Here is a 114,700-nt window from a genome sequence, read left to right as displayed (position 1 = left end):
GAATGGATTCGCTCCGGGACAGAGCATCGTACATGGGCAGATTCGCGCCGCCGGGAATGCCGGCGATGGTGTCCACCCCCTGCCGTTCCAGCAGACGGATGATGATTTCCGCACCAGTCATTTTCATGGATAGCCTCCTGTACCTCCCCTGACAGCCGGCGCAGGAAGTGGAAAACCCCCGCCGGCTGCGCCGACGGGGGTTTGGTTGTTCGCACAAAAAAAACGATCAATCCCGCAACGACGCGACCGTGACTACGCCCTCTACGACGACTACGCGTACGCCTACTACCTGTAGGCTTGCGGAGAAGATGCGGGTGTTGTGGTCGCGTTTCATGGAATCAATCCTTGGTTTGTTCGATCTTTCCTATACCTTGCCGCAGTTCAAGGTCAAGCACGAAAACATATTTGCAAGACAATTTTCATCAGACGCCGAAAAAAACGCGAATGCCAAAAAACTACAACCTGTCCACCACGACCCAGAATGCAAGGGCGCCGACAGCCAGCCGCACCACGTGACCGATATGAAAATGATAGCCCCAATCCACGGCAAACATGAGGATCACGGACAGAATGAAAGCCACCAGAATGATCTTGCGCCAGATGTTCAACTTGAAAGGATTCACTGCTTTCTCCATGAAAAAGCCGGGCACGGTAGGCACCGCGCCCGGCCGAATTGCCGATTGCAACGGTTATTTGCTTCCGCTCTTCCGCTTCGCGGTCTTGCCGGACTTTCCGTTGTTTTCATTATCCTTGCCGAACGCCATGAGCTGTTCGGCCATTTCCCTGAGCTTCGCATCCACACGCTGATTGATCGATCCCTTTGGATACGAACCATCGGCCTTGCGCTTTCCTGCCTTGACGCCGGTCAGGATTTCAATGCCCTGATCAATGGTCTTCACGGACCAGATGTGGAATCTTTTCGCGGCCACAGCCTCCACCACCTCGTCCCGAAGCATGAGGTCCCTGACATTCGGCTCGGGGATCATCACGCCCTGCCTGCCGGTCAATCCGGCACGCTTGCAGCAGAGATAAAACCCCTCGATCTTCTCATTCACGCCGCCGATGGGCTGCACTTCCCCCTTCTGGTTGACCGATCCGGTAACCGCCACATCCTGCCTGAGCGGCTTGCCGGACAGGCTGGAAAGCAGGGCGTACAACTCGGTGGAAGACGCGGAATCGCCATCTATGCCGCCATATGCCTGCTCAAAGGCGATGCTTGCGGTCAGGGACAAGGGTTTATCCTGTGCAAAGCGACTGCGCAAGTATCCGGCGAGAATGAGCATGCCCTTGTTGTGAATGGGGCCGGACATGTCGGATTCCCGCTCGATATTGATGATGCCTTCCTTGCCCAAAGACGTGACTGCGGTGATGCGCGACGGCTTGCCGAACATGAAGTCGCCCATGGAATAGACGGCCAGTCCATTGATCTGCCCGACGGCCTCACCGTCCGTATCCACGAACAGACTGCCCCGGTCGATCATTTCCTGAATGCGCTGCTCGATCTGGTTGGAACGATACTTTCTGGCCTCCAGCGCCTGGTTCACATGCTCGGCAGCCACGCTTTCCGCCTCGGCCTGCCGCGCATGGAAACTCGCTTCGGCCAGCATGTCGGCCAGCACGGGAAAAGCCGTGGATATCTTTTCCTGACGGCCAGCCCAGCGCACGGCTTCCTCCACGATGGCGGCAACACCCGAGGCATCGAAGCGAAGCAGTCCCTCCTTGTCCACCTCTGTCTTGATGAACCGGGCCACCTGATGCACGGTCTCGTCCGACTTGTCCATGCTCGTCTCGTAATCGGCCCGGACCTTGAATATCTTGGGCACGTCCTCATCATACTGCCGAAGCACATGGTACAGATAGGGATTGCCCAGAACCACGACCTTCACGTCCATGTCTATGGGTTCGGGCTTCAACCCCGTGGCGCTGATGAAGTAATAGGGATCATAGGTTTCGATCTCGATCTTCTCGGTCTTCAAGGAACGCTTGAGGGTCTGCCAGACGCCCGGTTCGAAAATGGCGTCCATGAGATTGATCACGAGATACCCGCCATTGGCCTTGACGAACGATCCCGCCTTGATCTTGGAAAAATCCGTGCGCCAGCCTCCGGAGCGGTCCATGACCCGCTCCACGCTGCCGAACAGATTGCGATAGGTGGGATAGGATTCGACGATGACCGGCGGCCCTTCGGACTCGGCATTGTCCACCAGCAAATTGACCTTGTAGGGATGAAACACGACCTCGGGCGACGGGCCGCCGATGATCATGCCCGGAATCGGCCCCTGCTGGGCGGGAGTCCCCGAACTCTTGATGGCATCCAGCTCTTCCACCATGTTGTCCAGAACCGAATCCAGATACTTCTGCACCTTGGCATCGGGAAAGACCTCGCGCATGGGCTTGAGAGCATCCTGCGCCAAGGTCATGAACATGAGGCGATCCACCTCTTCATGCCGCTTGACCATCTCCTTTTGCAGGCTCTTGAGGTCCTGAACGATGTGATCGATTTCCTCCTTGACCTCGAGACGCTTGTCGCGCAGCCGCTCGTATTCCTCCTGAGGAAAACGGCCGTTCTCCACCATCTCCTCGATCTGGATCATGCGCTTGGGCTCGCCGTCCACAAGCGGCACCACGTCCGGCCGCTGAAAAGGCCCCATCTGCATCTTGACCACCACCAGACCGGTGTCCTTCACCTTGTCCTCGATGGACTTGTAGAAGGACATGACCTTTTTCTCGTGCGCCTCGGCGATCTGATTCTTGCGAGAGATGTATTCCTCGCTTTCAAAAAGCTGAGGGACCTCGCGCTTCACCGTTTCGATGAAATCATGCATCTCCTTCTTGAAGCGGTTGCCGCCCCCTGCGCTGAACCGCAGCAGAATGGGTTGCCCGGGATATTTGAAATTGTTCACATAACACAGGTCGCATGGGACTTCGCTCTTGTCCGCCCTCTCGGTGAGCAGCTTTCGAACCGTGGCAAGCCGCCCTGACCCGGGCTGGCCGGTCACGAATATGTTGTATCCCTTCTTTTCCATGCCCATGCCGAATCGAAAGGCCTCCACACCACGATTCTGACCTATGATCTCCGCATGCGGCTCCAGATCGTCGGTTGTGTCAAAGCCAAGGGAGGCGAGATCGACGCGCCAACGCAACTTGTCCAGAGGCACTTCGGGAAGCGTCTTCTTTGCAGGCATACCAAACTCCATCTGTTACTTTCTGCTGATCTCCACAAGATGCCCCTGCTGCGAGGCGCACTTCGGCAGCCTGACTTCAAGCACACCGTCCTCGAATTCCGCCTTGACCTTGTCCGTATCAATGACGCACGGCAGCTTGACCTCCTTGCGAAACGATCGAATCCGCCTCTTTCCGCCTTCGATACATGCGGATTCGCCCTGAATCACGAGGGAACGGTCCAGAACCGTGACATTGACGTCATCCGGGCTGATGCTGTCCAGTTCCAACCGGGCAACAAGGACATCGCCCTCCTCACGGAGATGCAGGTCCCCGGCAATCCGGCAAACCATGTGCGGCAGGTTGAAATCCACGCACAGGTCGTCGAACAGCTTGTCCATTTCGCGACGCATGCGCGTTATCTCGTCCCTGCTCCATCGAATCAGATCGGGCATTGCAAAATTCCCTCCTTGCGTTCCCCGAACAAAAAGACACCTTTCTTCGGGCAGTAGGTATCGGGTTACCACATCATCTCCAAAAACGGCAACAATATTCCCGGGAAACGAAAAAAGTCCCCTGCCGAAAACCGGAACAGGGGACCTGAAAAACCGAAAAACGCATTCGGCTTACAGCCTTCGGAAAATGCTGGAAACGGCCAGGACCACGAAACCGGCGGAAACGAGCCAGAAGGGAGTGACGAGGTCCTCAAGCGCAGGGACGGACATGACGTCCAGATGAATGCAGATGCCCAGAGCGCCGAGCAGGACGCCGACGACCCAGGTTAGCAGATTGGGGGCGCTGAGATTCATGGAGAAGGCTCCGTTCGTTTGCAGATGAAATGACAAGCGGAATTCAGGACTTGCCGATCAGTTCCTCGGCATCCTTTTCCGGCAACGGCCTGGAGAACAGGTACCCCTGACCGTAATCGCATTGCAAGGAATAAAGCAAGCCCCGCTGCTGTTCGTTCTCGATGCCCTCGGCCACGACCCTGAGCCGCAGGCTGTGTGCCATGTTCACCATGGCCCGCACGATCTCTATGTCCGCCTGCGAGGATTCCAGCCGCTGCACGAAGCTCAAGTCCACCTTGAGCTGGTCCAACGGGAATTTCTGCAGATAGCTCAACGAGGAGTACCCGGTTCCGAAATCATCAATGGACAGGGCAACCCCCAGTTCCTTGAATGCGTTGAGACGCGCAACGGATTCCGATGCCTCCTGCATGATGACCGATTCCGTGATCTCCAGCTTGAAAAATGCCGCAGGCACGCCGCTGTGAGTTATGACGTCCGACACATCGCGCACCAATCCCGGCTCCGCAAACTGCTTGGCCGAAATGTTTACGGCCAAGGTCAAGTCTCTGGCCTGCGGGAATTGATTCCGCCACTTCCGCAAGGTGACGCATGCCTGACGGACCACCCATCTTCCCATGTCCACGATCAATCCGCTTTCCTCGGCCACGGGAATGAATTCGCCGGGACTGACAATGCCGCGTTGCGGATGATTCCAGCGAATGAGCGCCTCAAATCCGCTCAATGCGCCAGTGGCCAGCGTGACTATGGGCTGATAGTACAGCTCGAACTGATTCTGCTGCAGCGCCTTCAGAATCTCGCTTTCCATGACCAGAACGTTCACCTCGCCTTCGCGCATGCGCGGAGCGTATGTCACAACCCGATTCTTGCCCTGATCCTTGGCCTTGAGCATGGCGAGTTCCGCGTTGCGGACCAGAGCATCCGCCTCGCCGCTCCCCTTGTCGGCCACAAGCCCCATGCTGGCGGTGATGCGAAATTCCTCGCCATCCACCACCAGAGGCTCTGAAAGGGAATCGTGGACATCGCGAACAAGCGCGTTAAGTTCCGTCTTGGTCCGCACTTCCTCGATGAGTACCACGAATTCGTCCCCGCCGATGCGGCCGACCGTATCCGTGCTGCGAAGGTTCTGCTTGAGCCGAACAGCCATGGCCACGAGAATCTTGTCCCCGACCACATGCCCGTAATGGTCGTTCACATGCTTGAACCGATCCAGATCGATGAACAGGACGCCGACATACCCGCTTGCCGAGCCCGTGCGTTTCAGCGCCATGGAAAGATGGTCGAGAAACAGAATCCGGTTAGCCAGACCGGTCAGCGGATCATGCAGGGCGTGATGCCTGACCTGCTGTTCAAGCAACTTTCTGTTGGTGATGTCCCTGAGGCTGGTCCGCACACCGAGCGACACCCCGGCTTCATCCAGCACTTCACGCTTCACGAGCGAAACCCACCTGAGCCGGGTATCCCTGTGATAAATCCGCAAATCCACGAAATCGGTATCGCTGCTGTTGGAATTGCGCATGAAGGAATGCCAGGCCGAACGGTCATCAGGGTGCAGAAGCCGCTCGAACAGCTCCGGATCATTCTCGAAGCGTTCGGGAGGATAGCCGCAGATGCGCTCACTGGCCGGACTCACGTAGATGGGGCTGCCATCCGGGGCCAGCCAGTTTTCCCAGTCATAGTTGTAATCCGCAATGATGCGATAGCGTTTCTCGGACTTGCGAAGCGCCTGCTGGGAATCCTCGAGTTGCGTCACGATCTCCTCCAGATTCCGCTTGGCCTCCTCGAGATTGCGTGTCTTCCGATGCAGTTCCGCGAAAATGCTGACCTTGCTCAGCAGGATTTCCGGCTCGACCGGCTTGAACAGATAGTCCACGGCGCCAAGTTCATATCCTCGAAAAACGTGTTTCTGCTCCTTGCTTATGGCGGTGATGAAAATGATGGGCAGATTGCGGGTAGCCTCATTGTCACGCAGGCGTTCCGCCAGTTCGAAGCCGTCCATGCCCGGCATCATCACGTCAAGAAGGGCCACGGCAAAATCATGGTCGCGAACAAGGTCCAGCGCTTCCTTTCCGGACCCAGCCACAACCGGATTCACGTCGTGTCCCTTGAGAATGCCTTCGATGAGCCGAAGGTTGATCCTCTCGTCATCAACGGCCAACACGTCTATTTTTTTCAGCATAATCTCGTCATTGCGCCTTTGCTTTTCCAGAAAACAATACCAAATCAGGCATATTTTGCTGTTATAGTTTGCAACGATCATTTGAGGATGCCGAGGAAAGCCGACTTGGGCATTTGACAACCCGGGAGGCATTACTATAGTTCCATTCCCGGCACTTTTCGCCAGAGCTCACCCCAACAGAGGAATATATATGGAAAAACACGAACAATTCCAGCAAATTCTTGACGAGCACCATGATTGGCCCTGTCCATATACCTTCAAGTTCATCGTGCCCGCCCATCGGTTCGACCAGTTCAACGAACTGTTTTCGGAATTCGAAATGAGCACCAGGACATCCAGAACCGGCAAGTACACCAGCATCACCATGGAATCGACCATGTGCTCCAGCACCGAGGTCATGTCCGTCTACACCAAGGCTGCCATGATCAAGGGAATCATCTCTCTCTAACCCTCCGCAACCACGAAAAAATAAATCCGACAAAAATAATCGGATTTTTTGCCTTCAACGGCTGGACAGGGCAGTTCCCCGTACTTAGTATTCTGTGGTATGATCGTCCAAACGGCGCGCGCAGCCAGTAAAGACAGACATAAAACCACAACAATACCAAAAAGTTCGGAGAAATGCCATGTGGGAATATACGGACAAGGTCAAAGACCATTTCCTGAATCCGCGCAATGTGGGAACCATCGAGGATGCCGATGGCATCGGCGAAGTGGGGTCCCTTGCCTGCGGCGACGCCCTGACCCTCTATCTCAAGGTGGATGAGAACGAAGTCATCACCGACGCGAAGTTTCAGACCTTTGGCTGCGCCAGCGCCATTGCGTCCAGCTCGGCCCTGACAGAACTCATCATCGGCAGGACCGTGGCCGAGGCGGAAAACGTCTCAAACAAGGACATTGCCGAATATCTCGGCGGGCTTCCCCGCCAGAAAATGCATTGCTCGGTCATGGGACACGAAGCCCTGGAACAGGCCATAAGAAACTACCGGGGCGAAGCGCCCTCCAAGGCCGAGGAATCCCACCACGAAGGTCAGCTCATCTGCGAATGCTTCGGCGTATACGACGAAGAGATACTGGCCGCCATCAAGGAAAACAATCTCAGGACCGTCGAGGACGTGACCAACTTCACCAAGGCTGGCGGCGGATGCGGCAAGTGCGTCGAGGACATCGAACGCCTGCTGGCCGAGGCCCGAGGCGAGGTTGCGACATGCGAAACACCGAGCGCTCCGGAATTCCCGGCTCAGGGACTCACCAATCTTCAGCGCATGCATCTCATCGAAAAGGTCATCGACGAGGAAATCCGTCCCATGCTTCAGGCCGACGGCGGCAACATCCAGCTGTCGGACATCAACGGCACCGACGTCTTCGTCAAGCTGCTCGGCATGTGCTCCAACTGCCCGTCCAGCCAGCTCACCCTGCAAAACGTGATCGAAGCCAAGCTCAGGGAAAAGGTCGATCCGGCCATAACCGTGAGGGAGGGATAGCCATGACCATCTACATGGACAACAATGCCACGACTCGCGTGGACCCCGCTGTTTTCGAGGAAATCCGCCCCTACTTCACGGAACTTTACGGCAATCCGTCCAGCATGCACAAATTCGGTGGCCAGGTGGGCGTGAAGATCAGGGAGGCTCGCGAACGCGTTGCCGCCCTGCTCAACTGTTCGCCGGAAGAGATCATTTTCACGGCCTGCGGCACGGAATCCGACAATACCGCCATTCGTTCGGCACTGGCGGCACAGCCGGACAAGCGCCACATCATCACCACGCGAGTGGAGCATCCCGCGATCCTCAGCCTGTGCAAATATCTGGAAAAAAAGGACGGCTATGCCGTAACCTACGTAGGCACGGATGAAAACGGCCGTCTGAACATGGATGAATTGCGTCAGGCCATCCGGGACGACACGGCCATCATTTCGGTGATGTGGGCCAACAACGAAACCGGCAACCTGCATCCCATCGAGGATATAGCCAGACTGGCCCATGAACGCGGCGTGCTCTTCCACACGGATGCGGTTCAGGCCGTAGGCAAGGTGGCCATCGACCTGAAGAAAACGCCGATCGACATGCTTTCGCTCTCCGGGCACAAGCTCCATGCCCCCAAGGGCGTGGGCGCGCTCTTCGTACGCAAGCGCATTCCGTTCCGTCCCTATCTCATCGGCGGACACCAGGAAGGCAGCCGCCGCGCAGGCACGGAAAACACTACGGGAATCATCGCCCTTGGCAAGGCATGCGATCTGGCGCGCGAGCACATGGCCGAGGAAGACACTCAGGTCCGCGCGCTCCGCGACAAGCTGGAAAACGGCCTTCTCAAGGCTGTTCCGGACGTCAAGCTCAACGGCGACCGGGACAACCGCCTGCCCAACACCAGCAACCTCTCCTTCGGCTATGTGGAAGGCGAGGCCATTCTGCTGATGATGGATCAGCTCGGCATCTGCGCCAGTTCGGGTTCGGCCTGCACTTCCGGCAGCCTCGAACCGTCCCATGTTCTTCGAGCCATGGGCGTACCCTTCAACTTCGCCCACGGCTCCATCCGCTTCAGCCTGAGCCGCTTCAACACCGAGGAGGAAGTGGATTTCGTGGTGGAAAACCTGCCCGGAATCATAGCCAACCTTCGCAAGCTGTCGCCCTTCTCCGCTGAAAAGCAGGCACCGGCCTGCACAAAAGCCTTTTCGGAGTAATCACATGCACATCGCGGACAACATGACCGAACTCGTCGGGAACACGCCTCTTGTACGCCTGAATGCCCTTTCCAAAGGGCTTCCGGCCACAGTGGTGGCCAAGCTGGAATTCAACAATCCCTGCGGCTCGGTCAAGGACCGCATTGCCAGGAACATGATCGAAACCGCCATTGCGGACCGGAGGATCAATCAGGACACGGTGCTTGTCGAGCCGACCAGCGGCAATACCGGCATCGGCCTGGCATTCATCTGTGCGGTGAAGAATCTCCGGCTCATCCTGACCATGCCCGAGAACATGAGCCTTGAACGCCGGAAACTCCTCAAGGGGTTTGGCGCGGAACTCGTGCTCACTCCGGCATCGAAGGGCATGAAAGGTGCCATTGAAAAGGCGCACGAACTGGTGGCCGAACTCGACAATGCGTTCATGCCCATGCAGTTCGAGAATCAGGCAAATCCGGCCATGCATCGCAGAACCACAGCCGAGGAAATATGGGCCGATACCGACGGCAATGTGGATGTATTCATTGCCGGGGTCGGAACTGGCGGCACGATTTCCGGCGTAGGACAACGGCTCAGGGAACTCAAGCCCGACGTGCACATCGTGGCAGTGGAGCCGGACGCGTCGCCGGTGCTTTCCGGCGGCGAGCCCGGCCCGCACATGATTCAGGGAATCGGCGCGGGATTCATCCCCGAGACTCTGGACCGCGAAGTGCTCGACGAGGTTGTCCGCATCGACAACGAAACCGCCATGGAAACCGCCAAACTCCTGATTCAAAGGGAAGGCATCCTGTGCGGCATCTCCTCGGGTGCGAACTGCGCTGCTGCGCTCAAACTGGCCGAAAAAGAGGAAAACGCGGGCAAGCTGATCGTGTTCATCGTGTGCGACACGGGTGAACGCTATCTCAGCACCCCGCTTTTCGAATAAAGGAGCCAGACATGACAAACGGCGACTACAGCCTCGCCGACGTTGTGGCCCTGCTGGTGGAATCCGGCGCCTGCGGGGCCGGACACAAGGCATGCGCCGATGAAACGCCCATGCCGTCCGTGGAAATTCTGTCCGATATCGTGGAAAGCCTCAGATCAGTGCTGTTTCCGGGCTATTTCGGCCCATCGGACGTGACTCCGGACACCATGCCCTACTACATTGGCTCGACCCTGGACCGCGTGGAACGACTTCTCGCGGAACAGATCAACCGGGGCTACTGTTTCGTTTGCGACAAGGAACGACGCGAGCGCTGCCACGACTGTGAACAGCGTTCAAAGGACATGGCCCGCAAGCTGATCCAGACTCTGCCCGAGATTCGGCGGCTCCTGCTTCTGGACGTGGAGGCAGCCTACGACGGCGACCCGGCGGCCAAGACGCACGGCGAAACCGTGTTCTGCTATCCGTCCATCCGGGCCCTGACCAACCACCGCATCGCGCATGAGCTCTACAAGCTCGAAGTGGATATCATCCCGCGCATCATCAGCGAGATGGCCCATTCCGACACCGGAATAGACATCCACCCCGGCGCGACCATCGGCGAACGGTTCTTCATCGACCACGGCACTGGCACAGTCATCGGGGAAACCTGCATCATCGGGGACAACGTGCGCATCTATCAGGGCGTGACCCTTGGCGCAAAGAGCTTCCCCAAAGGCGATGGCGACCGGCTCATAAAAGGCCTGCCACGGCACCCCATTGTCGAGGACAACGTGATCATCTATGCGCAGGCCACCATCCTCGGCCGTGTAATCATCGGCAGGAACGCGGTCATCGGCGGCAACGTCTGGATCACCCGCGATGTTCCCGGTGGCGCACAGGTCATGCAATCCCGGGCCACACGCCAATCCTTTGAACAGGGCGGCGGAATCTGAAATACGAAAGAGGCTCTTCCGATTGGAAGAGCCTCTTTCCTGTGTGCCTCGGGCAGGCCGGGGCGCTCTTGATTCGCCGAAACAGGTTGATTCTGAAATTCAGTCGTCTGAAGGCTGGACACCCTCCTGCGACGTCGAAGGCATCTTCTACGCCGGAGCGTGAAATGTGCCACTCTTGCCACCGGATTTGAACATCAGGCGACAGCCATCGATCACGATGTCCTTTTGCACGGCCTTGCACATGTCATAGATGGTGGCGGCCGCGACCTGGGCACCGATCAGGGCTTCCATTTCCACACCGGTCTTTGCCGTGGTGCGGACTTCGGCTTCCACTTCAATGGTGGAGGCTTCGCCATCCACGGCAAAACGCACATCCGAGTAGGTGATGGGCAACGGGTGGCACATGGGAATCAGATCATGAGTCCGTTTGGACGCCTGAATGCCCGCGATCTTGGCCGTGGTCAGCACATCGCCCTTGGGCAACGCGTTTTCCAGAAGCATGGAAAGGGTCTTCGGGGCAAGCCGGACCAGACATTTGACGATGGCAGTGCGCTTGGTTTCCTTTTTTCGGAAACATCCACCATTCGGGCGTTGCCGTCCGAATCCATATGCGAAAAACCGGTCATGCCTATTCCCCCATCACCTTGTCCTTGGCCTTTCTGAAGAAGTTCTTGGCCTTGGTGGACAGTTTGGATTCCTCGATTTCAGCAAACTCCCGAAGCAGTTCTTCCTGACGCTTGTTCAGGCCGACCGGGGTCTTGACTCGCACTTCAATCAGCAGGTCGCCCTGATGGGCACTGCCGAGATGCGGAAGCCCCAGACCGCGCAGCCGAAAGACCTCGCCGCTCTGGGTGCCCTTGGGCACATCGAGAGTCACGGGTTCGTCCAGAGTCTCCACTTCGACCTTGTGGCCGAGCGTGGCTTCGACAAAGGACACCTCACGGCGGAGAATCAGATTCTGGCCCTGACGTTCGAACACCTCATCCGGCTCCACCTGAATGACCACGTACAAATCGCCCGGAGGACCGCCGTTGAAGCCCGGCTCGCCTTCGCCCCTGAGTCGCAGACGGGAATTGTTGTCCACGCCTGCGGGAATGCGGACCTTGAGATCCTTGACCCGATGAACAATCCCTGTTCCACGGCAGGACGAACAGGGATCGGTAATGATCTTCCCTGCTCCTCGACAATGCGGACAGGGCACGGAAATTCGGAAAAAACCCTGCGACTGCTGCACGCTCCCCATGCCGCCGCACTGCGGACAGGTTTGAGGAGTGGAACCTTCGGCAGCGCCGGATCCGTTGCAGTCCGGACAGATATCTTCCACGGGAAGCTGAATGTCGACTTCCGCTCCCTTGGCAGCCTCACGGAAAGACACCTGAAGGTTGTACCGAAGATCGGCACCGGGTCTGGGGCGATTCGCCCCGCCTCTGGCCGAGGAAAATCCGAAGACTTCACCGAAAATGTCGCTGAAGGCTCCGAAGATGTCATCGGTGTTCGAAAAACCGTTGAACCCATTCCCATTGACCCCGTCGTGGCCGAATTGATCGTAGCGCTGACGCTTTTCCGCGTCACGCAGAACCTCATAGGCCTCGGCCGCTTCCTTGAAATGGGCTTCGGCCTCGGGATCGTCCGGGTTTCGGTCCGGATGATATTTGAAAGCCAGCTTGCGGTAGGCCGACTTGATCTCGTCCCCGGACGCGTCCTGAGACACGCCGAGAACTTCGTAGTAATCGCGTTTGGACATGAGATGTACGGACTCTGCTAGGCTTGGGTATCATCCCCGGTCAGGGGATCGCTGTCGGGAATGACCTTGCCTGCGGCAATTTCGCGCAGGGCATTCACTATTTCCTTGTTCTTGGTCTCGATCAGGGGCTTGTAGCCTTCACGATACTGCTTGACCCGCTTGATGCCCATCTGGGTGATGAGAAAGCGGTTGCCGATTCTTGCCAGGCAATCTTCAACAGTAATACGAGCCATGAAACTCTCCTTGATAAGCTAATGTTTCGGGCGCTACTCGCGGCCTTCCGATTTCGCAGGAAACAACCCCTGCAAATCCTTGAGCAACCGGCTGGAGACCGGATAATACATGCCGCCCCCGTTTTGCAGCCAGCATTGGCCCTGGGGCAGTTTCGGATCGACGAAAAACACGAGATCAGCCAATGCATCCCCACCTGCACCAAGCAGGCGGCAATCCATGAGCCAGGTCGCCGAGTCCGGCAGATTGTTGAGAGGCAGCGCCTCGAACTGTAATTCAGTAAATCGCCAGAGCGCCATGTCAATGCCCGGCAATTCTTTTTTCGTTTCCGTTTCGCGCCATCCGGACTCGGTTCTTTCAGCCGAAAAAGTCCGGGAACCATGGGCAACGTTGACGTGCTGGACCTTGCCGAGGTCCAGCTTGAGAACGGAACGCCCCTGCATGTCAAAAGCGCTTTTGGTCAATTCGGCCAGAGTCTGGGCATCCAGTCGGAACGGAACCGGTTGCAGACTGGACTTGCCGACATAATACTTCGAATCCCCGGATACGGCGAAGAATTCCGCCTGAACCGGCTCCTCCCCCTTTGTCCAGAGACGAAGCGTCAGCGAAGCCACGGGATCGGTCTCCACAGGCTCGAACAGCAGCCGACCGGCCTTGAGCGTGGTCAGGGTATGCAGGTACAGCTTGAGCGCGGAATCCGACGCAGGCTTCCCCTTGAGGTAGCCCGGCAGGGCAAAATGAAAGCCATCCTTTTCCCGCTCGACAAGCCAGCTTGATCCAAAGGGCTGCCGCAGTTGCACCTTGCTCACATCCTCGGCCTTGAGGCCGAAGACCCGTGTATCGAAGAAATAGGATGCAGGCTGCGCCAACCTCCGAAGCGCATCCGGACCGAACTCGTAAAGGACGTGCGGAGAGCGGGAGTTCCAGCCGTAGACAACCCCCCGGTTGTCGGCGGAAGACAACTTCACCACATATTCCTTTTTCCCGACGGCATCCTTGATGACAATGACCTTGACCGTCGGATCGGCCAAGCCGTAACGCGCTGCATCCGCAACGTCGTATCGGTCCATGGCCCCTCTCGGCATCATGCCGGAAAGTGTGGAAACGAAATCGGCGACTCTTTCCGGAAGCGCCTTGATGGAGACTTTCCATGCATTGCCCGAAATCAGGGCCTGCCAGCCGGAGTCGCCATCCCTGAGCTCGTAGGTTCCCGCCGGGCCGTGCACATGGATGGACTTCACCCCGTCGATGGTTACGGGAATCCAGCGAAATCCGGCATTTCCACGCGGGAATGTCGTCCACCAGAAAAAGACCGCAGCCACGACAAGCGTGGATATTATGGCAAGGGCCAGCAGTACGCGCTTCAAGTCCGAAGAACCTCCGGCGGCTCCGAGTACTCCCGGCATTCGGGACTCGTACGGGTTCCGCAGTATGACAAAGCAAAAAAAAATGCCCCATCAGGTCTTGCAAGTCAAGCTGGAATACCCTAACTCCCTAACCGGCTCAGGGACAACTAGCATAAACAGGAGGAAGTTGAAACATGGGGTCCTGGGGAAAACTCACCTTTGCCCAGAAGCAATGCGTTTCCGCAACCGGAAAACTCATGCAGAATACGGGAATGGTCTGGCCCGGCGCACGGATCGGCCTCGCCGTTTCGGGCGGGGTGGACAGCTTCCTCATGCTCAAGGTCCTGAAAATCCGTCAGGCCATCATGCCGTTCCCCGTGGAACTCATGGTCCTGCACGTGAATCCGGGATTCGATCCACATTCCCACGCTCCTCTCGTGCAGTGGTGCCAAGACAACGGCATTTCCGCACACATGGAAACCACGGACTTCGGCCCGCGGGCCCATTCGGAGGAAAACCGCAAGAAATCCCCTTGTTTCTATTGCAGCATGCTCCGCCGCAAACGGCTGTTCGAACTTTGCCGCGACTACAACCTGACCCACCTCGCCTTTGGTCACAATGCGGATGACAACGTGGTCACCTATTTCATGAACATGACCCAGAACGGACGAGCCGAGGGCATAAGCCCGTCGGAACCGTTTTTCGATGGAAAACTGCAAGTTGTCCGCCCCACCCTGCTGCTTGACAAGAAAACCGTGATAAAGGCGGCCCGCCAATGGGAACTGCCCATCTGGGAAAACACCTGTCCTTCCAATGGAAACACCAAACGCAGCGACATTCACGAATGGCTCCGGCTCGCATGGCGTGACAACCGGAAGATCAAGAACAACATCTTCAATGCCGTTTCCCGCCAACAGATTGACTTGACAAGAAAAAAAAGTCTAGACTATTTGTGTTCTAAGCTGCTCTCATTTTTAACCTAAAGTCTAGCAAGAGACTGGAAAGACAATGCTTTTCAGAAAATATCATATTGTCGTCTTCAAGGACAAACAGGGTTCCTGCAAAAAATTTCAGGTTCGGGGATGGCTGCTGGCCTCCCTGTTCATACTGGTTGTCGGCCTGACTGCGGGCAACGTCGTGCTCTGGAAGGACTATGCCCACTATACCCGTCTGGAAAAATGCCTGAACCTTTCCGAAAAGACCGTTCAGGAGCAGAAGACCCAGCTCCTGAGCCTTTCCCAGAAGATAACCGGTCTCCAGAAAAACCTGTCCCGCATCCGGGACTTCGATTCCAAGCTTCGCGTCATGATCAATCTGGATCAGGACGGCAATCAGAGCAGTGCCCCCAAGGGCGGTCCCACGGACGAAAATTTCACCAAGGGCTATCTCCCCCTTTACCGGCAGGAACTGCTCGCCCGGAAAATGCATGAGTTCCTGCGTCAGCTCAACGTCGAAGCCCGGCTTGAGGAAGTCCGCCAGCAGGAAATCGTGCATACTCTTCGCAACAACCAGAACATCCTCGAATCCACGCCGTCCATCTGGCCCACTTCCGGTTGGGTGACTTCGGGATTCGCATGGCGCACCTCGCCCTTCACCGGCAAACGCGAATTTCACAAGGGCATCGACATTTCCGCCCCGCGCGGAACGCCCATCTACGCCCCGGCCCGGGGCACGGTTTCCTTTGCCGGACGCGACGGCTCCTACGGCATGAGCATCAGGATGAAGCACAACCCGAGCCTGAGCACGCGATTTGCACACCTTCACCGCATTGCCGTCACTCCCGGCAAGATAGTGACGCGGGGCGAACTCATCGGCTATGTGGGCAATACCGGCCGAAGCACCGGTCCCCATCTGCATTACGAAGTCAGGCTGAACGGCGTCCCGGTCAACCCCAAACGCTACATCCTGAACTAGGCAGCGCCGGAGACAACGCAATCAAGGCCCTGTTGGAACGCTTTCCAACAGGGCCTTTTCCGTATACAAGACAGAAAATCATGCCGCAAAACCACTTTTGGTTTGGCTTTTGCAATTCACACAGCCGATGGACATTTTCAATTTCAGCCCGAACGAAGTTCTCAGCTTTTTCCTGACTCTGCTCAGGATGAGCATCGTACTCTTCCTTCTGCCGTTCTTCGGGAGCCAATCCGCACCCAAGACCGTGAAGGCCGCGCTGCTGCTGGTGCTGGCAATGGCGGTCTGGCCCCAGTTGTCCTTCCCCGCCGAACTCATGCCTGCAAGTCCCTGGGAAGTTCTCGTCATGTTCATCGGTGAAGTCCTGCTCGGGCTGACGCTGGCCCTCGCCGTGAACATCTTTTTCGCAGCCATTCAGACCGGTGGCCAGATCATGGGCTTTCAAATGGGTTTTGCCATGGTCAATGTCGTGGACCCGGTAACCGGTGTCAGCAATGCGGTCACGGCCCACTTCCTCTACATGTGCACCATGCTGACCTTTCTTGTGCTCAACGGTCACCTGTTTCTGCTCAAGGCCGTGGGGGAAAGCTTTGCTCTGGTTCCCCCGGGGGGCCTGCTTGTCACGCCGGAACTTGCCAAGAACATGTTCGCCTTTTCCGAAAACATCTTCATTCTGGCCATCAAGATAGCCGCGCCCATCATGGCTTCGGTCTTTGTGGTCGATCTGGCGCTGGCCGTCATTTCCCGCGCAGCTCCCCAGATGCACGTTCTGGTGCTTGGCTTTCCCGTCAAAATAGCCGTGGGCTTTCTTTTTCTGGGCATGATATTCATGATCATGTCCAACTATACCGGGGACTTCATCCAGCAAATGGGGCCACTTCTCCGCAATTTCATGCGCGCCGGCGTTCCGGCACCGTAAAGGGAATGGGATATGGCGGAGCGCGATCCGAGTAAAACGGAAAAAGCCACAGGCAAACGCCGAAAAAAGACACGGCAGGACGGCAATGTCCCCAAAAGCGGGGAAATGAGTAAAGTCATTGTAATCCTTGCTGGTGTCATCATAATGCGTTTGCTCATAGGCTATTTCCACGAAGAGCTTTCCCGCATATTCAGATGGGCATTCAGCGAGAACCTAACCAATCTGGAGGTTGACCCGAGCCGAGCGTATTCGCTGTTCCTGTGGGGCATCAAGGAAATGGCCAAACTCATGTTGCCGATCCTGTTGTTCGTGGCCTTCGTCAGTTGGCTGAGCATGCGCATCCAGGTCGGCAAGCTCTGGACCACCAAGGCAATGCGCCCGAAATTTGCCCAGATGTTCAACATCACAAAGGCCCTCAAGAAGCTGCTGATCAGCCCCAAGGCCTTTGTCCGCCTTGGACGAAGCATTCTTCAGGCAGTCGCTGTAGGGATTGCGCCGTACATTGTCATCAAGCAGGAATACCCGAATTTTCTTCCATTATTTCACGCTTCTCCTGAAGGAATTGCGGCATACATCCTCTCCCTTGGATACAAGATGGTCTGCTACGCGCTGGTCCCCATGCTCATCATTGCCATTGCCGACATCTGGTATACGCGCTGGGATTACGAGGAAAAGATCAAGATGACCAAGGACGAGGTCAAGGACGAACGCAAGCAGGCCGAAGGCGACCCCAAGATCAAGGCGCAGCAGCAGAGAAAGATGATGGAAGTCATGGCGCGCCGCATGATGCAGGACGTGCCCAGAGCCGACGTCATCGTGACCAACCCCACCCACTACGCCGTGGCGCTCAGGTATGATGCGCTGGAAGCCCCGGCTCCGGTGGTCCTTGCCAAGGGTGTGAACAACCTTGCCGAACGCATCAAGGAAGTCGCACGGGAAAACAATGTTCCCATCGAACCCAACCCCCCGTTGGCACGCGCCTTGTATAAACAGGTTGAGATCGGGGACACGATCCCGGAGGAACTTTTTCAGGCTGTTGCGGCGCTTCTGTCCAAACTCGAGAAATTCAAGCGCCCCCATTGATTTCAGACCTGCGACACCTCCGGCTCCGTCTCTGAAACAACAGCTCACGAGGTGTCAAAATTATGGCTCAAAACGCCACAGGCAAAGCATCGGCTCTCAATATCGATTACAACAAATTCGCCAAACAGGGCGATGTGCTTCTCGCTGCCGGTGTCGTGACGATTCTGTTCGTCATGCTTGTGCCGCTTCCCACCCCGTTCATCGACTTCATGCTTACCGTGAGCATCTCCCTTGGGCTGGTCGTTCTCATCACGTCCATGTTCATGGAATCGCCCCTTGAATTTTCCATTTTTCCGTCACTGCTGCTGGTCACCACCCTGCTTCGCCTCGCTCTCAACGTGGCCACCACCCGCGCCATTCTCCTGCATGGCGACGAGGGTACGAACGCGGCAGGCTCGGTCATCCAGAGTTTCGGGGAATTCGTTGTCGGCGGCAATTACGTCATCGGCATCGTCATCTTCATGATCCTGTTCATCCTCAACAAATCGGTCATCGTCTCCGGTACCACACGCATCGCCGAGGTCGCCGCCCGATTCACACTGGACGCCATGCCCGGCAAGCAGATGGCCATCGAAGCCGATCTGAATGCCGGACTCATCGAGGAGGACGAAGCCCGCAAACAGCGTGAACTCATCCGCCGCGAGGCCGACTTCTACGGCGCCATGGACGGTGCAGGCAAATTCGTTTCCGGCGACGTGAAAGCCGGCATGATGATTACGGGCATCAATATCATCGGCGGCTTCCTCATCGGCATCATCCAAAAGGACATGCACTGGATGGACGCGGCCCAGACCTATACCCTGCTGACCATCGGTGACGGTCTGGTGGCAACAATCCCATCCCTGATCATCTCCACGTCCACGGGTATCATCGTTTCCCGCGCCGCCGCAGCCGAAGCCAAGATGGGCGAGGAATTCCTCGGCCAGTTGACCTTCCATCACAGAGCGCTGAAACTCGTGTCCATCATTCTGCTCATTTTCGCCATTGTCCCGGGCATGCCCACCATTCCCTTCATGTTCCTGTCCGCAATCATCTTCGGCATAGCCAAGCTGTCCCAAAAGCAGCACGCCGAGTTTTCTCCGGACGAAGAAAATGGCAAAAAGCAGGACATGCCCACTCTGGACACTCCCGAGGAAGTGCAGGCCCTGCTGCCGCTGGATCAACTGGAACTGGAAGTAGGCTACGGCCTGATTCCGCTGGTGGACGAGGAACAGAGCGGCAACCTGCTTTCACGCATCCGCTCCATCCGCCGCCAGTTCGCACTGGACATGGGCGTGGTCATTCCTTCGCTCCATCTTCGCGACAACCTGCAACTCAAGCCCGGCGAATACCGCGTGCTTGTCAAGGGCAACCCCGTGGCGCAGGCCGAACTGCTCATCGATCACCATCTGGCCATGGACCCAGGCGACGCCAGACATCGCATTCAGGGCGTGGAAACCGTGGAACCCGCCTTCAACCTGCCCGCCATCTGGATTCCCGAGGCACAGAAGGAAGAAGCCATGCTTGCGGGCTACACCGTGGTGGACCCCTCCACCGTGGTCGCCACCCACCTCACGGAAGTCTTCCGCCGCAACCTCGGCGAATTTCTGGGCCGTCAGGAAGTTCAGGAACTGCTGGACAATCTGTCCAAGCGCGCTCCCAAGGCCGTGGAAAGCCTTGTCCCGGGCATCCTCTCTCTGGGCGCGGTGCAGAAGGTGCTCCAGTCTCTGGTGCAGGAAAACGTATCCATTCGCGACCTGCTGACCATCGTGGAAACGCTGGCCGACTACGGCGTGGCGACTCAGGACCCGAACCAGCTCACGGAATACGTCCGGGCGCGCATGAGCCGCACCATCGTCAAACCCTACCTCGGCGAGGACGGAACTCTCCCCATCATCACGCTGGGGCACCAGATCGACCAGACCCTGACCAGTGCCATGCGGCCAGCCGAACAGGGCGGATACATCGCTCTGGAACCCGGCATGGCCCAGCAGATCATCCAGCGCATCAACGATGCAACCGACAACGCCTTTGTCGCGGACGGGCAACCCATCCTGCTGGTATCGCCGCAGCTCAGAAGCCAGCTTGCCCAGTTGCTGACCCGGTTCATCCCGACCCTGCCGGTAATCTCACAGGCCGAGATTCCCGCCGATGTCAAAATTCAGTCTATCGCAACCGTTGAATTCTAGGACCTGAACATGAGAATGAAGACATTCAGAGCCGCCACTGCCACGCAGGCTTTTGCCAAGGTCAAGGCAGATCTGGGCAGAGACGCCGTCATCCTGTCCAACACCACGGTGGAAGAGGACGGCAGAAAATGCTGCGAAGTCGTTGCCGCGATCGACTCGATCCCCGAACCCGCGACTCAGGCGACCAAGGAGGACTTCCTTGAAGGCGCACTTTCCGGCTCCACGGGCTGGCAACGCGAATGGTCGCAGATCAAGGGCCACATTCTGGCGCTCATGAAACCCCAGATGGACCTGAACAAGCTCTATCCCAAACATCGCATCGCCCTGGAGTATCTCGAGCGCGAAGACGTGGGCGAGCACGTGATCATGCAGGCCTACTGCGGTCTCACGCAGAATCCGGACAGTTCGGTGCTCTCGGTGCTGAACAAATTTGCCGCGGCCCGCCCTCTGGAATCCGAAAGATGGGACACCAGATTTCATGCCTTTGCCGGTCCGAACGGCGCAGGCAAGACTTCCACGCTCATCCGGTTCGCGCTCAGGGAAGGCAGGCGCAATCCCCGCAGCCGCATCTGCGTGGCAACGGCAGACAGCAGCCGAGGCAAAGGCAGGCTGGAACTGCGGCACTATGCCGAACTTTCCGGTTTCGATTACATGGAAATCGTGACCCGGGACGATTTTGCCTCCCTACGCAAAAAGGCGCACCGCTATGATCTCGTACTGCTCGACATTCCCGGACTTTCCGCCAGGACCAACCTCGAGGAATGGCTGGCACTCTACGGAATGACGCAGGCCGAGGACATGGCCATTCACCTCGTACTCAACCCGTATTACAGCGCGGGACAGCTCGACCGCTTCATCGAAAAATATAAAAGTCCGAGACTTGCAAGCGTTATCTGGACGAAACTCGACGAAGCCTGTACATTCGGAGCCATAATGAACATGGCGTTCGCCAGCGGGCTGCCCGTGTCGGCCCTTTCGTTCGGCTCCGGCTTGAAGAACAGCATCAAGCCGGCCACCAAGGAAATGATCTGGCGGCTCATCTTTATGCGCAAACTGCCCAACGGCGAAATTCAACCTTAAGGAGACGACCCGACGCCATGAGTTCCAAACTCCCGATGGTCCTTTCCGTCACCTCTGGCAAAGGGGGAGTCGGCAAGACCAACATATCCGTGAATCTCGCGTACACCCTGAGCACCCTCGGCAAGAAGGTGATGCTGCTGGATGCGGATCTCGGCCTTGCCAACGTGGACGTCATTCTGGGCCTTGCCCCGGAATACAACCTGTTCCACCTCTTTCATCAGGACGTGACTCTGGACAAGGTCCTGTACGACACGCCATACGGTTTTCCCATCCTTCCGGCCTCTTCCGGAGTCAGTGAAATGGTGGATCTGGACCGGGGTCAGAAACTCGACCTTCTGGATGCCATGGACACCCTTGACGACGAGATAGACTACCTCATCGTGGACACCGGGGCGGGCATCAATGAAAACGTACTGTATTTCAACATGGCCGTGCAGGAACGACTGCTGGTCATGACTCCGGAGCCCACGTCCCTGACCGACGCCTATGCCCTGATCAAGGTGCTGAAGCTCAACCACGGCGTGGAAAAATTCCGGGTGCTGGTCAACATGGTCAAGGACCAGAGAACGGCCAAGGACGTGTACATCAAGCTGGCGAATGCCTGCGACCACTTCCTGAGCGGCGTATCCCTGGATCTGGTCGGCTTCATTCCCTACGACACCAATGTTCGAAAGGCTGTGATCTCACAGACCCCTTTCTGCCACAAGTTTGCCAAGACCCCGGCAAGCGTGGCAATTCGGCAGGCGGCCCAGAAAATCAACTCCTGGCGGGTGACACCGAATACTGATGGCAATATCAAGTTTTTCTGGAAAAAACTCCTCTTCCAGGAGCAGTCCGTGGCGTGACCTGGAATCCGGGGACAAGGCCTGGAATGATTTTCCTCCGAGAGATCGGGAGGAAATCGTCAGGCATTATGCACCAAAAATCCGGATTCTCGCGCTTCGACTCAAATCCAAACTGCCGCAAAGCGTCGAGCTCGGCGAGCTCATCAGCGCTGGCAGCTTGGGGCTTCTTGACGCCCTCGGCAAATTCAACCCGACTCTGGGCATCAAGTTCGATACGTATGCGGAAAACCGGATCAAGGGAGCCATGCTCGACGAGCTTCGACGCATGGACTGGTTTTCACGCGGACTGCGCCAAAAGGTGAAGAATCTTGAAGACGCCATGCGCCAGATCGAGCATGAGACCGGCCAGCCCGCCACGAGTGAACAGCTCCAGGACCACACCGGCCTGACGGAAAAAGAGGTTCAGCAGGGGCTGGAAGCCCTGAACAACCAGATGTGCGTCAGTCTGGACTCGTTTCAGGAGCACCTCATCAGCCGAAAGGGACTGGCCGACGACGAGCCTTTCCAGTCCACGGCCTTCCAAGAAATAGTTGACAAAGTCGCCAATCTCATTGAGGAATTGACCCCAAGGGAAAAATTGGTCATATCTTTGTATTATGGCGAGGAACTGAACATGAAGGAAACCGCCGAGGTCATGGATATTACCGAAGGCCGAGTTTCCCAGTTGCACTCGCAGGCATTGAAAAAATTACGGAAAAACTTCAGGGCTCGCTACGAAAGCGACTAAACCATAAAAGGAGACCAACATGGCTGCCGACACTTCCATGCGCATCCTTGTCGTGGATGACTTCTCCACCATGCGGAAGATTATCAAGAACATCCTCCGCCAGCTGGGGTTCACCAACATCGTGGAAGCCGACGACGGCACCACCGCTTGGGATGTCCTGAACAAGGATAACATCGATTTCATCGTATCCGACTGGAACATGCCGAAAATGTCCGGCATCGAACTGCTTCGCAAGGTACGCGGCAGCGAGGAATATGCCGACATCCCCTTCCTGATGGTCACTGCGGAAGCCCAGCAGGAAAACATCATCGAAGCCGTTCAGGCCAAGGTGTCCAACTACATCGTCAAGCCGTTCACCCCGGAAACACTGGCTCAGAAAATCGAAAAGATCTTCGGCTAGCCGCAGGCGGCCCGACGTAGTAGGTCATATCCATGGTCCTGCTGGTCCCGGACGATACCGAGGAAACCACCGCGGCTCTTGCCGAAGACGTGTCGGAGGAGTCCGGGCAGCAGCCCAAGGCCCAACTGGACGACAGCGAAGCCAGCCGGGCCGCGCAAAAGGTCGATCTCGACCTGGATGACGCGCCCTTTCTCGAGGCAGAGGAAGAAGACGAACTGCCTCTGGAAGAGGAGCACGAAACCCCTCTTTTCGAAGAGGAAAAACCGGAAAAATCGAATCTGGCGGCCCTGCTCGGCAACAAGCTCGTGTGGGCCGCAGCTGTTATCGTCATTCTGCTCGCTGTCATCGCCATCCTCCTGCTCCGCGAACCCGAAGTCGTGGAAGTTCCCGTTGAAGTTCCCCCTGTCGCCCAGCCGGAAACGCCTGCGGAACCGGTTGTTCCGGAATCCCAGGATATTCTGGTCCGACTCGATCCGTTTCTGGTGGAACAGAAGGACGACAAGGGGCAGGTCCGATTCCTGGAAGTCCGGCTTGTGCTGACAACGCCCGATGACGGTCTTGCTCGTCAGTTCAAGCAGGAGACCTACACGGTAAGAAATGCCGTGTATTATTACCTCAAGAATAAGGATTTGCAGTTCCTGTCCGATAAGAAGAACAGCGACAGACTGAAAAAGGAACTGCTTGCGGTCATCAACCAATACATGGGATTTGGCCAGTTCGAGACGCTTCTTTTCGAACAATACCTTGTGAGGTAGCCATGAGCTCCACCCCCATAGATCTTCCGATCGTCATCGCACAACTGCCTTACGTGCAGAAACTTGCGAACGCGGAACAGGCTTCCCCGGAAACCCGGAAAAGCCTGTTCGGTCCGATCATTGCCGAACACCTGCGGCGCAACAAGCAGGAAACCGTGCAGGAAGTCGAGGAAACCGAAGCCATGCAGCCGGTGGACAGCGAAGGCCACAACCAGCAGGAACAGCAGGCGGCCCCGCAGGATCGAAACAAAAAGGAGCAGGAAAAGGAAGAAACCGAAAGCGGAGCCTCCTCTTCTCCCTGGTCGGGCAACATCGTCAACATGAAGGTCTGAGGCGAATTCACGCCTTTGCCGCGAACAGCAGACCCATTTGCTTTTCCTGCCGAAAAAAGGGAAACTTCCGGCATCCGTCAACCTTGAGCCGCGAGGCAGACATGTCCAACCTGTTGCTGATTTTCTTCACGGCAAGCGAAATACTTTTGCTGGCCATTGTCCTTTTCTTTTTTCTCCGTCTTCGCAAATCGGAAGAGCTCGTTTCCGAACTGCAAGCCAAGCAGGAGGATTTCGTCCGACGCCTGCAATTCAACACCCAGTTGGAAAGCGAACTCGTGGCCACGTTCGAACAGCGCCAGAACGAACTGCTGTCCATCAACGAGGAATTGGAGAGCAAGGCGGAAGAATTGCGCAAACTGGTCAAATTGGCCGGTGAATACTGCAAGTCCCCGCAAATGATGCGTGAAATCATCTTGAACGGCCACAGAAGCGGCAAATCCACCATGCAGTTGGCCAAGGCAACCGGACTGAGTTCCGAGGAAGTGGAACTCATCATAGACCGCGCCTAAAGCGGACAAGCTTTCATCGGATCAGCAATGCGAATACGTGGCGGCAAAGGAGGTGGCGGCTCCTCAGGCAGAGGGCGTTCCGAAACCTTTCGGCGCAATCACAAGATCGGCCAGAAAATCAGGGGCCGATTCATCGAAAAGATTTCCAGCGACATGGGCTGGGTGGTGATCGATGGCCAAAGACTTCTGGCCAACCTGAATTCAACGCCTTCTCCCGGCTCGCTTCTTACCTTCAGAGTCGTTCAACTCTCCCCGCAGATCATCCTCAAGGAGCTCTTTGACCCGGGCTTTTCAGGCAATCCCGAGTTTTCCCGAATTTCCGACTTTGAAACCGCACGTACGCTATTCGAGAACCGCGCCCGTACCGTTCTTTCCGCGCTTTGCGAAAAAACCGGACACGAACGCAAACACGACTTTTTCTCTGCTCTGCAACAGGACAGGAATTGTACCGACGCATTTCTGGATGTCACGGCATGCGCCGCCAGTCTGACAGCATCCATGAACCGCGGGCAAACCATACTCTACGCGCCCTGGCTGGTTCCGGAAGGCAATCGGTCGGTCCTGATCTGCCATCCTTCCTTGCAAGGAAACACCAATTTTCTAAGCCTGACCGTGGAGTGCACATTCCCCCGCTTCGGTCTGACGCGGGTGCAGGTTCTGGCAAAACCGCCGCGAGCCGGAATCAAGCTGTTGCTGGAGCATCCCAGGCACGGCCCGCAGCTCCACAAAATCCTGCGCAACGTCCTGACCGCCAAAACCGAGGACACTTCCCTGCTTGGCATCGAAAAACTCCCGCCGCATGCGCATGGCGGCATCCTTTCGGAACTGCTGCTGCGCCGCAGTTCATAACCCGACTCCGCCACTCACGCACAAAGAAACCGCCCGAAGGCGGTTTCTTTCAACTCTCTGAAAAGGAAAACGGCTTTACGCCAACGCCCCGACAGGCTCCAGAATTTCCTGGGTCTCGGGCTGCTCCGCTTCCACGGGCACCGGCAGAACCTTGTGTTCCAGATACATGTCCCTGTTGGCATCCAGATGCCGAAGAAACGCGTTGTTCAGGGCATGGCCGGAAGCAAAAATCTCGAAATGCCCCTGAATGGGCAGGCCGTAGACAGCCAAGTCGCCGACGAAATCCAGCATCTTGTGCCGGACGAACTCGTCCTTGAAGCGCAGGCCTTCGGCATTGATGACACCGTATTCGTCCAACACCACGGCATTGTCGAGTGAACCGCCCAGAGCCAAGCCGTTCGCATGCAGATAGTCCACTTCCTTGAGAAAGCCGAACGTTCTGGCCTTGGCCACATCAGCAGCGAAATTTTCCGGGGTGATCTCGCGGACCAGTCGCTGCGTGCCGATGGTGGGATGAGCAAACTCAATGGTGTAGTCCACGCGGAAGCCGTCGTAGGGCCGAGCCTTGACATACTTGCCGTCCTGCTCGAAATTCACGTTCTTCCTGATGGCCATGACCTGACGAGGTTTGGCCTGACGACGTACGCCAGCCTGCTTGAGCAGATAGACAAAGGGAGCGGCGCTGCCATCCATGATGGGCACTTCGCGGCCCATGACCTCAATCTGAATATTGTCTATACCCATGCCCCGGACAGCAGCCATGAGATGCTCGACAGTGGCGACGGTAGCATGACCATCACCAAGCACCGTGGCCAGACCGGTTTCCACGACCAGGGACGGGTTGGGAGTCAGAAAGGTGGTACCGGAATCGCTGCGCAGGGAAAAGAGAATGCCGGTATCTTCGGGAGCGGGACGAAGCACGAGCTCAACCTGTTTCCCACTGTGAAGTCCGATGCCGGTGCAGCGAACCGATGTATGTATTGTGGTTTGTAGCATTATTCCTCCAGTTGAAAACCGATTTCATACAAGCAAAAACGGTGCCAACTGGATAGATTATTATAACAGTTTGAAATTAAAGCTTTTTTCCAGAAAAGTGACAATTTCAAACTGTTGTTTTCCTGCAAATCATTGTATTTTTACCACGGAAATGAAGCGGAACTGTTGCATTTTTGCGATTATAATTTTCGTGCGCGAGCCACCCTGTCCAGCCCGGCAAGGTCCGGAAGCACCTCAACGCAACGAAATTGCTGATCCTGTCCGGACAGTATTTTTTTTACCCCATCCCCTTGCCGGTATCCGATCTCCATCAGAAACAATCCGCCCGGCTTCAGTACATCGCCAACGAGCGGGACAAGGTCCCGAACAAGGTCCAGTCCATCCTCGCCGCCCAGCAGGGCCGTGGCGGGTTCGAATCCAGTAACCTCTCGACTTGCCTCGGCATATTCGGATTCCGTGACATATGGAGGATTGGACACGACCAAGTCGAAAATCCCGTCCGAAAACAACGGACGGGTAAAGTCCGCTCGGACAAAGGCGAGTCGGCCAGTGACGTTGTGATGCTCGGCATTGCAACGGGCCGTGCACAGCGCGCCGGAGCTCATGTCCACGGCCACCCCCCTTGCCCGAGGAAACAGGGTCGCCAGAGTCACGGCAATGGCTCCGGACCCGGTACCGAAATCCACGAACCGAAAGGATGCGTCATGAGGGAATGCGGCTTCCACCGCTTCGATGATGTGCTCGGTCTCGGGTCTCGGAATGAGCGTATCGGAATTGACGTCAAAGTCCAGACCATAGAATTCGCGGGTTCCAAGAATGTAGGCCACGGGTTCGCCGACGGCCCTGCGTTGCCACAAGGCCTCAAACGCCTGCTGCTGTTCGGACGGAACCACGCGATCATGGTCCATGACAAGCCGCAAACGCGTGCAGTCCAAGGCCTCGGCCAAAAGCAATTCTGCGGAAAGGCGAGGAGAATCCACGCCTTTCCGCAGCAAATCAGCTTCACAACGGGCCAGAAGTTCCCGAATGGAAAACGCCATGCGGTGCAACCGGTCCAAAAGGGATCAATTGCCCTGCGCCTTGAGCGCTTCAGCCTGATAATGGCTGATCAGGGCATCGGTAAGTTCCTCGAGATCGCCTTCCATGACCTGCTCCAGCTTGTAGAGTGTCAGGTTGATGCGATGGTCGGAAACACGGCCCTGCGGGAAATTGTAGGTACGAATGCGTTCGGAACGGTCGCCGGTTCCCACCTGACTGCGGCGGGTAGCGTCTTCCTCGGCCTTGGCCTTTTCCTGCTCCAGTTGGAGCAGACGGGCGCGAAGCACTTTCAGGGCCTTGGCCTTGTTCTTGTGCTGGGACTTCTCGTCCTGACAGGAAACCACCAGTCCGGTGGGAATGTGGGTAATGCGGATGGCGGAGTCCGTGGTGTTGACGGACTGGCCTCCCGGGCCGGAGGACCGGAACACGTCCACGCGGATTTCCTCGGGCTTGATGTCCACATCGACTTCCGCGGCCTCCGCCATGATGGCGACAGTTACTGCAGACGTGTGAATCCTGCCCTGGGACTCGGTGGCCGGAACGCGCTGAACGCGATGGGTGCCGGACTCGAACTTGAGGCGACTGTAGACCATGTCACCGGAAATGGACGCGATAATTTCCTTGTATCCGCCGGAACCCGTTGAATGGGATTCGAGAATCTCCACTTTCCACTTCAGGATTTCGGCATAGCGGGAATACATGCGGAACAGGTCGGCGGCAAAAAGCGCAGCCTCGTCGCCGCCGGTGCCCGCACGAATCTCCAGAATGATGTTCTTCTCATCCATGGGATCCTTGGGCAGCAGCAGGACCTTGAGTTCCTCTTCCAATTTGGGAAGCTGTCCCTCGATCTCATGAATCTCGGCCTTGGCCATGTCACGAATGTCGGGATCACTGTCGGCCAGCAGTTCCTTGTTGTCCGCCAGCTCGCTGCTCAGGGCCTTGTATTCGCGAAACACCTTGACCACATCCCCGAGTTCGGAATGCGCCTTGGAAATCTTGCGATATCGGTCCTGATCATTGAAAATTCCCGGCTCTGCCAGTTCCTGCTCCAGGCTTTCGAACCTGACCTCGATCTCTTCAAGTTTTGCGAACATCTATCAGCACTCCTCGGCCTTGACGGCACCCTTCAAGGCGGCGATGGCCACCTCGATCTGACTGTCATCGGGCTCTTTGGTGGTCAAAAGCTGCATCATCAGTCCGGGCCAGCACATGGCCTTGCACAGGATGTTCTCATTGAACCGGCCGGAGAACTTGATCAGTTCATAGGCGATGCAACTGATGGGCACCATCAGCAACAGCTTCATGCCCACAATGTACAGGTGTTTGACAATGAAATTCCCGGGCGCCCAGATCATGAGCAGAAGCGGCACGAGTACTGCGTAAAGCAGAATGCTGACCGCCAGCACGAACAGAAGGAACGCGGTTCCGCAGCGCGGATGCAGCCGGCTGTAGCCGTGCGTCGCTGCCGGGGTCAGTCCGTGTCCGGCTTCCCAGGTCCAGATGACCTTGTGCTCGGCTCCATGATACTCGAAAACGCGACGGATATCCGGAATGAAGGAAATGGCGAAGATGTAGCCGAGAAACACGGCCATCTTGAAAACGCCGTCCCAGAGATGAAAACTGAGGGAATCGACATCACCGGCCAGACCGAGGAATTCCATTCCCACGGAAATGAAGTGCGGCAGGACAACGAAAAGCCCCAGAGCCGCAGCAAGAGCCAAGGCCATGGTCATGACCAGATGAAAGGACGTGATTTCGCTTTCACCACTCTCTTCGTCTTCAGCGGCCTGAACCGCGGAAAAATTCAGTGCCTTGATTCCGTTGACCATGGTTTCCATGAGTACGGGGAATCCACGCAAAAAAGGCTTCCGCAGCAATGGATGGCGGGTCAGAGAGAACCAGGGACGGACATCAACGAGAATATCTCCATCGGTCTTGCGCACGGCAATGGCGAGGGAGTTCCGGGCGCGCATCATCACGCCCTCGATAACGGCCTGCCCGCCAACAGTCTGGGGGGCGGCAAAGATAAGCAGGTTCCGCAGCTTCAAGCGTATTCCTCCGGTTGGGCGATTTCAACGGACTCCGGTTTTCCGGTTCCCTTTCAAGGCACTGAGTTAAGAACTGCGCTCGAAAAAGTAAAGGTCCGTATGACAAAAACAATATGCCTTCGTCGGGTCGTCCAACGAAGGCATATTGACGCACGCTTCGGCGGAAATAGCTATTCGGCGGTCTTGCGCTGCTCGTCGAACTTGGCGTACTTTTTGCGGAAACGATCAATGCGGCCGGCAGTATCTACGAAACGCTGCTTGCCGGTGTAGAACGGGTGGCAGTTGGAACAAATTTCAACGTCCACGTTTTCGCCCTTGGTGCTCACGATCTCGCTTTCGTAGCCGCAGTGGCAGCGAAACTTTGCCTTAAAAGTCTTGGGATGAATATCTTTTTTCATGACGGTCTCCTGTCTTCGTTTGCGTGGAACTTGGTTTTATACTCACTGCCCAAACGGTTCGCAAGTAAAAAAGTGATGTGCGGGTGGAAGGTCCGCACGTCCCACGACCGTCGAGTGCGCCCCTCACCTACACGCATCGACGACGGATTTCAACTGTTTTTCAGCCTGTTTTCGCAATTCTTCGGAACCACTCGCCAGAAACGGTCTTTTGCGAAATCCCCTTCCACATCCAGCAGCACAAAAAAAGAGCGAAAGCCGAAGCCCCCGCTCTTGTAGTCCCATGATTCGGTGCGGTTTAGACGCAACCGGTGGGCTTGGGCAGGCCAGCCATCTTACAGGCTCCCTTGCCGGGTCCGGAGGGGAACAGCTCGTAGATCTGTTTCAGCTTGAAGCCGGTCACCTTGGACAGAATGCGGACCATCGGAGCGATGCCGTTCTTCTTGTAGTAGTCCTGCAGGAAATCGATCACCTTCTGGTGGTCATCGGTGATTTCCTTGATGCCTTCGGTCTCCTTCACGTAATCGACCCATTCAGGGGTCCAATCGTCAAAACGCTGCAGGAAGCCGTCTTCGTCTACTTCAAAGGTCTTGCCCTGGAATTCAACAACAGCCATTGTATCCTCCTAAGGATTTACGTCTATGCTGTTAGGGGTAATGTTGCTCCTAAAAGGAGCCGCCATATCCAGTTAAACAGCGATCCGCTGTTTGTAACCTGAGTGGTCCTCGAATTGCCCAAACACTCTTACGACCCATAGGGCAACTTTGTCAACCTGGACACCGATATCCACATCCGGTCGATACCTGTGCACCAATCACTCCGCCTGGGCCTGCAACTCCTCGAAATGCGTCCGGGCATACTCCAGCCCCGGGTCCATTTCCAACGCTGCGCCGAGATAATCCAGCGCCTCGCCCGTATTGCCCATGAACTTGTGACACAGGCCGAGGTTGGCCAGATCGTGCGGGGAGCCGGAATCGATGTCCAGAGAGGCCTGAAAATCACTGGCCGCCCGTTCATATTTGCCCTGCTTGAAATAGGCGACTCCACGCAGATTGAAGAACTCCTTGACCTCGGCATCGTATTCCACGGCCCGACCAAGGGGTGCCACGCACTCTTCCCATTCCTCCATCTGCGACAGCACATATCCCTGATAAAAGGCGGCAAGACCGCGTTCCTCGTTGGCGGGCTGCAAGGGTTCGGCTTCGGAAAACATGTCCAGCGCATACCCGGAATCGCCCATGCGCAAGGCCAGAAGCCCTCGGAAGAACGGCAGAAAGTATGCCTCCGGATATATCTCCTCCAGCACGTCCAGTCCTTCCAGAGCCTCATCGAACTCCGAATCCTCGGCCAGAATGCGACCGACGAACAGGCCCAGACTCCGGTTAGGCGTACGCTCTCGGAAGTCGAATCCCGGCACCAGATTGTAATTTGCCGCAACCATGAGATCGGGATGCCGGGTATCCACGGAATACAGGGGATAGCCCTTGGCTGCCAAGCCATTGGCCAGCGCCTTGAGCTCGTTGTAGATATCCCTGTCTTCCACGCTCGGCAGGGAATTCAGGGAAACAAGCGGTCCGCTTCTGAGCCATTCAGCCTGATCCAGCTCGGAGAACTTGGGCAATCCCGAGGCTTCGTAGACCCTGCTGGTCTCGAAATCCCCGGCAAGTTGCGCCACCTCGGTCACGGCGCGGATGGCCGCCTTTGCCGGAGACGCAGCGGTTCCGGCCGTGAACACGATTTCGCTCAAGGCGGGAAACGTCTTTCCGTCCCATGCGATGGCAGCGACCGTGGGAACGGGAAAACCAAGGGAAAAATCCTTCAGGATGAGCGTAATCCCATTATCCCGAAAGCAGCGGCACAACCGCTCCAGCACGGGATCGGCCAGATTTTCCTGATCAATGGTGGGAAGCTCGGGCCGCGTCCGATCGATCACGGCGCAAACGTGCCGCTCGACCAATTCGCACCCGCCCTGGCAAATGGATTCCTCGAAGGTATTGCCTGCGGAAGACCCGTTGAATTCGTTGAGCTTCTTGAACCAGTCCAGTGGCGCATACTCCACGGACTCGGTACAGACGTTGAAAAGGGGATGAAACTTCCAGCGCACGAGGTCCATGACCCTGCGGGCCTGATCCGGAGACAGGGAGTCCTCCACGGAATCGATGACCCGCGCGATATCCATGACCTGTCCGGGCCAGCGAGTCTCGGCCTCGGACCATGTCAATTCCTCGAAGTTGGCCGGATCGTTCCAAAAGGAAAAGTAGCTGAATCGCTCCACCAGCTCCATGAGTGCGGACGCTTCTGCCTGCTCAGGGGACGCCCCCTTGCCCATCTGCTTGCGCGTGGGCATCACGTCGCGTGCGGCCGGACCGCATTTGCTCACGAAAACCGGAATGCCGAGCCGTCCGGTATCCACCCGGTCGGTTTCAGCAAGCACTCCGGCACATTTCTCCTCCAGCCGAGCCTTGACCCGGGCCACGGTGTCTCCGGGAGAGCAAGCCTTGTCCTGATCACGGGTAAAGGACTTGGGACAGGAATTCAACGTGATCATGCTACTTCCTTCTCAGGCGGAAAAGCAGGACTTCCCTGGATTCGCCCTTGTCCTTGATGTTTGCGGCTGTCCGCATCATGGCGAACCTGTCGGAGGCAAGCTGAAAGAACCGTCTGGCCTGACGCTTGCCATCCAGAGCGAGAAAAACCTCTCCTGCGCCTGCCGAAGCCAGGTGATCATCGAGAAAACCGACGAGCGGCTCATAGGCGGCCTCGGTATACACCACTTCGCAACCGAGAATGTAGTCGAAACGTTCTCCCAGACTGTCACGGGTGAAATCCACGCGCCGCACGGTCAACTTGTTATCCAAACCGTTTTTCAGGGCATTGATGCGGCTGAACAGCAGTGCATCCTCGTCCACATCCGTAACCACCACGTCCAGCCCGCGGCGAGCCAGCAGCAGGCCGTTGACTGCGCATCCCGCTCCGATTTCGATGACCTTCGCGTTCTCGGGAAACGGATACTTGTCCAGCATTGCGCCCAGCACCATGCAGGACGGCCATATCTTGGCCCAAAGCGGCAGATCCACGGATTTGCCGGACCGGGTCCTGGAAACGAGCTTGTCGATATATTTGGGCATGTCCACGATCTGGAGCACTTCCAGTTCGCCGCCACCGAAATGAAAGGGTTCAAACCGCACTTCCCCGAATTTCTTCCGGGCAAGGTCCATGAGCGCCTCGAAAGGCTGGCCCAGATCATATTTCATATCCGCCAAAACAATCCCCCTCCTGGGATAGGTGTTGCTGAAAATCAGTGATCCATCCGGTTGATCTTGTCCAGCGTCCACAGGGAACCGGGCGCGGTTTCGTCACGAGAGAATTCCCACACGGTACGCACATGTTCACGCTGTCCCCCGGAAATGCCCTTGCGCAGATCCGCATCAAACTGGACCGTCACGCTGGTGGTCCCGTTTTCCGTCCTCACATCCACAAGCCGGGCGTCAAGAAGCATGATCTCGGTACGAGCCGCAACCCCGCCGGTCTCCAGATCGGCCACGGCCTGAGCATAGACTTCATCCGAAATGAAATCCCGGATGGAATCAAGGTCCCTGTTGTCGCCAGCTTCCTGAAATCGGGAAAAGAAAATCTTCGCACCTTCCAGAAACTCCGAGGAATCGAAATCCCCCTGCCCGTGCGCGGCTTGCGGCGCGTTCTCCACAGGTTCGGGCCGGGCTTCTCCCGTCTGAAAATATTCCCAGGAACGCCGAGCCGCCTCATACCTGTCCACACCGCGCCGCATCTTGCCGTCCGCATCGTCCTGCGAATCATCGGAATCCCGCATGTCCATCCTGTTCCGATCCTGTTCCTGATCCTCGTTTCCCGAGCGTCTGCGAAACGCGCGAAAAATGAAGAATACGACGAAGACCCCCCTTGACCACGGTCTTGGGATCGTTGAGCGCCGTGACCATGATGACCTTCGCCTCATCCGAGGGTTTGCATTCGAATTCCTGCTCGAGTTCACGAATTTCCTTGAGCGCCTGATGCCCGTCCTTGTTGGGCATCATGATATCCATGCATACGAGATCATAGGGCGAGCCCTTGACCAGAGCCTCCCTGAACCTGTCCACGCATTCCACGCCGTCCGACGCGGTGTCGCATTCGCCGTAATCCGCGAGCAGTGCGGTCAGAAGCTTGCGACTCGTGAACTCGTCTTCCACAATCAGAATACGCATGAATCCTCCGAAAAACACTCCCGCGGCAAGAGGGTCGCCCCGGGTTCACAACGGTCAATACATGCAAACGCCGCCCCGCACAAGGCGGGGATATTGCTTTTTCGCCTCGGGAAATTCCCTCTTGCCTCCGATGCACGCCCATCGTAGGAAAAGGAGCTTCCGGCAAGGCCGAAACGCAACCCAACATCCGGAGAAAACGCCCAATGACCGATTTCATTCATCTCGCCTTCAACGCAGGGCTGGATATTTTCAACAATCCCCAATGGCGGGCATGGCCCTTTGGCTCGGGGTACGGCGACGCCCTGCTGCCGTCCCTCGCCAGATTCGCTTTCGTCGCCCTGCTGCTCGGGGTAATCCTCCTCTTCCTGCGCCTCCTGTTCGGGCCCAAGGGCATCTTCCGTGACAAGGAACTGGACCGCGAAGCCGAGGAACTGCGCCAACAGGAAATTGCGGAATTGACGAAACAGTTCGAGGCAGGAGAAGTGGGAGAAGCCGAATTCCAGGTACGCAAGCGCAAAATCCGGAAGTCGTAGCAATCATGGACCTCGACAGACACATACGCCGCCTCGCGGAGCATTCCCGTCAGCATCTGATCGGAACACCGGATTACGATTACCATATCCAGCTCAAGCTGGAGCACTCCCTCCGCGTTCTCGACAATGCGCGGGAAATCGTGGAAGGCGACGGCATAACCGGACGCACTCGGGACCTGACCCTGCTCGCGGCCCTGTATCACGATATCGGACGCTTCACGCAATACGCCCGCTACAGGACCTACAATGACAGGGAATCCGCAAATCACGCAAGACTGGGCGTTCTGGCCCTGCGCACCCCGGGGTTCATCGACCATCTTCCGGCCGCGGATCAACGGCTGATCCGTGCGGCCATCGGACTGCACAATGTCAAGACTCTGCCCTCCTCCCTGCCGGAACCGCTGAACACAGCCGCAAGAATCGTGCGCGACAGCGACAAGCTGGACATATTTCCGGTCATGATCACCCACCTGGGCGGGGACAAACCGCTTGATCCGGTGGTCGTGCTCGGCGCAACCCAGCACCCCACACGATACACGCAATCCATTCTTCAGGACGTACTGGCCGGACGCACGGGCAGTTACAGCGAAATACGCTGGTCCAACGACTTCAAGATGCTGGTGGCGGGCTGGATCAACGACTTCAACACCGAAACCGGCCTCGACCTTCTGGCACGCAGCGGCAACATGGAAAAACTGCTCGCTCTGCTCCCGGACATTCCGGAAATCATCAAGCTGAAACACCGCATACTCAACCAACTTCATTATAAAATGCCGTCATCCCCTTGCTAGAAACGGCTTGTGCAGGTAGCCTTGATGCAAAAGGCGAATTCAACCAGCACAAACCGTCATGCCACAGAAAAAAGACAGCAAAGCATACAGGGCGTTCAAGCACGCCGTGGTTCTCACGAACATCGACGTGCATTCCAAACGCGATCAGGCCTCCATCATGGTGTTCGGCCCGGACACGGTGAAGGCGTTTTCCTCGGGTGCGGACGCCATCGATCACATCCATGGCAATCCCGTGGACCTGATCCTGTGCGACTCATCTCTGGATGACATGTCCGGCATCAAGTTCTGCCAAATCATGCGCAAGAACATGAGCGGACGTCCCCTGCCCATCATCATGGTCACTCTGGAGAACCGGAAGGACCATGTACTGGACGCCATTGCCGCAGGCTGCCTCGGCTATGTGCTCCGGCCCTATTCCATGGAGACCTTCGAACGCTATCTCATCCTCGCCAACCAGCTCGACAACTACCCGGAAATCGAGGAAATGGAGTTGCAGGAAGCCAAGAGCATGGTGGAACGCGGAGATTTCGACGAAGCCATCGAAGCCTTCGAGGAACTCATCTCCTATCAGGATGAGGCACAACGCTACTACGACATGGGCTGCTCCTACCTGATGCAGGGGAAATACGGCAAAGCCATCGTGGCCTTCAAGAAGGCGGTCAAGATCAACGACCTGTTTGCCGAGGCCTACAAAGGGCTGGCCGAGGCCTACAAGGCCAAGGGCGATCTGGAAAGCTTCAAGCAGTTCCTCAAGAAGGCCGCGGACATCCACGCCCAGTTCGACAGACTGGAGCAGACCAAGGAACTGTTCATCGAAATTCTCAAATACGAATCCGACACGCCCAACCCGTTCAACAGTCTCGGGGTAACCCTTCGCAAGCAGGGCGACTATCCCGGCGCGATCCATGCCTATGCGCAGGCTCTGGAGCTCACGCCCAACGACGAGAACATCTACTTCAACATGGCCAAGGCCTTCTACTTCATGGGCAGGCTGACCGAAGCGTCCGACGCCGTGGACAAATCCCTGCAAATGAACCCGGAATTCCGCGAGGCCCACAAGCTCTACCAGCGGATTCACGGCAAACCATGGCGACCTGTACCCGGCAGGACGCAACGCCCCCGCCCGCTTCCCGAGGGGCAAAAGGAATCCGCAAAGGACGTCTGACCGCATGCCCTACGAACCGCTCGTCCGCATCGGCTCGTTTCTGGCCGTCCTGCTCATCATGGCCTGGGCCGAGCATGCACGGCCGAAACGTGTGCCCCGGCCGCCGCGCAAGGGCCGCTGGTTCGCCAACCTCGGCACGGCCTTCCTGTCCACGGGAATCGTCAGACTCCTCTTCCCGGTCCTTCCGGCCGCGCTTGCAGCACTGTGCGCCCAATACGGCTGGGGCCTTTTCAACCTTCTCGATCTGCCGCTCCCCATCTCGGTTCCCGCAACCATACTCCTGCTGGACATGGCCGTGTACTGGCAGCATGTGGCATTCCACAGATTCCTTCCGCTCTGGCGCATTCATCGCATGCACCATGCCGACCTGCACATCGACGCAAGCACCGGGGTCCGATTCCATCCGCTGGAAATAATCCTGTCCATGGTCTACAAGCTGACACTTGTCGCGATACTCGGGCCTCCGGTCCTCGGCGTAATCCTGTTCGAAATCGTGCTGAACGGCTGCGCCCTGTTCAATCACGCCAATCTTGCGCTGCCCGCCGGAGTCGACCGCATCCTCAGACTTGCCGTGGTCACGCCGGACATGCACCGCGTGCACCATTCCACGGACATGCATGAGGCAAACCGCAACTTCGGCTTCAACTTCCCTTGGTGGGACAGACTCTTTTCCACCTACAAACCCCAACCAGACCTCGGGCACCACAACATGGCCATAGGGCTGAACATCTTTCGATCTCCCTCCTCCCAGACACTGGGCGGCATGTTGAGCATACCTTTTCTCTAATACCCCCCAAGGGTACTTTACATTATTCCGGGAATGGGTATCCTGAACAGGAACCCGAACAACCGGAGACAGTCATGAACACTTCCATTGCATACGACATCGTCATTCTCGGTTCCGGCCCTGCCGGTCTGCAGGCCGCCATACACGCATCCCGCAAAAAGGCCCGTACCCTCATGCTCGGCCGTCTGGACAACTCCAGCCTGTACTGGGCCCACGTGGAAAACTACTGCTGCCAGCTCACCATGTCCGGCGAGGAAATCCTGCGCACGGGCCGCGAGCAGGCAATCTCCTTCGGTGCCGAATTCCGCGACGAGGACGTCCTGTCCATCGAACGGGAGGATGCCGGTTTTGCGCTGACAACGGAATCCGGCGACACGATCCGGACGCACACCGTCATCCTCGCCACGGGCTCGAGCCGCAACAAGCTGGGCGTACCCGGAGAAAAGGACCTGCTCGGCAAGGGCGTGAGCTACTGCGTGGATTGCGACGCAGGCTTCTTCCGCAACGAAGTGGTGGCAGTGGCAGGCTCCCGCAGTGCAGCCGCAGGAGGCGCGGTCACCCTGACCCGGTTCGCTTCCGAGGTGCACCTGATCAGCGACAGGCTGGACATTGCCCCGGCCCTGCGCAAACAGCTCGACGATTCCGGCGTGCTGGTGCATGAAGGCGCTTCCATCAAGCGCATCCTCGGTGAAAACGCGGTGACCGGACTGGAGCTGGAAGACGGCTCGGTTCTCGATGTTACCGGCGTATTCATCGAACTCGGCGCAAAGGGCGTGCTCGAACTGACCGCATCCCTGGGGCTGCAACTGGATGAAAGCATGAAGTACATTGAAACCGACAAGAAGATGCGCACCAATGTGGACGGCGTTTTTGCGGCCGGGGACATCTGCGGTCCTCCGCTGCAAATGGCCAAGGCTGTCGGTGAAGGCTGCGTGGCGGGCATAACCGCCGCCAACTATGCCAAAAAGGCCGGACAGACGAAATAACGTCCCGCCCTATGAACTGTCGGTCATGCACTGAAGCTGGGACGCCACGAACCGGGAGATGCGATCACGCATTTCCCGGTCCTTTTCCGAAAATCGCAGCACCGCATGCATATCCCGGTCGCGCATGAACACGGACTGCACTTCGCAAGACACGTCATACCCGCGTTCAGGGTCGAACGGACGAAACGCAAGACGCACTTCCCTGTCCGAATCCCGATCAGTCAGACAGCTTCCGGGCTCACGAAACCGGACCCGGGCACAGGATTCGGACATATCCTCGACCACGGCATCCATGCTCCGCTCTCCGAGCATGACCGTCGCCGGGAAACGACAGCCGCAGCGGGGTTCGCACCGCTCATCCGCATCCACCGCGAATCCCGGATAATCCAGTTCCACAAGTTCGCCGAGCGCGGTCACCGAATTCAGGACACGGGACCGGAAGGCCCGCAACCGCCCTTCCTGCACGAACTTGACCAGAGCGCGGGAATCGGTGCGAAGCCGCTCCAGAATGGGAGGCGTGAGCGGAGAGTAGACAACCAGTCTGTTGCCGTTCCTGACATCGGCGATCACGCTGAGCAGACGATCCCCGAACGTGGAATATTCCACCAGCACCTTGTCTCCGGGTACCAATCGCATGTCCCACCCTTTTCCGGATTTGCAACCAGTCTAGGCCGTGGAAATTTCCGGGGCAATGATATATGCGTAGCCCTGCCGCAAATCCGAACACAAGGAAACGACCATCATGCTCAAACACTCCGGAGCCCTCTGCTGGATAGGCTGCCTTCTGACTCTGGGATATCAGGGACTGATGTGGCTCATCCACGGGACATGGCCCTCCCTGACGCTCATGGATGCACTTCGCAACCTCAACGGCTCGGATCTGGCATCCATCATGAGCCACCTTTCCTTCGGCCTCGCCATCAAGATCACCTACGTGGCCCTGACCACGGAACTGGCTCTGGCCCTCTGGTGGCTGGGAGTCGGCTTCTTCGTGCTTTTCGCCGTGCTCAACGTGATTCGCGGCAGATAATCCGCAAGCCGCATACCTTCCAGACTCGAAAAGCTGCCCATTTTCCTGTCCCGGTTACAGGGATATCCTGCCCCCCTTTCCGCATATCCACTCTTCTGTCCAAAGGAATAATCGCCGGGAGTGGACTTGTCTTTCGATTTTCCGTTATGAGGAAGTAATCGAAAAAATCCGCAAGGGGTCCTTGTCTTGAACAAACGATACCTCACGATTTCCGTTCTGACCGGGCTGTTGTTTCTGACCGCCGTTGTCGGATACCTGATCCCGGCCGATTCCGAAGCCGTTCCGGTCCGGTTGCTCCTCGCCAACAAGGGCGGCAAGGTCATTCTCGATCATCAGGCCCATGCCGCATGGCAGAACGACCGTTGCGGCGACTGTCATCACACCTCGGGCAACGACCCGAAACCGCCCCGCTGCGGGGAATGCCACGCCCGCAAGTTCGATCAGACGTTCGCGGATACCCACCAGGACCTCCTGAACGAATCACAGTGTGCGGCCTGCCATCATCCGAGCGCGACCATCGACAATTTCTCCCACGACGCGCACGTCGAGGACTACACGGATCAGGATTGCCAGGCATGCCATCATCCCCCGGACATCGATCCCGGTCCGCAGTCCTGCGCAAACTGTCATGCCGACACAGCCGAAAACGGCAAGCCCTCGCTCAGGGACGCAGCCCATGCGCGATGCGCCGACTGCCATGATGAATACATTCATTCCGAAACGGTTGAATGCGGATTCTGCCATGTCCGCAAGCAGGAAGAGACCGGCACGGACACGGCATGCTCCGCCTGTCATCCCGGCCCCACGGACACTCTGCTGCCGACACGCACCAAGGCTTTCCACGGCCAATGCATGGGCTGTCATGAAACACAGGACACGGGACCGTTCGGAGAAAGGGAATGCAACCAGTGTCACATGAAATAGGAGCGACAGCATCATGACCTCGTTCAGCTTCAGCCTGCTCACCGGAGAAACCGGCCCCCTGACGCGCGCTCCGGAACCGGATCGGCTGCGCATTCCCTCGCCGTGCCACGAGCCACTGGTTCGCGAAGGGGAAACCGTGGCGGCGGGACAGAAAATCGCGGCGGCGGAAATTCCCGGCAAGGGCGACATGCACGCTCCATTGGGCGGCACAGTGGAAAACGTCCGTACCGACCACATCGCCATGACCACCTCCGGCAGCGGACTGGCGGACTCCGGGAAAATTCCCGGACAGGGTGGCGAACCTCTCAGGGAATGGCTGCGCTCCATGGGCGCGGACGTATCCCGTCTCGGGCCGGCCCGCGACCTGATCGTGAATGCCGTGCCCCCGGAACCGGGCATAACCGCATACGATCCCCTGCTCCGCGATTACCGGAAGATGCTGGAACTGGGACTGGAAACCATACAGAAATTCGTGAACCCGACGCGCACGCATCTGATCGTGGCCAACGGCAACCGGGCCAATGCATTCAGCAACTGCAATGTCGTCCATGTTCCGGCCAGATATCCGGAAGGTCTTGACCAGCTCGTCCTGCGCCGCGTCACGGGGCGGGAATACCGGCTGGACGATCCTCTGGACAACGCAGCCATAACCAATCCTTCGGAACTGTATCTGATCGGCCGTCTCATGGAGAGCGGCCGCCCCATCACCCAGACCGTGCTGACCATTGCGGGCCGCAATGTACTGGCCCATGTCGGCACCCCGGTCGGCCTGCTTTTCGAAAGCGCGGACATTTCCCCGGCCCCGGGAGACAGGGTGGTCATCGGCGGACTGATGCGTGGCATCACCGCAGTCAATCTGGAACAGGGCGTGAACAAGGGCGACTACGGTCTGTCTCTGGTCCGCATGGGCGAATACCCGGAGACCTCGGACGCGTTCTGCATCGGATGCGCCGAATGCGAACGCCACTGTCCGGCCCGGATCATGCCCGGGATGATCAGCCGCTGCGCGGAATTCAAGCAATTCCATCGCGCCGAGGCCTATCAGGTGGATTCCTGCATCGAATGCGGCATCTGCGGCTACTGGTGCACGGCACGCAGACCTCTGCTCCACTACATCCGCTACGCCAAGCAGGAACTCGCCCTGCTTCGGGGCGCCTGCGACATTCCGGAACCGGACCAGTCCAAGGCAACCGCAGGGGAGGAAGCATGAAGCCGCTCGATCCCATTCTCACCGTGGCATGGCCGCCCCACGCGCATTGCGGCAGGACCGTGATCGGCCGCATGACCGAAATCATGGTCGCGCTCATGCCTGCCGCCTTTCTGGCCGTGGCCGCATTCGGCATGGAGGCGCTCCGCGTCATGAGCCTGTGCTGCGCCGTGGCCGTGATCACGGAATACGGCTGTTCGAAAGCCATGCGCATAGAACCCCGGACATGGGATTTCCATTCCCTGCTCATCGGGCTGATGTTCGCATTTCTCCTGCCCGCATCCGCGCCATGGTGGCTGGCCGTGGTGGGCAGTGCAGCCAGCGTGGCACTCGGCAAGATGATCTTCGGGGGCCTTGGCGGCAACCCGCTCTGCCCGCCTCTCGTGGGATGGGCCATATGCCGTCTTTCGTGGCCGGATGTCATGGATACCAATGCCACCATGCTTTCCTCGGCCCTGCCTGCGCCCCTGCACCAGCTCAAGGCATTCGGTCTGGAATCCGTCCAATCCATTCCCCTGACCGATCTGCTGCTCGGCAGACAGCTCGGCGGATTGGGCGAGGTCCAGCTGCTCGGTCTGCTCGCCGGAGCCGCATTCCTGTTCCTTCGGCGTCATCTCCGCTGGCAGATACCTGTCGGCTTCATTGCCGGTCTTCTGGCAACGGCCACAGTCTACCGCATGATCGATCCCGCTGCCTATGCGCCGCCTCTGTTCCACCTGCTGGCGGGCGGTTCCCTGTTCGGAGCCTTCTTTCTTGCACCGGACACATCCAGTTCCCCGATTGGACGCATCCCGGCCGTTCTCTACGGTCTCATCGCCGGAACTCTGGTCATCATCATTCGAGTCTACGGCATCTACCCGGACGGCGTGCCCTTTGCCATTCTGCTGGCCAACCTGTTCACCCCGCTGCTGGACCGCATCCGGCCTCAGGCTTTCGGCATGCGCCGGGAAGACATCGCAGCCAGAGGAGGCGGCCATGAATGACATGGTGAAAATGGTCGTGGTCCTGTCCCTGATCTGCGGTCTGTCCGGACTGACTCTGGCCTCGGTTCGCAAGGCCACGGCCCCGGTCATCGAGGAACAGGTGCTCACCCATGTTCAGGGCCCGGCCCTGAAGCAGATTTTCCCGTCTCATGACAACAATCCGGTCAGGGACCGCAAGCGGATGGACCTTGGCGACGGCAAAAGTCTGACCGTGTTCCCGGCCTTCCGGAACGGCAAGCTCACGGGCGTGGCGTTCGAGACCTTTGGCAAGGGCTACGGAGGCCCAATCGGAATCATGGTCGGATTCGCCACGGACGGTTCCAGGCTGGAAGGCATCGGCGTGACCACGCTCAAGGAAACACCTGGGCTCGGCGCACGCATCGTGGAGCCGGAATTCCGCGACCAGTTCACCAACCACTCCATGGAAAGGATCGCCCTGACCAAACAGGGCGGGGACATCAACGCCGTGGCCGGAGCCACCATCTCCTCCACGGGCACGGTAGCCGCCGTGAATCAGGCCGTGAACCTCTTCCGCAGGATCAAGGACCGCATCAGCGCGGAATGGGAATCATAGGACAACGCCATGAACAGAATATGGAAGGAATTTTCCAAGGGATTGTGGAAGGACCTGCCGCCGTTCAAGGTCGTGCTGGGCCTGTGCCCGGTGCTGGCCGTGACCAAGACTGCGGACAACGGCTTCGGCATGGGATGCGCCGTGATCTTCGTGCTCACCCTGTCCAACCTGCTGGTCTCCATGCTGCGCAAGCTCATCCCGGCCAAGGTGCGCATCGCCTGCTTCATCGTGGTGGCTGCGTCGCTGGTGGTCACCGTGGAACTGCTCATGCAGGCCTATGCCTATCCCCTGTACCAGCAGCTCGGCATCTTCGTACCGCTCATCGTGGTCAACTGCATCATCCTCGGCCGTGCCGAGGCCTTTGCTTCCAAGAATCCGATCATCCTGTCCGTGGCCGACGGACTGGGCATGGGAGTGGGATTCACGCTTTCCCTGACATTTCTCGGCTCGGTGCGCGAAATACTGGGATACGGCACATGGTTCGGCATGGAAATCATGGGTGCGTGGTACAAGCCCTTCACCTTCATGGTCGAGGCCCCGGGCGCATTCGTCTGTCTCGGGCTGATCGTGGCGGGCATGAACGCCCTGACCAACTGGCAAAGGCGCAACAAGGGACTGGAGGCCATCACCGGCCCGGCCCACGACTGCGCCAACTGCGGCATGTGCATGACCAGACCGCAACAATTCTAGCGGGGAGACGGCATGGATTACTTCGTCCTGATCATCGCGGCCATCTTCGTCAACAACATCGTGCTGGCCCAGTATCTGGGCAACTGCCCGTTCATCGGCACGTCCAAGGAATCCGGCGTGGCCATGGGCATGGGCTTTGCCGTGGTCTTCGTGGCCGTCATGGCCGCAGCCATCACATGGTGCGTGCAGAAATACCTGCTGACCCCCAACGACCTTGGCTACCTCCAGACCATCGCCTTCATTCTGGTCATCGCGGCTCTTGTCCAGTTCGTGGAAATGTTCCTGAAAAAGGTCATTCCTCCCCTGTACAAATCCCTCGGCATATTCCTGCCGCTCATCACCACGAACTGCGCGGTGCTCGGCATCGCCATCATCTGCCAGCGCGAGGAATATTCCCTGATGGAAACCGTGATCTTTTCCCTGGCCTCGGGCGCAGGTTTCATGCTCGCTCTGGTCGTACTGGCCACCATCCGGGAACGGCTGGAAATCAGCCGGGTTCCGGTCAGCCTGCGCGGTACGCCTCTGGCCCTGATCATGGCCGGGCTCATGTCTCTGGCCTTTTTCGCCTTCAAGGGAATGGCATCCTAGGAGTTGCTCCATGATCGTCACATCCGTGCTCATCCTTTTCGGCATCGGCCTTGTCGCAGCGGTGATTCTGGCCGTGGCTTCCAAGGTGCTCTACGTATACGAGGATCCGCGCATCGCCGAGGTGGAAAGCGTGCTTGCCGGGGCCAATTGCGGCGGCTGCGGCTTCCCGGGATGCGCCGCAGCCGCACAGGGTGTGGTTGCAGGCAAAGCCGGAGCCAACGTCTGCGTGATCGGTGGCACCGAGGTGGCGCAGAACGTGGCCGCAATCATGGGGCTGGAATTCTCGGTCATGGAAAAGGAAATCGCGTTCGTGGACTGCACGGGCGGCATCCGGGCCGAGGCCATCTACCGCTATGAGGGCGTCAACGACTGCCGTGCCCAGCACATGCTCTACAAGGGGTCCAAGATGTGCCCCGAAGGCTGTCTGGGATTCGGCACCTGCGTGGACGCCTGCCAGTTCGGCGCCATCGAGATGGGTCCCTACGGCTATCCCGTGGTCAATCCGGACCTGTGCACGGCCTGCGGCGGCTGCGTTCAGGTCTGCCCGCGCGGAGTCATCACCATCTGGGGTCGCACCGCACGCATCCAGCATCTGAACATGGTCACGGACTGTCTGGCCCCCTGCCGTCAGCGGTGTCCGGGCCAGATCAACATTCCGCGCTACATCGAACAGGTTTCGCGCGGCGACTATGCCGGTGCGCTGGAAACCATCCGCGAACGCATCCCCATGCCCCTCTCCATAGGCCGGGTCTGCCCGCACCCATGCGAGGAGGCGTGCCGCAGACAGCATGTGGACGAGTCCATCGGCATCAACATGATCAAACGGTTTGCCGCGGACTGGGAAATGAACTCCGGCAAACGGCTGCCCATTCCCTGCGCTCCGGAAAACGGCCGCAAGGTGGCCGTGGTCGGCGGAGGTCCGGCCGGCATCTCCTGCGCCTATTTCCTGCGCCGACTGGGATACAGCCCCACCATCTTCGAATCCATGCCCGCGCTTGGCGGGCAGCTCCGATACGGCATCCCCGAATATCGGCTGCCCAAGGCTATTCTGGATTGGGAAATAGAGGGAATTCTGGCCCTCGGCATGGACGTGAGGACCGAAACCCAGTTCGGCAGGGACTTCACGCTGGAAGATTTGACCGACCAAGGCTTTGAAGCCGTGTTTCTCGGCATAGGCGCATGGAAAAATGCGTCGCTCCGCATTGAAAACGAGGATGCCGAAGGCGTGCTCACCGGAACCGAGCTGCTCACCCGGGTCGGCATCGGCGTGGATACGGGCATAGGGACAAAGGTCGTAGTCATCGGCGGCGGCAATACGGCCATCGATGCTTCCCGCACCAGCGTTCGTCTGGGGACGGACGTGACACTCATGTATCGCCGTACACGCACGGAAATGCCTGCCAACGAAGAGGAAATCATCGGGGCCGAGGAAGAAGGCGTGAAATACCAATTTCTTGCCGCCCCCAAACGCATCCTTGTCGACGACGCAGGCCGGGTCACGCATCTGGAGTACATTCGCATGGAACTGGGCGAGCCGGACCAGTCCGGCAGGCGCAGGCCCGAACCCGTGGAAGGTTCGGAAGCCCTGCTGGAATGCGACACCATCCTCACGGCCATCGGCCAAAAGCCGGAACTCGATTGCCTGTATGACGAAAACGGTGCCTGTCAACTGGATGAAACCAGATGGCGCACGCTGGATGCACATCCGGACACGCTTCAAACCGCCCTGCCCCACGTGTTCACGGGTGGCGACATGTACACCGGCCCATCGCTGGTCATCACGGCTCTGGGCCAGGGACGCAAGGCTGCGCGCTCGATAAATCAATTTCTGACGAGCGGCATGATATCCGTTCCCGAGCCGCTCCAGCGCGACCTGATTCCCTACACCATGTTCAAGGACGTGGAAAACGTGAACCCGAAGAAGAAGCCACCCATGCCGCAACTCTGCTCGATGGAAGACCGAACCTGCACCTTCAACGAGGTGGAGGGCACCTTGTCCGAGGAGGAAGTGAAACAGGAGGCATGCCGCTGCATGCGCTGCGGCCTGACCTGCTACAACAGAAACCCGGAACCGGACCGGCTCGACTTTTCTGAACCCGGTGTAAAAAAAGATTAAAAAAGTGCTTGCCAAGCGAATGTGGTCTGTATATAACCCTCTTCGCTTCGGGGGAACAACTTCGAGGCGCGACCAAAGGGCGATTAACTCAGCTGGTCAGAGTGCCATCTTCACACGGTGGAAGTCACTGGTTCAAATCCAGTATCGCCCACCAGTAAAATCAAAGGGTTGGAACAAATGTTCCAACCCTTTTTTTCGTTTTGGCTCACCTTTGACTCACCTTTCCCCACCACCAAGGTCATGCGGAATCCTCCAATTTGCCTTCCTCAAATCCACGGACAATTCCCTTTTCTCCCTGCTTCCCAACAGAGTGAACCTCATGGTATGTTTCTGCCAAACCATGGAGTTCGACATGAAGAAACATCTCCTGACCTTCGGCCTTCTGGCCCTGCTGTGCATGGCAATTCCGGCGCAGGCCGATAATCTGGACTATTACACTCGAGACATGGCGGATTCGGAATACCGCATGGCGGAAAAGTCGGTACGCAAGGCAAAGGCGGACTACGGCGAGAATCTGGATAACGTTCCGGCGGAAAAACGGGCCTCCATCTGCCGGGAACTTTCCGCGGCCCTGCATGACAACCGGATTCAGCTCAACAGGAACGACTTCTTTACCAAACAGCAATATCGCAAGCAGGTGGACAACCTGCAAGTCTGGACAAGGGAAATGGGCTGCCTGAAATAGCCTCCAAACGGAAAAAGGCCCTGCACTCCGCAGGGCCTTTTTCCGTCTTTCGCCTTTGAATCAGTATTCCAGGGCGGAAAGATCCACGCCGAACCTTTCCCACTGTTCCCTTGCCCGGGCCTCGGCGGCCGTGATCATGTCCTCGGGCCACGGTTCCAGCACCAGAGTTTCGGCCACGAGCTGCCAAAGGTATTTCACCTCGTACTTGTAGTCCGTGTAGTACTTGGGCAACCGCTTCATGATCTGATCGCGGCAGTTGGAACACCCCACGACCACCACATCCGCGCCGCTGCGCCTGATCTGCTCGTACTTGTGCCGTCCGTGCCATGCGGACTCGTCGTCAAACGGCGCGGGCCACATGCCGCCCCCTGCGCCACAGCAGTAGTTGAGCTGTCGATTCGGCTGCATGTCCACGAAATCATCCACGCACTGCCGCAGTATCCACCGGGCCTCCTCGTAATACCCCTTGCCGAAATGGCGTTCCAACTCCCGACCATGCTTGCAGGAATCGTGAAAGGTGAACCGCTTGCCCGCATTCACGGACTTGTCCAATTTGATACGACCGTCACGGATGAGTTGCAGCAGGTAGTCATAGAGATAGATGAACCCGACCTCGTTGTTCGGATCCTCCATGACGCAGGTTTCCATGCCCTTGCGACAGCCGTACGAACCGCCGCCGCAATCCGGCATGATCATGCGCTTGATCTCGAACTCCTTCATGAAGTCGATCTTGCGCTTGGCCAATCGCCTGTTTCCCTCGTAATTGCCCGTAAACAAGGCCCAGTCCACGGCTTCCCAGCCTTCGGACGGCACGGTCCAGTCTTCCTTGGCCGCATAGAACACCTTCCACCACCAAAACTGGTCCTCGAAGTCGCCGTACACTTCCTTGGAATTGGGGAAAAACAAAATATCAGCGCCCTTCTTGTCGATGGGGACATAGAACCCCGGACATTCCTCGGCAAGTTCCTGTCCGAGGTCGGCCATGCCCGCAAGATAATCCTCTCTGGAAATGGCCAGATTGTTCCCGGTATCCAGATTGTTCTGCGCGCCCTGATGCAGGGACCCCGGCACCTTGTCGCGGGGCCGCAGATTTTTCATGTGCGCCATGACAGCCGGGATGTCGATGCCCATGGGACAGGAATAGGCGCACCGACCGCAATTGGTGCAGAACCATGGAAAATTCGAATCCACGACCTCCTGCACCATGCCAAAGGAAAGCATGCGCATGACCTTGCGGGTGTCCCAGCCTTCCATGCCCGGCGTACCCGTGATCGGACAGCCGTTGGAGCAGGTGCCGCAGATCATGCAGGCGCTGAAATCGAACTTGTCCAAAAACTTCCGGACTTCCGGGTCCATATTCTTAGGAATCACTGCAACCGTGCTCATGAGCCGCTCCTGAACGGGCTTTCGCCCTCATCTCCGGGGACGGTATCCCGTCCCCGGAGGCTGCTGTTGCTCGCATAGCTTTCCATCGGACAATGCCGCACGGATCATGCCGGGGCCTCGACCTGCACGGCCGCACCGGTCTGATCATACATGAGGCCGCACCGCAGATCGAAGTGGCGGTTGACACTCATGGTCGGACTCTGGGCATTCAGCGCCACCTGCGTCACCGTGGAACCGAGGAACGCCTTTTCAGGATCCTTTTCCCTGGAATGGTGCGCCATGATAATGAGATCAGAGGATTCCTGACGCGCGGTACGCAGAATCTCCATGGAAGGCGTGCCCTCGCAGGACTCGAACAGACAGGTATCAATGCCGTCGAGCCGCTCGCCGTACACGTGCACCAGCTTGTCCTTTGCCGCGCCAACGCTGTCCGCCACCGGCACTTCCGGATCAAGCACATGCATCACGGTCAGCTGCGCCTTGTACTGCCGCGCCATCTGGCCGCCGTAATGCACCGCGCATTCGGATTGCTGGGAGAAGTCGGTTGCCACGAGAATGTTCTCGAACAACGGCTCCTTGCAGGTCACGTCGCGATGCACGACCATGACCGGGCACCTTGCCTTCTGGCTTACCCGTTCCAGCGTGCTGCCCGCCATGCCCCACATCTTGGACCGCTTTTCCTCGTATTCCCTGGTATGCGGCCCCATGACGATGAGGTCGGCGTTCCTGCTGCGCGCAAGGCGAAGCAATTCGTTGTGCGGAATGCCCGCAACCACGGACAACTGGGTGTCGGGCACGCCTTCGATCAGCTCCCCGTACATGTCCAGAATACGTTCCCTGAGCTTTTCGGTTTCGCCCGAAGCCCCCAGATGCTCGATGGATCCCCATCCCTGGCCCATGCCGGCCACGTGCACGAGGTAGAGCTTGGCTTCGAACTTTCTGGCAAATTCGATGGCCGCCCTGACTGCACACTGGTCAACGCCGGTGGGCGTCACGCCCACAATGATGTCCTTGAACATGACAAACCCCCTGTGATTAACGGTTCATCCATCGGCCCCGACGGGTTCTTCCGCAGACTCCCCAGATGGTTCCTGCACCCTCCAGGCCTTGTCCCTCATCCGCTTCTTCGCTGTTTCGGTCACGGACATGGTCTGGCCGACAAGCATGTCTTCCTGACTCATGCCCAACGCCAGCCCCATGAGCTGGCTCAAATACAGAACCGGCACCCTGCGACCACCGACCCTCACGGCCTGCGGCTGGTAGGCGTCCAGATTCATCTGACACATGGGGCAGACCGTAACCACGGCCTCGGCCCCTTCCGCAGCCGAAAGAATCGCGGCCACGGATTCGAGCGCGGCCTCCTGATGCGTAGCCATGAGCGAGGCCCCGCAACAACGCGCCCCCATATCCCATTCATGGACCTCGGCGCCCAGCGCCTCCAGTATCGGCGTCATGGACGACGGTTGCCGGGGATTGTCGAACACGCTGTAGGGCCGCAGGATCTGACAACCGTAATACGGTGCCACCTTCATGCCCTCCAACGGATCAACCACGCGCTGCCGGATGATTTCCGCGCCAACCTCGTTCAACAGGATGTCCAGCAGATGCCGGACACGCACCCCGCCCGAATACGACAGACCGGAAGCGGCCAGCACCTCGTTGACCTTGCCATGCAGCACCCGGTCTCCCACCACCTCCCTGTCCACCTTGAGCAGATTCAGGTAGCAGGCGCTGCACGGAGCAATCACGTCCACGCCGTCCATCTCCCGCTCCACGATGGCGAGATTGCGGGCTGGCAGGGCATAGTTCATGAGATGACTCACGGACTCCGCGGCACTGGCCCCGCAGCAGGTCCAATCCGGAATTTCCTGAAACTCCACGTCGAAACGCTCCAACACCGCGCGCACGGACACGTCGAACTCTCTGGCGCTCTCCACGAGCGAACAGCCGGGATAGTAGGCGAATGTCATGACCTGCCCTCCATTTCCCTTGCTCTGGCAAACATGGGACCGAGCCTGCCCTTGCAATCACCCTTGGGCGGATGCAGCTTGCCCTTGCCCAGCATACGCAGCCCGAGCGGCAGGAACTTCAGCGGCAGCATCGGGTCGCGCCGCCGCAGGAAATAATTCTGCATGAGCATGGTTTCCTGCGTCCTGCCGTAGGTCTCCACATTGTCCATGAACGATGAGTAGAATGCGCCGTTGCGGCGGCCAGCCCCATCGGAAAGCTGTGCCAGCCGCTTGAGCGCGGCCATGGCCGAGGTCAGCTTCAATCCGCGCGGACACCGCATGGTGCAGGTGTAGCAGGACGAGCAGTACCAGTAGGTCCGGCTGTCCAGAATCTCGTCGATCATGCCGAACTGGACCATGCGCCACATCTGCCGGGGCGTGATGTCCATGAATGCCCCGTTGGGACAGGACGCAGTGCACGTTCCGCATTGCATGCAGGCCTGCACCATGTCCCTGAGTTCGGACAGGACCGCGTCGTATTCCGCGCCCCCCGGGCTCCATGCTTCCTTGGCAACCTGAGTCATGTCACACCGTCCTTGTTAGGCGGGTTCTTCCAAAGCCGCATCAATGACCGCCATCATGGGACCATCGTGGAACCCGGTCAGCACGGTCGCGCTGTTCGGACACACTGCCGCGCACGCCCCGCACCCCTGACACAGGATTTCATCCACGATCACCCTGTTCTCTTCCAAATCAAGGGTTCGCGCACCATACGGGCAGGCGGACACGCACACTCCGCACCGGGAACACAGGGTGTCGCGCACCGTGGCAACCACGGTTTCCCGGGCGATCTTTTCCGCGTTCAGAATGCGCAGGGCGCGCTGGGCCGCGGCCTTGGCCGAAGCCACGGTCTCGCCCATGCGCCGGGGAGAATGGGCCAGCCCGCACATGTAGATGCCCTGCTTGAGGAAATCCACGGGCCGCCACTTGGAGTCGGCCTCCTGAAAAAAACCGTCCTCGTTGGTCTCCACCCCGAATATTTCCACAAGGTCCTCGACGTCATTGGGTTCCACGCCGCTGGACAGAGACAACAGGTCCGCCTCGATGCGCACGTCCTGCCCCATGATGTCATCGAACGCCGTGATCACGGGCTTTCCGTCCTCGAATTCCACCTTGGGCTTGTTCTCCAGATCATAGCGGATGAAGATGGCGCCAGCCTTGCGCGCCTGGGTGTAGTAGGTCTCCATGAATCCGTAGGTCATGATGTCGCGGTAGAACACGTAGATGCGCAAATCCGGATTGCGCTCCTTGAGCGTAAGGATGTTCTTGAGCATTTCAGGACAGCAGACCCGACTGCAGTAGTTCCGATCCTCGTCCCGGGAACGAAAGCACTGGATCATGGCCACGGCTTCCAGTCCGCCTGCATCTATCTCGCCCGAGGCAAGCCTGTCCTCGAAATCAAGATGCGTCATGACCGACTTGTGCACGCACAGACCCGAATCATAGACCTTGGCTTCATGTCCGCCCGTGGCAAGAATCGTCACTCCATGCTCCAGAGGGAACACGCCGTCAGGTCCGGCAATGGCAGTCTGAAATCGTCCGGCGCTGCCGCGCGACAGCACGACACGGGATTCCTTGAGCACACGGACATTGGGATGCTTTTCCACCTGACCGATCAGGTCCTCCATGAACTTGCGGGGATCGGAACCATCCAGCTGGGTGTGCAGCCGCATGGCCATGCCTCCGAGTTCCTCTTCCTTTTCCACCAGAGCCACGCCGTACCCCTGATCCGCAATGGCCAGCGCCGCTGTCATGCCGGCGAGTCCGCCGCCCACCACAAGGGCGGACCGCGCCACGTTGACCATGACGGGTGGCGGCGTGGAATCCTTGCCCTGCAACCGGGTTATGGCCGTGGACAGATTGGAATAGATTTCCTTGGCAACGGCAGACTCTGCGTCCTCCTCCCCATTGCCGAACGTGGGCGTATAGATGTCCACCACGTCCATGAGCGCGGGGCTCAGGCCGATGGTCCGACCAAGTTCCTTGAGACGCGGGATGTAGGCATACGGCAGACATGCGCCCACCAGCACCCGGTTCGGCTTCAATTCCGATGCCAGCCGCTCGATCTCGCGCCAGCCCTGCGGAGTGCAGGCCTGACCAATGGCGGCCACGTCGCACACGGAATAGACCTTTTCCAGCCGCTGACGCAGCGCGTCCACATCCACCCGGGCCTGAAGTGTCGGACAGGAATCGCACAGAGCCACGAAAGTCTTTGGCGGTTCCCGAGACACATCGGGATATTCCGGTTCCGGTTCGGTCTCCAGCCCGGCAAGCACATCATACGCCTTGATGATGCGCGATGCGGCCTGTGCTGCCGCGCCAGCCTGAATCACGGACTCGGCAATGTCACGCGGTTCGCCGAATGCCCCTGCTGCGAAGACCCCGACCCGACTGGTGCGCTCCGGCGCATAAGGCTGGGTGTCGCAGAATCCCCAGTCGTTGGTCTCGATGTCCGCAGCGCGCACCAGTTGCGTCATGTGTCTGGGCGGCCGTGCGCCCACGGCCAGCACCACCATGTCGAACACCTCGTCCACTGGCTTGCCGTCCGGCCCCATGTAGCTCAGGACCACGCCCGGCCCACCGTCTTCGGGCACAAGAGAGTGGGGTCGGCTGCGCACCAGCCGCACGCCCGCATCATCCACGGCCCGCTTGCGATACCGCTCGTAATCCTTTCCGAACGTGCGCAGGTCCATGTAGAAGATCGAGGCATCCACCTGATTGTTCGTTGCCCTGCGCGCCAGCGTGGCTTCCTTGAGGGAGAACATGCAGCAGATGCCGGAACAGAAATCCGCGTTCTTCTGCACATCGCGCGAACCAACGCATTGAATCCAGGCAATGCGGTTCACGGGCATGTCGTCCCCGGGCCGAAGCAGCTTGCCGCCCGTGGGACCGGTGCCGCTGATGAGCCGTTCGAACTCCACGGCAGTCAGCACGCCGGGATGGTCATAGCACCAGACATCCTTGCCGCCCGTTGGGTCCATCTCCGGATTGTAGGACTCGAAACCGCAGGCCAGCACCACGGCCCCGACTTCGAGATCAACGGTTTCATCGGACACCACACGCATGTAGAGCTTGTCCAGCCAGGGCACGAACGTCCCGGCCTTGAGCGGCTTGACCTTGTAGTCGCGTGCGCCCTGCATGACCAGATCGCATCCCTTGTCCTCGCGCCCCTCGTCCACGAGCACGGCCACGGGCAGACCGGGCCGCACTTCCTGACTGCGCGCCAGCACGCGTTCCTGATTCATGTCCCCGAGATTGGTGCCGAGCAGCAGCAGGCCGATCTTGTCGTCCGCTGCCAGCATGTCCACGGCCCGACTTCCGGAATTCGTGGCCGACACCGTGAAATGCAACTCCTTTTCCTCCAGACTGTCGCGCACGAACGCGGCTTCCGAGGCATCCCCGTCCGCCACCAGAACATGAAAATCCTTGCGCTCGTCGAACCGGAAATCTATGGCCCCGGTGGGACATGCATCATGACACCGCCAGCACCGCTGGCAGTTGTCCAGATCAATGACATAATGATTCGGAATGGCGTGCGGCACAGGCAGATACGCAGCGGTCCGCTCGGTCAGCCCGGCATTGAATTCGCTGGGCACCCGAACCGGACACACATCGGAACACGCACCGCAACTCACGCACTTGGCCGGGTCGATGAGGGTGGACCGCTTGTTCAGGGTCACGAAGAACTTGCCCGGCTCGCCTTCGATGGCTGCGACCTCGGTGGACAGCAGGATGTCGATGTTGTCGTGGAACAGCCCCTTGCGCAGACAGAACTGGCTGGAGGAGTCCCGCGACATGAGCGGCAGCATGCGGCACATGCCGCAATGGTCGGACGGAAACTGGTGATCCAGCTGGGCCAGAATTCCGCCATGGTTGGGCCGCTGATCAATGAGCGCCACCTTGTGCCCGGTCACGGCCAGGTCGAGGGCCGCCCGGATGCCGCCGATTCCGGCTCCGACCACCAGTGCTCCGTATTGCTTTCTCATGACGTACTCCCTCTGCTAGGCCATGTGGGACACGGTTTCCTGAAACTCGTCCTCCTTGAACACGGACATGGGCGGGGCCTCGTCAAGGCTCCTGCCCGGCACATAGTCGAAGCTCTGCTGCGTCTTGGCCGCCACGGTACGAAACAGCTCCATGACCGGCACATCATTCGGGCAGGCATTGGAACACTGGCCGCATCCCACGCAGGCCGTGCTCATGTGCGCCATGCGCGTCAGGTGGAAGAAGACAGTGTCCGTGGGCATCTTGAGACTGCCCTTGCGCTTGGCCCATCCCAGATACTGCCACGGCTGGTGGTCGAACACGTCCGTGTTGAACACGCATTCCTTGCAGTAGCAGACCGGACACGCCACCCGGCAGTTGTAGCAGTTCACGCACGCGGACAGATATTCCACCAGCCCTTCCAGCGAGGATGTGGCCTCTGCCGTCTCGGCCATCATGTTTTCCAGATATGCGGTGCGTTCCGCGACAAGCTGTTCCATGGCCTTGTCCCTGCCATTGCCCCCGCCCGCATCGGGCAGGCCGAGGCCGGTCAGCAGGCCTTCCCCGCGTGCGCTGGCCGACTGGACCGGAATGTGATCCGAAAAATCCGCACCGACCAATCCCACGATCAAATCCGCGCTTTCCGCCATGGGCCGTTCACAGGCCTTGCAGGCCCGGGCGATTTCCACGTCGCCATGCGATCCGTTCAGAAAGGATGGCGTGGCCTCCATGGGATCGCCCTCCCCGACAAACACCGGGTAATCCGTATTGGAAAACGCACCCGGACAGTCGAGTCCGATGATGTACACGTCATCCACGGACCCCTGATTCAGCTTGACCAGTTCCACGAATGCCCGGATTTCGCAGGGCCGCAGAACCGCCGCGATCTTTTCCCCGGACCGTCCGCGGGTCAGTCGGGACAGAAGCTTTGCGCCGTTCAGGGGAAAGGCCGGAGCCAGCGGATCGGCCCGCTCCAGTCCTTCCGACTCCGTGACCAGCGTGGGCATGGGCACGCCCTTGCCGAAGTGGTGCACCGGGACAAGAATGCCCCCCACATTGTCCAGTGCCAGTACCTTGCCCAGAAAGTCCTGCATGGCCTGAACCGGATTTCCGCCCTCGATCTGGATCTTTGCCGTGGTCGCCATATCCGCACCCTCCGTTTGCCCGCGCTAGACCGCGGCCATGGCCCGGGCCTGCATGGGTCCGAGTTCCCGAATCTCGTTGATGAAATTGTTCACCGTGGCCGCAAACTCGTTGCCTTCGCTGGCCCCGACCCATGTCAGCTTGACCCGGCCCAGCTCGATGCCGAACTGAGGCAGAATCTCGTTGAGCAGCTTGACCCGACGCCGGGCCTTGTAATTGCCGTTGATGTAGTGGCAGTCACCGGGGTGACACCCGCTGATGAGCACGCCGTCCGCCCCGGAAAGCAGGGCCTTGACCACGTACTTCGGGTCCACCATGCCCGTGCACATCATGCGTACCAGCCGCACATTGGGCTGCTGGACCATGCGCGAAGTCCCGGCAAGATCGGCCGCAGTATAGGTGCACCAGTTGCAGACAAAGGCCAGAATGGTCGGTTCGAACTCGGTCTTCATGGCTTCCTCCCTCATGCGGGCTCGTCGGCCCGGACTTCAATGGGTATTTCCACGGCCTCGGCCGGGCCCTCCGGCCTGAAGCCGAGCAGCCCGTCGATTTCATTGAACACCTGAGACTCGTCAAAATGCTTGATCTGGGCTGCGCCGCTCGGACAGTAGCCCGCACAACTGCCGCATCCCTTGCACATGGCCTCGTTGATCACGGACACGTTGCGGCGCTCGTCGAACTCGATGGCCGAATACGCGCACAGCCCGATGCAGACCTTGCATCCGATGCACACGTCCGGGTTGATCCATGACGTGGTGGGCGAAATGTCCACATGGCCGCGCGCAGCCAGAGCAAGGGCCTGCGCCGCCCCTCCCGAGGCATGGGATACCGCGTCCGGGATGTCCTTGGGGCCCTGACAGGTTCCGGCCAGAAACACGCCGTCCGTGGCCGTGGACACCGGCCCGAGCTTGGGATGCTCTTCCAGAAAAAAGCCGTCCTGCCCCTGCGCCACGCCGAACACCCGCGCCACGTCCTGAGCGTCGGGCCTCGGCTCCATGGCCGTGCACAGCACCACCATGTCCACGGGCACACGCACCCGCATGCCAAGCAGCGTGTCCTCACCCACCACCACGAGCTTGCCGTTCTCCTGCACGACTTCTGCAGGGCGCCCCCGGATGAAGGTCACGCCCTCGTCCTGCACCCGACGGTAGAATTCCTCGTACCCCTTGCCGAAGCAGCGCATGTCTATGTAGAAATTGTAGACCTTGACATGATGTCCGACCTTGTCCTTGATGAGATGGTCGTACTTGAGCGCATACATGCAGCAGGTGCGCGAACAGTATTCATGGTAGTTCACGTCGCGGCTGCCCACGCAGTGAATGATGCCCACGCTCTCAGGCGACTCGCCGTTCTTCAGCACGATCTGTCCGCCTGTCGGTCCCACCGCATTGTTGAGCCGTTCGAACTGAAGCGCGGTGTAGACATTGTCGAACCGGCCGAACCCGTATTCGGTCATGGGCGTGGGGTCCATGGTGTCATAGCCGGTGGCCAGCACCACGCTGCCCACATGAAAGACCTCGACCCGATCCCTGGCCTCGAAGTCGATGGCGCCCGTGGGACAGAGCTTCTGGCATACCCCGCACTTGCCCTTTGTCAGCATCTTGCAGTGATCCGCGTCGATGACCGGCGTATTGGGCACGGCCTGCGGCGAGTTGCGGTAGATGGCCCGCCGCCTGGAAAGTCCTTCCTCGAATTCGCTGAACACCTTGGTCGGACACTTTTCCAGACAGGTGCCGCACCCGGTGCACACGTCCTCGTTCACGTACCGGGCCTTGCGCCGCACCGTGACCGTGTAGTTACCCACGAACCCGGACACGTCCACGACCTCGCTCCAGGTCATGAGATTGATGTTCGGCTCCTGGGACACGGCGACCATCTTGGGCGTGGAAATGCAGGCCGCGCAATCCAGCGTGGGAAAGGTCTTGTCGAACTGGGCCATGTGCCCGCCGATGGACGGGCTCTTTTCCACCAGATGCACCTTGTGCCCGGACCGGGCCACGTCCAGTGCGGCCTGAATGCCCGCAATGCCCGCGCCCACCACCATGACGTCAGGCAGTACGTCCACTTCGCGGGAAAAGAGTTCCTGATGATCGCCCACCCGGTAGACCGCAGCCTCCACGATGTGCTTCGCCTTGGCCGTGGCCTCTTCCTTGTCCGCAGTCACCCACGAACAGTGCTCACGAATGCAGCAGTGCTGCATGAGGTAGGGGTTGAGTCCGGCCCGCTGACACGCCTTCTGGAAGGTCTTTTCGTGAAGCCGGGGTGAACAGGATGCCACCACGACACGATTCAGGCCGTACTCGCGGATGTCGTTGATGATCATGTCCTGCCCCGGATCCGAACACATGAACTGATAATCCCGGGAAACGGCAACGTCCCTCAATCCGGCAGCGAATTCCGCGACATCAGCGCAATCCACCTTGCCCGCGATGTTGGTGCCGCAATGACAGACATACACGCCGATCCTGTTGCTCATGACCTGCCCTCCTCTGCCTAGCGGCCGGAGCCGCCATCCTTGTCCAGTTCGAGTGTCAACTGTCCCACCAGCCGCTTGAGCCGAATGTTCTCCGCCTCGATCTCCGACGGCCCGACCGGACGTTGATCCTGCTCGAAAACCGTATGCGCATTGTCAAGGAACTGCCCTCGCCACTTGTAGTACAGCCCGGGTCTGAGACCATGCTCCCGGCAGATGTCGGTCACGCATCCGCCCATCAACCCTTCGAGCACAATCCTCGCCTTGGTTCCGGGATCCCATTTGCGCCTCATGTTCCCAGCCTCCCCGGTCCTGATCTCCTCACCTCGAACTTGCTGCCCAGCAAGGTGACATGGAGATGTTTGCTCTTCCGAAACCGAAACGATCCTGCCGCCACATCGCGCAGCCGTCCGACTTTCCATTACATCACCGAAGCATGCCCCGATGCGAACGGCTCCGGTCCCGTCACCATGTCCCATGTCAAAATGCGTTCCGAAAGGAGAAAAGGTTGAGGCGGCGCACGATTGAACGCAAAACGAATACTTTGCGAGGCTGCGAAATACAGCAAAAACAGCGAAAAACAGTCTTGCTTTTCAAGACAGGTCTTGCCTGACGGGACAAAATTGGTGCAAAGGAGAGACTCGCAGTCAAAACAGGATGCAAGAACAACGGGTTGAAAGTCGGCAATGTCTCAACACATGTTCATGCACGACAAAAACCGCTTTCCCCTTTTTCAAGACTTTTTCTCGACCGCATCAGTCCAAATTCAATTAGCACCCCAAAATTACAGGAAAATATATTTTTGACATCTGGACCCGTTATAATGGTATATTGAACGCGAAAATCCGTCAGGAGGCAGCATGGCGGAAATACTCATCATCGACGGGAACGCCCACTTCTCCGAGCAGCTCGCCGCCGATCTCTCGGCCAGAGGCATGGTCACGGACCACTGCCAAAGTCTGGCCCGAGGCATGGCGCGACTGCATACGGGAGAATTTCGTGCCGTTCTTCTGGGAGACAACCTTCCTGACGGAAGCTGCCTGGACTTTCTTTCCACCATCCGCGAAATCCCTTCCCGCCCCGAAGTCATCATTCTCTCCTCCACAGGCGATCCGGACACCGCCGAAACCGCCATCCGGAACGGTGCATGGAACTATGTGACCAAGCCCGTGAACATTCAGCGGATCATGGTTCTGCTCCAGCGGGTCATGGAATATCATGCGGAACGACTGTCCATGCACCCCATGAGCCTGCGGCGCTGTGGCATCGTGGGCAGCAGCCGTCCCATGCTCCAGTGTCTGGACGAAGTGGCTCTGGCCTCGGCTACGGACTCCAACGTGCTGATCATCGGAGAAACCGGCACCGGAAAGGAACTGTTTGCCCGGGCCATTCACAGCAACAGCAAGCGCACGAAGAAGCCGTTCGTGGTGGTGGATTGCGCAGCCCTGCCCGACACGCTCGTGGAAAGCGTGCTGTTCGGGCATGAAAAAGGCGCGTTCACCAGTGCAGACGCCCGATCCGTGGGCCTGATACTCCAGGCGGACGGAGGCACCCTGTTCCTTGACGAAATAGGCGAACTGCCCATGAGCATCCAGAAGGTCTTTCTCCGCGTGCTGGAAGGCCGCAGCTTCCGGCCCGTGGGCGGCGCACGGGAACAGACCAGCGACTTCCGGCTCCTGGCGGCTACGAACCGCGATCTGGAAACCATGGTGGACAGCGGCGGATTCCGCCAGGATCTTTTCTACAGATTGCGCGGCATGCGAATCACGCTGCCGCCCCTTCGCGACATTCTCGAGGATATCAACGAACTCATCTGCCACTTCATCCGCACACACAGCAAACGGCTGCGCATGCCAAGCAAGGGCTTCTCTCCGGACTTTCTCGATATTCTCATGCAGTACGACTGGCCCGGCAACATCCGGGAACTCATGCACACCATTGAACGGGCCATCTTCATGTCCGGCACGGAACCCATTCTGTACCCCCGACATCTGCCGCGCACGGTCCGCGCACAAGTGGCCCGCCGCTTGCTGGAAAAAGGCAGACAGGTGCCTGCCGGCTGCATGCCCTTTGACGGTGATCGCCTGAAATTTCCGGATTTGAAATCCTATCGCAGGAAACAGGTTGCAGAAATCGAGACCAGATATCTGCGCAGTCTTCTGGACGTGTGCAGTTGGGATATCAAGTCCGCCTGCGACATTTCCGGGCTCTCCAGAGCCCGGTTGTATGCCTTGATGAAAAAACGCGGAATTGCGCGAGCTTGACGCCATCAAGCTGTTATTTTTTTCACAACTTGAACGTTTTTTTCACTCCCCACACCCCCATTCAAGCAAAAAAATCCAACCATCTCCAGTAGTTTAGACATAAAACTGAGTGAACGCTCAGTTTCGCGCTTTTCTTTGACACAAAAACAGGTTACCGATACCAAAAAGTACAAACTGAGTGTTCGCTCAGTTTTATCGGGAGCCAAGATGAAGAAAAAGGATGCCATTCTCAAAGTCGCCACGGTGCTGTTTGCGAACAAGGGGTTCGTGGACACCTCCGTGCATGAACTGTCCCGGCTCACGGGTGCAGCGGAAGGAACCATATTCTACCACTTCGGAAACAAGGAAGGTCTGCTTCTCACCATTCTCGAACACGTGCGCGAGGACATCGTGGCCCAATTCGAGGAATTCCTGCGGGAGCGAAGCTTTGAATCCGGAATGAAGATGGTGGAGGAAGAGGTTGCCTTCTATCTGTATCTGGCGGGCCTCAAGGAGGACCAGTTTCTGCTCCTGCACAGGCATTTCCCCTACAAGTTCGCCGAGACCGGCCCGGAATTCCGGGAAAATCTCGAAGCGATCTACAACTGCCTGGCGGACTACTTCGAGAAAGCCATTCGCACCGGACAGGAGGACGGCTCCATAGGCAAGGACGTTCACCCGAGAAAGTCAGCGCTGATCCTGTTCACGATGGTCGACGGTCTGGTTAGGTTCAAGAACTACAACCTGTACGACGCAGGCGCTCTGTTCAACGAGCTGATCGCGTCGTGCCGCAGAATGTTGCAAGCCAACTAGAGGATGAAGGCTCTATGCTAACAAAGATTTTCCCGTTTCTCGGCTGGTTCAAGGGCTACAACATGGCCTCGTTCAGAGCGGACGCCATTTCGGGTCTGACGGTGGCCCTGGTCCTGATTCCACAGTCCATGGCGTATGCCCAGCTTGCGGGGTTGCCCGCATACTACGGCCTGTACGCCTCATTTCTGCCCCCGCTGATCGCCGCCCTGTTCGGCTCCAGCAGGCAGCTCGCCACAGGCCCGGTGGCGGTTGTCTCGCTGATGACCGCGGCATGCCTCGAACCGCTCGCCACGGCAGGTAGTGAAGGCTACATCGCCTTCGCCATCCTGCTGGCCCTGATGGTGGGCCTGTTCCAGTTCCTGCTGGGTGTGCTCAGGCTGGGGCTGGTCGTGAACTTTCTGTCCCATCCGGTGGTCAACGGCTTCACCAATGCCGCCGCCATCATCATCGCCTCGTCCCAGCTCTCCAAGATGTTCGGAGTCTATGTGGACAAGGCCGAACACCACTATGAAACCATCATGCGCGTGGTCGAAAGCGCGATCCAGTACACCCACTGGCCCACTCTGGGCATGGGCGCACTGGCCTTTGCCATCATGATCATCCTCAAGCGCATGAATCCCAAGATTCCGAACGTGCTGGTGGCCGTTGTCATCACCACGGCCCTTTCGTGGGGCATCGGGTTCAACCATGATGCCGGAATTTCCCTGAACGCAATCCAGTCCGAGGAAATCCGCCAGACCGTGACCGAATTCAACACGGCCATTCAGGGAATCGAAGCCTATGCCATGGAAAGGACCAAACTGGCCACCAACATGGAACACGCCAAGCAGACCAGGGACGTCATAGGTCAGCTCGACGTGGAACACGACATGAACGTGGTCAACATTGAAATCGCCCGGCTCAAGAATCAGGCGCACATCCTGCGCACCGAGCTGCGCGAGGTCCTGTTCGACGGCGTGGAAACCGCTCAGGGGCTGGTCTTCTTCCCGCGCGGCAAAGCCCCTGAAGGTATGGTCACGGACGGCCGCACGTGGCGGGTCAAGGTCGGCAACCGCACGCTGGACACCGGAAACCTGAAGATGATGGGCGGCGGAGCCGTGGTCGGCACCGTGCCGTCCGGCATTCCGGCCATCTCCATGCCCAGCCTCGACCTCAAGGTGATGCTCCATCTGCTGCCCTTCGCAGCCATCATCTCCCTGCTCGGCTTCATGGAGGCCATCTCCATTGCCAAGGCCATGGCGGCCAAGACAGGCCAGCGTCTGGACCCGAATCAGGAACTCATCGGTCAGGGACTCGCCAACATGCTCGGCGCCTGCGGCAAGAGCTACCCGGCCTCGGGATCGTTCTCCCGCTCCGCAGTCAACCTGCAGGCCGGGGCGGTCACGGGCCTGTCCAGCGTATTCACCTCGCTGGCCGTGGTCATCGCCCTGCTGTTCTTCACGCCGCTGCTCTACCACCTGCCTCAGGCAGTGCTTGCCGCAGTCATCATGATGGCGGTCATCGGCCTGATCAACGCTTCCGGCTTCATTCATGCCTGGAAGGCCCAGTGGTACGACGGCGCGATCTCCATCCTTTCCTTTGTCTGCACTCTGGCGTTTGCCCCGCATCTGGACAAGGGCATCATGGTCGGCGTGGCCCTCTCGCTGTCCGTATTCCTTTACAAAAGCATGCGTCCGCGAGTAGCCTCCCTGTCCCGCAGCGACGACAAGTCCCTGCGTGACGCCACCGCACACGGCCTGCGCGAATGCGAACACATTGCGCTCGTCCGGTTCGACGGCCCCCTGTTCTTCGCCAACGCCAGCTTTCTGGAAGACCAGATCACGGACCGCATGATGAACATGGACAAGCTGAAGCACATCATCATCGTGGCCAACGGCATCAACGACATGGACGCATCCGGTGAGGAAGCCCTGTCCCTGATCGTGGACCGCGTGCGCAGCAACAGCCTCGACATCTCGCTGTGCGGAGTGAACGAAGCGGTCATGGAAGTGCTCAAGCGCACCCACCTGCTGGAAAAGATCGGCGAGGACCATGTCTATCCGACCATGGAGACCGCCATCTGCGCCACGCATGAAATGGCGCATCGAGACGGAACCGAGGAATCCTGCCCCCTGACCACGGTCTGCAGGCTCGCCTAACCCGACAACAAGGAGATTCTCATGTCTGTCATCACCATATTCAACGGCTTGTTCTGCGAGACCGGCGTGGTGGTCAAGCGCGTGCTCGACTCCACGGGTTACCGCCTGATCACGGATCAGGAAATCGTGGCCGACGCGGCCAGGCTTTCCGGCATGGATGAGGGCAAGATCGCCCGGGCATTTCAGGCCGGAACCTCGGTATTCAACAAGTTCAGCCATGAAAAGGAACGGGCCGTGGCGTGGCTTCGTCTGGCCATGGCCAACAAGCTGCTGGACGCGGACCGTCTGGTCTTCTCCGGCTATACTTCCCATCTGCCGCCTGCAAACATCGGGCACATACTCAAGGTCTGCCTCATCGACGACATGAAGGCCCGACTCGCCGTGGCCGAGCGGGAAGAAGGCATGGCCGAAAAGCATGCGCAAAAGCTCATCCACAAGGACGACGAAGACCGTGCTGCCTGGGTTGAGACCCTGAAGGGCGCAACCGATCCGTGGGCACAGTATCTCTATGACATGATCGTGCCCGTGGCTTCCACCGGCGTGGACAGAAGTGCGGAACTCATCGTGGAACAGGCCGGCAACGAAGCGGTCAAGGCCACGAAGTCGTCTCTGGCCTCGATCAGGGACTTCGTGCTCGCGGCCAAGGTGGAAACCATGCTTGCTGCCGAGGGGCACAATGTTCAGGTCGCGGCCAAGCGCGGCACCATCATCCTGACCATCAACAAGAACGTGCTGATGCTTGATCGTCTGGAAAAGGAACTCAAGGAGATCGTCGGGCGCGTGGAGGGCGTTGCCGCCATCGAAACCAAGGTGGGCAAGGGATTCCACCAGTCCGACATCTACCGCAAGGTGGATTTCGAACTGCCTTCCAAGGTTCTGCTCGTGGATGATGAACGCGAATTCGTGCAGACCCTGTCCGAGCGCCTCATGCTTCGCGACATGGGGTCCGCCGTGGTGTACGATGGCGAGTCCGCGCTCAACCTGATTGAAAACGACGCGCCCGAGGTCATGATTCTCGACCTCAAGATGCCCGGCATCGACGGCATCGAGGTGCTGCGCCGCGTCAAGCAGTCGCGGCCCGACGTCGAGGTGATCATCCTCACGGGCCACGGCTCGGATCAGGACCGGGACACCTGCATGCAGCTCGGCGCTTTCGCCTACCTGCACAAGCCCGTGAACATCGACGTTCTGAGCGAGACCCTCAAGGCAGCGAACGAAAAGATCCGCAACAGCAACTAAAACATGAAACCGGGTGGCGTGATGTCGATACTCAGGAAGTTCAAGCCCGAATTCTGGGACGCGGTGACCGAGACCGGACCGTACAAGGGACTCTTCAACTACCGCCGAATGTGGCGGCTGGTGGTTCTGGTGCTGGCCGTGGTCGCGCTCGTGCCCCTGATCATCATGACTCTCATCGACTACAACGTCACCCGGCATTCCCTGAATCAGGAAAACATCCTGCTGACGTCCCGGACCACGTCCAACACGCGGCGTTCGCTGGAACACTTCCTGACCCAGCACAAGAGCGCAATGGAACTGGTGGTGCAACGCGAGACCGTGGAATCCCTTCACGATCCAGCCCAACTGGCCAAGGTACTTCATGCCCTGAAAACGAGCTTCGGCGGCTTCGTGGACCTGGGCCTGATCAACGACACGGGTCGCCAGATAGCCTATGTCGGACCGTATGAACTTCAGGGAATGGACTATAGCGGTCAGGAATGGCTGGGACTCACACTGGCCCGAGGCTCCTATCTCAGCGACGTGTTTCTGGGATTCCGAGACGAACCGCACCTGATCGTGGCCGTAAAATTCCCGGACAAGAGCAAGGGCAGACAGCACGTGCTCCGGGCCACGCTGGACACCGAGCAATTCAATGAGATGCTGTCGTCCATCGACCTGTCCGGCAAGGGCGACGCCTTTCTGGTCAATCGGGCCGGCGTGCTCCAGACACCTTCCAGATGGCATGGCAACGTGCTGTCCAAGGTCGACCTGAGCATCCCGGCCTATGCCTCCAACACGCGCGTTCTCCAGAGCCATGAACAGGACGGCACCGCCGTGACCGTGGGCTATGCCTACATCACCAACAGTCCGTTCATCCTTCTGGTGGTCAAACGGACCAAGGAACTGATGAAGCCATGGGGCACGATCCGGCTGGAACTGCTCTGGATGCTCGTGGTCAGCATTGCCGTAATCCTGCTGGTCATCGCGGCCGTGGCCTCCTACATGACCAACAAGGTGCACCTTGCCGACCAGACGCGCGCCGCCACCCTGCATCAGATGGAACATACCAACCGCATGGCCTCCATCGGCAGACTGGCTGCGGGCGTGGCGCACGAGATCAACAACCCGCTGGCCATCATCAACGAGAAGGCCGGACTGATCAAGGACCTGTTTCTCTTCCGAAACGAATACGCTCAGGATAAACGGCTTCTGGCCAACATCGATTCCATACTCGCCTCGGTGGAACGCTGCGGCACCATAACCAGACGACTGCTCGGCTTCGCCCGCCACGTGGATGTGAAAATCGAACAGATCAAGTTCGCCAGACTGGCGGAGGACGTGGTCGGTTTCCTGCACAAGGAAGCGGAATACCGCAGCATCGACATCCAGATGGACATCCCCGAAGACCTGCCCGAATTCGAATCCGATCGGGGCAAGCAGCAGCAGATATTCCTGAACCTGATCAACAACGCGTTCCAGGCCATGAACGACGGCGGACGCCTCTCCATCGTTGCACGGCGCAAGGACGACCACCATCTGACCTTCATCGTGAGCGACGACGGATGCGGCATACCCAAGGCCGACATCAAGCGCATCTTCGAACCGTTTTTCTCCACCAAGCAGAAACGCGGAGGAACCGGGCTGGGCCTGTCCATCACCTACGGGCTGGTGGAGGAACTGGGCGGAACCATGAACGTGGACAGCGAAGTAGGCAAGGGAACGACCTTTACCATCACCTTTCCCCTTCGCGTGACAACAAAGGAATCAAATCAATGAGAATACTTCTGGTTGACGACGAAGCCGAACTCGTGTCCGCAATGGCGGAAAGGCTCGCCATGCGCGGCTATGACGCTCACTGGGCGGACAACGCGAATCAGGCAGTGTCTCTCGCCGGACGCGAATGCTACGACGTGGCCGTACTGGACATGAAGATGCCCAGAGTCAGCGGACTGGAACTCCGGAAAATGCTCTCTTCCCAATGCCCGGACACGCGGTTCATCTTTCTTTCCGGACACGGTTCGGAAGAGGATTTCATGGCGGGTTCGGCCAAGGCGGAATCCTATCTCATCAAGCCCGTTCGCATCGAAGACCTCATCGCCAGGATCGAAGAGGCCGTGAACCAGCGGTAGTACCGCAAACAAAGGAGCGCGTCATGTCCCAGCTTCCGAACGACTGCGACCGGGAAGACCTCCGTTTCTTCGGACGCATCAGCGCCTCGGTCTCCCACGAGATCAAGAACGTTTTTGCCATCATCAATGAAGGGGCCGGTCTGATCGACGACCTGACCCTGCTTGCGGACAAGGGGGTTCCCGTGGACCCGGAAAAACTCCGCAGCGTTGCCCGGACCATTCTGGACCAGATTCAACGCGGCGACAGGATCGTGCGCAACATGAACACCTTTGCCCACACCGTGGACGAGGATGTCCGCCACGTGGACCTGGCCGAAACCGTGACGCTCATGTCCGCCCTGTCCAAACGGCTGGCTTCGATCAACAGTGTGACCCTTGCCACCGGAGAATGTGCCTCCGTGGAAGTCGTGACCTCGCCGTATTTCCTGAACCACCTGCTGCACGGCATCATCAGCCACGCCGTAGGCTGTGCCGGGCAGGGAACCACCCTCACCCTTGCCGCCGGAACCGACGACAAGGGGGCCTTGCTCAGCCTTGCAGGCCCGGCATCCCTTGAGACCACGGCTTTGCCGGAGGAAATATCCCGCATTGCCGCCACAATACAGGCGGATGTGACCCCCGGAAAAACTCCGGGCACGATCTGCGTGCATCTGCCCGCAACCATCAATTAACCAGACCGGCGAATACCGGTTTTCTGCCAAACCGACAGGAGGAAACCACATGTCTGAAAAAGTGCTGCTCATTGACGACGAACCGGAATTTCTGGCCAGTCTTTCCGAACGCATGAACCTGCGCGGCATGAACGTGTCCACGGCCCAATCCGCGAGCGCGGCAGTGCCCGCCATCGAGGAAGGCGGCTTCGACGCCATCGTGCTCGACCTTCAGATGCCGGAAATGGACGGTATCGAGCTGCTCAAGCGCATCAAAACCAACAGCCCGGAAATGCAGGTCATTCTTCTTTCCGGCCACGCCACGCTGGAAAAGGGCATCGAGGCCATGAAACTGGGCGCCATGGACTTCATGGAAAAACCGGCCGACATCAACACCTTGACCGAAAAGATCAAGAAGGCTCAAGCCCGAAAAATGGTGCTGGTGGAAAAGCAGACCGAAGCCAAGATGAAGGACATTGTCAGCGCCAGGGGGTGGTAACCCGACGCAACGTCACTGCCAAACTCTGTGAAAGGCCGCGCCACAAGGCGCGGCTTTTTCGTTTTCAGGCCATTTTTCCCGGTCGGGACGGAAAAAGACTTCTCCTCATGGCTGTTTTCGCGTATTTTTCATCTGTTATATTCGTCATTACTCCATGCTTCGCGAGGAAACCATGAAAACCATACGCACCTCGATCTTCGAATTGTTCAAGGTCGGCCCGGGACCGTCCAGTTCCCACACCATCGGCCCGATGAAGGCCGGGTACGAATTCATGCAGCAGGTTCACGCGCTGCCAAAGGACATTCGCACCGCAGCGAACAATCTGGAAGTCCGCCTGCTCGGCTCGCTCTCGGCCACGGGCGAAGGGCACGGCACCCGCCGCGCCGTCATGTCCGGCCTGCTTGGATACGAGCCGGACAACTGTCAGCCCAATGTCCTCGACTCCTTCGAAAACAAGACCACTCCGTTCGAGATCGATCTGGACGGGGCCGTGCTGACCTATCATCCCGGCGACATCGAATTCGGGGAAATCAACCACGACTATCCGCACAGCAACACCATGATCTTCCGCCTGCGCAAGGACGAGGACGTGCTTTTCGAACGCATCTTCTACTCCATAGGCGGCGGGTTCATCCGCTGGGAAGGCTGGGAAACCCCGCGAGTTGGCGAACCGGTCTACCCCTACGAAAACATGGCCCAACTCAAGGAACATCTCCGCAACAACGGAATGCGGCTGCACACCCTGATTCTGGAGAACGAAAAGGCCGTAACCGGCATGACCGAGGACGAGATCAATGCCGGGCTGGACCACATGTGCGATGTCATGGAACGCGCCGTGGAAATCGGCATCCAGACCGAAGGCATCCTTCCCGGCCCCATCGGCCTGATGCGCAAGGCCCCGGTCATGTATGCCATGGCCAAAAAGGAGCATTTTCAGGGCTCGGGCTTCATCAAGGCCCTGAACGCCTATGCACTGGCCGCTTCCGAGGAGAACGCGGCTGGGCATTGCATTGTCACGGCCCCCACCTGTGGTGCGGCGGGCGTCATTCCCGCGGTCCTGTTCATGCTCAAGCGACACATGGGCGCGCTTCAGGACGAAGTGCGACGCGGTCTGCTGGCTGCGGCTGCCATCGGCTTTCTGGTCAAGCACAACGCCAGCATCTCCGGTGCGGAAGTCGGATGTCAGGGCGAAGTGGGCACGGCCTCTTCCATGGCTGCGGCCTTTCTGGCGTACGCGCGCGGCTATCGTTTTCAGGTCACCGAGAATTCGGCCGAGATAGCTCTCGAGCACCATCTCGGCCTGACGTGCGACCCCGTGGGCGGCTATGTGCAGATTCCCTGCATCGAACGCAACGCAATGGGTGCAGTCAAAGCCTACAACGCCTACCTCATCGCATCCACGCTGGACGAATCTTACCAAAAAGTGAATCTGGACAAGGTCATTGCCGCCATGGCCCAGACAGGACGCGACATGTCCCAGAAATACAAGGAGACTTCCCAGGCAGGACTGGCCTTGAGCATGACTGAATGCTAATCCTTACAACATGTTAACCACTTTTTCCAAATTCGGATGTTCGGCCCGGCCCGTTGCCGGGCCGAACATTATTCTGCACCCCCTTTCCCACATTGCCTGCGTATTGCCCTGAGGCGGCATATTTGTTAGTTGGTCGTTCTTGGCTTTTGCGAATAATTTCGATTGGGGAGAAAAGGTGATATCTTTCAAAAATGTCAACAAATGGTACGGCGACTTCCATGTACTCAACAATATCAACCTTGATATCGAAAAAGGCGAAGTCGTAGTCATCTGCGGTCCATCCGGATCGGGCAAGAGCACCCTGATTCGCTGCATAAACCGTCTGGAGCCCATCCAGGAGGGCGACATTCTGGTTGACGGCATGAACGTCAACTCGCCCAGAACGAACATGACCACGTTGCGCGCCGAGGTCGGTTTCGTCTTCCAGTCGTTCAATCTCTATCCGCACATGACCGTGCTGGACAATGTCATTCTGGCCCCCACGCTGGTCCGGCACATGTCCCGGGCCGAGGCAGGCACCATCGCCATGGACCTGCTCAAGAAGGTCAACATCCCGGACAAGGCGGACGCCTATCCCTCGCAGCTTTCCGGCGGGCAGCAACAGCGTGTGGCCATCGCACGCGGACTGGCAATGCAGCCCCGGATCATGCTCTTCGACGAGCCGACTTCCGCATTGGACCCGGAGATGATCAACGAGGTTCTGGACGTGATGAAATCCCTGGCCCGCGAGGGCATGACCATGATCTGCGTGACCCACGAAATGGGATTTGCCAGAGAAGTGGCAGACAGGGTCATCTTCATGGACGGCGGGCATCTCATCGAGGAGAACACGCCCGAGGAATTCTTCCACAACCCCAAGAACGACCGCACAAAGGATTTCCTGAGCAAGATTCTGAGCCACTGACGGAAATACGCCTCCCTCCGGCGCGGTGCCGGGCGGAGGTTTTTTTTGGGCTACACTTCAATGTAAGGAGAGGTACATGAGAGTTCTCAAAATCACCGCCCTGGCCGCCGCGCTGCTGCTCGTCGCCGCAAGCATGGTTTTCGCGGGCCCCACCTATGACCGCGTCATGAAGGACAAGGCACTCAAGGCCGGCATCACCAACAAGGGCAAACCCTTCGGATTCATCAACGATCAGAACGAATGGGTCGGCTTCGACTACGACATGGCCAAGGAAATCGCCAAGCGCATCGGCGTGGAGTTCGAGCCCGTGGTCGTGAACAACAAGACCCGCGTCTCCTTTGTCCAGACCAACCCGCCCAAGGTGGACATGGTTCTGGCCAACATGACCCACAAGCGCGTGCGCGACGAAAAGATCGACTTTTCCATCACCTACTTTTTCGACGGCCAGAAATTCCTTGCCCGCAAAGGCGCCATCAATTCCGCCGCGGAACTCAAGGGCAAGAAGATCGGCTCCATGCAGGGCACCACGTCCATCGTGAACGCCATTGCCTACATGAAGAAGCTCGGCGACGCCAATCCCAAGGTCACCGGCTACCAGAACGAGGTCGAGATGTTCGAGGCCCTGCGTTCCGGCCGCGTGCAGGCCATCTCCACCGACTCCACCCTGCTCATCGCCCTGGCTGCCAAGGAGCCCGGCAAGTACGAGCTGGTGGGCGAATTCATTTCCGACGAGCCCTACGGCGTGGGCCTGCCCCAGGACGACTCCGCATGGCGTGATGTGATCAACTTCACTATTCAGGACATCTGGAAGGACGGCACCTACATGAAGATCTACAACAAGTGGTTCGGTCCGGATTCCGAGACTCCGTTCCCCATGACCGAAAAGATCGAAATGTGGCCGTAAACCGAGTATCGGTTCGAGAACATGAACAGGTCCCGGGGCCGCTGCTCCGGGACCTTTCCCTTCCTGGATGACAATGCTGAAACGTTATTTCGAAAAAATCTGGGTCCAGAATACCGCCCTGCTGCTCATGCTCGGGCTGATTTCCTATTATTTCACATTCGTTTTCGAATTCAGGACCGACCTGAACTGGTCGATCCTGATTACCGAGACCGAATACGGGCATATGGGCAAGCTGCTCCTCAACGGACTCGGGCTGACCATAACCATCTCCATTTATTCCGCAATCCTCGCCATCCTGCTCGGCACGCTCTTCGGACTGGCTCGGCTGTCCAAATTCAAGCCCGTGTACGGTTTCGCCACGGTCTATGTGGAATTCTTCCGCAACACGCCGTTGCTGGTCCAGCTGTTCTTCTGGAACTTCGCGCTTCCCAACGCGTTTTCCGAAGAAATCAGGATGAAGCTGTTTGAGCTGAATTTCGAATTCTGGGCTGCGACCATTGGTCTCGGCATCTTCACCAGCGCATTCATGGCCGAAATCATTCGCGCGGGCATCCAGTCCATTCCCAAGGGGCTGCTGGAGGCTTCGTATTCCTCGGGCATGACCTTCGGCCAGACCCTGCGGCGGATCATCCTGCCGCTGGCCTTCCGGGAAATCATTCCCCCGCTCGGCTCCGAGTTCCTCAACAACATGAAGAACTCGTCACTGGCCATGACGCTGGGCGTGGCCGAACTCTGCTGGTCCATGAACGAGGTGGAGGCCCTGACCTATGCGGGCTTCGAAGCCACGGCCGTGGCCACGGTCACCTATCTCGTCCTGTCCCTGATCATCGCGGCGTTCCTGAATCTGGTGAACATGAAACTGAAGATCATCGGCAAGGGACAGGAACCGTTGACACGACGCATTGCGGACGCACTCTTCTGGCCTGTCGGGGCAGTATGGGAAACGGTTTCCCGCACATTCCGCAGACTCACACGGCCAAAAGCCTCCAGCAAGACCCTGACTCCTTTTCAGGAGTTCATGCACACCGCGAAATCCATGATCTGGAAAGGAACCGTACTCGGCTCCAAGGTCATTTTCGTGCTTTTTCTGGCATGGCTCGCATATCGCACCATCATGGGTGTGGCGTCCTTCAACTTCACGATCATTGCGGACAACATGCGCGCCCTGCTCATCTGGCGTTTTCCCAAGGGCGGAAGCACCGAGGTCTTCTTCGGTCTGGGCGGTCTGGCCATGTCCATCGTCATGGCCGTGTTCTCCATCTCTGTGAGCTTCTTCATCGGTCTGTTCGTGGGCATGGGCCGGACCTCGAAGAACCGGGCGATCAAGGTGCCCTGCACCCTGTACATCGAACTGATCCGCGGCAACCCCCTGATCATCGTCATCTTCTGGATGTACTTCTTCTTCCCGGTCATCTTCGGAATCGACCTCGACGTGTTCTGGAGCGCGACCTGGGCCATGACCATCTTCTTCGGCGCCTACATAGCGGAAATCGTACGCGGCGGCATCGAGAACATCCCGCCGGGCCAGACCGAAGCAGCCAAGTCGACCGGCCTGTCCTACCTCCAGACCATGCGCAAGGTCGTCCTTCCCCAGGCTCTGAAGCAAATGCTGCCCGCCATCGTGGGCATGTTCATCGCGGCCTTCAAGGACACCTCGCTGGCCTACATCATCGGTGTGCCCGAACTCACCACGGCAGCCTACTCCATCAACAACCGCCTCATGCTCTACCCGTTCGAGATATACACCACCATCGCGGTGATGTATTTCGTCTGCTGCTATCTCATGAGCCTGTATTCCAAATATCTGGAGCACAAGCTCAGCCCGGAAAAAGTCCGACTGGAGATGTAGGCGGAAGCACCCCGAAACCAAACGAAAAAAACCGAGGAAGACACTGCCTTCCTCGGTTTTCTCATGTTGAAACACTATTTGGCTACAGCTCGAAACGCCGGGCCGAAATGATGGAAATCGGGTCGGTCGGCACATCCGCATACCCCTGAAAATCACGGGTACGGGTCTTGCTGATCTTGAGCGCGGTTTCCATTCCGTCCACGACCTGACCGAACACGCAGTAGCCGAAGCCATCGTCCGTGTCGTCCACATGGTCAAGATCGGGATTGTCGGCAACATTGATGAAAAACTGGGCCGCAGCGCTGTGCGCCTCAGGTGCGCGGGCCATGGCAACCGTGCCTTCCAGATTTTTCAGTCCGTTGGTCGCCTCGTTCTCGATGGGAGCACGGGTTTCCTTCTCCTCCATGGAAAAGGTCAGCCCGCCGCCCTGAACCATGAATTTCCTGATCACTCGATGAAACAGGGTTCCGTCGTAGAATTCGTCGTCCACGTACTGAAGAAAATTCTCCACGGTCTTGGGAGCCTTGTCCGGAAACAGTTCAATCAGAATTTCGCCTTCCGGGGTTTCCAGAAGGACCATGGGGTTATCCATCATCATCTCCATGCATTGATTTTCAGTCTTCTTCGGGATCGCGATCCGCCTTTGTCACTCCGGAGCGCGGATGCGCGCTGTCATATACCCGCATGATGCGCTGCATGTCCAGATGCGTGTATCGTTGTGTCGTGGAAAGACGTTCGTGGCCCAGAAGTTCCTGCACACTGCGCAGGTCGGCCCCGGCTTCCAGCAGGTGCGTGGCAAAGGAATGGCGAAGCATGTGCGGATGCACTTCCTTGGGCAGCCCGGCACAATGCGCCAGACGGGCGACAATGCGATTCGCTTCCCGGCGATTCAGGCGCCTGCCACGCACGCCAACGAAAAGCGCCTGCTCGGCATAATCCTCCAGCAGGGCGTGTCGCTGTTCGATGTATCGCCGAATCCGCTTCACGGACGCGTCGGACAGGGGCACGATGCGCTCCTTGGAGCCCTTGCCCTGCACCCGGACCAGATCGGTATCCACGTCGTTGAGATCAAGCGATACGGCCTCGGTAATGCGCAGCCCAGAGCCATAGAGCAATTCGGCCAGAGCAAGGTCGCGAAGCCCCTCCGGGGAGGGTTCCACAGCCGCCTCCATCATGGCCACAGCCTGATCCACGTTCAGAACCTGCGGCTGCCGCTGATCCTGTTTGGGATTGCGCACTCCGGCGGTCGGGTCCTTGAGTACGATTTCGTGCTTGCGAAGATATTTGAAAAAGGTGCGCAAACTGGACAGCTTGCGGCCCATGCTCGTCTTTGCCAGCCGCCTGCGGTGCAGCTCGGCCAGGAAAGCACGCACATGATCCCGGGTCACCCGCTCCGGGCGAGCCAGCGAACGCCGCTTCGGACGCAAAAAATCGTCGAACTGCTCCAGATCCGTGGCGTAGGCGCGCACCGTGGCATCGGAATATCCCTTTTCCACGGCAAGATACGCCAGAAATCCCTGCGCCAGTTCCCCGAGACGATCAGTCCTTCCGCCTGTCGATGACATAACAGCTCTTGGGGTTTTCCTTGGCCTTCTTCTTCAGGGCCATGGCAATGGCCGAAGCCTCGCCGTAATGCTTGAGCCGGGCCTGCTCGTTCAGGACCACGGCAATGGACACGGCCATGAGCGGGAAAGTCCGAACATTGCCTTCCCGGTCCGTGGACCGGATATGACCGCGCCGTCTGTCCTCGGGATCGTAGAAATGCGGCACGATATCATCAAAGGCCGCAATGATGCGCTTGCAGGCTTCCTCGACCTTGTCCACGGGCAGAATGAACACGAAATCATCGCCGCCCACATGGCCCACGAAACTCTGCACCCCGGCAAAGCCCTTGATGGTGTTGACGATGAGTCGCGCGGTCATCATCAGAATCTCGTCGCCCCGGGAAAAGCCGTACCGATCGTTGTAGGACTTGAAATAGTCGAGATCGCAATAGGCCAGAGCAAAATCCTGCTCCTGATCCATGAGCTGCTGAATGCGCTGAATGATGCTGGTATTGCCCGGCAACTTGGAGAGCGGATTGGCATCCAGAGCACGCATGGCGCGACACAGGGTCAGATTGATGCGCGCCCGGACTTCCTCCGGGGAAAACGGACGAAGCACGAAATCATCCACCTCGACCCGGTTCCAGTCCCATTCCCGTTGCAAATCCGCTGCATCCAGACACAGCACCACCGGAAGCTGGCGGTACACGTTCTCGCTCTTGACCAGCCCGGCCACATCGCTTGCCGAGATGTCGTCCAGACGGCCGTCCACAACCAGCAGATCCGGCGGCTCGGTGAACAGGAATTCAATGGCCCGCCTGCCCTTGTCGAACACGCGGAATTCCATTTCCTCGACAGGCCAGAGGGATTGCAGCAAGGCGGCCAGCTCCGGGTCCGGAGACAGGAGAAACGCCTGCTGCTTGCGATAGAAGAGAGAGTCCGGCACGGATTGATTCATTCCCGGAATCTAGCATCGCCCGCATGGGGCGTCAAAGAGAACAAGGGTTTGGCGGCCGCTAGAACCGCACGTCCGACACTTCCATGAGCTGATCAGCCAGACTGTCCATGATGCGATCCAGATCGCTCATGCGAAAGCCGAGTTCCTTCATGGCCTCGGGACGCAGAAACGCAGTCTGATCATCCCCACTGGTGCCGAACTCGAAAAGCCGAATCAGAAAATCGCCGAGATGCACCACGCAGCTCATGGGCTTGTAGAACTCGGCAAGCTGCGGCGCATGATGGCGGCTCATGGATTCGCGAATGTTGGCAGGAAGCCCCCAGTGTCGGGCAAGCCAGGCATTGATGCGGTCATGGCCAAAGCCCATGACCGCCTTTTCCGCCTGAAAATACGTGATATCCCTGGCCTGGACCGTTTCCACGATCTGCTGGTGCAGATCGGGCAGCTGAACAGCGGTCACAACCTTGCCGAGATCGTGCAGCAAACCGGCCACGGCGTATTCCTCGGGATCCTCGAATCCGGCCCGCTGGGCAATGATCGTGCAGGCCGTGGCGCACCCGAGACTATGTTCCCACAGCCCCTTCATGGCCTGCTCCATCATGTCGAACACGGACGTGGAAATGATGATGCCCCGAATCACGTTGAACCCGAGCAGGACCAGAGCATGCTGAATGGAGCTGATGCGGCCCGGGAACCCGTAGATCGGGGAGTTGACCATCTTGAGTACCTTGGCAGACAGCACCTGATCACGGGAAATGACCTTGGCAATGGCTTCCGTGGATGCATCCGGGTCCTCCACCAGCTTGCTGACCTCGGTCAGGACATCCGGCAGGGTGGGCAGGTCCTTGACCGACAGCACCTCGCCCCGAATACTGGTCTTGAGATCCTCTTCCATACCTTATGCCTCTTCCCCGTTGCCGTTGTCGTCCTCACCTGCTGCCTCCAGCTCCTGCAAGGCCTTGAGCCGGGCCTCCTGAGCTGCGGCCTTGAGCTGAAAATACTGCTTCAGCCGATTCTTCACCTTGATCATCCACATGTCCGACGCATAATGGCGAAACAGATGGTCCATACGTTCAACACGTTCGGCGTAGCGTGTCCCGGCTCCGGCCCCACCCACGTCCACGGGCGAACCCTGGACCGTGATCCGGTCCACATTCATGGATTCCAGACGGCCAATGAGGGATTCGGTCAGCTCCATACCCTCGCCCATGATGGTCATGCCACCGTCGTTGGTAACGGGCTTGGCAAGTTTCATTCCGGGCTGGGCAAGATCAAGTGGTATCTTCTGCATAATGCGATTCCGTACCTGCTGAACAGGAAAAGGAGAACGTCAGCCTACACGCAGGCCGTCGGACGCTCAAGCTCTCCGGTCGTCATATCTTGTCAAAAAAGATCAATACGCCCATGACCACGAACAGGGCCGCCGCAACCTTCTTGATGATGCTGGCCGGCACATACTGGCAAATGAACTGGGCGAAAAGCACGCCCAGCAGGCTTACCAGAACAAGGGCCAAAGACGAACCCAGAAAAACAGTCCAGGGTTTCTGCGTCTTGGCAGTCATGAGCATGCAGGCAAGCTGCGTCTTGTCGCCGAGTTCGGCAACGAACAGAGTGCCGAACGTGGTGGCCAGCAATTTCCAATCCATGAAATTCCTCGAACTTTCCTGAAGGCTTGAGATTCGACAGCAGAGAATCAGTTCTCCTTGGCAATGTACCACATACCCGGGAGCTGCTGCACGATGCCACGCATTTCCAGCACCAGAAGAACGCGGCTGACACGGGAGCTTGTCCAACCAAGCGTCCGTCCCAAGGTGTCTATGTGCATCCTGCCGGTCTCGTCAAGCAATCCAAGGAGTTCCTTTTCCTCGTCGGTCACGCCGAACAGGGTGCGTTGACGCATGCCAATGGCCCAGGAAGAGTCCGAAGCGGCTTCTTCCGAAACCGTAGCGCTTCCTCCCGGCTCCTGCCTGACGCAGCTCTCCGAAGCAGCGAACCTTTCGGGACTCGGCCGCTCCGAACCCGGCTTGGACAGTGGCTGCAGCGCATGCGGACATGCATAGCTCAGGGAGCAAAGAATGTCGTCCGCACTTTCAACCAGTGTGGCACCCTGCTTGATGAGCTTATGACATCCGGCAAAGGTGGACTGACCGATCGGGCCCGGCAGGGCAAACACTTCCCGTCCCTGATCCGCAGCCAGTCGGGCTGTGATGAGGCTGCCGCTCCGCTCTCCGGCCTCGGCCACCAGCACGCCAAGGGACAGGCCGCTGATGATCCGATTCCTGAGCGGAAAATGCGAAGACTCGGCCTTGACGCCAGGACCGAATTCCGTGACCACCAGCCCCTTTCGCCCCAATCTCTCCCGCAAGTCCTTGTTTTTCATCGGATACAGCACATCCAATCCGGTTCCCATGACCGCAATGGATGAACCGACACCAGACAGACCTCCCACATGCGCCTGCCGGTCTATCCCCAGAGCCATGCCCGAAACAACGGTGATCCCGGCCGCAGCAAGCTCAGAACAAATGTGCAGCGTGACGGAAAGTCCGGCCTCGGTGCAAGCCCTTGCCCCGACAACCGCCACACCGGGATTGCGCAGCAGGGACAGGTCGCCGTCATAATACAGGCAGACAGGAGGATCGGAAATCTGCTTGAGGGGCTCGGGATATGCAGGATCAAACCACGTCAGCACGTTGAAATTGCGCCGTTTTGCGAGAAAAAATTCATCTTCGGCTGCCTGCCGCCATTTTTCCCGCGCACAATTCTCCGCCTGCCGCGCATTGGCAAGACGGCACCCCGGCCAGTTGCGTGCATCCCGCACGGCTTCGTAAGCCGAAGCGTACTGCTCGAGAATCTGCTTCCAGGTTTTCGGGCCGAGATACGGCGTATGCTTTAACGCCAGACAGGCAAAAAATTCGGTTTTCTGATCAAGCACGGCAAAAAAAAGGCCGAGGGCATGATGCCACGGCCAAAAGTATGACTCGAATCAGCCGCCCAATGCGGCCAGACGCTTCCGTCCCATGCGGGCAGGCTCGGACTTGGGGAAATCCTCGACCAGCGCGCGCAGATAAAAACGGGCATTATCCTTGTCGCCACTCAGCTCATAGGCCATGCCGATCTTCAGCAAAGCCGAAGCGGCCTTGTGATGCTTGGGGAAACGGGCGGTCACATCCTTGAACGCAAGGATGGCCTGAGCATAGTCCTTCTGGCTGTAATAGGTCTCGCCCTTCCAGTACAACGCGTTGGGAATCAGGGAATCCTTGGGAAACTTGGCGAGAAATTCATCGAATGCCCCGCGTGCGCCCTCGAAATCATCGGCCCGGTACAACCCAAGAGCCTTGTCATACATGCTTTGCGAAGACATGACTGCCGCGGATTTTGCCACGGGCTTGGGTCTGGGCAACACCTTGGGTTCGGGAATGTTCGCAGGCTTGACTGCGGGAACCGGGACCGCTTTTGCGGCAGGTGTGCCGCCGGGCACTTCGGCCCACGGCTTTTCCTCTCCGCTCTCCACGACGCCGGGCCGAGCCTCCTTGGCCTGCCCCTCGATCCAGCCCCCCTGTTCCGGAGACAGGTCCGTGACCCAGCCCTGATCCCCGGCCGAAGCTGCGGAATCCTGCGATTCGGGACGAACGGTCATGGCATCAAGACGTTCTTCCAACATCCTGAGCCGGCTTTCCAGGGCTTCGTTCCGTTCCCGATCCTCATCCTTCATCTGACGCTGCGTCTCGCGAAAATTGAGAAAGCTTTCCTCAAGGCTCTTGAGCCTCCATTCCGTGCTTGCCTCCGTGGTTGCCGCCTGCTGCTTAACGGCAGTACAGGCACCAAGCCCGGTGCTGGCAAGTACAAGCAGGGTCATGACGAGGCGTTTCATGCAGAATTCTCCCGGTTCACACGTTTCGGCGATTCCTTGGAAATAGGCGATATGCTCCTTTTTTGCAAGGAATCGTTACGCATAGCAAGCTTCTTCCGTATTCCGCCGCCTTGCGCCCGGGCCGATTTTCAGGCAAATATCCCTCGGACGCAACGCGATTGCGCAGTTCCCACTTCGAAACGGAGACCATATACATATGAACCTTGCCGAATGTTTGCAAATGACCGCCAACCTGTTGGCCCCGGCATTTTTCGACATGCTCGGTCTGGCCGCCCTCGGCGCGGTCCTCATCGCCATTGCCGGGCAGATCGCAGCCAAGACGAAACAACGCGTGTTCTACGACAAATACGGCCAGCAAACCGCAGCCATGGGATTCATGCTGCTTGTGGTCACGCTTGCCGCGGTGGGCGCATCCGCAGCCATGGCCGCGTCCCGCTTTCCCTGGCTCATGCAATGGCTGACCCACCCGCAATCTCCGTTCATCAAGTTGTACATCGCGGTCGGAGCCTTCATTGTCCTTTCCCTGCCCTATGCCCTGGCATGGAAGAAAATGCGCAACGCAAAAGTTGCGCACATGGCTCTGGGACTGGGGGCGGCCATTTCCGGGGCTGCCTCGATTCTTCTGGCGGTGGCCGCGTTGCTCGTGCTGGCGCTGACCACGTCCAGAGACACCACGCCTCTGACAATGGCGGAACTGCCTCTTGATGGCACTTCCCTGCTCTGGCCCATGGCATCCCAGTACATCCTGCTCGACACGGCTCTGGCCGCCGGGTTGAGCTGCACCTATCTGGTGCTGCGGCGCAACAAGGACGACTTCGGACGCGATTATTACAGGTTTTCCCTGAAACTTGCGGCTCGCTGGGCCATCATCCCCATGATCGGCCAGATCGCCTGTCAGGGCTGGCTGTTCGCCCTGCTCCCGGAGACCACACGTACCCTGATCCTGAGCACGCCTCTTGGTGCGGCATGGGCTGCCGCCGCAATCCTGCCGCTCATCTGCATCATCCTCTGGGCCGTGATCGCCAAAAGTCAGGCTCCGCTCCGCCTCAAGGGAATGACCTTCGTGGCCGCGGTTCTGCTCTGGCTGGCCCATGCCTGCGATGCCACCGTATTCGTCAATCTGATGTCCATGCTGTAAACATCGCCTCTTTCGCAAGAAAAAGGCGGCCGGGAAGCAAACGCTTCCCGGCCGCCTTTCCTTTTCATTGCAGAAACCGCCTATTTGACGGCCACGGCCCCGGATTGCACTTCCTGTCTCCGCCCGAGGGACGTGGAAAGGGAATAAATCTCATGCGGGTCAAGAATCAGGACAACCGAACCGTCTCCCATGATGGTCGCGCCGGACAATCCCTTGAGGCTGAAGTTGTTCAGGTACTGCCCGAGCGGCTTGATCACGATCTCCTGACGCTCCAGCAGTCTGTCCACCACAAGGCCCAGACGCCGGTCATTGTCGTGAATGACCACGATGGGCAACACGTCGCGCTTTTCCGCATTGGTGTCCAGATCAAGCAGCTCGGCCAGCTCGATAATGCCCAGCACTTCGCCCCGCAGCGTCACGGCCTTGCGGTTATTCACGTCGGACAGCTTGGACATCTCGATCTTGGTGGTTTCGGACACCGCATCCAGTGGAATGGCAAAGGTTTCCCCGGCCACCTGAACCATGAGCGCGTCAATGATCGCGAGGGTCAGCGGCAAAGTCAGGGTCAATTTGGTCCCCTTGCCCACCTCGGACTGGATATGAACGCTGCCCTTGAGATTCTTGATGTTGGTCTTGACCACGTCCATGCCCACGCCACGCCCGGAAATGTCCGTGACCTTTTCGGCTGAGGAGAATCCCGGCGCAAAAATCAGGTCCAGCGCCTCGCGCTCGTCCATGGAATTGGCTTCGTCCTGCGTGATGATGCCCTTGCGCACCGCCACCTGCTTGAGCTTTTCCGGATCCATGCCGCGTCCGTCGTCCTCGACCTCAATGGCGACGGAGTTGCCCTTGTGATACGCCCTGAGCCAGACATGCCCCTTGGCCTTCTTGTCCTCGGCAATGCGGGTCGCTTCATCTTCGAGCCCGTGATCCACGGCATTGCGCACCAGATGGACCAGAGGATCGCCGATCTCCTCGACCACGCTCTTGTCGAGCTCGGTCTCTTCACCTTCCATGATCAGCTCGACCTGCTTGCCGCTCTTGCGGCTGAGGTCGCGTACCAATCTGGGAAAACGGGAAAACACGGTCTGCACCGGCACCATCCTGACCTTCATGATGGTGTCCTGCAGATCATCGGAAATGCGAGCCATGGCATAGGTGGTTTCAGTGAGCTGCTGCGCCACGACCTGAACTTCCTCCTGCCCCTCTTCCAGAGCCCGGGCAAGCATGGCGTACCGGTTGCGGTTGATGATCAGCTCGCCGATCAGGTTCATGAGGTGGTCCAGCTTGTGGTGATCAACGCGAATCGTGGTCGACACCTTGGGCTTGGGCGGAGGCGTTCCCCCCCCCTTGGCCGACGAAGCGGCATTCTGTGCAACCGGACGCGCCGCAGGTTTCGGAGCGGGTTTGGATGACGGCTTCGGAGCCGGAACAGCCGCCTCGGGAACAGGTTTGGCCGCAGGCTTGGCCGGGGCCTCGGGTTCGGGAGAGGGAACCGGCTCGGCTGCGGGCTTCGGGGCAACCGGAGCAGAGGCCTCGGCAACAGTCGGCGTCGTCTCGGGAACGGATGCGGCCTTTCGGGTCGGGTCTTCGACCGGTTCGCCAAGGAGTTCGCTCAAGGCCTTGAGCAGCATGTCCTTGAGAATGGCAAATTCCTGTTCAAGAATATCCAGCATCAGGGAAAAATCCATGTCCGTCTTTCGGCCCTGATCCACGAGCCCCACGGTTCTGCCCGCATAGGTCTTGATCTCGTCGAGCCCCATGTATCCGGCGGAATTCTGGATGGTCTGAAACGTACGGAACAGGCCGTCCACGATGTCGGTCTGTCCCGCGTCCCTGCGAAGCATGGACAGGGCCACGCGTGCGGCTTCAAGCTGCTGCTCGATGGTTCCGCGAAAAAGTTGCACGTCCTCGGGATCATAGGCATCCGCGGAAAGCGTCTCGTCAACAGGCTGCGGCTCCGAAGATTCCGAAACATCCGCAACAGGCCCGGACTCGCCTCCTTTGGCTTCCCCCTTGCGCGCGCCGCTCTGAGGCAGCACGCCGAGCACACCGGAAAAACCGCCGTCTTCAGTCACCTTGCGCAGAATCTGCACCATGACGGAAGTGTCCAGCGGATCGACCTTGCCGGACTCCACATCCACCTTGCCGACCAGAGCCTCGATCAGGTCCACGGCACCCAGCAGCAGATCAATGAGTTCCTGACTGGAGGCCATTTCATCCTTGCGGACCTTGTTGAGCAGGGTTTCGGCTTCATGGGTCAGGGAATTGAGCTCCTTGAAACCGATTATCCCGCTATTGCCCTTGAGGTTGTGAAAATACCGGAAAGTGTCATTGATGAGCTCTTCGTTGCCCTCGGGCTCGCCCTCAAGCGCAAGCAGACAACGGTTGAGATTCTCGATGATCTCATGGGCTTCTTCAAGAAAATCGGCGAGATGCCCTTCGCCCACGGTTGTCAGGGGATATGGAGTGGCATCGAAATCCGGATCGGGTTCGGGATGAAACGCGGAAGTCATGGTTTCTGTTCCTGTTTCGGCCGCGTCTGGCGCGGAATCAGGTTCAACGAGCAACGGGACGACGACATCAGGTTCAACAGCAATGTTTTCGGGAACAATATCCGCATCGCCCTCGGAAGCGGACGGCGATTCGGCTTCCTCGACCATTTCCCCGGCAAGAGCCGCCTCGATCCTGGCAATGATCGGCGCTGTGTCCACATCGCCTTCCACACCGCTGGTTTCGAGGTTGTCCACCATGGTACGCAGGGCATCGGTGGCGGACAGAATCAGATCCATGATCTGACTGGTTACCTGCATGGCTCCCTGTCTGAGTTCATCCAGAATGTTTTCCGATTTGTGGGCAAGACCGTTGATCTTGTTCAAACCGAGAAATCCCGACGCCCCCTTGAGAGAGTGCATGGGCCTGAAAATTTCATTGAGCAGCCCGAGATTGTCCGGGCTTTTCTCCAGTTCAAGCAGGTTCGGCTCTATGGTTTCCAGATGTTCCTTGGCTTCAATGAAAAAATCGGCAAGGATTTCCGGATCGAGAAAGTCCTGACTCATCCAACCACCCCTGGTTGTCGCGTTATGGTGTCGCCCTGGCACCAGCCATCAGAATGCAAATCACCAACCTACCCGAGCAGCATCTTCACGTTGCGAACCAGCTTTTCGGGCTGAGCGGGTTTGACCATGTAGAGATTGGCTCCCACGGTCAACCCGGTTTCGATGTCCCTATCCTGCCCTTCCGTGGACAAAACCACAATTGGAATATCACGGTACGTCTGCTGTTCCCGCAAAGTCTTGATGAAGGTCAGGCCGTCCATGCGCGGCATGTTGATGTCCGAAACGATCAGGTCGACCTCGGACGCACTGTAGAGTTTTTCCAACCCGTCGAGTCCGTCTTCGGCCGTGGTCACCTTGAACCCTTCCTTCTTCATGATGAAAGCGACCAGATTCCGCACGGTCTTTGAATCGTCCACTATGAGAATATGTTTGGCCATAAATCTCCCCCTATCGGATTTAGCACGGCGCGTCGCGGAGTTTCAACAGGATTCTCCCGGTACGGCTGTGCGACCGGACCGACAGCAATGCATCATGGTTGCAGACACCCGAACCATTACTCTTCCTTCTTGTAGATAATGGCCCCGGGGAAATGAATCGGCTTGAACGCCCTGGAAATATTGTGCAGAGACTCGGAATGGCCGATGATGAGGTATCCGCCGGGCAGCAGATTGTCATAAAAGGCGCTGATCACACGTCGTTTCATGTCATCGTCGAAGTAGATGATCACGTTGCGGCAGAAAATGATCTGCGAACGCTCCACCCGTCGCATCTGCGTCCTGTCATTCAGGTTGATCTGCCCGAAGCTGACCAGCTTCTTCACCTCGGGCCGAATGCGGAACGTCTTGTCCTCGGCATCGAAATACCGACTCACGATCTCCCGGGGCGTGGTGCGCAACGTATAGTCGTTGTAAACGCCCTTTCGCGCCGATTCCAGCACCCGATCGGAAAGGTCATTGGCCGTGATGCGAATATCCCAGGCACCGACTTCGGACTTCAGCAATTCGTGAACAATGATGGAAACAGTGTATGGTTCCTCGCCCGTGGAACAGCCAGCCGACCAGATGCGGAGCTTTTTTCCCTTGGAACGAGCGACTTTCAAAACATCGGTCAGGACCTTTTCCTGAAAGACCTGCAACTGCGGAGGGTTGCGATAAAAGCTCGTTTCATTGGTCGTAATGACCTCGAACAGCTTCTTCAATTCCGAAGCCTTGCCCGGATCATACCGAAGGTAGTAGTAATATTCCTCGAAATCCTTGAGGTTCAATTTCTTGAGACGATTGCCGAGCCTGTTTTCAAGAAGATATTTCCGGTTGTCCGCAATATAAATCCCGCACTGCTCGTAAATGAACCCGCGAAGATTCACGAACTCCTCGTCGGAAATCTTCAGCTCCTTTCCCAGGCTGATGGTCTTGGAAAATAACGATGCCATTTGGAACGGCTACTCCTGTGATTCCTGAATTCTGGCAATAGCCTCTTCCGCGGCACTGGCCAATTCGTATTCATCGCTGTTCGTTATTTCCAGAAGCGCCCTGAATGCAGAAGTTCCGCCGATCTGGCTCAACGCCTCCATGGCCTTCATCACCACGAAATTGTTCTGGCTTTCCAGCAGACCGATCAGTTCGGGAACCGCCGAGGCCTCCTGGTGTTCGCCGAGCGCATCCACAGCGCGAATCCGCACCCAATCATCATGATCACCCAGAGCTTCGATCAGATACGGAATGAAACTGTCGTCGTAAATCCTGCCCATGATTTCGATCACGGTAAGCCGGACGTCCTTGTTCTCATCCCCCAATCGGGTCAGCAGCAGCGACTTCCAGTCCTCGACATCCTCTGCGGCAGAGGCCAGCGCTTCCACAGCGACCTTGCGGATATCCGGAATCTCGTCCTCAAGAGCCGCCGCGAGAATTCCCCCATGACTGCCTGGTCCCATCTTGCCGAGGGCATATGTGGACATGAGCCTGTCCACGGGGTTCTCGCTCGCAAACATTGCAGCAAAGCGTTCATGGACTTCCGGACCGTCAATGGCAATAAGCGCCTCAAGAGCCGCTTCCTTCACATCGTCGTACTGATGGTCGAGCAGAGGGAACACCCTGTCCACGACTTCGGCCAGACGAAAACGCTCGCCCAGCATGTAGACCACGCTTTTGAGCACGGTCCCGTCCTTGTGCTCCTCCAGTACCCTGATGAAGAAATCCTTTTCCTCCACCGAGGCCCGGGCAGCCAGAACGCTGATTATCTGCCGCTGGATGTACAAGCCGACCTGCCAGAAAGCCTCCTTGAGCACCCCGCAGATCAAGCCGTTCTCGTCACAGGCATCACCGCCGATCTGGGCAACGGTCTGCACCGCGACGCGCGCCACCTCGGGATTTTCATCCAGTACGCCAGCCTTGAGCGCATCGGTCAGCCCGATCTGGGCCAGAAAGGCGAGAATGACGGCAAGCCGTTCCTGATCCCGATCCTGATCCAGAGCTCCGGCAATCTGGAGAATCCCCCGGGATGCCTTTTCCCCGCCGACATAGGCCAGCCCCTGAATCGCGGCATCCTGAATATCCACGTCCTCGTCCTTGAGCGCGACCAGAAGGTACTGACGAAATTTCTCGCGCTCGTCCTCGCTGAGCAAGGTCAGGGACTTGCCACCGAGAATCCTGACCACGGCCTTGACGATCTTGTTCCGAAGCGCTGTCGCGGAATCGTCCATGCGGCGAAGCAGCATGGTCACGGCCTTGACGTTTCCCATCTCGCCGAGCGCATCGATGATCATGGACGCCACAAGGTCGGAGGCGCCGTCCAAGGCCCGAACCAATGCATCGACCGAGCTGGAATGCCCGATCTTGGTCAATGCCTCGATCACGGAATACTGAACCCACTCCTCGTCCTTCATGGCCTTGTTCAGACAGGGGGCAGCCTCTTCCATCCCGAGTTCGCCGAGACTCACGGCGGCCTGATACCGGACATTCACTTCCGGGTCCTTCAAAAGCGCATCGCAAAGCGGTTCCACGGCAAGCGAGTTCGCTGTGGAACCAAGAATGTCAGCCACGAAAATGCGAATGTCCGGGTCTTCATCATGAATGAGCCTGGTCAGCGATCCGATATCCTGATTGCCGACCTCGCGCAGGATGTCCATGGCAAGATTGCGGACCGGAGCATCATCCGATCGCAGCAGGGGCAGGACGGCCTGAACCGTGGCCTTGCCGCCGATCTTGCGCAGGGAACTGTCCGCCGCCTCCTGAATGCCGAGGTGATTGGTTGTCAGCAGTTCGGCCAAAAGCGGCACGGCCTCGATGCAATCATGCTCGCCAGCGCGAAACGCCCCTTCGCGCACAATTTCCTTGTCGTCGCTTTTCAGCAGTCGCAGGAACTCCTTGCATTCCGCCATCTGGAGGATCCCCCTTGGAGTTTATGTTGATTGCACCGGACCTACTTGTACAGATTCGCAAAGATAGCCTCGGCCATGTCGTCGAGGTCAATGATTTCATCCGCCAGATTCGCATCAACAATGGCCTTGGGCATGCCATAGACCACACAGGAGGAATCGCTCTGGGCCAATGCCCTTCCGCCTTTCTGCTTGAGGGCCTGAACGCCCTCCATGCCATCGTTGCCCATTCCGGTCAGGATCACGCCGAGCCCTCTGTGTCCCACGGCCTCGGCTACGGAATTGATGAGCACGTTGGCGGAAGGCTTGTACAAGGCGTCGCGCGGTTCTTCACTGACGACAACATCGACGCGGCTGATCTTCTGATCCAGCACGATATGCTTGCCACCCGGGGCCACGAAGGCATGTCCGGGACGAAGCACGTCACCGGGCTCCGCCTCCTTGACGGAAATCCGGCTCACGCTGTCGAGCCGCTTGGCAAAAGGGCCGGTAAAGGCCGCAGGCATATGTTGGGCAATGACGATACTGGCCGGGAAATCCTCGGGAAGTGCGGACAGGACCTTCTGCACGGCAGGCGGTCCGCCGGTGGACACGCCAATCGCGACCACATCCCGCACCAGCCGGGAACCGCGCACTGTGGTCGGGCGCTTGAGCGTGGCCTTGGGACGCGGCGCACGCCGCACCAGTGCATGGCGCATCTTGCGCATGGCAACGGTCTTGACCTTTTCCCGAAGGTCTCGCTCGATCTTGACGATATCAAGAGACACCTTGGACAATTGCTTGGGAATGAAATCCACGGCCCCAAGTTCCATGGCCTTGAGCGTGGACTCGGCCCCCTCCGTGGTCAGGGAACTGACCATGAGCACGGGCCTTGGAGATTCCATCATGATATGCCGAAGTGCGGTCAGACCGTCCATCTTCGGCATCTCAATGTCCATGGTGACCACATCCGGATCGAGCTTTCTCACCATGTCGAGCCCTTCCTCACCGTTGCGGGCGGTTCCCACAACCCTGATTCCGGGATCTTTATCCAGCATCGTGCTGATCGCCTTCCGCATGAAGGCGGAATCATCCACGACAAGCACTTTTATCACGATTCGCTCCTTGAATTCATAATCCGCGCAACGAAAATCTTCGCCACGCTCGGCACAGGACAAGAAAAAACAAAGGGGAACTTCGGCGCGAAAGCTATTGCCCCCGGGCATCCGTCACTTCAATTTCAATGCCGTAAACAATAGGCTCAATTATTATGTTTGTCTATCGCCAAGAAAAAGATGAAATTTTGTCTTGCCTTTTGTTTTCGGTTTGGCTAGACCTTTTTCCGCACGACGGGATGTGGCTCAGTCTGGTAGAGCGCTGCGTTCGGGACGCAGAGATCGAGTGTTCAAATCACTCCATCCCGACCAGATAAATCAAGGCTTTGCGAGAAATCGCAAGGCCTTTTTTTGTGTGTTTTTTCCGAAAAAGAGACTTGCGAAGGAATCTCTTCGAACGTATATTTAATTATCGTTCAAATTCGGAGGAAATTCATGAAGAAAATTGCTTTTGCCATAATGCTTGTCCTTGTCCTCGCTTCCACCGCGATGGCAGCAAAGACCGAATACGGTCCCTATGTCGGCATGCTGCTCTCCGGACAGCAACTGCAGGAAACGGACGTATCTGCCACAGGTCTGGACGTCACCTTCGACCCGGGTTTCGGTGTCACTGCATATGCAGGCTATCACTGGCCCATCGGACTGCGTCTGGAGCTGGAAGGCAGCTATTTCAAATCGGACATCGACAAGGTCAAGGCTGGCGGCGCCAGTGCCCACCCCGACGGCTCCGTCGACATGAAGGCCATCATGGTCAACGCGCTTTGGGAATTCGAAAACAGCAGCCAGTGGTTTGCCTACCTCGGCCTTGGCGGCGGCTACGGCTGGTCCAAGGGCGAAGTGTACGGCGACCATGCCTCGGATAGCGTTCCCCTGATGCAACCCATCCTCGGTGTCGGCTACCACCTGACGGAAAACATATCCATGAATCTGGACTACAAGTACACGTTCGGTCTGGATACGCTGGATTATGACGGGGTAAAGGGCGATTTCGACGCCCACAGACTCGGTCTGGGCCTGCGATACAATTTCTAGGTACCTTGCCTCAAAGCCCCGACCATGATTGGCGGGGCTTTTTTTTTACCCTCCGGAGAGGGGACACCATGCAATTCGACTACTGGGGAAAGACCTTTTCCAACGGGGAGTGGCATCATGCATGCCACCATTGTCTGGATGTGGCAGCCGTTGCGCAGGCCCTGCTGCGAGCCAATCCCCGATGGCGCACGGTCATGGCTTTGCTCTCTCCGGCCACGGAAACGCAAACGGAAAACCTTCTTCTGTTCCTGATCGCCTGCCATGATCTGGGAAAACTGCTTCCGGCATTTCAGAACCTTGATCCGGCTCTGGGGAAACGCCTCGGCCATCCGGCAAGGGGCGGCCCGCATCACACGGTGCTGGGGCTCAATCTCTGGAACATCGTCCGTCCAGGCGTTGATCTCGAACTGCCTGAGGAAGACCTGTTGAAGCCGCTTCTTGTTGCGACCCTGTGTCACCACGGCACTCCCGAAGCATTCCGGGAACTTTCCCGGCGGGACATTCCTCGATCAACAACAGAAGACGCCCGGGAATATCTGCTGGAGGTCGCCGCGCTCTTTCCTCTCGCTCCATTTGGCGATGATCCGGATTTCACCCACTTGTCATGGCTTGCAGCGGGCCTGACCATCCTTGCGGACTGGATCGGCTCCAACGAACACTGGTTCGGACCGGACAGCCAATGGCGCGGGACCTCGGCATACTGGCCAAAGGCTCAGGAAAAGGCCTCACGGGCCGTGGCAGACCTGCATCTGAAGGAAGTTCCGCCAAGTCCGAATTCGGCATTTCACACCCTGCTGCCTCACCTTCCGCAAAACGCCACTCCCGGCCTCATGCAAACGGCGGTCATGAACCTTCCCGAACCGTCCGGCCCCGAACTGCTGATTCTGGAAGACCTGACCGGCGGAGGCAAGACCGAGGCCGCGATTCTGGCTGCACATCGGCTCATGCGCCACGGATTGGCATCCGGCATATTCGTGGGACTGCCCACCATGGCCACGGCCAACGCCATGTACGACAGACTTTCCGAATCCTACCACGCCCTGTTCGACACCCCGGACGCGTCGCTGGTTCTGGCACACGGCGGAACCGTGCTGAACAACGACTTCATTGCCAGCCTCACGCACGACACGGCTTGCGACAATGGCAGAAGCGACGGACGCGCCACGTGCTCCGCGTGGCTTGCGGACAATCGCAAGAAATCCCTGCTCGCGCCCTGCGGAGCCGGAACCATTGATCAGGCCCTGCTGAGCGTGCTGGGAGCGCGGCACCAGTCGCTCCGACTGCTCGGCCTGTGCCGTTCCGTGCTCGTGGCGGACGAGGTGCACGCCTATGACGAATACACGGGGACACTTCTGAAGAATCTGCTCACCTTTCATGCTGCCATGAGCGGCAGCGCAATACTGCTGTCCGCCACCCTGCCCCGGAGCCTGCGACAGGGACTGGTCGCGGCATGGACAAAGGGACGCGAGCTTGCCGATGCCCCCTGCGAACCTTTTACCGCAAAGGAAGAACACTTCCCGCTCATGACGCGCGTGGCCGACGGCAGGACCATGGAACAGCCGGTGGACACGAATCGCGCCCTGAACGTGACCGTGCTCCCGGAACACGACGAGTCCGCCATGTTCGAGACGCTGTGCCGGGCGCACCGGGACGGCGCCTGCGCCTGCTGGGTACGCAACACCGTATATGATGTATTGGAAGCCGCTCGTGTCCTGACTGAAGAATACGGCCTGCCTACCGAGGACGTGCTGATTTTTCATGCCGCGTTCACGGGCTGCGACAGGGCAGCCATTGAAAGAAAAGTTCTCGCCCGCTTCGGCAAACAGAGTTGCGCGAAGGACAGGCGCAAAAAAATTCTCCTTGCATCTCAGGTAGTTGAACAATCTCTCGACTTGGATTTCGACCTGCTCCTTTCGGATCTCGCGCCCATGGAACTGCTGATCCAGCGCGCCGGACGATGCCATCGTCATGAACGCCAAAGACCGCCCGGCTACGAGCAGGCCGTGATGCATGTGCTCATGCCGAATCCGGCACCGGATGTTGCCGGGACATGGTACGCCGACTTCTTTGCCAAGGGACAATATGTGTACCCCGACCCGGCCCTGCTGTGGCGTACGGCACGCCTGCTCTGCGACAAGGGATGCCTGCGCCTGCCCGAGGATGCGCGCGAACTGGTGGAGGGCGCCTATGGCAACCGGGAGATTCGCACGCCACAGGCTCTTGAGGAACAGACCAAGGCCCTTGCGAAACAGTTGAGCGACCGCGCCGCCGCCAATTTCGTGAAGCTGCAATTCGACTGCGGGTATCTGGCGGACAGCAATCCATGGGGACCGGAAATCACCGCGCCCACACGTCTGGGCGAACCGTCCCACGGCCTTCGTCTGATCCGTATGGAGAACGGCACGGCCCGCCTCTGGGCCGACACCGGTTCCGGCCCGACCATGCCCACCTGCCTGCGTTCGGAAATCCGCGTCATGCAGAGCCGAGTCACGGAAGCCGTCCCGCCGCCGACCTCGCCCCGGGCCTTTGACGATCTCGTGGCCGCCATGCCGGACAAGGGCAAGTGGTGTGTCTGCCTCCCTGTTCGGGAAACAGCCCCGGGCATATGGAAAGGCAAGGCCAAAAACGGCAGGGGCCAGGAAGTGACAGTGAGGTATTCCGAAACATCGGGATTGCAGATTGACTGAATTCGAAAAACCGTTGTATTGAACGGTTCATCCCCGCTCGGGCGGGGATGAACCGTATGAGTTTGCCAAAATATGGCAAAAAATTATTATGTTCCCCGCACTGCGGGGATTTTTATATGTCAAATAGTTAAATATGAATTTGTTAAAATTTAAGCAAAATCTAAATATGAATTTGTTAAAATTTTTAAAGTTCATTATTGACAAAAAAAATTGCCACCAAATATAAAAAAACAAATCGCCCCACACGGAATGGGGCGATTAAAAGATTCCCTTCCCCATGACAGGTAAAGGATACGTACAAAATCATATTACCTGCCACGAGGAAAAAACACAATCCCTCTGAAGGTAATATGCACACACTGCTTTTCTTTCATACGTGTGAATTCTTATTACCCAAATAACCGACCCGGCGCACAGTTGTCAGAGGGGCAACTGTGCGCCCCTTTTTTGCGACACACTATCGATACACTTATACTTACGGAGTTGAAATGAAATTCAATCTTCTGACCGAACACTGGCTTCCGGTTCGGTGCGAGGACAACACGATGCGCAGGATCGCGCCGTGGGAAATGACGAGCCAAGGGCTGGCCCCTCTGGCTCCGAATTCGCCCCGGCCCGACTTCAATGCCGCGTTGCTGGAGTTCCTCGTCGGGCTGACGCAGACCGCGTTTGCCCCGGCCAACCGGAAGGAATGGAAGGCACGACTTGCCGAACCGCCGTCGCCGGAACAACTGCAACAGGCGTTTGCGCCGCACGAACCGTACTTCAACCTGCTCGGCGAACGCCCCCGATTCCTGCAGGACCTGACCATGAAGGAAAAGGACAAGCCTGCACGCGTTGGCGTGGCCTCCCTGTTCATCGAACAGCCGAGCGGCAACACCCTGACCACGAACAAGGACGTTTTCATCAAGCGCGGACAGGTGGAGACCCTGTGCCCGGCCTGTGCAGCCGCCGCCCTGTACACGCTTCAGGCATTTGCGCCAGCCGGTGGCAAGGGGCACCGCACGTCCATGCGCGGCGGCGGCCCCCTCTCCACGCTGATCCCGGGCAGAACGCTCTGGGAAAGCGTCTGGCTGAACGTGATTCCTTCGGACAATGTCAAGCTGCCTTCGGCATCCGGACCGGATGAGCTGGAAAAAGGCGTCTACGCCTGGATGAGCCCCACGCATACCAGCGAAAAAGGCGAAGAGGTCACGCCCGAGGCAATGCACCCCCTGCATGCCTACTGGGGCATGCCCCGGCGCATCGTTCTGGAAGAGTGCGAAGCAACCGGGCCGTGCGACATCTGCGGAATGGAACATCCGGTTGCGGTCCGCACCTATCTGACCCGGCCAAACGGCTGCAATTACAGTTCGTACTGGCTGCACCCGCTCACTCCGTACCGCATGAGCACTCCACCCCTGTCCATAAAGGGACGCGCGGACATCGAGGCATACAGCAACTGGCTCGGGCTTGTGTACGGCGAACCCGAGATTTCGGGCAAGGCCGGGGAAAACCGCGTGGGCCGCGCCCTGTGCATCAAAAGCCTGCCCCGAAGACTCCACGGACAAGTCAATGTGGCCGGATACGACATGGACAATGCCAAAGCCCAGGAATGGTGCGAACACGCATTCCCTGTCTATGTCGTGGAGGGCAACCTCACTGATTTCCGAACAACTGTCCGCGACATGGTTCAGGCAGCGGATCAGGTTCGCCGCAACCTTGTGGGCGCGCTCAAGGACGCCATGGTGCACGAGGCCGGAAAGAATCAGGCAAAAATCGACATGACGATCTTCGACAATGCCGGAACCGCATTCTGGAGCGAAACCGAATCCATGTTCTACTCCCTGATGGAAAAACTGGCCGCCCTGCCCGACTCGGACGAGGCACTCGCTCGAACCGACGAACTCATGCTCGAATGGGGCAGCCACCTGCTGCACAAGAGCATGGTCCTGTTCGACAAATGCGCCGGGGGATTCGGCATCCCGGTGGAACGCATGGAACGCTTTGTTCTGGCCCGGGACAAAATGGTCGGTTTCAACGTGAAAAAGCTGCGCACATTCAACATGTACCCGCAAAAGGAGGCGGCATGAGCCTGCATAACGCCCTGAGCGATGAAAAATTCTGGAAAATCATCGCCGTATGGTGGCACTCCCTTGATGATGACAGAGGCCAGCGCGCGGAATTGCGGCGGGCCAAGACTCCGGCGGAAGTCTACATCTCGCCGGCTTATCGGGACGGCATTGTCCGCAACCTCACGCAATTCGCCCTCACGGAATCGGAACTGGAACGACTCGCCCTTCCGATCGGCGTGCTGGCCCGGGTCCGCAACCTGACATCCGGGTCCCATTTCGCGGCCCTGTTCGGCACCCGAGGCAAAGGCAGCCCGGCCATGCGCGATGTCCGCTTTCGCAGGCTGCTTGCCATTGCCAATGACAATACGGATGGCATGGACGAAAACCGGGACGAACTCTTCCGCATACTCGTCCGCATGGTCCGCCTGACCGACGACACAGCCACGCTGAACGGCCTGATCAAGGGCGGCATCTGGTGGAACGACGTCACCAAGCGCGAATGGGCCCGGCAGTACTACACTCACCGCACAAACTGATTTTTTCTACAGGAGAAACAGCATGTCCAAATTCATCCAGCTTCATGTCCTGACCACGTATCCCGCCAGCAACCTGAACCGCGACGATCTGGGGCGCCCCAAGACCGTGATCATGGGCAACACCCAACGACTCCGCGTATCGTCCCAGAGCCTCAAGCGTGCATGGCGCATCTCGGAACCGTTTTCGCAGGCGCTCGCCGGACACATCGGCACCCGCACCAAGGAAATCGGGAAATACGTGTACCACGCCCTGACCAGCGGCGCGACCTTTGCCGAAGTCATGGCCGATCCCAAGGCCACGGGCAGCCTGAAGACACTCAAGCAGTCCCCGGCGGTCAAGATCGCCAGAACCATCGGCAATGTGTTTGCCAAGATGAAAGCCGACTACAAGCCCAAAAAGGACGAGGAATTCAGTTCGAAAAAGTTTCTGGAATCTCTGGAAACCGAACAGATGGCGCATGTCAGCCCCGCGGAGCTCGACGGAGTCGCACAGCTGGTCGAGGCCTGCCGCGAAACCGGCAAGGAGCCGGACAAGGACGACCTGAATCTGCTGCGCAAGGACGCGACCGCCGTGGACGTGGCCCTGTTCGGCAGAATGCTGGCGGCCAACCCCAGCTTCAATGTGGAAGCCGCGGCTCAGGTCGCGCATGCCATGACCGTGCACAAGGCCACTGTGGAGGATGATTTCTTCACGGCCGTGGACGACCTGAATACCGAGGATGCCGGGGCCGGACACATGGGTGTGGCCGAATTCGGCGCAGGTCTGTTCTACCTCTATCTATGCATTGACCGCAACCTGCTCGTGGAAAATCTGGGCAATGACACCGAACTTGCCAACCACGCACTCAGAGCACTGGTCAGCTCGGTCTGCACTGTCAGCCCCACTGGCAAGCAGAACAGCTTTGCCTCGCGCGCGGCCGCATCCTACTGCCTCGCGGAAAAGGGCGACGAACAGCCGCGCACTCTGGCCGAGGCGTTCCTCTCTCCCATGAAGGACAGCGAGGACCTGCTGCACACGGCCATGGCAGCCATTGAAACCAGGCGGGACAGCTTCAACCGCATCTTCGGAGCCGCGCCGGAATTCCGTTTCTTCAGCCACGAGGCCGGAACCCTGAAAGAGGTCTGCGACTTCATCACGGAGTAGGTCATGACCCGATATCTCGTCTTTACGCTCAAGGGCCCCATGCAAAGCTGGGGCACATCCGCAGCCGTGGGCGAAGTGCGCTCCACGGCCAATCACCCGAGCCGTTCCGGGGTGATGGGTCTTGTGGCGGCGGCACTGGGCATCCGACGCAGCCAGCCCGACGAACTGGTCCGGCTGCATCAGGCAAGCCGACTCGCCGTGCGCATGGACAGGCCCGGCGACCGCATGGTGGACTATCACACGGTTCAGGTGCCGCCCGGCACGAAGAAACGAGTCTATCGCACCCGACGCGACGAACTGGTCTCCATGCTGGAGCAGGACGAAAAACCGGCCACCATCCTTTCCCGACGGGAATATCTGGCCGGGGCCGCGTTCACGGCCTGCATCTGGCTGGAAAGTGATGCGGGCCATGATCTGGATGACATGCGCGAGGCGCTGCGCCATCCCGGGCTGACCCTGTATCTGGGCCGCAAGTCCTGCCCTCTCGGGTTTCCCCTGCTGCCAGAGGTTCTGGAAGCCGAGGATGCCATTGCCGCATTCCATGTCTATGATGCAATGCGCGAACAGGTGCCGGAATGGGACACCCGACCCGGCACACAGGTCTGGACTGACGAGGGGTACGGCGACCAGCCCGCGATCATGACGTTTTCCACACGCGATGTATTGACCAACGCGCGGAAACGCCAGTTCGACACGCGAACCGAGATCCATCTCAGCCTGCCCGAGACCGAGGAGGCCGACCATGTACATGAGTAGAATCACGCTGGACGCCCGCATACTGGCTCGCAATCAGGTCTACGAAACGCATCAGGCGCTGTGGAAGCTGTTTTCCGACAATCCGGACAGGCAGCGGGATTTCCTGTACCGCAGTCTGGATGCAACCACGTTCCTGACCGTGTCCGCACGGGAACCGGAACAGCTTGATTTCGTCCGCAGGCTGGACATCAAGCCCTACGCCCCCAAGCTGGCGACCGGTGACCGCGTGCTGTTTTCCCTGCGCTTCAATCCCGTGGTGAAACGACGGCAGAACAACCGGCAGATACGCGTTGACATGGTGCAGGACGAACGGAAACGGCTTCTGAATCAAGGCCTCCCCGGACGCAAACTTCCGACGCGAGCCGAAATAGCGCAGGGAGTAGCAAGGGAATGGCTTGCCAAACGGCAGGAATCCCTCGGACTGCGTCTGGAAAACGTGATCATGGCGGAATCGTATGACCAGCAGCGATTCAGCAAGAAGGGCAACGCCGGAAGAGTGGTACTTTCCCGTATCGATGCACGTGGCTTTGCCAAGGTGTCCGACCCGGATGCGTTGTGCCACGCGCTCTTTTCCGGCGTGGGCTGCGCCAAGGGATTCGGCTTCGGGCTTCTTCTGGTGAGGCGGGCCTGATGCTGCCCAAACTCTCGCCCCTGCCGCTCAAGGAACGCGCCAGCATGGTCTTTCTGGAAAAAGGCCAGCTCGACGTGCTGGACGGCTCCTTTGTGCTGGTGGACGCGGAAGGCGTGCGAACCCACATCCCGGTGGGCGGAGTGTGCTGCATTCTGCTCGAACCCGGAATACGGGTCTCGCACGCCGCAGTCACGCTTGCCTCGCGTTCCGGAACCCTGCTCGTCTGGGTGGGCGAGGCCGGGGTGCGCCTGTATTCCGTTGGTCAACCCGGCGGCGCACGCAGCGACAAGCTGTTGTGGCAGGCATCGCTGGCTCTGGATGAAACAGCCCGGTTGAACGTGGTCCGCAAGATGTTCGCCATCCGGTTCGACGAGGAACCGCCCTGCGGCCGAAGCGTCGAGCAGTTGCGCGGCATCGAAGGCGGCCGGGTCAAGGCCATTTACAAGCATCTGGCCCGGATGCACCGGGTTTCCTGGTCGGGCCGAAAATATGATCCCGGCGACTTCTCTACCGGGGATGTCCCGAACCAATGCCTGAGCGCGGCCACGTCCTGTCTGTACGGCATCTGCGAGGCCGCGATTCTCGCGGCGGGCTATGCTCCGGCCATAGGTTTCCTGCACACGGGCAAACCGAGATCGTTCGTGTACGACGTGGCGGACCTGATCAAATTCGAAACCGTGGTCCCCGCCGCATTTTCCGTGGCCGCAAAATCCCCGAAGGAACCGGAACGCATGACCCGGCTGGCCTGCCGCGACATGTTCCGCAAAAAACGCGTGCTCAAACGAATAATCCCGCTCATCGAGGAGGTTCTTTCCGCCGGAGGCAAACCCATGCCGCTGGCCCCGGCCGATTCGGTGGGCCCGGCGTTCGAGGAGGAGAAAGGCCATGGCGATGACGGTCATCGTGGTTGAAAACGCACCGCCGCGTCTGCGCGGACGACTCGCGGTCTGGCTGCTGGAAATCCGGGCAGGGGTTTACGTCGGAGATGTGTCCGCCCGCACACGGGACATGATCTGGAACAATGTCGAATCCGGCATGGAGGAAGGCAACGGGGTCATGGCCTGGCAAACGCAATCCGAACAGGGCTTTTCGTTTGCCACCATCGGAGCCAACCGCAGAATCCCGGTGGATTTCGACGGCCTTTCCCTTGTCTCCTTCCTTCCGCAGCAGGAGGTTGATGCTTAGCAAATATCAATCCAAAAAAACGAATTCAAGTTGGCATTTTTTGAACAGACAAAAAAGTTCATGAAATGCAACCAACTCCAGCAAGGGTGTTCCCCGTATGCGCGGGGATGAACCGTCCCAGAACGGAATGTCTTTGGCTTAACCCGGGTGTTCCCCGTATGCGCGGGGATGAACCGGCGCGAGGCCATTATCATGTCGTGTATCTCCGGTGTTCCCCGTATGCGCGGGGATGAACCGGTGGATGGCTTGACCGTGTGGCCGATGGCGAAGTGTTCCCCGTATGCGCGGGGATGAACCGTCCGGCGCGGATCGACGCGCCCTTGATAGGGAGTGTTCCCCGTATGCGCGGGGATGAACCGGGTTTGAGGATCGGACATGGTGGAAATGAACAGTGTTCCCCGTATGCGCGGGGATGAACCGTCACTGCACGTCTCAGGCATGGATAAGGTAATGTGTTCCCCGTATGCGCGGGGATGAACCGTTCCCGGACTTCCCCGAACGTTATGCCCGCTAGTGTTCCCCGTATGCGCGGGGATGAACCGTCGGCACCGTGAACATCAACACGAGCCAGCCGGTGTTCCCCGTATGCGCGGGGATGAACCGATGGCTGCGGCCCGCATGGTGGAGCGCAATATGTGTTCCCCGTATGCGCGGGGATGAACCGTAACTTCGTCGCCCTTGCCTTTCTGGAGCTTGGTGTTCCCCGTATGCGCGGGGATGAACCGGCTTTCCAGTTCCGCGACGCGTTCGCTTTCAAGTGTTCCCCGTATGCGCGGGGATGAACCGGCGCGCAATGACTTTGCCGATTTGGAGGGGATGTGTTCCCCGTATGCGCGGGGATGAACCGTTCTTGAAAACGAAAAGAAGCCTACTGAACAAGTGTTCCCCGTATGCGCGGGGATGAACCGGTGCTGGCCCATTTGAGGCCTGCTGCTTGATAGTGTTCCCCGTATGCGCGGGGATGAACCGTTCTTGAAAACGAAAAGAAGCCTACTGAACAAGTGTTCCCCGTATGCGCTGGGATGAACCGATTTTCTTCTGGATCACGTGGTATTTCTGGACAAGTCCTCTTCCCCTTCCACCTTTTCCGAATTTTGGACGAACAGCCAAAGTCCGAAATGTCTATACATTGAAACACCCCAAAAAGGCATTTCAACATACTGAAATACATTATTTTTATTTGCATTTGCAACCTCTTCCCGAATACTGTAGTTGCCTAACTTCTTGAGGCATTTCACTTTTTGAACACATGAGAGGATTTGGGATGAAACGTCTACTTACTGTCTTTCTGGCTCTGGCACTGTGTTTCTGTGCCGCTTCCGCCTTTGCTGGCGACACTTCCTGGGATACCGTGAAAAAATCCGGCAAACTGGTCATCGGACTGGATGACGCATTCCCGCCCATGGGATTCCGTGACGACAGCGGCAAACTCGTGGGTTTTGACGTGGATGCGGCCGAGGAAGTCGGCAAACGGCTCGACATCAGGATCGTCTGGCAGCCCACCGAATGGAAGGGCGTCATGAATTCCCTGTATGCCAAGAAATTCGACTGCATCTGGAATGGCATGACCATTACCCCGGAACGCCAGAAGAAAGTGGCGTTTTCCAAGCCGTACCTGATCGACGGACAGATCGCGACCGTGCGCATGGACGAAAAGGCAATCAACACGCTTGAGGCTCTTGGCGACAGGAAGGTCGGCGTGCAGGCCGGTTCCCCGGCGCTTCAGGCCGCCCAGAAGCTGCCCAAGGCCGCTGCCGAAATCCGTGAATATGACACCAACCCCAAGGCCTTCCTCGATCTGGAAGCCGACCGTCTGGACTCCGTGGTCGTTGACAACGTAACCGGCCGCTACTACATGGCTTCCCGGCCCGGTCAGTTCCGCGCCCTGCCCGGCTACATCACCAAGGAAGCGTTCGGCATCGCCTTCCGCATGGAAGACGCAGCCCTTCGCGGCAAGGTTCAGCAAGCCATTGATGCCATGGTCGCGGACGGCACCATGGGCAAAATCTCCCGCAAATGGTTCGGCGAGGACGTCACCAACCCGGCCAAATGGTAATCCAGAATCGTGAAGAATCGAATTGATGCAATCTCGAGGAGCGTCGTCATGGCGGCGCTCCTCATGCTTTCCCTGCTCGGCCCGGGCATTCAGGCTGCCAACGCGTCCGCACAGACTGCGGATGCCGACGCCCTGATGCGCAAGGCCAACAACATCATGGTCACCGGCGACCTCAAGGGCGCCGTCGAAATCTACCTGCAAATCCCCAAACCCGGCCCGGACGGCGATCAGGGCCAGTTCGTTTCCAGCCGCATGCAGGCCGCCCGCCTTGAGTTCGCAGCCAAGGATTTTTCCGCAGCTCTGGCCGTCATGGACGAGCTGCTCTCGGTCTATCCGGAAAACATCGAAGCCCTCAAATTTCGCGAGGCCGTCAAGGAAGCCTTGATGCCCCAGTGGCAGAGGCTGATGCGGGACACGGTCAAATTCGTGCCGCACCTGCTCAAGGGCAGTCTCATGACCCTGCTGCTGGTGGTTTTCACCATGGTGATTTCGCCATTCGGCGGCCTGCTCATCGCGCTGGGGCGCATCAGCAAGCTCAAGGCGATCAGCCGCTTCTGCTGGTTCGTGATCTGGCTGTTTCGCGGAACGCCCCTTCTGCTTCAACTCTTTTTCATCTACTACGGCCTGCCCGCCATCGGCATCACCCTGAAACCGATTCCGGCGGCACTCATCGGGTTGGGCCTGAACTATTCTGCCTACCTCGCGGAGATCATCCGCAGTGGCATCATCTCCATCGACCAGGGACAGATGGAGGCGGCCGAGGCCATAGGCATGTCCTACTGGCAGGCCATGCGCCGGGTCATCATTCCCCAAACCTTCCGCGTGATCCTGCCACCCGTGGGCAATGAATTCATCGCGCTGATCAAGGATACGGCCCTGGTTTCCACCATCGCCATGGTCGAACTGATGCGCACGGCAGACCAGCTCTTCAACGCGTCGTTCAATATCACGGTGCTGGGCCTTGCCGCCGTGATCTACCTTGCCTTCACCACCGTGTTCACCTTTGCCTTCGAAAAACTCGAGGCACGCGCGGGCGCATACGAGAAACGCTGATGCAACAGCTTCTGGAACTCAGGAATATCGTCAAATGCTTCGGCTCGCACCGGGCCGTGGACAGCATCAATCTTTCCCTCACCCCGGGGGAAAAGACCGTGATCATCGGCCCGTCCGGGTCCGGCAAATCCACCCTGCTGCGCACCGTGAATCTTCTGGAAACCATCGATTCCGGAGAAATCCTCTTCGAAGGCCGCAACGTGGGCTACAGCATGATCAAGGGCAAGCTGACCCCGGACAAGCCCAGAAACATCTGCAAGCTGCGCACCCAGATCGGCATGGTGTTCCAGCACTTCAACCTGTTCCCGCACATGACCGTGCTGCAAAACGCCATGGAAGGACAGGTGACCGTACTTGGCTCGCCCAAGTCGAAGGCGCGCGACGTGGCCATGAGCATGCTCGAAAAGGTGGGCATGGGCGAATTCGCCGATCGCTACCCCGCTGCCCTTTCCGGCGGACAGAAACAGCGGGCCGCCATAGCCCGCGCCCTGTCCATGCGGCCCAAGCTCATGCTGTTCGACGAACCCACCTCCGCACTCGACCCGGAACTGGTAGGCGAGGTATTCGCCACCATCAAGCAGCTTGCGGACGAAGGCATGACCATGATCATCGTGACCCACAACATGGGCTTTGCCCGGGAAATCGCGGATCAGGTGGTATTCATGGAAAACGGTTCATTCCTCGCAAAAGGCGCCCCGGACGAATTCTTCGGAAAGCACTGCGAGGACCCGCGCATCCAAAGCTTCATCGACCGCATCTTCTAGCTTCGCTTTTTTTGCGACGCTTCCAAAGGCCTCCCGGCAATGCCGGGAGGCCTTCTTTTTTTGCCAGCGGATACCAGCCAGCCGATAATTCCACATCTTTCGGAACAGTCATCCGCTTTTCCCGGAACAGCCGATATGCAAAGGCGTTCCAAAAGGGATTAACTTTTCATAACCTACTGAAATAAAAATTGTAATTTTATTCACATGCGTGGCATCCATCTTGCTCTTTTCAAAACGTCGGACACGTCACATCCCGATAAACACTTTGAAAGGAAGCATTAATGGTAAAAGAATCGAAAACTCGCCCGGGCAAAGCCAAAAGGATCGTGCTTGCCAGCCTGGGCCTGTTCGGATGTCTGGCGATCTTCACCGCTGTCTGGGCGGGTTCCAAAAGCTCGGAACGGGACGGAAACGGGCTGTGCCTTTCCTGTCACGTCATGGAACAAACCGTGTTTCAGGAATTCAGGAAGACCACACACTTCACAAACCCCTCAGGCGTTCGCGCAAAATGCTCCTCGTGCCACGTGCCCCAGGAGCTCGCCCCCATGATCAAGCGAAAGGTCGCCTCGGTGTCCGAAGTGATCGGCTGGATGCGCGGCACCATCGATACCCCTGAAAAGTTCGACAGGAACAGACTGCGCCTTGCCAAGAGCGTATGGGCCGATTTCAAGGCGTCCGATTCCCGCGAATGCAAATCCTGCCACAATGCCGATGCGTTCGACTTCGCTTCGTTCAAGAAGCCCGAATCCGTGAAAACCATGAAGAAGGGACTTGAGGAAGGTCAGACCTGCATCGACTGCCACAAGGGCATCGCCCACACCATGCCCGACCTCTCGGCCGGATTCCGCATGATGTACGAGGAAATCAGCAATGATGCCAAGGGTGCCAATTTCAAGGCCGACGCCGTGTATCCGGTCCGCGTGGCTGCCTGCTACATGGAAAGGGACGGAGCCAAGGCCGGCCGTCTTCTGCCCCTGACCAGACTCGAAGTTCTGGATACGTCCGGTGACTGGGCCAAGGTCCGCGTTCGCGGCTGGCAGCAGATCGGCGCGGAGCGCGTGATCTGCGAAATGCCCGGCAGACGCATCTTTTCCGCAGCCCTGAGCAAGAAAGCCGTGGACAGCGTCAAGGCAGGCAAGCCCGAACTTGATCCCGATACCGGCCTTTCCTGGCGTCCCGCCGAATTCGACTGCTGGATCAGGACCGGCGACTACCTTGCCGACATCGACAGGCTGAACAACTACGGCAGCGAACTGCATGCGGCCACCTGCGGCGGCTGTCATGCCCAGACCCCGGCCGCCCACTTCAAGGCCAACCAGTGGATCGGCGGCATCAAGTCCATGGGCACCCGGGTCAAGCTCGAAAAGACGAATTATCGTTTTCTGCTCAAATACCTGCAACTCCGCGCCTCTGACGTGGTGGATGAAAGCCATTCATAAAAAGGAACGTTCCATGTCCAACACGCAACATTCAACATCCGTGAACAAGCCGCTCATGCTCCGCTGGCTTTCGGCCATGTTCGCCCGGGAACTCACCCCCGAGGACATCAGGAGCTACCGCTCTGGTCAGGGCAAGGCATTCCTCGACGCGTGGCACGACACCATGCCCGAGGCCGATGAACTTGCCCGGCTCGAAAAGAAGCTGAACGGCCCGGAAACGCCCGAGGATGCCGCTCTGGAATTCGCCAGCGCGTTTTCCTGGCTATTCCACGGCGTGGGCGGGCCCAAAGCCGCCCCCACGCATCAGCACGACTGGTCCGAGGATTCCGACGGCACGCAAATGCGTTGCGTGGCCCAATGCGAACAGCTCATGGCAGCCTGCGGCATTGGTCCTTCTCAAGAAAGCGGAGAATCCGCCGACCATGTCAGCACGCAGCTCGAGTTCCTCGGGTTTCTCGAAGAAAAATCCGTTTCCGAAGCCGACGGTCCCTGGGACGAATATCGCGCCAGACTGCTCCGGGAACATGTTCAACCATGGCTTCCCCATTTTCTGGAAGCCTGCGAACGCAACGATCGCAACGGCCTGTATTCGACGCTGGCCCGCCTGACCCGTCAGGTGCTGCCCGAATGCCGGAACTAGATACCACTTTTCAGCAATTGCTGATCAACCACATGTCCGAGGAGAAATGCTTGTGACAAAGTCAAATCAGAACACAGCAACGGGAATGAGTCGCCGCCAGTTCATGGGCTACACCGCGGCAGCCGGTGCCTTCACCACGCTGCTGGGTCCCTCCATGCTCGGGTCGGCCATGGCCGCTCCGCAAAACACCGCCGGCTCCTGCGCCACTTTCTGGGGCATCTGCAAGCTCAAGGCCGAGAATGGCCGCATCGTCAAGGCCGAGCCCTTTGCCAAGGACAGCTCTGTCAACGAGATGACCACCAACATGCCCGGCTACGTGCACTCCCCCGCGCGCATCAAGTACCCCATGGTCCGCAAGGGCTTCCTCAAGGACGGATACAAGTCCGACCCCAAGGAACGCGGCAAGGGCGAATTCGTGCGCGTGAGCTGGGACAAGGCCGCCGAACTCATAGCCGACAACATGAAGCGCATCATCAAGACCTATGGCAATGACGCGATCTATGCCACGCCCAGCGGCTGGTATCTGCTGGGCAAGGTCAATGCGGCCGGCGCCTGCACCAGCCGTCTCTCCAACCTGATGGGCGGCTTCGTCCGTGCCGTGGGCGACTACTCCACCGGCGCGTCGCAGGTCATCATGCCGTACGTGGTCGGCAACATGGAAGTATACAGCCAGCAGACTTCCTGGCCCGTCATCGTCGAGAACTCCGACGTGGTGGTCGTATGGGGCGGCAACCCCATGAATACCCTGCGCATCTCGTGGCCCGCGCCCACGCACAAGGGCATCGAAAACTTCAGGGAGCTGAAGAAGCGCGGCAAGCGCATGATCTTCATCGACCCGACCCGCAACGAATCCATTCAGGAACTCGGCGCGGAATGGATCGCTCCCCGTCCGAACACCGACGTTGCCATGATGCTCGGCGTGGCCCATGCCATCCATGAAAAGGGATTGACCAATCAGGAATTCATCGACGAATACACCAGCGGATTCGACAAGTTCCTGCCCTATCTGCTCGGTGAATCCGACGGTCAGCCCAAGACCCCGGAATGGGCGGAATCCGTCTGCGGCGTGCCTGCCAGGACCATCCGCGAGCTGGCGGAAATCTTTGCCAAGAACCGCACCATCCTGATGAGCGGCTGGGGCATCCAGCGCGCCGAGCACGGCGAGCAGCCCCACTGGATGCTGGTGACTCTGGCATGCATGCTCGGCCAGATCGGTCTGCCCGGCGGCGGCTTCAGCATCGGCCACCTCTATTCCAATCAGGGCACACCGGCTGCCAACGCGCCCAGCGTTCCCGGCATGTCCGGCGGCAAGACGCCCGAAGGCGCTCCGGCTCCGATCCCCACGGCCCGCAACATCGACATGATCCTGAACCCGGGCAAGATCATCGACTACAACGGACGCAAGGTGAAGTATCCCGAGATCAAGATGATCTACAACGGATTCGCCAACTCCCATACCCGCCAGCCGCAACGCGAATCCGCGATCCGCGCCTGGCAGAAGCCCGAGTGCGTCGTGGTTCACGAAATCTTCTGGACCCCGACCGCGCGCATGGCCGACATCGTGCTGCCCATCTCCTCTCCCGCCGAATGGGCCGACATGACCACCAGTGAGGACGGCCGTTTCATCATCCCGATGAAACCTGCCATCGAGCCCATGTACGAATCCAAGCCCACCTACGATGCATTCGCGTTCATCGCGGACAAACTCGGCGTTGGCAACGGGTTCACCGAAGGCAAGACCGGCATGCAGTGGCTGGAGTCCTTCTACAATCAGGCCGTGGCCGATGCCAAGCGCAAGGGCCTGACCATGCCCACCTTCAAGGAATTCTGGGACAAGGGCGAAGTTCTCGAATTCAAGGTCCCGGAAGCGAACAACAATTGGGTCCGCTACAGCGACTACCGCGAAGATCCGCTGCTCGAGCCTCTGGGAACGCCCACCGGCAAGATCGAAATCTTCTCCAGAGACATCGAGAAGATGGGATATGACGATTGCAAGGCCCATCCTTCCTGGATCGAGCCGACCGAATGGCTGGGTTGCGAAAAGGCCAAGACCTACCCCCTGCACATGCTGACCTCGCATCCGCGCCATCGTCTGCACTCCCAGTGCAACCACGTCAAGGCGCTGCGCAAGCTCTACACCGTGCAGGATCGCGAACCGGTCTGGATCAGCAAGGAAGACGCCAAGGCTCGTGGCATCAAGGACGGCGACGTTGTGCGCGTGTTCAATGATCGCGGCGAGGTGCTGGCCGGTGCACAGGTTTCCGAAAACCTGCGTCCCGGCGTGGTACGCCTGTGCGAAGGCGGCTGGTACGATCCGGTCGAACCGGGCAAGCCCGGCTCCCTGTGCGCCTACGGCAGCGCCAACGTCCTGACTCTGGACATCGGCAGCTCCAAGCTGGCTCAGGCCGTGAACGGCAACACCAGTCTGGTGCAGGTCGAGAAGTACACGGGCAAGCTGCCTGAGATCACCGTGTTCGACGCGCCCAAGGCCGCAATGTAACACGCTCCATTCCACGACCACGGGAAAGCAGAAAAACGGCCTGCTCCGCGAATTCGCGGGGCGGGCCCGTTCCTGACAAAAGACAAACATCGCCTAACGCAGTTCCACGAAAAGTCTGACCAGATCCTCGGAAATCGATTCCAGCAAAACCGGATCGGTAACCGGGGCAAGCAGATGGGGCTCCTGCGCACGCAGAAATCCCGACAAATCCGAAGCGGAAAGCAGGACTCCCCGCTTCAGCAGTTCATCTCCGATATCCTCGGCCAACGTGCTGAAAATCTTGACTGTCACCAGAACAGTGTCCGGTGATGCAGCCACCGAGTCCGGCCTTGCATCCAGATCCTGCCGAAAAGATCGGAACGGACTCTCCCGCCCCAGACAGATGCCCACCAGCCCGGGCATGGCGCCGCCAAGAGCCAGAATATCCCCCTGCTTGATCCGGGCAGAGCCGATTTCGTCCACCGGACTGGAATTCAGGAAGATTGTGCGAATTCGCGCGTTCACGAAATCACGTTCCAGCCCAAGACCGCTTTCCAGAAAATCCCGGATGCTCCATCCTTGCACGGTCTCCAGAAAAAAGCCCTTTTGCAGAAGATAATACCAGCTTTTCCGGGATGATCGGCTCGCAGCTACGTGAATTTCTTGCATAGCAATTTCCATGAAAAAACCTCCCTCAACTGCTTCATATCATGGGATTCCCCATCCATCATTATGCTCAACTGGGCACAATATATTGTTTTCTTTGACATTTTTTTCACAGTCAGCATATCATGAAGAGCAAAGTAGGCAAACGCACGTTTGAACGCGCCGTCCAATGGCGTCTAACCATCAAAATTCGAGGTAGTTATGCCGAGAATTCTCAGAATCAACACCCGGACCAAAGAATATCGGTTTGAAGAATTGGGCCAGTACGCCAATCTTGGAGGTCGCGCTCTGACTTCCCGGCTCATCAACACGGAAGTCCCGGCGGACTGTCATCCCCTGTCCGCCGAGAACAAGCTGGTGATGGCTGGCGGTCTGCTTGCCGGTTCCACGGCAGCCAACTCCGGCCGCCTGTCCGTAGGCGCCAAGTCTCCGCTTACCGGCGGCATCAAGGAATCCAACTCCGGCGGCCTGTTTGCGCACAAACTTCCCAAGATGGACATCCATGCCATCGTGTTCGAGGACAAGCCCGAATCCGACGCGCCGTTCCAGACGCTGGTCATCAGCACGGACAAGGTGGAATTCAAGGACGCGGGCGAAATCGTGGGCATGGACAACTATCCGGCTCATGACAAACTGCTTGCCGAATACGGTGACAAGGCCATTGTGGCGCTGGTCGGCCCGGCAGGCGAAACCCTGCGCCAAACCGCAACCATCCAGTTCACCGATCCCTACAAGCGTCCGGCCCGCTCGGCAGGTCGCGGCGGCACCGGTGCGGTACTCGGCTCCAAAAAGATCAAGGCCATCGTACTTGATCCCGCCTCCAATGCCCCGGTCAAGCCTGCTGACAACGATGCGTTCAAGACCGCCCGCAAGACCTGGGTCGACATTCTTCAGGGCCATCCCGTCACCAGTCAGGGCCTGCCCGCATACGGCACCGCCATTCTGGTGAACGTGGTCAACGAAGCCGGGGCCATGCCCACCAAGAACTTCCGCTACGGCCAGTGCGATCACGCCGCCGAAATTTCCGGCGAAAAAATGGCCGAACTGATTGAAGCCCGCGGCGGCAAGGTCAAGGAACCCTGTCATACCGGCTGCATCATCCAGTGCTCCCAGCAGTACAACGACAAGGACGGCAACTACCTGACCTCCGGCTTCGAGTACGAAACCATCTGGGCATACGGCGCCAACGCCCTGATCAAGGATCTGGACGACATCGCCACGCTGGACCGCATCTGCGACGAAAAGGGCATGGACACCATCGAAGCTGGCAATGCTCTGGCCATTGCCATGGATGGCGGCGTCATTCCCTGGGGCGACGGCAAAACCGCCATCGAACTGATGCGCAAGGTCGGCACTTCCGATGCTCTGGCGCAAATCATGGGCAACGGCGTGGAGTTCGCGGCCAAGGCGTTCGGCGTGGAACGCGTTCCCACCGTGAAGGGCCAGTCCATGCCCGCCTATGACCCGCGCGCGGTCAAGGGCGTAGGCGTGACCTACGCCACCACGGCCATGGGCGCGGACCACACCGCAGGCTACGGCGTCTGCCAGAACATCCTCAAGGTGGGTGGCGATGTGGACGGTCTCAAGAAGGACGGCAACGTGGAGATTTCCAAGAATCTTCAGGTGGCCACCGCAGCCATCGACTCCATGGGCTTCTGCCTGTTCGCGGCCTTTGCCGTTCTGGACGCGGAAAACGGCGTTCAGGCCATGGCCGATCTGGTTCAGTCCTGGACCGGCAATTCCTTCAGCATTGACGATCTGGTCAATCTTGGCGTCAACTGCATGAAGGACGAGCAGGACTTCAACCAGCGCGCCGGTTTCACCAAGAAGGACGACCAGCTGCCCCGTTTCTTCCGCACCGAGCCCCTGCCGCCCCACAACGTGGTCTGGGACCTGAGCGAAGACGAACTGCAGGGCGCCAAGGCGTAGCTTCCTGCCGCATGAACCAAAAGACAGGGGCCGGGAAGCGATTCCCGGCCCTTTTTGCATCAGCATGCCCTTGCAACCATTGACCGCCGCCCGGCTCGCGGCTAGGTTATTTTCATGGGAATTGAAATCAAATGCTTTGCCACGCTGTCCCGGTTCCTGCCCGAAAACAGCGACGACCACCCGATTCAGGCGGGTGACACCGTGGAGTCCATTCTCGACAGGCTGGGAATTCCGACCAAGGAAGTGAACCTGATCTTTGTCAACGCCAATCGGGCGTTTCTGCATACGGAACTCAAGGACGGCGACAGACTCGGCCTGTTTCCGGCCGTGGGTGGAGGCTAGACGTGCATCCCCTTTCCCTGTCCCAAGCCATTTGCCATGCCGCCGAACCCGGCCTGCTGCCATCCGGCGACACCGGGCTGTTCCTCGGTACGCAAGCCGTCGCAGACATGGCAGCCACCTTTGACGCGCCCGGCTGGGAAGTCGAGGCACTGGCTCTGGATAGCGGCGTCATCCCCAAACGATATTCGCGGAGCAGGAATGCCATTGCTGCGGACCAGCAGGCACGGTTGCTGCGTTCCCGAGTGGCGCAGGTCGGCCTCGGCGGACTGGGCGGCAATCTTCTGGAAATGCTCGTTCGATCCGGCGTGGGCAGAATTCGATGCGCGGACGGAGATGTTTTCGAGGAAACCAACCTCAACCGCCAGATGCTTTCGACCATGGGGTTCCTGAACCGCCCCAAGGCTGAAGCAGCCCGGGACAGAAGCGGAAAAATCAATCCATCCGTGGAAATGGAAGCCGCAAACACGTTTCTCGACGCAAAGACCATGCCCGAATTTCTGCAAGGGGCCGATGTTGCCGTGGATGCCCTTGGCGGTCTGGATTGCCGTCCCCTGCTCCGGCGAACGGCTGCCGAAGCGGGCATCCCGCTTGTCACGGGCGCGCTTGCAGGCTGGACCGGCTATGCCGCCGTGGTCCTGCCCGGCTCGCCCGGCCCTGCGGATTTCATGGGCACGGACAACGCTGCCGAGGAAACTCTCGGCTGCCCGGCTCCCACAGTCACCGTCGTGGCCTCGATCATGGCTGCGGAAATCATCGCCATTCTTTCCGGGGCACAGCCCCGCCTTGCCGGAAAAATGCTCCTCATGGACCTGCAATCCATGTCCTTTGAAACCGTTTCCCTGTAACCGCCAAAACCTGCTTTTCCCTGCCGGTGTCCAACTGTGCGCCATTGTGCTGCGGTTGACTTAATACCCTCGGTCATGCATGAAACTACGGTAGGATACGATAGGTTTTCCATTTCAACAAAACGCGCAGAGTGAATCATGATAGCGAAGAATCAGGACGCCACGCTTCGGCTGCGGGTATGGATCGAACAGGATAATGAACTTTACATAGGCATCGGCAGCACGCTTCTCCTCCAGCAGATCGAGCAGCGTGGTTCCCTGCGTCAGGCAGCGGAAGCACTGGGCATGTCCTATCGCCGAGCATGGGGCAAGCTCAAGAAGACCGAAAAACGCCTCGGCTTCCCTCTGGTGGAAAAAACCCGGGGCATGGGCCAGAAGTTCAATCTCACCTCCCGAGGCAAGGAAATGATGGATCTTTTCCTCGCCTTTTATCTGGATGTCGAAAAATACGCTGCCCAGCGAGCCGGGGAAATTCTCGGCATGAATGTACGCAGTTCCGGAGAATTCTACCGGGACGACATGGAATAGAGGGAATCCCCATTCCGGGGATTAGGGATATACAACCATATTCGGAGGATAGGATGAAACGGATTACTCTGTCCCTTTGCACGCTGCTGCTGACAGCCCTGCTGGCGGTCCCGGCCTTTGCCGCAAGGACGCTGCTCATGGCGACCACCACCAGTACGGCCAACACGGGCCTGCTCGATGACCTGATCGTGCCCCAGTTCAAGAAGGACACGGGCATCGAGATCAAGTTCATCGCGGTTGGCACGGGCAAGGCCCTGAAAATGGCGGAAAACGGCGACGTGGACGTGGTTCTGGTCCATGCCCCGGCTGCGGAAAAGGTCTACGTGGACAAGGGTGTGCTCATCGACCGCACCCAGCTCATGTACAACGATTTCGTGATCATCGGCCCGGACAGCGATCCCGCAGGCATCAAGGGCATGACTCCGGCCAAGGCGCTCAACGCCATTGCCGCCAAGCAGGCCGTCTTTGCCAGCCGCGGCGACAACTCCGGCACCAACAAGAAGGAAATCTCCCTGTGGAAGGCCGCCGACATGCAGGTCCCGGACAAGGAAGCCTGGTACGTGCAGACCGGACAGGGCATGATCTCCACCATCACGGTTGCCGAGGAAAAAGGCGCGTACACCATGACCGACCGGGGCACTTACATCAAGTATTCCGCCAACAAGGACGGCAATCCGCCGCTCAAGGTGCTGGTGGAAGGCGATCCCGTGCTGTTCAATCAGTACAGCGCTCTGGCCGTGAACCCGAAAATGCACAAGAACGCCAAGTACGATCTTGCCAAGGAGTTCATTGCCTGGATGGCCAGGCCCGAGACCCAGAAGGCCATCGGCGACTTCAAGCTGCTCGGCAAGCCCCTGTTCACGCCCAACGCCCAATAACCCGACAACACCATGGCCGGAAGGAAACCGTGTTTCCTTCCGGCCATTTCATACCAGCAAACTATGGATTATCTGCTTCAAGGATTTCTGCACGCCTTCGTGCTGCTGTTTCAAGGCGACCCGGAGACCTATTCCGCAGTCTGGACCACTGTGGCGGTTTCCACCACGTCCATCTGCTGCAGCATGCTCATCGGCGTTCCACTGGGGTTTTCCCTCGGATTCAACGAATTTCCCGGCAAACGGGCCGTACGTACCGTGGTGGACACGCTGCTTTCCTTTCCCACCGTGGTCATCGGCCTGCTTGTCTACGCCTTTCTTTCCCGAAGCGGCCCGCTCGGCAACATGGGACTGCTCTTTACCGTGCCCGGCGTGGCCGTGGGCCAGACCATACTGGGTCTGCCCATCATCATCGCCATGACCGCGAATGCCGTGGAAACCATGGACAAACGGCTGGCCCCGACCCTGATAACACTGGGTGCGGACAAGCGGCGCATCCTCCGTGACACCGTGCTGGAAGCGCGCTTCTCGATCATGCTGGCCGCCATGGCCGCATATGGCCGCATCGTGTCCGAAGTGGGCATCTCCATGATGGTGGGCGGCAACATCAAATGGCACACCCGAACCATCACCACGGCCATTGCACTGGAAACCGGCAAGGGGGAATTCGAGATGGGCATCGCGCTCGGCATCGTCCTGCTCGCCGTGGCCTTTGCCGTGAACATCAGCGCCGCGACTCTGCGCAAAAGGGCCACTCAATGACCGCTCCACTCATTTCCCTGAAAAACATTCGCCAGCAATACGGCGGAAGAACCGTTCTGGAAATTCCCGCGCTGGACATCCAGCCCGGAACCATAGTCGGACTGGCCGGACCAAACGGCAGCGGCAAATCCACCCTGCTCCGGCTGCTCGCATTTCTCGAAGCCCCGGCCTCGGGTCAGGTCTGCTTTGAAGGACAGCCGGAATCCATCGGCCCGGGTGGCGTGCACCGCCATGTCACGCTGCTGGTGCAGGAGCCCTACCTGCTCAAGCGCTCCGTGTTTGCCAACGTGGCCTACGGGCTCAAGGTCCGGGGGGAAACCGACATCACGCCCAAAGTCGCCGAGGCTCTGGAGCAGGTCGGTCTGGATTTCAAGGAATTCGCCAAACGTTCCTGGTTCGAACTCTCAGGAGGGGAATGCCAGCGAGTGGCCCTTGCCGCACGGTTGATCCTGCGGCCCAAGGCGCTGCTCATGGACGAACCCACGGCCAGTCTGGACACGACCAGCGCAACACGCATTCGCACGGCCGCCCTGTCCGCACGGACCGATCAGGGCACCACTCTGGTGATTGCCAGCCACGACATGACGTGGTTGAATGAGGTCTGCGACACCATACTCTTTCTGCAAGACGGCCGCATTGCGGACCGCACATGATTTCCCCGGAGGACACAAATGAAAGCCATATCCATCATCGGCCCCAAGAATTCCGGCAAGACCACGCTCGGTCTGCAACTTGCCGAAGCGCTCAAGGACATGGGCCAGACCGTGGCCGCAGCCAAGTTTTCCCATCACGGATTCGACTGGCAGGATGCGGACACGACCGAATACGCCAAGGTCTGTGACACCGTGGCCGGACTCGGCCCGTCCGAAACCTTTGTCCGCTGGGACAAGCACAATTTTTTCCCGGACCTCTTTCCTCTGCTTTCCGCGGATGTGCTGATCGTGGAAGGCGGCAAGACCATCGGCCTGACCCCGCGCGTCCTGTGCCTGAACGGCGACCTGAAGGACGGCACGGACTGGCTGGAACCCGATCTGGCCATCGCGACCTGGGGCGAACACACACTTGCCTCCATACCGGCCTTCGACTCCGTTGAGGAGCTGGCCAAGCTGGTCATGAACAAGGCGTTCCTGCTTCCCGGGCTGGACTGTTCCACCTGCGGCCGCGAGAATTGCAAGGGACTGGCAAGGGATATCGTGACGGGCAAGGTCGGTCCGGAGGCATGCCTTGCCATGCACAATTCCATCAAGGTGGACATCAACGGCGCTTCCATCGGCATGAAGCCCTTTGTGGAAAACATCATTGCCGCGTCCGTGCGTGAAATGCTCCGCACGCTCAAGGGCTATGCCCCGGGCAAGGCGACCATTTCCCTGGATGTATAAAACTTGCCAACCGCAGGGATCAAGGCTACTCCACCCAGATGCAAATAGTTCTCTTTGAGCCGGAAATTCCCCCGAATACCGGCAACATCGCGCGCCTGTGCGCAGCAACGAAAACCCGGCTGCACCTCATCGAGCCGCTCGGCTTCAAGGTGGATGACAAGCATCTCAAACGCGCAGGGCTGGACTACTGGCCTCACGTGGACGTGCACATCCACCCCGACTGGAACGAATTCATGCAGTCGGTCCAACCGGAACGGCTTGTCATGGCCTCGGCACGAACCGGCGTCGCACATCATTGCTTCGACTTTCGCGAAACCGATTGCATCGTGCTCGGCCCGGAAACCCGAGGCCTGCCCGACGATCTGCTGGATAGCCACCCGGACCATGTGCGCATCCCCATCTGGGGCGAAGTGCGCAGCCTGAACCTGTCCACATCCGCAGGCATTCTGCTCTACGAATCCCTTCGTCAAACCGGAAAACTCCCCAGGTGACGGTTGTATTCCAACCCATCAACCTGTATTACCATTCAAATAGAGACAAACCTTCAACCACGAAATATACCCATGAAACTACTCGTCACCGGCGGATGCGGCTTTATCGGCAGCAACTTCATCCGCCTCATGCTCGCAAAGCACCCGGACTGGTCCATAGTCAACCTCGACC

General features: G+C 58.5%; 113 protein-coding genes, 2 tRNA genes, 1 pseudogene and 1 CRISPR repeat array (2 of these 117 only partly in view). Of the genes and pseudogenes, 72 read left to right on the top strand and 44 right to left on the bottom strand.

All coding sequences use genetic code 11. The annotated features are described in order from the left end of the window. From ilvB to MPN23_RS02810, 6 genes are all read right to left on the bottom strand, one after another. Positions 1-127, bottom strand: partial view of an acetolactate synthase large subunit gene (ilvB, locus tag MPN23_RS02835; RefSeq protein WP_243546021.1) — the start only. The gene continues 1,553 nt to the left of window position 1, outside the view; the window shows 127 of its 1,680 coding nt (coding positions 1-127); the start codon lies at positions 125-127; its stop codon lies beyond the left edge, outside the window. Between the two features lie 328 nt (positions 128-455). Then, entirely contained in the window at positions 456-623 is a 168-nt protein-coding gene (locus MPN23_RS02830; RefSeq protein ID WP_243546017.1) for a hypothetical protein, read from the bottom strand. A gap of 66 nt (positions 624-689) precedes the next feature. Beyond that, on the bottom strand, positions 690-3,185 hold the full coding sequence (locus tag MPN23_RS02825) for a Lon protease family protein (protein WP_243546015.1): 2,496 nt from the start codon (positions 3,183-3,185) through the stop codon (positions 690-692). 15 nt (positions 3,186-3,200) lie between these two features. After that, entirely contained in the window at positions 3,201-3,617 is a 417-nt protein-coding gene (locus MPN23_RS02820) for an Hsp20/alpha crystallin family protein (RefSeq protein WP_243546014.1), read from the bottom strand. A gap of 171 nt (positions 3,618-3,788) precedes the next feature. Next, positions 3,789-3,971, bottom strand: coding sequence for a hypothetical protein (locus tag MPN23_RS02815; protein ID WP_243546012.1), 183 nt, complete (start codon positions 3,969-3,971; stop codon positions 3,789-3,791). 43 nt (positions 3,972-4,014) lie between these two features. After that, complete coding sequence (locus MPN23_RS02810) at positions 4,015-6,147, bottom strand: two-component system response regulator (RefSeq protein ID WP_243546010.1); 2,133 nt, start codon at positions 6,145-6,147, stop codon at positions 4,015-4,017. Between the two features lie 190 nt (positions 6,148-6,337). Between MPN23_RS02810 and MPN23_RS02805 the strand changes: the two genes are divergently transcribed. The 5 genes from MPN23_RS02805 to epsC all read left to right on the top strand — a co-directional run bounded on the left by MPN23_RS02805 (position 6,338) and on the right by epsC (position 10,684). Continuing rightward, positions 6,338-6,595, top strand: coding sequence for a DUF493 family protein (locus MPN23_RS02805; RefSeq protein ID WP_243546007.1), 258 nt, complete (start codon positions 6,338-6,340; stop codon positions 6,593-6,595). Between the two features lie 178 nt (positions 6,596-6,773). Then, positions 6,774-7,631: a Fe-S cluster assembly protein NifU gene (gene nifU / locus MPN23_RS02800; RefSeq protein WP_243546005.1), complete on the top strand. Its 858-nt coding sequence runs from the start codon at positions 6,774-6,776 to the stop codon at positions 7,629-7,631. 2 nt (positions 7,632-7,633) lie between these two features. Beyond that, positions 7,634-8,827 (top strand): cysteine desulfurase NifS, encoded by a 1,194-nt coding sequence (gene nifS, locus MPN23_RS02795; RefSeq protein WP_243546003.1) that lies wholly within the window; start codon positions 7,634-7,636, stop codon positions 8,825-8,827. 4 nt (positions 8,828-8,831) lie between these two features. Next, complete coding sequence (gene cysK / locus MPN23_RS02790) at positions 8,832-9,752, top strand: cysteine synthase A (protein ID WP_243546002.1); 921 nt, start codon at positions 8,832-8,834, stop codon at positions 9,750-9,752. An 11-nt stretch (positions 9,753-9,763) separates the two neighbouring features. Further along, positions 9,764-10,684 carry a serine O-acetyltransferase EpsC gene (epsC, locus tag MPN23_RS02785; protein ID WP_243546001.1) on the top strand — a complete coding sequence of 307 codons (921 nt, stop codon included), beginning with the start codon at positions 9,764-9,766 and terminating at the stop codon, positions 10,682-10,684. Positions 10,685-10,831: 147 nt separating this feature from the next. Here the strand turns inward: epsC and moaC are convergent. From moaC to MPN23_RS02765, 4 genes and pseudogenes are all read right to left on the bottom strand, one after another. Further along, positions 10,832-11,310: pseudogene (gene moaC, locus MPN23_RS02780) on the bottom strand (cyclic pyranopterin monophosphate synthase MoaC). A 2-nt stretch (positions 11,311-11,312) separates the two neighbouring features. After that, positions 11,313-12,428, bottom strand: coding sequence for a molecular chaperone DnaJ (gene dnaJ / locus MPN23_RS02775; protein ID WP_243546000.1), 1,116 nt, complete (start codon positions 12,426-12,428; stop codon positions 11,313-11,315). A gap of 17 nt (positions 12,429-12,445) precedes the next feature. After that, positions 12,446-12,661, bottom strand: coding sequence for a DNA-directed RNA polymerase subunit omega (gene rpoZ / locus MPN23_RS02770; protein WP_243545998.1), 216 nt, complete (start codon positions 12,659-12,661; stop codon positions 12,446-12,448). A gap of 33 nt (positions 12,662-12,694) precedes the next feature. Continuing rightward, complete coding sequence (locus MPN23_RS02765) at positions 12,695-14,026, bottom strand: DUF4340 domain-containing protein (protein ID WP_243545997.1); 1,332 nt, start codon at positions 14,024-14,026, stop codon at positions 12,695-12,697. Positions 14,027-14,199: 173 nt separating this feature from the next. On the opposite strand from MPN23_RS02765, the gene MPN23_RS02760 reads away from it, so the two are divergent. The 13 genes from MPN23_RS02760 to MPN23_RS02700 all read left to right on the top strand — a co-directional run bounded on the left by MPN23_RS02760 (position 14,200) and on the right by MPN23_RS02700 (position 25,583). Further along, positions 14,200-14,988, top strand: coding sequence for a tRNA lysidine(34) synthetase (locus MPN23_RS02760; protein WP_243545995.1), 789 nt, complete (start codon positions 14,200-14,202; stop codon positions 14,986-14,988). Positions 14,989-15,013: 25 nt separating this feature from the next. Then, entirely contained in the window at positions 15,014-15,919 is a 906-nt protein-coding gene (locus tag MPN23_RS02755) for a M23 family metallopeptidase (RefSeq protein WP_243545994.1), read from the top strand. Between the two features lie 127 nt (positions 15,920-16,046). Then, positions 16,047-16,835: a flagellar biosynthetic protein FliR gene (gene fliR / locus MPN23_RS02750; protein ID WP_243545993.1), complete on the top strand. Its 789-nt coding sequence runs from the start codon at positions 16,047-16,049 to the stop codon at positions 16,833-16,835. 12 nt (positions 16,836-16,847) lie between these two features. After that, a complete protein-coding gene (gene flhB, locus MPN23_RS02745) occupies positions 16,848-17,918 on the top strand; it encodes a flagellar biosynthesis protein FlhB (protein ID WP_243545992.1) in 1,071 nt (356 codons plus the stop codon). 62 nt (positions 17,919-17,980) lie between these two features. Beyond that, positions 17,981-20,086 (top strand): flagellar biosynthesis protein FlhA, encoded by a 2,106-nt coding sequence (flhA, locus tag MPN23_RS02740; protein ID WP_243545991.1) that lies wholly within the window; start codon positions 17,981-17,983, stop codon positions 20,084-20,086. Between the two features lie 15 nt (positions 20,087-20,101). Beyond that, complete coding sequence (locus MPN23_RS02735; RefSeq protein ID WP_243545990.1) at positions 20,102-21,166, top strand: flagellar biosynthesis protein FlhF; 1,065 nt, start codon at positions 20,102-20,104, stop codon at positions 21,164-21,166. 17 nt (positions 21,167-21,183) lie between these two features. Further along, positions 21,184-22,011: a MinD/ParA family protein gene (locus MPN23_RS02730; RefSeq protein ID WP_243545988.1), complete on the top strand. Its 828-nt coding sequence runs from the start codon at positions 21,184-21,186 to the stop codon at positions 22,009-22,011. Then, complete coding sequence (locus MPN23_RS02725) at positions 21,953-22,738, top strand: FliA/WhiG family RNA polymerase sigma factor (protein ID WP_243545986.1); 786 nt, start codon at positions 21,953-21,955, stop codon at positions 22,736-22,738. The genes MPN23_RS02730 and MPN23_RS02725 overlap by 59 nt, the downstream gene beginning before the upstream one ends. Positions 22,739-22,757: 19 nt before the next feature. Continuing rightward, positions 22,758-23,138, top strand: a complete 381-nt coding sequence (locus MPN23_RS02720; RefSeq protein WP_243545985.1) for a chemotaxis response regulator CheY — start codon at positions 22,758-22,760, stop codon at positions 23,136-23,138. A gap of 32 nt (positions 23,139-23,170) precedes the next feature. Next, a complete protein-coding gene (locus tag MPN23_RS02715; RefSeq protein WP_243545984.1) occupies positions 23,171-23,893 on the top strand; it encodes a flagellar basal body-associated FliL family protein in 723 nt (240 codons plus the stop codon). A 2-nt stretch (positions 23,894-23,895) separates the two neighbouring features. Next, positions 23,896-24,225: a hypothetical protein gene (locus tag MPN23_RS02710; protein WP_243545982.1), complete on the top strand. Its 330-nt coding sequence runs from the start codon at positions 23,896-23,898 to the stop codon at positions 24,223-24,225. A 101-nt stretch (positions 24,226-24,326) separates the two neighbouring features. After that, on the top strand, positions 24,327-24,734 hold the full coding sequence (locus MPN23_RS02705; RefSeq protein WP_243545981.1) for a hypothetical protein: 408 nt from the start codon (positions 24,327-24,329) through the stop codon (positions 24,732-24,734). A 27-nt stretch (positions 24,735-24,761) separates the two neighbouring features. Next, on the top strand, positions 24,762-25,583 hold the full coding sequence (locus MPN23_RS02700; protein WP_243545980.1) for a hypothetical protein: 822 nt from the start codon (positions 24,762-24,764) through the stop codon (positions 25,581-25,583). A 75-nt stretch (positions 25,584-25,658) separates the two neighbouring features. On the opposite strand, the gene lpxC is transcribed toward MPN23_RS02700, so the two are convergent. The 10 genes from lpxC to MPN23_RS02650 all read right to left on the bottom strand — a co-directional run bounded on the left by lpxC (position 25,659) and on the right by MPN23_RS02650 (position 34,280). Further along, positions 25,659-26,579, bottom strand: coding sequence for a UDP-3-O-acyl-N-acetylglucosamine deacetylase (gene lpxC / locus MPN23_RS02695; protein WP_243545979.1), 921 nt, complete (start codon positions 26,577-26,579; stop codon positions 25,659-25,661). A 179-nt stretch (positions 26,580-26,758) separates the two neighbouring features. Next, positions 26,759-27,619 (bottom strand): peptide chain release factor N(5)-glutamine methyltransferase, encoded by an 861-nt coding sequence (gene prmC, locus MPN23_RS02690; protein WP_243545977.1) that lies wholly within the window; start codon positions 27,617-27,619, stop codon positions 26,759-26,761. 24 nt (positions 27,620-27,643) lie between these two features. Next, a complete protein-coding gene (gene prfA, locus MPN23_RS02685; protein WP_243545975.1) occupies positions 27,644-28,711 on the bottom strand; it encodes a peptide chain release factor 1 in 1,068 nt (355 codons plus the stop codon). 3 nt (positions 28,712-28,714) lie between these two features. Next, the gene (locus MPN23_RS02680) at positions 28,715-29,671 is read right to left on the bottom strand and encodes a DUF1385 domain-containing protein (RefSeq protein WP_424450068.1); all 957 of its coding nucleotides are present in this window, start codon (positions 29,669-29,671) and stop codon (positions 28,715-28,717) included. A gap of 164 nt (positions 29,672-29,835) precedes the next feature. Next, complete coding sequence (gene rpmE / locus MPN23_RS02675; protein WP_243545968.1) at positions 29,836-30,063, bottom strand: 50S ribosomal protein L31; 228 nt, start codon at positions 30,061-30,063, stop codon at positions 29,836-29,838. A 295-nt stretch (positions 30,064-30,358) separates the two neighbouring features. Continuing rightward, a complete protein-coding gene (locus MPN23_RS02670; protein ID WP_243545966.1) occupies positions 30,359-30,676 on the bottom strand; it encodes a TusE/DsrC/DsvC family sulfur relay protein in 318 nt (105 codons plus the stop codon). Positions 30,677-30,874: 198 nt separating this feature from the next. Then, a complete protein-coding gene (locus MPN23_RS02665; protein ID WP_243545965.1) occupies positions 30,875-32,608 on the bottom strand; it encodes a YcaO-like family protein in 1,734 nt (577 codons plus the stop codon). Position 32,609: 1 nt separating this feature from the next. Beyond that, positions 32,610-33,314 carry a class I SAM-dependent methyltransferase gene (locus MPN23_RS02660; RefSeq protein ID WP_243547342.1) on the bottom strand — a complete coding sequence of 235 codons (705 nt, stop codon included), beginning with the start codon at positions 33,312-33,314 and terminating at the stop codon, positions 32,610-32,612. Between the two features lie 44 nt (positions 33,315-33,358). Next, entirely contained in the window at positions 33,359-33,889 is a 531-nt protein-coding gene (locus tag MPN23_RS02655) for a Tim44 domain-containing protein (RefSeq protein ID WP_243545964.1), read from the bottom strand. Then, a complete protein-coding gene (locus MPN23_RS02650) occupies positions 33,873-34,280 on the bottom strand; it encodes a response regulator (RefSeq protein ID WP_243545963.1) in 408 nt (135 codons plus the stop codon). The genes MPN23_RS02655 and MPN23_RS02650 overlap by 17 nt, the downstream gene beginning before the upstream one ends. A gap of 203 nt (positions 34,281-34,483) precedes the next feature. On the opposite strand from MPN23_RS02650, the gene MPN23_RS02645 reads away from it, so the two are divergent. The 5 genes from MPN23_RS02645 to MPN23_RS02625 all read left to right on the top strand — a co-directional run bounded on the left by MPN23_RS02645 (position 34,484) and on the right by MPN23_RS02625 (position 38,542). Beyond that, positions 34,484-34,813 carry an SHOCT domain-containing protein gene (locus MPN23_RS02645; RefSeq protein ID WP_243545962.1) on the top strand — a complete coding sequence of 110 codons (330 nt, stop codon included), beginning with the start codon at positions 34,484-34,486 and terminating at the stop codon, positions 34,811-34,813. 5 nt (positions 34,814-34,818) lie between these two features. Next, on the top strand, positions 34,819-35,604 hold the full coding sequence (locus MPN23_RS02640; protein ID WP_243545961.1) for an HD domain-containing protein: 786 nt from the start codon (positions 34,819-34,821) through the stop codon (positions 35,602-35,604). 58 nt (positions 35,605-35,662) lie between these two features. Further along, positions 35,663-36,769 (top strand): response regulator, encoded by a 1,107-nt coding sequence (locus tag MPN23_RS02635; protein WP_243545959.1) that lies wholly within the window; start codon positions 35,663-35,665, stop codon positions 36,767-36,769. Between the two features lie 4 nt (positions 36,770-36,773). Then, positions 36,774-37,556 carry a sterol desaturase family protein gene (locus tag MPN23_RS02630; RefSeq protein WP_243545958.1) on the top strand — a complete coding sequence of 261 codons (783 nt, stop codon included), beginning with the start codon at positions 36,774-36,776 and terminating at the stop codon, positions 37,554-37,556. Between the two features lie 74 nt (positions 37,557-37,630). Then, positions 37,631-38,542: an NAD(P)/FAD-dependent oxidoreductase gene (locus MPN23_RS02625; RefSeq protein ID WP_243545956.1), complete on the top strand. Its 912-nt coding sequence runs from the start codon at positions 37,631-37,633 to the stop codon at positions 38,540-38,542. A 9-nt stretch (positions 38,543-38,551) separates the two neighbouring features. Here the strand turns inward: MPN23_RS02625 and MPN23_RS02620 are convergent, their stop codons facing one another. Further along, positions 38,552-39,178: a PilZ domain-containing protein gene (locus tag MPN23_RS02620; RefSeq protein WP_243545955.1), complete on the bottom strand. Its 627-nt coding sequence runs from the start codon at positions 39,176-39,178 to the stop codon at positions 38,552-38,554. Between the two features lie 106 nt (positions 39,179-39,284). Here MPN23_RS02620 and MPN23_RS02615 point away from each other — a divergent pair, with 106 nt between their 5' ends. From MPN23_RS02615 to MPN23_RS02570, 10 genes are all read left to right on the top strand, one after another. Further along, positions 39,285-39,572, top strand: coding sequence for a potassium:proton antiporter (locus tag MPN23_RS02615; RefSeq protein WP_243545954.1), 288 nt, complete (start codon positions 39,285-39,287; stop codon positions 39,570-39,572). A gap of 186 nt (positions 39,573-39,758) precedes the next feature. Then, positions 39,759-40,496 (top strand): cytochrome c3 family protein, encoded by a 738-nt coding sequence (locus MPN23_RS02610; protein WP_243545952.1) that lies wholly within the window; start codon positions 39,759-39,761, stop codon positions 40,494-40,496. A 13-nt stretch (positions 40,497-40,509) separates the two neighbouring features. Next, positions 40,510-41,706: an electron transporter RnfC gene (locus MPN23_RS02605; protein WP_243545950.1), complete on the top strand. Its 1,197-nt coding sequence runs from the start codon at positions 40,510-40,512 to the stop codon at positions 41,704-41,706. Beyond that, positions 41,703-42,686 (top strand): RnfABCDGE type electron transport complex subunit D, encoded by a 984-nt coding sequence (locus MPN23_RS02600; RefSeq protein WP_243545948.1) that lies wholly within the window; start codon positions 41,703-41,705, stop codon positions 42,684-42,686. Before MPN23_RS02605 ends, MPN23_RS02600 begins: the two co-directional genes overlap by 4 nt. Then, positions 42,679-43,260 (top strand): RnfABCDGE type electron transport complex subunit G, encoded by a 582-nt coding sequence (gene rnfG / locus MPN23_RS02595; protein ID WP_243545947.1) that lies wholly within the window; start codon positions 42,679-42,681, stop codon positions 43,258-43,260. Before MPN23_RS02600 ends, rnfG begins: the two co-directional genes overlap by 8 nt. Before the next feature lie 9 nt (positions 43,261-43,269). Continuing rightward, on the top strand, positions 43,270-43,950 hold the full coding sequence (gene rsxE / locus MPN23_RS02590) for an electron transport complex subunit RsxE (RefSeq protein WP_243545945.1): 681 nt from the start codon (positions 43,270-43,272) through the stop codon (positions 43,948-43,950). A gap of 12 nt (positions 43,951-43,962) precedes the next feature. After that, entirely contained in the window at positions 43,963-44,538 is a 576-nt protein-coding gene (locus MPN23_RS02585) for an electron transport complex protein RnfA (protein ID WP_243545944.1), read from the top strand. 10 nt (positions 44,539-44,548) lie between these two features. Then, complete coding sequence (locus MPN23_RS02580; RefSeq protein WP_243545943.1) at positions 44,549-46,654, top strand: FAD-dependent oxidoreductase; 2,106 nt, start codon at positions 44,549-44,551, stop codon at positions 46,652-46,654. Between the two features lie 77 nt (positions 46,655-46,731). Next, positions 46,732-46,808, top strand: a tRNA-Val gene (locus MPN23_RS02575). A gap of 198 nt (positions 46,809-47,006) precedes the next feature. Then, positions 47,007-47,339 carry a hypothetical protein gene (locus MPN23_RS02570; RefSeq protein WP_243545941.1) on the top strand — a complete coding sequence of 111 codons (333 nt, stop codon included), beginning with the start codon at positions 47,007-47,009 and terminating at the stop codon, positions 47,337-47,339. 60 nt (positions 47,340-47,399) lie between these two features. Here MPN23_RS02570 and MPN23_RS02565 read toward each other — a convergent pair whose 3' ends face one another. The 9 genes from MPN23_RS02565 to MPN23_RS02525 form a co-directional block, all read right to left on the bottom strand. Next, positions 47,400-48,725, bottom strand: coding sequence for a (Fe-S)-binding protein (locus tag MPN23_RS02565; protein ID WP_243545940.1), 1,326 nt, complete (start codon positions 48,723-48,725; stop codon positions 47,400-47,402). Positions 48,726-48,829: 104 nt separating this feature from the next. After that, positions 48,830-49,744: a universal stress protein gene (locus tag MPN23_RS02560; RefSeq protein ID WP_243545937.1), complete on the bottom strand. Its 915-nt coding sequence runs from the start codon at positions 49,742-49,744 to the stop codon at positions 48,830-48,832. 24 nt (positions 49,745-49,768) lie between these two features. After that, the gene (locus MPN23_RS02555) at positions 49,769-50,695 is read right to left on the bottom strand and encodes a CoB--CoM heterodisulfide reductase iron-sulfur subunit B family protein (protein WP_243545935.1); all 927 of its coding nucleotides are present in this window, start codon (positions 50,693-50,695) and stop codon (positions 49,769-49,771) included. Then, complete coding sequence (locus MPN23_RS02550; RefSeq protein ID WP_243545933.1) at positions 50,692-51,258, bottom strand: 4Fe-4S dicluster domain-containing protein; 567 nt, start codon at positions 51,256-51,258, stop codon at positions 50,692-50,694. Before MPN23_RS02550 ends, MPN23_RS02555 begins: the two co-directional genes overlap by 4 nt. Before the next feature lie 15 nt (positions 51,259-51,273). Then, positions 51,274-54,720: an FAD-dependent oxidoreductase gene (locus MPN23_RS02545; protein WP_243545931.1), complete on the bottom strand. Its 3,447-nt coding sequence runs from the start codon at positions 54,718-54,720 to the stop codon at positions 51,274-51,276. A 15-nt stretch (positions 54,721-54,735) separates the two neighbouring features. Next, the gene (locus MPN23_RS02540) at positions 54,736-55,863 is read right to left on the bottom strand and encodes a 4Fe-4S dicluster domain-containing protein (RefSeq protein ID WP_243545930.1); all 1,128 of its coding nucleotides are present in this window, start codon (positions 55,861-55,863) and stop codon (positions 54,736-54,738) included. Positions 55,864-55,887: 24 nt separating this feature from the next. Continuing rightward, positions 55,888-56,313 (bottom strand): hydrogenase iron-sulfur subunit, encoded by a 426-nt coding sequence (locus tag MPN23_RS02535; protein WP_243545928.1) that lies wholly within the window; start codon positions 56,311-56,313, stop codon positions 55,888-55,890. 11 nt (positions 56,314-56,324) lie between these two features. Beyond that, positions 56,325-58,337, bottom strand: coding sequence for a CoB--CoM heterodisulfide reductase iron-sulfur subunit A family protein (locus MPN23_RS02530; RefSeq protein WP_243545926.1), 2,013 nt, complete (start codon positions 58,335-58,337; stop codon positions 56,325-56,327). A gap of 17 nt (positions 58,338-58,354) precedes the next feature. Next, on the bottom strand, positions 58,355-58,627 hold the full coding sequence (locus MPN23_RS02525) for a transposase (RefSeq protein ID WP_243545925.1): 273 nt from the start codon (positions 58,625-58,627) through the stop codon (positions 58,355-58,357). Between the two features lie 567 nt (positions 58,628-59,194). Between MPN23_RS02525 and MPN23_RS02520 the strand changes: the two genes are divergently transcribed. The 12 genes from MPN23_RS02520 (at position 59,195) to MPN23_RS02465 (ending at position 73,218) form a co-directional block, all read left to right on the top strand. Further along, positions 59,195-60,598, top strand: a complete 1,404-nt coding sequence (locus MPN23_RS02520; protein WP_243545923.1) for a sigma-54-dependent transcriptional regulator — start codon at positions 59,195-59,197, stop codon at positions 60,596-60,598. 207 nt (positions 60,599-60,805) lie between these two features. Beyond that, positions 60,806-61,390: a TetR/AcrR family transcriptional regulator gene (locus tag MPN23_RS02515; RefSeq protein ID WP_243545919.1), complete on the top strand. Its 585-nt coding sequence runs from the start codon at positions 60,806-60,808 to the stop codon at positions 61,388-61,390. A 14-nt stretch (positions 61,391-61,404) separates the two neighbouring features. Beyond that, positions 61,405-63,528 carry a SulP family inorganic anion transporter gene (locus tag MPN23_RS02510; protein ID WP_243545918.1) on the top strand — a complete coding sequence of 708 codons (2,124 nt, stop codon included), beginning with the start codon at positions 61,405-61,407 and terminating at the stop codon, positions 63,526-63,528. A 21-nt stretch (positions 63,529-63,549) separates the two neighbouring features. Continuing rightward, positions 63,550-64,767: a response regulator gene (locus tag MPN23_RS02505; protein ID WP_243545911.1), complete on the top strand. Its 1,218-nt coding sequence runs from the start codon at positions 63,550-63,552 to the stop codon at positions 64,765-64,767. Positions 64,768-64,788: 21 nt separating this feature from the next. Beyond that, positions 64,789-66,525: a sensor histidine kinase gene (locus MPN23_RS02500; protein WP_243545910.1), complete on the top strand. Its 1,737-nt coding sequence runs from the start codon at positions 64,789-64,791 to the stop codon at positions 66,523-66,525. After that, positions 66,522-66,878 carry a response regulator transcription factor gene (locus MPN23_RS02495; protein WP_243545908.1) on the top strand — a complete coding sequence of 119 codons (357 nt, stop codon included), beginning with the start codon at positions 66,522-66,524 and terminating at the stop codon, positions 66,876-66,878. Before MPN23_RS02500 ends, MPN23_RS02495 begins: the two co-directional genes overlap by 4 nt. Positions 66,879-66,901: 23 nt before the next feature. Next, positions 66,902-67,549 (top strand): sensor histidine kinase, encoded by a 648-nt coding sequence (locus tag MPN23_RS02490; protein ID WP_243545906.1) that lies wholly within the window; start codon positions 66,902-66,904, stop codon positions 67,547-67,549. A gap of 49 nt (positions 67,550-67,598) precedes the next feature. After that, positions 67,599-68,027, top strand: coding sequence for a response regulator (locus tag MPN23_RS02485; protein ID WP_243545904.1), 429 nt, complete (start codon positions 67,599-67,601; stop codon positions 68,025-68,027). A 172-nt stretch (positions 68,028-68,199) separates the two neighbouring features. Continuing rightward, a complete protein-coding gene (locus MPN23_RS02480; protein WP_243545902.1) occupies positions 68,200-69,561 on the top strand; it encodes an L-serine ammonia-lyase in 1,362 nt (453 codons plus the stop codon). Positions 69,562-69,736: 175 nt separating this feature from the next. Beyond that, entirely contained in the window at positions 69,737-70,465 is a 729-nt protein-coding gene (locus MPN23_RS02475) for an amino acid ABC transporter ATP-binding protein (RefSeq protein WP_243545898.1), read from the top strand. A 76-nt stretch (positions 70,466-70,541) separates the two neighbouring features. After that, on the top strand, positions 70,542-71,369 hold the full coding sequence (locus MPN23_RS02470; RefSeq protein ID WP_243545896.1) for a transporter substrate-binding domain-containing protein: 828 nt from the start codon (positions 70,542-70,544) through the stop codon (positions 71,367-71,369). A gap of 73 nt (positions 71,370-71,442) precedes the next feature. After that, entirely contained in the window at positions 71,443-73,218 is a 1,776-nt protein-coding gene (locus MPN23_RS02465) for an amino acid ABC transporter permease (RefSeq protein ID WP_243545894.1), read from the top strand. Between the two features lie 82 nt (positions 73,219-73,300). Here MPN23_RS02465 and MPN23_RS02460 read toward each other — a convergent pair whose 3' ends face one another. The 8 genes from MPN23_RS02460 to ybgF all read right to left on the bottom strand — a co-directional run bounded on the left by MPN23_RS02460 (position 73,301) and on the right by ybgF (position 79,591). Continuing rightward, positions 73,301-73,810, bottom strand: a complete 510-nt coding sequence (locus MPN23_RS02460) for a peptidylprolyl isomerase (protein WP_243545892.1) — start codon at positions 73,808-73,810, stop codon at positions 73,301-73,303. A 22-nt stretch (positions 73,811-73,832) separates the two neighbouring features. Then, positions 73,833-74,783: a tyrosine recombinase XerC gene (gene xerC / locus MPN23_RS02455; protein ID WP_243545890.1), complete on the bottom strand. Its 951-nt coding sequence runs from the start codon at positions 74,781-74,783 to the stop codon at positions 73,833-73,835. Then, positions 74,758-75,720: a GGDEF domain-containing protein gene (locus tag MPN23_RS02450; RefSeq protein ID WP_243545888.1), complete on the bottom strand. Its 963-nt coding sequence runs from the start codon at positions 75,718-75,720 to the stop codon at positions 74,758-74,760. Before MPN23_RS02450 ends, xerC begins: the two co-directional genes overlap by 26 nt. Before the next feature lie 58 nt (positions 75,721-75,778). After that, positions 75,779-76,615: an HDOD domain-containing protein gene (locus MPN23_RS02445; RefSeq protein WP_243545879.1), complete on the bottom strand. Its 837-nt coding sequence runs from the start codon at positions 76,613-76,615 to the stop codon at positions 75,779-75,781. Between the two features lie 3 nt (positions 76,616-76,618). Further along, positions 76,619-77,011 (bottom strand): hypothetical protein, encoded by a 393-nt coding sequence (locus MPN23_RS02440; RefSeq protein WP_243545877.1) that lies wholly within the window; start codon positions 77,009-77,011, stop codon positions 76,619-76,621. An 82-nt stretch (positions 77,012-77,093) separates the two neighbouring features. Continuing rightward, positions 77,094-77,366 carry a TMEM165/GDT1 family protein gene (locus tag MPN23_RS02435; RefSeq protein ID WP_243545875.1) on the bottom strand — a complete coding sequence of 91 codons (273 nt, stop codon included), beginning with the start codon at positions 77,364-77,366 and terminating at the stop codon, positions 77,094-77,096. Between the two features lie 47 nt (positions 77,367-77,413). Next, a complete protein-coding gene (gene dprA / locus MPN23_RS02430) occupies positions 77,414-78,652 on the bottom strand; it encodes a DNA-processing protein DprA (RefSeq protein ID WP_243545874.1) in 1,239 nt (412 codons plus the stop codon). A gap of 51 nt (positions 78,653-78,703) precedes the next feature. Next, positions 78,704-79,591, bottom strand: coding sequence for a tol-pal system protein YbgF (gene ybgF / locus MPN23_RS02425; protein WP_243545873.1), 888 nt, complete (start codon positions 79,589-79,591; stop codon positions 78,704-78,706). Positions 79,592-79,787: 196 nt separating this feature from the next. Here ybgF and MPN23_RS02420 point away from each other — a divergent pair, with 196 nt between their 5' ends. Beyond that, entirely contained in the window at positions 79,788-80,729 is a 942-nt protein-coding gene (locus MPN23_RS02420; protein WP_243545872.1) for a hypothetical protein, read from the top strand. A gap of 80 nt (positions 80,730-80,809) precedes the next feature. Here MPN23_RS02420 and MPN23_RS02415 read toward each other — a convergent pair whose 3' ends face one another. The 5 genes from MPN23_RS02415 to MPN23_RS02395 form a co-directional block, all read right to left on the bottom strand. After that, positions 80,810-83,788 carry a chemotaxis protein CheA gene (locus MPN23_RS02415; RefSeq protein WP_243545871.1) on the bottom strand — a complete coding sequence of 993 codons (2,979 nt, stop codon included), beginning with the start codon at positions 83,786-83,788 and terminating at the stop codon, positions 80,810-80,812. Positions 83,789-83,856: 68 nt separating this feature from the next. Then, entirely contained in the window at positions 83,857-84,225 is a 369-nt protein-coding gene (locus tag MPN23_RS02410; protein ID WP_243545870.1) for a response regulator, read from the bottom strand. Between the two features lie 116 nt (positions 84,226-84,341). Next, positions 84,342-85,217: a CheR family methyltransferase gene (locus tag MPN23_RS02405; protein ID WP_243545869.1), complete on the bottom strand. Its 876-nt coding sequence runs from the start codon at positions 85,215-85,217 to the stop codon at positions 84,342-84,344. A 9-nt stretch (positions 85,218-85,226) separates the two neighbouring features. Continuing rightward, positions 85,227-87,164 (bottom strand): HEAT repeat domain-containing protein, encoded by a 1,938-nt coding sequence (locus MPN23_RS02400; protein ID WP_243545868.1) that lies wholly within the window; start codon positions 87,162-87,164, stop codon positions 85,227-85,229. Positions 87,165-87,205: 41 nt separating this feature from the next. Continuing rightward, the gene (locus tag MPN23_RS02395) at positions 87,206-88,255 is read right to left on the bottom strand and encodes a protein-glutamate methylesterase/protein-glutamine glutaminase (RefSeq protein WP_243545867.1); all 1,050 of its coding nucleotides are present in this window, start codon (positions 88,253-88,255) and stop codon (positions 87,206-87,208) included. Positions 88,256-88,490: 235 nt separating this feature from the next. Between MPN23_RS02395 and MPN23_RS02390 the strand changes: the two genes are divergently transcribed. From MPN23_RS02390 to MPN23_RS02315, 16 genes are all read left to right on the top strand, one after another. Beyond that, a tRNA-Pro gene (locus MPN23_RS02390) sits at positions 88,491-88,567 on the top strand. A 123-nt stretch (positions 88,568-88,690) separates the two neighbouring features. After that, positions 88,691-89,287 carry a porin family protein gene (locus MPN23_RS02385; RefSeq protein ID WP_243545866.1) on the top strand — a complete coding sequence of 199 codons (597 nt, stop codon included), beginning with the start codon at positions 88,691-88,693 and terminating at the stop codon, positions 89,285-89,287. A 68-nt stretch (positions 89,288-89,355) separates the two neighbouring features. Then, on the top strand, positions 89,356-91,974 hold the full coding sequence (gene cas3, locus MPN23_RS02380) for a CRISPR-associated helicase Cas3' (RefSeq protein ID WP_243545865.1): 2,619 nt from the start codon (positions 89,356-89,358) through the stop codon (positions 91,972-91,974). A 488-nt stretch (positions 91,975-92,462) separates the two neighbouring features. Continuing rightward, a complete protein-coding gene (gene casA, locus MPN23_RS02375) occupies positions 92,463-94,046 on the top strand; it encodes a type I-E CRISPR-associated protein Cse1/CasA (RefSeq protein ID WP_243545864.1) in 1,584 nt (527 codons plus the stop codon). Continuing rightward, positions 94,043-94,564 (top strand): type I-E CRISPR-associated protein Cse2/CasB, encoded by a 522-nt coding sequence (gene casB / locus MPN23_RS02370; RefSeq protein ID WP_243545863.1) that lies wholly within the window; start codon positions 94,043-94,045, stop codon positions 94,562-94,564. The genes casA and casB overlap by 4 nt, the downstream gene beginning before the upstream one ends. 22 nt (positions 94,565-94,586) lie before the next feature. Further along, positions 94,587-95,708 (top strand): type I-E CRISPR-associated protein Cas7/Cse4/CasC, encoded by a 1,122-nt coding sequence (cas7e, locus tag MPN23_RS02365; protein WP_243545862.1) that lies wholly within the window; start codon positions 94,587-94,589, stop codon positions 95,706-95,708. A 3-nt stretch (positions 95,709-95,711) separates the two neighbouring features. Then, a complete protein-coding gene (cas5e, locus tag MPN23_RS02360; protein WP_243545861.1) occupies positions 95,712-96,464 on the top strand; it encodes a type I-E CRISPR-associated protein Cas5/CasD in 753 nt (250 codons plus the stop codon). Continuing rightward, on the top strand, positions 96,451-97,095 hold the full coding sequence (gene cas6e, locus MPN23_RS02355) for a type I-E CRISPR-associated protein Cas6/Cse3/CasE (protein WP_243545860.1): 645 nt from the start codon (positions 96,451-96,453) through the stop codon (positions 97,093-97,095). Before cas5e ends, cas6e begins: the two co-directional genes overlap by 14 nt. Further along, on the top strand, positions 97,095-98,006 hold the full coding sequence (gene cas1e / locus MPN23_RS02350) for a type I-E CRISPR-associated endonuclease Cas1e (RefSeq protein ID WP_243545859.1): 912 nt from the start codon (positions 97,095-97,097) through the stop codon (positions 98,004-98,006). The genes cas6e and cas1e overlap by 1 nt, the downstream gene beginning before the upstream one ends. Beyond that, positions 97,981-98,280 (top strand): type I-E CRISPR-associated endoribonuclease Cas2e, encoded by a 300-nt coding sequence (gene cas2e / locus MPN23_RS02345; RefSeq protein WP_243545858.1) that lies wholly within the window; start codon positions 97,981-97,983, stop codon positions 98,278-98,280. Before cas1e ends, cas2e begins: the two co-directional genes overlap by 26 nt. Positions 98,281-98,366: 86 nt before the next feature. Beyond that, positions 98,367-99,310: a CRISPR direct-repeat array (repeat unit 29 nt; unit sequence GTGTTCCCCGTATGCGCGGGGATGAACCG). 234 nt (positions 99,311-99,544) lie between these two features. After that, a complete protein-coding gene (locus MPN23_RS02340) occupies positions 99,545-100,336 on the top strand; it encodes an amino acid ABC transporter substrate-binding protein (protein ID WP_243545857.1) in 792 nt (263 codons plus the stop codon). A gap of 48 nt (positions 100,337-100,384) precedes the next feature. After that, entirely contained in the window at positions 100,385-101,389 is a 1,005-nt protein-coding gene (locus MPN23_RS02335; protein ID WP_243545856.1) for an amino acid ABC transporter permease, read from the top strand. Beyond that, positions 101,389-102,153, top strand: coding sequence for an amino acid ABC transporter ATP-binding protein (locus MPN23_RS02330; protein ID WP_243545855.1), 765 nt, complete (start codon positions 101,389-101,391; stop codon positions 102,151-102,153). Before MPN23_RS02335 ends, MPN23_RS02330 begins: the two co-directional genes overlap by 1 nt. A gap of 281 nt (positions 102,154-102,434) precedes the next feature. Next, entirely contained in the window at positions 102,435-103,592 is a 1,158-nt protein-coding gene (locus MPN23_RS02325; RefSeq protein ID WP_243545854.1) for a NapC/NirT family cytochrome c, read from the top strand. Between the two features lie 13 nt (positions 103,593-103,605). Further along, positions 103,606-104,232, top strand: coding sequence for a TorD/DmsD family molecular chaperone (locus MPN23_RS02320; protein WP_243545853.1), 627 nt, complete (start codon positions 103,606-103,608; stop codon positions 104,230-104,232). An 85-nt stretch (positions 104,233-104,317) separates the two neighbouring features. Then, positions 104,318-106,732: a molybdopterin guanine dinucleotide-containing S/N-oxide reductase gene (locus MPN23_RS02315; protein ID WP_243545852.1), complete on the top strand. Its 2,415-nt coding sequence runs from the start codon at positions 104,318-104,320 to the stop codon at positions 106,730-106,732. A 93-nt stretch (positions 106,733-106,825) separates the two neighbouring features. On the opposite strand, the gene MPN23_RS02310 is transcribed toward MPN23_RS02315, so the two are convergent. Then, positions 106,826-107,380, bottom strand: coding sequence for a hypothetical protein (locus tag MPN23_RS02310; protein WP_243545851.1), 555 nt, complete (start codon positions 107,378-107,380; stop codon positions 106,826-106,828). A gap of 198 nt (positions 107,381-107,578) precedes the next feature. On the opposite strand from MPN23_RS02310, the gene MPN23_RS02305 reads away from it, so the two are divergent. The 10 genes from MPN23_RS02305 to rfbB all read left to right on the top strand — a co-directional run. Then, complete coding sequence (locus MPN23_RS02305) at positions 107,579-109,306, top strand: aldehyde ferredoxin oxidoreductase family protein (RefSeq protein WP_243545850.1); 1,728 nt, start codon at positions 107,579-107,581, stop codon at positions 109,304-109,306. Positions 109,307-109,420: 114 nt separating this feature from the next. Further along, positions 109,421-109,648 (top strand): MoaD/ThiS family protein, encoded by a 228-nt coding sequence (locus MPN23_RS02300; RefSeq protein ID WP_243545849.1) that lies wholly within the window; start codon positions 109,421-109,423, stop codon positions 109,646-109,648. A 2-nt stretch (positions 109,649-109,650) separates the two neighbouring features. Further along, on the top strand, positions 109,651-110,493 hold the full coding sequence (locus MPN23_RS02295; protein WP_243545848.1) for a HesA/MoeB/ThiF family protein: 843 nt from the start codon (positions 109,651-109,653) through the stop codon (positions 110,491-110,493). 138 nt (positions 110,494-110,631) lie between these two features. Next, positions 110,632-111,021 (top strand): winged helix-turn-helix domain-containing protein, encoded by a 390-nt coding sequence (locus MPN23_RS02290; protein WP_243545847.1) that lies wholly within the window; start codon positions 110,632-110,634, stop codon positions 111,019-111,021. Between the two features lie 53 nt (positions 111,022-111,074). Then, the gene (locus MPN23_RS02285) at positions 111,075-111,899 is read left to right on the top strand and encodes an ABC transporter substrate-binding protein (protein ID WP_243545846.1); all 825 of its coding nucleotides are present in this window, start codon (positions 111,075-111,077) and stop codon (positions 111,897-111,899) included. Between the two features lie 63 nt (positions 111,900-111,962). After that, on the top strand, positions 111,963-112,658 hold the full coding sequence (locus MPN23_RS02280) for an ABC transporter permease (RefSeq protein WP_243545845.1): 696 nt from the start codon (positions 111,963-111,965) through the stop codon (positions 112,656-112,658). After that, a complete protein-coding gene (locus MPN23_RS02275) occupies positions 112,655-113,311 on the top strand; it encodes an energy-coupling factor ABC transporter ATP-binding protein (protein WP_243545844.1) in 657 nt (218 codons plus the stop codon). The genes MPN23_RS02280 and MPN23_RS02275 overlap by 4 nt, the downstream gene beginning before the upstream one ends. A gap of 18 nt (positions 113,312-113,329) precedes the next feature. Next, on the top strand, positions 113,330-114,037 hold the full coding sequence (locus MPN23_RS02270; protein WP_243545843.1) for a molybdopterin-guanine dinucleotide biosynthesis protein MobB: 708 nt from the start codon (positions 113,330-113,332) through the stop codon (positions 114,035-114,037). A gap of 38 nt (positions 114,038-114,075) precedes the next feature. After that, complete coding sequence (trmL, locus tag MPN23_RS02265; protein WP_243545842.1) at positions 114,076-114,528, top strand: tRNA (uridine(34)/cytosine(34)/5-carboxymethylaminomethyluridine(34)-2'-O)-methyltransferase TrmL; 453 nt, start codon at positions 114,076-114,078, stop codon at positions 114,526-114,528. 72 nt (positions 114,529-114,600) lie between these two features. Beyond that, positions 114,601-114,700 carry the 5' portion of a dTDP-glucose 4,6-dehydratase gene (gene rfbB / locus MPN23_RS02260; protein ID WP_243545841.1) on the top strand. The gene runs 911 nt beyond the window's last position, so only the first 100 of its 1,011 coding nucleotides appear in the window; its start codon is at positions 114,601-114,603; its stop codon lies beyond the right edge, outside the window.

Source organism: Pseudodesulfovibrio tunisiensis (assembly GCF_022809775.1).
In the GTDB taxonomy this organism is placed as follows: Bacteria; Desulfobacterota; Desulfovibrionia; order Desulfovibrionales; family Desulfovibrionaceae; genus Pseudodesulfovibrio; species Pseudodesulfovibrio tunisiensis.
The sequence above is the reverse complement of the archived record's forward strand: the minus strand, read 5'-3'. Positions and strand labels throughout refer to the sequence as shown.

Excerpts from the sequence above, each read along its gene's own strand:
- MPN23_RS02825 (WP_243546015.1), bottom strand. The coding sequence starts at position 3,185 with ATGCCTGCAAAGAAGACGCTTCCCGAAGTGCCTCTGGACAAGTTGCGT.
- MPN23_RS02820 (WP_243546014.1), bottom strand. The coding sequence starts at position 3,617 with ATGCCCGATCTGATTCGATGGAGCAGGGACGAGATAACGCGCATGCGT.
- MPN23_RS02815 (WP_243546012.1), bottom strand. The coding sequence starts at position 3,971 with ATGAATCTCAGCGCCCCCAATCTGCTAACCTGGGTCGTCGGCGTCCTG.
- MPN23_RS02810 (WP_243546010.1), bottom strand. The coding sequence starts at position 6,147 with ATGCTGAAAAAAATAGACGTGTTGGCCGTTGATGACGAGAGGATCAAC.
- MPN23_RS02805 (WP_243546007.1), top strand. The coding sequence starts at position 6,338 with ATGGAAAAACACGAACAATTCCAGCAAATTCTTGACGAGCACCATGAT.
- nifU (WP_243546005.1), top strand. The coding sequence starts at position 6,774 with ATGTGGGAATATACGGACAAGGTCAAAGACCATTTCCTGAATCCGCGC.
- nifS (WP_243546003.1), top strand. The coding sequence starts at position 7,634 with ATGACCATCTACATGGACAACAATGCCACGACTCGCGTGGACCCCGCT.
- cysK (WP_243546002.1), top strand. The coding sequence starts at position 8,832 with ATGCACATCGCGGACAACATGACCGAACTCGTCGGGAACACGCCTCTT.
- epsC (WP_243546001.1), top strand. The coding sequence starts at position 9,764 with ATGACAAACGGCGACTACAGCCTCGCCGACGTTGTGGCCCTGCTGGTG.
- dnaJ (WP_243546000.1), bottom strand. The coding sequence starts at position 12,428 with ATGTCCAAACGCGATTACTACGAAGTTCTCGGCGTGTCTCAGGACGCG.
- rpoZ (WP_243545998.1), bottom strand. The coding sequence starts at position 12,661 with ATGGCTCGTATTACTGTTGAAGATTGCCTGGCAAGAATCGGCAACCGC.
- MPN23_RS02760 (WP_243545995.1), top strand. The coding sequence starts at position 14,200 with ATGGGGTCCTGGGGAAAACTCACCTTTGCCCAGAAGCAATGCGTTTCC.
- MPN23_RS02755 (WP_243545994.1), top strand. The coding sequence starts at position 15,014 with ATGCTTTTCAGAAAATATCATATTGTCGTCTTCAAGGACAAACAGGGT.
- fliR (WP_243545993.1), top strand. The coding sequence starts at position 16,047 with ATGGACATTTTCAATTTCAGCCCGAACGAAGTTCTCAGCTTTTTCCTG.
- flhB (WP_243545992.1), top strand. The coding sequence starts at position 16,848 with ATGGCGGAGCGCGATCCGAGTAAAACGGAAAAAGCCACAGGCAAACGC.
- flhA (WP_243545991.1), top strand. The coding sequence starts at position 17,981 with ATGGCTCAAAACGCCACAGGCAAAGCATCGGCTCTCAATATCGATTAC.
- MPN23_RS02735 (WP_243545990.1), top strand. The coding sequence starts at position 20,102 with ATGAAGACATTCAGAGCCGCCACTGCCACGCAGGCTTTTGCCAAGGTC.
- MPN23_RS02730 (WP_243545988.1), top strand. The coding sequence starts at position 21,184 with ATGAGTTCCAAACTCCCGATGGTCCTTTCCGTCACCTCTGGCAAAGGG.
- MPN23_RS02725 (WP_243545986.1), top strand. The coding sequence starts at position 21,953 with ATGGCAATATCAAGTTTTTCTGGAAAAAACTCCTCTTCCAGGAGCAGT.
- MPN23_RS02720 (WP_243545985.1), top strand. The coding sequence starts at position 22,758 with ATGGCTGCCGACACTTCCATGCGCATCCTTGTCGTGGATGACTTCTCC.
- MPN23_RS02715 (WP_243545984.1), top strand. The coding sequence starts at position 23,171 with ATGGTCCTGCTGGTCCCGGACGATACCGAGGAAACCACCGCGGCTCTT.
- MPN23_RS02710 (WP_243545982.1), top strand. The coding sequence starts at position 23,896 with ATGAGCTCCACCCCCATAGATCTTCCGATCGTCATCGCACAACTGCCT.
- MPN23_RS02705 (WP_243545981.1), top strand. The coding sequence starts at position 24,327 with ATGTCCAACCTGTTGCTGATTTTCTTCACGGCAAGCGAAATACTTTTG.
- MPN23_RS02700 (WP_243545980.1), top strand. The coding sequence starts at position 24,762 with ATGCGAATACGTGGCGGCAAAGGAGGTGGCGGCTCCTCAGGCAGAGGG.
- lpxC (WP_243545979.1), bottom strand. The coding sequence starts at position 26,579 with ATGCTACAAACCACAATACATACATCGGTTCGCTGCACCGGCATCGGA.
- prmC (WP_243545977.1), bottom strand. The coding sequence starts at position 27,619 with ATGGCGTTTTCCATTCGGGAACTTCTGGCCCGTTGTGAAGCTGATTTG.
- prfA (WP_243545975.1), bottom strand. The coding sequence starts at position 28,711 with ATGTTCGCAAAACTTGAAGAGATCGAGGTCAGGTTCGAAAGCCTGGAG.
- rpmE (WP_243545968.1), bottom strand. The coding sequence starts at position 30,063 with ATGAAAAAAGATATTCATCCCAAGACTTTTAAGGCAAAGTTTCGCTGC.
- MPN23_RS02670 (WP_243545966.1), bottom strand. The coding sequence starts at position 30,676 with ATGGCTGTTGTTGAATTCCAGGGCAAGACCTTTGAAGTAGACGAAGAC.
- MPN23_RS02665 (WP_243545965.1), bottom strand. The coding sequence starts at position 32,608 with ATGATCACGTTGAATTCCTGTCCCAAGTCCTTTACCCGTGATCAGGAC.
- MPN23_RS02660 (WP_243547342.1), bottom strand. The coding sequence starts at position 33,314 with ATGAAATATGATCTGGGCCAGCCTTTCGAGGCGCTCATGGACCTTGCC.
- MPN23_RS02655 (WP_243545964.1), bottom strand. The coding sequence starts at position 33,889 with ATGCGGGATTCCGATGATTCGCAGGACGATGCGGACGGCAAGATGCGG.
- MPN23_RS02650 (WP_243545963.1), bottom strand. The coding sequence starts at position 34,280 with ATGCGTATTCTGATTGTGGAAGACGAGTTCACGAGTCGCAAGCTTCTG.
- MPN23_RS02645 (WP_243545962.1), top strand. The coding sequence starts at position 34,484 with ATGACCGATTTCATTCATCTCGCCTTCAACGCAGGGCTGGATATTTTC.
- MPN23_RS02640 (WP_243545961.1), top strand. The coding sequence starts at position 34,819 with ATGGACCTCGACAGACACATACGCCGCCTCGCGGAGCATTCCCGTCAG.
- MPN23_RS02635 (WP_243545959.1), top strand. The coding sequence starts at position 35,663 with ATGCCACAGAAAAAAGACAGCAAAGCATACAGGGCGTTCAAGCACGCC.
- MPN23_RS02630 (WP_243545958.1), top strand. The coding sequence starts at position 36,774 with ATGCCCTACGAACCGCTCGTCCGCATCGGCTCGTTTCTGGCCGTCCTG.
- MPN23_RS02625 (WP_243545956.1), top strand. The coding sequence starts at position 37,631 with ATGAACACTTCCATTGCATACGACATCGTCATTCTCGGTTCCGGCCCT.
- MPN23_RS02620 (WP_243545955.1), bottom strand. The coding sequence starts at position 39,178 with ATGCGATTGGTACCCGGAGACAAGGTGCTGGTGGAATATTCCACGTTC.
- MPN23_RS02615 (WP_243545954.1), top strand. The coding sequence starts at position 39,285 with ATGCTCAAACACTCCGGAGCCCTCTGCTGGATAGGCTGCCTTCTGACT.
- MPN23_RS02605 (WP_243545950.1), top strand. The coding sequence starts at position 40,510 with ATGACCTCGTTCAGCTTCAGCCTGCTCACCGGAGAAACCGGCCCCCTG.
- MPN23_RS02600 (WP_243545948.1), top strand. The coding sequence starts at position 41,703 with ATGAAGCCGCTCGATCCCATTCTCACCGTGGCATGGCCGCCCCACGCG.
- rnfG (WP_243545947.1), top strand. The coding sequence starts at position 42,679 with ATGAATGACATGGTGAAAATGGTCGTGGTCCTGTCCCTGATCTGCGGT.
- rsxE (WP_243545945.1), top strand. The coding sequence starts at position 43,270 with ATGAACAGAATATGGAAGGAATTTTCCAAGGGATTGTGGAAGGACCTG.
- MPN23_RS02585 (WP_243545944.1), top strand. The coding sequence starts at position 43,963 with ATGGATTACTTCGTCCTGATCATCGCGGCCATCTTCGTCAACAACATC.
- MPN23_RS02580 (WP_243545943.1), top strand. The coding sequence starts at position 44,549 with ATGATCGTCACATCCGTGCTCATCCTTTTCGGCATCGGCCTTGTCGCA.
- MPN23_RS02570 (WP_243545941.1), top strand. The coding sequence starts at position 47,007 with ATGAAGAAACATCTCCTGACCTTCGGCCTTCTGGCCCTGCTGTGCATG.
- MPN23_RS02565 (WP_243545940.1), bottom strand. The coding sequence starts at position 48,725 with ATGAGCACGGTTGCAGTGATTCCTAAGAATATGGACCCGGAAGTCCGG.
- MPN23_RS02560 (WP_243545937.1), bottom strand. The coding sequence starts at position 49,744 with ATGTTCAAGGACATCATTGTGGGCGTGACGCCCACCGGCGTTGACCAG.
- MPN23_RS02555 (WP_243545935.1), bottom strand. The coding sequence starts at position 50,695 with ATGACATTCGCCTACTATCCCGGCTGTTCGCTCGTGGAGAGCGCCAGA.
- MPN23_RS02550 (WP_243545933.1), bottom strand. The coding sequence starts at position 51,258 with ATGACTCAGGTTGCCAAGGAAGCATGGAGCCCGGGGGGCGCGGAATAC.
- MPN23_RS02545 (WP_243545931.1), bottom strand. The coding sequence starts at position 54,720 with ATGAGAAAGCAATACGGAGCACTGGTGGTCGGAGCCGGAATCGGCGGC.
- MPN23_RS02540 (WP_243545930.1), bottom strand. The coding sequence starts at position 55,863 with ATGGCGACCACGGCAAAGATCCAGATCGAGGGCGGAAATCCGGTTCAG.
- MPN23_RS02535 (WP_243545928.1), bottom strand. The coding sequence starts at position 56,313 with ATGAAGACCGAGTTCGAACCGACCATTCTGGCCTTTGTCTGCAACTGG.
- MPN23_RS02530 (WP_243545926.1), bottom strand. The coding sequence starts at position 58,337 with ATGAGCAACAGGATCGGCGTGTATGTCTGTCATTGCGGCACCAACATC.
- MPN23_RS02525 (WP_243545925.1), bottom strand. The coding sequence starts at position 58,627 with ATGAGGCGCAAATGGGATCCCGGAACCAAGGCGAGGATTGTGCTCGAA.
- MPN23_RS02520 (WP_243545923.1), top strand. The coding sequence starts at position 59,195 with ATGGCGGAAATACTCATCATCGACGGGAACGCCCACTTCTCCGAGCAG.
- MPN23_RS02515 (WP_243545919.1), top strand. The coding sequence starts at position 60,806 with ATGAAGAAAAAGGATGCCATTCTCAAAGTCGCCACGGTGCTGTTTGCG.
- MPN23_RS02510 (WP_243545918.1), top strand. The coding sequence starts at position 61,405 with ATGCTAACAAAGATTTTCCCGTTTCTCGGCTGGTTCAAGGGCTACAAC.
- MPN23_RS02505 (WP_243545911.1), top strand. The coding sequence starts at position 63,550 with ATGTCTGTCATCACCATATTCAACGGCTTGTTCTGCGAGACCGGCGTG.
- MPN23_RS02500 (WP_243545910.1), top strand. The coding sequence starts at position 64,789 with ATGTCGATACTCAGGAAGTTCAAGCCCGAATTCTGGGACGCGGTGACC.
- MPN23_RS02495 (WP_243545908.1), top strand. The coding sequence starts at position 66,522 with ATGAGAATACTTCTGGTTGACGACGAAGCCGAACTCGTGTCCGCAATG.
- MPN23_RS02490 (WP_243545906.1), top strand. The coding sequence starts at position 66,902 with ATGTCCCAGCTTCCGAACGACTGCGACCGGGAAGACCTCCGTTTCTTC.
- MPN23_RS02485 (WP_243545904.1), top strand. The coding sequence starts at position 67,599 with ATGTCTGAAAAAGTGCTGCTCATTGACGACGAACCGGAATTTCTGGCC.
- MPN23_RS02480 (WP_243545902.1), top strand. The coding sequence starts at position 68,200 with ATGAAAACCATACGCACCTCGATCTTCGAATTGTTCAAGGTCGGCCCG.
- MPN23_RS02470 (WP_243545896.1), top strand. The coding sequence starts at position 70,542 with ATGAGAGTTCTCAAAATCACCGCCCTGGCCGCCGCGCTGCTGCTCGTC.
- MPN23_RS02465 (WP_243545894.1), top strand. The coding sequence starts at position 71,443 with ATGCTGAAACGTTATTTCGAAAAAATCTGGGTCCAGAATACCGCCCTG.
- MPN23_RS02460 (WP_243545892.1), bottom strand. The coding sequence starts at position 73,810 with ATGGATAACCCCATGGTCCTTCTGGAAACCCCGGAAGGCGAAATTCTG.
- xerC (WP_243545890.1), bottom strand. The coding sequence starts at position 74,783 with ATGTCATCGACAGGCGGAAGGACTGATCGTCTCGGGGAACTGGCGCAG.
- MPN23_RS02450 (WP_243545888.1), bottom strand. The coding sequence starts at position 75,720 with ATGAATCAATCCGTGCCGGACTCTCTCTTCTATCGCAAGCAGCAGGCG.
- MPN23_RS02445 (WP_243545879.1), bottom strand. The coding sequence starts at position 76,615 with ATGGAAGAGGATCTCAAGACCAGTATTCGGGGCGAGGTGCTGTCGGTC.
- MPN23_RS02440 (WP_243545877.1), bottom strand. The coding sequence starts at position 77,011 with ATGCAGAAGATACCACTTGATCTTGCCCAGCCCGGAATGAAACTTGCC.
- MPN23_RS02435 (WP_243545875.1), bottom strand. The coding sequence starts at position 77,366 with ATGGATTGGAAATTGCTGGCCACCACGTTCGGCACTCTGTTCGTTGCC.
- ybgF (WP_243545873.1), bottom strand. The coding sequence starts at position 79,591 with ATGAAACGCCTCGTCATGACCCTGCTTGTACTTGCCAGCACCGGGCTT.
- MPN23_RS02420 (WP_243545872.1), top strand. The coding sequence starts at position 79,788 with ATGAACCTTGCCGAATGTTTGCAAATGACCGCCAACCTGTTGGCCCCG.
- MPN23_RS02415 (WP_243545871.1), bottom strand. The coding sequence starts at position 83,788 with ATGAGTCAGGACTTTCTCGATCCGGAAATCCTTGCCGATTTTTTCATT.
- MPN23_RS02410 (WP_243545870.1), bottom strand. The coding sequence starts at position 84,225 with ATGGCCAAACATATTCTCATAGTGGACGATTCAAAGACCGTGCGGAAT.
- MPN23_RS02405 (WP_243545869.1), bottom strand. The coding sequence starts at position 85,217 with ATGGCATCGTTATTTTCCAAGACCATCAGCCTGGGAAAGGAGCTGAAG.
- MPN23_RS02400 (WP_243545868.1), bottom strand. The coding sequence starts at position 87,164 with ATGGCGGAATGCAAGGAGTTCCTGCGACTGCTGAAAAGCGACGACAAG.
- MPN23_RS02385 (WP_243545866.1), top strand. The coding sequence starts at position 88,691 with ATGAAGAAAATTGCTTTTGCCATAATGCTTGTCCTTGTCCTCGCTTCC.
- cas3 (WP_243545865.1), top strand. The coding sequence starts at position 89,356 with ATGCAATTCGACTACTGGGGAAAGACCTTTTCCAACGGGGAGTGGCAT.
- casA (WP_243545864.1), top strand. The coding sequence starts at position 92,463 with ATGAAATTCAATCTTCTGACCGAACACTGGCTTCCGGTTCGGTGCGAG.
- casB (WP_243545863.1), top strand. The coding sequence starts at position 94,043 with ATGAGCCTGCATAACGCCCTGAGCGATGAAAAATTCTGGAAAATCATC.
- cas7e (WP_243545862.1), top strand. The coding sequence starts at position 94,587 with ATGTCCAAATTCATCCAGCTTCATGTCCTGACCACGTATCCCGCCAGC.
- cas5e (WP_243545861.1), top strand. The coding sequence starts at position 95,712 with ATGACCCGATATCTCGTCTTTACGCTCAAGGGCCCCATGCAAAGCTGG.
- cas6e (WP_243545860.1), top strand. The coding sequence starts at position 96,451 with ATGTACATGAGTAGAATCACGCTGGACGCCCGCATACTGGCTCGCAAT.
- cas1e (WP_243545859.1), top strand. The coding sequence starts at position 97,095 with ATGCTGCCCAAACTCTCGCCCCTGCCGCTCAAGGAACGCGCCAGCATG.
- cas2e (WP_243545858.1), top strand. The coding sequence starts at position 97,981 with ATGGCGATGACGGTCATCGTGGTTGAAAACGCACCGCCGCGTCTGCGC.
- MPN23_RS02340 (WP_243545857.1), top strand. The coding sequence starts at position 99,545 with ATGAAACGTCTACTTACTGTCTTTCTGGCTCTGGCACTGTGTTTCTGT.
- MPN23_RS02335 (WP_243545856.1), top strand. The coding sequence starts at position 100,385 with ATGGCGGCGCTCCTCATGCTTTCCCTGCTCGGCCCGGGCATTCAGGCT.
- MPN23_RS02330 (WP_243545855.1), top strand. The coding sequence starts at position 101,389 with ATGCAACAGCTTCTGGAACTCAGGAATATCGTCAAATGCTTCGGCTCG.
- MPN23_RS02325 (WP_243545854.1), top strand. The coding sequence starts at position 102,435 with ATGGTAAAAGAATCGAAAACTCGCCCGGGCAAAGCCAAAAGGATCGTG.
- MPN23_RS02320 (WP_243545853.1), top strand. The coding sequence starts at position 103,606 with ATGTCCAACACGCAACATTCAACATCCGTGAACAAGCCGCTCATGCTC.
- MPN23_RS02315 (WP_243545852.1), top strand. The coding sequence starts at position 104,318 with ATGAGTCGCCGCCAGTTCATGGGCTACACCGCGGCAGCCGGTGCCTTC.
- MPN23_RS02310 (WP_243545851.1), bottom strand. The coding sequence starts at position 107,380 with ATGCAAGAAATTCACGTAGCTGCGAGCCGATCATCCCGGAAAAGCTGG.
- MPN23_RS02305 (WP_243545850.1), top strand. The coding sequence starts at position 107,579 with ATGCCGAGAATTCTCAGAATCAACACCCGGACCAAAGAATATCGGTTT.
- MPN23_RS02300 (WP_243545849.1), top strand. The coding sequence starts at position 109,421 with ATGGGAATTGAAATCAAATGCTTTGCCACGCTGTCCCGGTTCCTGCCC.
- MPN23_RS02290 (WP_243545847.1), top strand. The coding sequence starts at position 110,632 with ATGATAGCGAAGAATCAGGACGCCACGCTTCGGCTGCGGGTATGGATC.
- MPN23_RS02285 (WP_243545846.1), top strand. The coding sequence starts at position 111,075 with ATGAAACGGATTACTCTGTCCCTTTGCACGCTGCTGCTGACAGCCCTG.
- MPN23_RS02280 (WP_243545845.1), top strand. The coding sequence starts at position 111,963 with ATGGATTATCTGCTTCAAGGATTTCTGCACGCCTTCGTGCTGCTGTTT.
- MPN23_RS02275 (WP_243545844.1), top strand. The coding sequence starts at position 112,655 with ATGACCGCTCCACTCATTTCCCTGAAAAACATTCGCCAGCAATACGGC.
- MPN23_RS02270 (WP_243545843.1), top strand. The coding sequence starts at position 113,330 with ATGAAAGCCATATCCATCATCGGCCCCAAGAATTCCGGCAAGACCACG.
- trmL (WP_243545842.1), top strand. The coding sequence starts at position 114,076 with ATGCAAATAGTTCTCTTTGAGCCGGAAATTCCCCCGAATACCGGCAAC.